The sequence below is a fragment of the Rhodanobacter sp. L36 genome (assembly GCF_009765755.1).
Lineage (GTDB): Bacteria > Pseudomonadota > Gammaproteobacteria > Xanthomonadales > Rhodanobacteraceae > Rhodanobacter.
In genome coordinates this window covers 316,073-431,415 of record NZ_LMUV01000003.1, presented here as the reverse complement: position 1 = coordinate 431,415, position 115,343 = coordinate 316,073, and the positions used below count along the sequence as shown (strand labels likewise).

The 115,343-nt window shown below is 61.9% G+C and carries 98 protein-coding genes, 1 tRNA gene and 1 pseudogene (1 of these 100 cut by a window edge); 44 read left to right on the top strand and 56 right to left on the bottom strand.

All coding sequences use genetic code 11. The annotated features are described in order from the left end of the window. Positions 1 to 78: 78 nt before the first annotated feature. The 4 genes from yajC to GSQ73_RS07035 form a co-directional block, all read right to left on the bottom strand. Positions 79 to 411 carry a preprotein translocase subunit YajC gene (yajC, locus tag GSQ73_RS07050; RefSeq protein ID WP_158882418.1) on the bottom strand — a complete coding sequence of 111 codons (333 nt, stop codon included), beginning with the start codon at positions 409 to 411 and terminating at the stop codon, positions 79 to 81. Positions 412 to 597: 186 nt separating this feature from the next. Beyond that, a complete protein-coding gene (gene tgt / locus GSQ73_RS07045) occupies positions 598 to 1,743 on the bottom strand; it encodes a tRNA guanosine(34) transglycosylase Tgt (RefSeq protein ID WP_158882416.1) in 1,146 nt (381 codons plus the stop codon). Positions 1,744 to 1,902: 159 nt separating this feature from the next. After that, a complete protein-coding gene (locus GSQ73_RS07040; protein ID WP_158882414.1) occupies positions 1,903 to 2,265 on the bottom strand; it encodes a YciI family protein in 363 nt (120 codons plus the stop codon). A gap of 102 nt (positions 2,266 to 2,367) precedes the next feature. Next, positions 2,368 to 3,195: an ATP-binding cassette domain-containing protein gene (locus GSQ73_RS07035; protein WP_158882412.1), complete on the bottom strand. Its 828-nt coding sequence runs from the start codon at positions 3,193 to 3,195 to the stop codon at positions 2,368 to 2,370. A 222-nt stretch (positions 3,196 to 3,417) separates the two neighbouring features. Between GSQ73_RS07035 and GSQ73_RS07030 the strand changes: the two genes are divergently transcribed. Further along, the gene (locus tag GSQ73_RS07030) at positions 3,418 to 4,137 is read left to right on the top strand and encodes a DUF899 family protein (protein ID WP_158882410.1); all 720 of its coding nucleotides are present in this window, start codon (positions 3,418 to 3,420) and stop codon (positions 4,135 to 4,137) included. 46 nt (positions 4,138 to 4,183) lie between these two features. Here the strand turns inward: GSQ73_RS07030 and GSQ73_RS07025 are convergent, their stop codons facing one another. Next, positions 4,184 to 5,407, bottom strand: coding sequence for a LysR family transcriptional regulator (locus tag GSQ73_RS07025; RefSeq protein ID WP_158882408.1), 1,224 nt, complete (start codon positions 5,405 to 5,407; stop codon positions 4,184 to 4,186). 101 nt (positions 5,408 to 5,508) lie between these two features. Between GSQ73_RS07025 and GSQ73_RS07020 the strand changes: the two genes are divergently transcribed. The 6 genes from GSQ73_RS07020 to GSQ73_RS06995 all read left to right on the top strand — a co-directional run bounded on the left by GSQ73_RS07020 (position 5,509) and on the right by GSQ73_RS06995 (position 11,639). Next, positions 5,509 to 6,180 carry a 4-carboxy-4-hydroxy-2-oxoadipate aldolase/oxaloacetate decarboxylase gene (locus GSQ73_RS07020; RefSeq protein ID WP_158882406.1) on the top strand — a complete coding sequence of 224 codons (672 nt, stop codon included), beginning with the start codon at positions 5,509 to 5,511 and terminating at the stop codon, positions 6,178 to 6,180. Between the two features lie 55 nt (positions 6,181 to 6,235). Then, positions 6,236 to 7,093 carry an amidohydrolase family protein gene (locus GSQ73_RS07015; RefSeq protein ID WP_158882404.1) on the top strand — a complete coding sequence of 286 codons (858 nt, stop codon included), beginning with the start codon at positions 6,236 to 6,238 and terminating at the stop codon, positions 7,091 to 7,093. Beyond that, positions 7,090 to 7,989: a hypothetical protein gene (locus GSQ73_RS07010; RefSeq protein ID WP_158882402.1), complete on the top strand. Its 900-nt coding sequence runs from the start codon at positions 7,090 to 7,092 to the stop codon at positions 7,987 to 7,989. The genes GSQ73_RS07015 and GSQ73_RS07010 overlap by 4 nt, the downstream gene beginning before the upstream one ends. Positions 7,990 to 8,065: 76 nt before the next feature. Next, positions 8,066 to 9,373 carry a C4-dicarboxylate transporter DctA gene (dctA, locus tag GSQ73_RS07005; protein WP_158882400.1) on the top strand — a complete coding sequence of 436 codons (1,308 nt, stop codon included), beginning with the start codon at positions 8,066 to 8,068 and terminating at the stop codon, positions 9,371 to 9,373. Positions 9,374 to 9,458: 85 nt separating this feature from the next. Then, the gene (locus tag GSQ73_RS07000) at positions 9,459 to 10,895 is read left to right on the top strand and encodes a carbohydrate porin (protein ID WP_158882398.1); all 1,437 of its coding nucleotides are present in this window, start codon (positions 9,459 to 9,461) and stop codon (positions 10,893 to 10,895) included. Between the two features lie 24 nt (positions 10,896 to 10,919). Then, the gene (locus GSQ73_RS06995; protein ID WP_158882396.1) at positions 10,920 to 11,639 is read left to right on the top strand and encodes a PIG-L deacetylase family protein; all 720 of its coding nucleotides are present in this window, start codon (positions 10,920 to 10,922) and stop codon (positions 11,637 to 11,639) included. A 44-nt stretch (positions 11,640 to 11,683) separates the two neighbouring features. Here the strand turns inward: GSQ73_RS06995 and GSQ73_RS06990 are convergent, their stop codons facing one another. Both GSQ73_RS06990 and GSQ73_RS06985 read right to left on the bottom strand, forming a co-directional pair. Continuing rightward, positions 11,684 to 12,325, bottom strand: a complete 642-nt coding sequence (locus tag GSQ73_RS06990) for a glutathione S-transferase N-terminal domain-containing protein (protein ID WP_158882394.1) — start codon at positions 12,323 to 12,325, stop codon at positions 11,684 to 11,686. A 33-nt stretch (positions 12,326 to 12,358) separates the two neighbouring features. Beyond that, positions 12,359 to 13,495 (bottom strand): NAD(P)/FAD-dependent oxidoreductase, encoded by a 1,137-nt coding sequence (locus tag GSQ73_RS06985; protein WP_158882392.1) that lies wholly within the window; start codon positions 13,493 to 13,495, stop codon positions 12,359 to 12,361. A gap of 235 nt (positions 13,496 to 13,730) precedes the next feature. On the opposite strand from GSQ73_RS06985, the gene GSQ73_RS06980 reads away from it, so the two are divergent. After that, on the top strand, positions 13,731 to 14,507 hold the full coding sequence (locus tag GSQ73_RS06980; RefSeq protein WP_158882390.1) for a hypothetical protein: 777 nt from the start codon (positions 13,731 to 13,733) through the stop codon (positions 14,505 to 14,507). A 34-nt stretch (positions 14,508 to 14,541) separates the two neighbouring features. Here the strand turns inward: GSQ73_RS06980 and GSQ73_RS06975 are convergent, their stop codons facing one another. Then, positions 14,542 to 15,309, bottom strand: coding sequence for a hypothetical protein (locus GSQ73_RS06975; protein WP_158882388.1), 768 nt, complete (start codon positions 15,307 to 15,309; stop codon positions 14,542 to 14,544). A 49-nt stretch (positions 15,310 to 15,358) separates the two neighbouring features. Continuing rightward, positions 15,359 to 15,745 (bottom strand): GtrA family protein, encoded by a 387-nt coding sequence (locus GSQ73_RS06970; RefSeq protein WP_254063311.1) that lies wholly within the window; start codon positions 15,743 to 15,745, stop codon positions 15,359 to 15,361. A 211-nt stretch (positions 15,746 to 15,956) separates the two neighbouring features. On the opposite strand from GSQ73_RS06970, the gene GSQ73_RS06965 reads away from it, so the two are divergent. The 5 genes from GSQ73_RS06965 (at position 15,957) to GSQ73_RS06945 (ending at position 21,208) form a co-directional block, all read left to right on the top strand. Then, positions 15,957 to 16,502, top strand: coding sequence for a peroxiredoxin (locus tag GSQ73_RS06965; protein ID WP_158882386.1), 546 nt, complete (start codon positions 15,957 to 15,959; stop codon positions 16,500 to 16,502). A gap of 120 nt (positions 16,503 to 16,622) precedes the next feature. Further along, a complete protein-coding gene (locus GSQ73_RS06960; RefSeq protein ID WP_158882384.1) occupies positions 16,623 to 17,465 on the top strand; it encodes an MnmC family methyltransferase in 843 nt (280 codons plus the stop codon). A 772-nt stretch (positions 17,466 to 18,237) separates the two neighbouring features. After that, positions 18,238 to 19,065 carry an SAM-dependent methyltransferase gene (locus tag GSQ73_RS06955; protein ID WP_158882507.1) on the top strand — a complete coding sequence of 276 codons (828 nt, stop codon included), beginning with the start codon at positions 18,238 to 18,240 and terminating at the stop codon, positions 19,063 to 19,065. A 65-nt stretch (positions 19,066 to 19,130) separates the two neighbouring features. Next, positions 19,131 to 19,418 carry a hypothetical protein gene (locus tag GSQ73_RS06950; RefSeq protein ID WP_158882382.1) on the top strand — a complete coding sequence of 96 codons (288 nt, stop codon included), beginning with the start codon at positions 19,131 to 19,133 and terminating at the stop codon, positions 19,416 to 19,418. A gap of 35 nt (positions 19,419 to 19,453) precedes the next feature. Next, the gene (locus GSQ73_RS06945; protein ID WP_254063310.1) at positions 19,454 to 21,208 is read left to right on the top strand and encodes a GGDEF domain-containing protein; all 1,755 of its coding nucleotides are present in this window, start codon (positions 19,454 to 19,456) and stop codon (positions 21,206 to 21,208) included. Between the two features lie 26 nt (positions 21,209 to 21,234). Here the strand turns inward: GSQ73_RS06945 and GSQ73_RS06940 are convergent, their stop codons facing one another. The 4 genes from GSQ73_RS06940 to GSQ73_RS06925 form a co-directional block, all read right to left on the bottom strand. Further along, entirely contained in the window at positions 21,235 to 22,392 is a 1,158-nt protein-coding gene (locus tag GSQ73_RS06940; protein ID WP_158882378.1) for a beta-eliminating lyase-related protein, read from the bottom strand. 58 nt (positions 22,393 to 22,450) lie between these two features. Next, entirely contained in the window at positions 22,451 to 25,456 is a 3,006-nt protein-coding gene (locus GSQ73_RS06935; RefSeq protein WP_254063309.1) for a two-component regulator propeller domain-containing protein, read from the bottom strand. 45 nt (positions 25,457 to 25,501) lie between these two features. After that, positions 25,502 to 27,448: a peptidase M61 gene (locus tag GSQ73_RS06930; RefSeq protein WP_158882374.1), complete on the bottom strand. Its 1,947-nt coding sequence runs from the start codon at positions 27,446 to 27,448 to the stop codon at positions 25,502 to 25,504. Between the two features lie 98 nt (positions 27,449 to 27,546). Then, positions 27,547 to 29,346, bottom strand: coding sequence for an amidase (locus tag GSQ73_RS06925; protein WP_158882372.1), 1,800 nt, complete (start codon positions 29,344 to 29,346; stop codon positions 27,547 to 27,549). Positions 29,347 to 29,448: 102 nt separating this feature from the next. Here GSQ73_RS06925 and GSQ73_RS06920 point away from each other — a divergent pair, with 102 nt between their 5' ends. Together GSQ73_RS06920 and GSQ73_RS06915 are read left to right on the top strand one after the other, a co-directional pair. Next, positions 29,449 to 30,024, top strand: a complete 576-nt coding sequence (locus GSQ73_RS06920; RefSeq protein WP_254063308.1) for a DUF2231 domain-containing protein — start codon at positions 29,449 to 29,451, stop codon at positions 30,022 to 30,024. Further along, positions 30,017 to 31,333 (top strand): sorbosone dehydrogenase family protein, encoded by a 1,317-nt coding sequence (locus tag GSQ73_RS06915; protein WP_158882370.1) that lies wholly within the window; start codon positions 30,017 to 30,019, stop codon positions 31,331 to 31,333. Before GSQ73_RS06920 ends, GSQ73_RS06915 begins: the two co-directional genes overlap by 8 nt. Before the next feature lie 54 nt (positions 31,334 to 31,387). Here the strand turns inward: GSQ73_RS06915 and GSQ73_RS06910 are convergent, their stop codons facing one another. Continuing rightward, positions 31,388 to 32,704: a hypothetical protein gene (locus GSQ73_RS06910; RefSeq protein ID WP_158882368.1), complete on the bottom strand. Its 1,317-nt coding sequence runs from the start codon at positions 32,702 to 32,704 to the stop codon at positions 31,388 to 31,390. Between the two features lie 269 nt (positions 32,705 to 32,973). Between GSQ73_RS06910 and GSQ73_RS06905 the strand changes: the two genes are divergently transcribed. The 3 genes from GSQ73_RS06905 (at position 32,974) to GSQ73_RS06895 (ending at position 34,659) form a co-directional block, all read left to right on the top strand. Next, positions 32,974 to 33,651 carry an alpha/beta hydrolase-fold protein gene (locus GSQ73_RS06905; protein ID WP_254063307.1) on the top strand — a complete coding sequence of 226 codons (678 nt, stop codon included), beginning with the start codon at positions 32,974 to 32,976 and terminating at the stop codon, positions 33,649 to 33,651. A 41-nt stretch (positions 33,652 to 33,692) separates the two neighbouring features. Then, complete coding sequence (locus GSQ73_RS06900; protein ID WP_158882364.1) at positions 33,693 to 34,151, top strand: MarR family transcriptional regulator; 459 nt, start codon at positions 33,693 to 33,695, stop codon at positions 34,149 to 34,151. Between the two features lie 82 nt (positions 34,152 to 34,233). Continuing rightward, on the top strand, positions 34,234 to 34,659 hold the full coding sequence (locus tag GSQ73_RS06895; protein ID WP_158882362.1) for an organic hydroperoxide resistance protein: 426 nt from the start codon (positions 34,234 to 34,236) through the stop codon (positions 34,657 to 34,659). A gap of 93 nt (positions 34,660 to 34,752) precedes the next feature. Here GSQ73_RS06895 and GSQ73_RS06890 read toward each other — a convergent pair whose 3' ends face one another. Both GSQ73_RS06890 and GSQ73_RS18110 read right to left on the bottom strand, forming a co-directional pair. Beyond that, the gene (locus GSQ73_RS06890; protein ID WP_158882360.1) at positions 34,753 to 35,235 is read right to left on the bottom strand and encodes a nuclear transport factor 2 family protein; all 483 of its coding nucleotides are present in this window, start codon (positions 35,233 to 35,235) and stop codon (positions 34,753 to 34,755) included. A 38-nt stretch (positions 35,236 to 35,273) separates the two neighbouring features. After that, the gene (locus tag GSQ73_RS18110) at positions 35,274 to 35,402 is read right to left on the bottom strand and encodes a hypothetical protein (RefSeq protein WP_256371887.1); all 129 of its coding nucleotides are present in this window, start codon (positions 35,400 to 35,402) and stop codon (positions 35,274 to 35,276) included. A gap of 65 nt (positions 35,403 to 35,467) precedes the next feature. Here GSQ73_RS18110 and GSQ73_RS06885 point away from each other — a divergent pair, with 65 nt between their 5' ends. Continuing rightward, positions 35,468 to 35,965 carry a hypothetical protein gene (locus GSQ73_RS06885; protein WP_158882358.1) on the top strand — a complete coding sequence of 166 codons (498 nt, stop codon included), beginning with the start codon at positions 35,468 to 35,470 and terminating at the stop codon, positions 35,963 to 35,965. Between the two features lie 54 nt (positions 35,966 to 36,019). Here GSQ73_RS06885 and GSQ73_RS06880 read toward each other — a convergent pair whose 3' ends face one another. Beyond that, complete coding sequence (locus GSQ73_RS06880) at positions 36,020 to 36,550, bottom strand: PepSY domain-containing protein (RefSeq protein ID WP_158882356.1); 531 nt, start codon at positions 36,548 to 36,550, stop codon at positions 36,020 to 36,022. On the opposite strand from GSQ73_RS06880, the gene GSQ73_RS06875 reads away from it, so the two are divergent. Then, a complete protein-coding gene (locus GSQ73_RS06875) occupies positions 36,506 to 37,222 on the top strand; it encodes a hypothetical protein (RefSeq protein ID WP_254063306.1) in 717 nt (238 codons plus the stop codon). The genes GSQ73_RS06880 and GSQ73_RS06875 overlap by 45 nt on opposite strands. Before the next feature lie 123 nt (positions 37,223 to 37,345). Beyond that, entirely contained in the window at positions 37,346 to 39,007 is a 1,662-nt protein-coding gene (locus GSQ73_RS06870; RefSeq protein WP_158882354.1) for a GMC oxidoreductase, read from the top strand. Between the two features lie 12 nt (positions 39,008 to 39,019). Here the strand turns inward: GSQ73_RS06870 and GSQ73_RS06865 are convergent, their stop codons facing one another. Then, entirely contained in the window at positions 39,020 to 41,923 is a 2,904-nt protein-coding gene (locus GSQ73_RS06865) for a diguanylate cyclase (RefSeq protein WP_158882352.1), read from the bottom strand. Positions 41,924 to 42,208: 285 nt separating this feature from the next. Here GSQ73_RS06865 and GSQ73_RS06860 point away from each other — a divergent pair, with 285 nt between their 5' ends. The 5 genes from GSQ73_RS06860 (at position 42,209) to GSQ73_RS06840 (ending at position 50,450) form a co-directional block, all read left to right on the top strand. After that, positions 42,209 to 43,426, top strand: coding sequence for an HD-GYP domain-containing protein (locus tag GSQ73_RS06860; protein WP_158882350.1), 1,218 nt, complete (start codon positions 42,209 to 42,211; stop codon positions 43,424 to 43,426). Between the two features lie 56 nt (positions 43,427 to 43,482). Next, positions 43,483 to 44,730 carry a phosphodiesterase gene (locus GSQ73_RS06855; RefSeq protein ID WP_158882348.1) on the top strand — a complete coding sequence of 416 codons (1,248 nt, stop codon included), beginning with the start codon at positions 43,483 to 43,485 and terminating at the stop codon, positions 44,728 to 44,730. A 40-nt stretch (positions 44,731 to 44,770) separates the two neighbouring features. Continuing rightward, complete coding sequence (locus tag GSQ73_RS06850) at positions 44,771 to 45,532, top strand: ATP-binding cassette domain-containing protein (protein WP_158882346.1); 762 nt, start codon at positions 44,771 to 44,773, stop codon at positions 45,530 to 45,532. Beyond that, positions 45,529 to 47,010: a glycine betaine ABC transporter substrate-binding protein gene (locus tag GSQ73_RS06845; RefSeq protein WP_158882344.1), complete on the top strand. Its 1,482-nt coding sequence runs from the start codon at positions 45,529 to 45,531 to the stop codon at positions 47,008 to 47,010. Before GSQ73_RS06850 ends, GSQ73_RS06845 begins: the two co-directional genes overlap by 4 nt. Positions 47,011 to 47,405: 395 nt before the next feature. Beyond that, positions 47,406 to 50,450: a TonB-dependent receptor gene (locus tag GSQ73_RS06840; RefSeq protein ID WP_158882342.1), complete on the top strand. Its 3,045-nt coding sequence runs from the start codon at positions 47,406 to 47,408 to the stop codon at positions 50,448 to 50,450. A gap of 33 nt (positions 50,451 to 50,483) precedes the next feature. Here GSQ73_RS06840 and GSQ73_RS18105 read toward each other — a convergent pair whose 3' ends face one another. From GSQ73_RS18105 to GSQ73_RS06825, 4 genes are all read right to left on the bottom strand, one after another. After that, entirely contained in the window at positions 50,484 to 50,618 is a 135-nt protein-coding gene (locus tag GSQ73_RS18105; protein WP_256371886.1) for a hypothetical protein, read from the bottom strand. Between the two features lie 196 nt (positions 50,619 to 50,814). Further along, the gene (locus tag GSQ73_RS06835; protein WP_158882340.1) at positions 50,815 to 52,134 is read right to left on the bottom strand and encodes a carbohydrate-binding protein; all 1,320 of its coding nucleotides are present in this window, start codon (positions 52,132 to 52,134) and stop codon (positions 50,815 to 50,817) included. A gap of 431 nt (positions 52,135 to 52,565) precedes the next feature. After that, positions 52,566 to 53,255, bottom strand: coding sequence for a 2'-5' RNA ligase family protein (locus GSQ73_RS06830; protein WP_254063305.1), 690 nt, complete (start codon positions 53,253 to 53,255; stop codon positions 52,566 to 52,568). 254 nt (positions 53,256 to 53,509) lie between these two features. After that, positions 53,510 to 55,093 (bottom strand): inorganic phosphate transporter, encoded by a 1,584-nt coding sequence (locus GSQ73_RS06825; RefSeq protein WP_158882338.1) that lies wholly within the window; start codon positions 55,091 to 55,093, stop codon positions 53,510 to 53,512. A 228-nt stretch (positions 55,094 to 55,321) separates the two neighbouring features. Here GSQ73_RS06825 and GSQ73_RS06820 point away from each other — a divergent pair, with 228 nt between their 5' ends. Together GSQ73_RS06820 and GSQ73_RS06815 are read left to right on the top strand one after the other, a co-directional pair. After that, positions 55,322 to 57,235 (top strand): M61 family peptidase, encoded by a 1,914-nt coding sequence (locus GSQ73_RS06820; RefSeq protein ID WP_343160834.1) that lies wholly within the window; start codon positions 55,322 to 55,324, stop codon positions 57,233 to 57,235. A 97-nt stretch (positions 57,236 to 57,332) separates the two neighbouring features. Next, a complete protein-coding gene (locus GSQ73_RS06815; protein WP_158882336.1) occupies positions 57,333 to 57,878 on the top strand; it encodes a DinB family protein in 546 nt (181 codons plus the stop codon). A 31-nt stretch (positions 57,879 to 57,909) separates the two neighbouring features. Here GSQ73_RS06815 and bglX read toward each other — a convergent pair whose 3' ends face one another. From bglX to GSQ73_RS06800, 3 genes are all read right to left on the bottom strand, one after another. Beyond that, entirely contained in the window at positions 57,910 to 60,327 is a 2,418-nt protein-coding gene (gene bglX, locus GSQ73_RS06810) for a beta-glucosidase BglX (RefSeq protein ID WP_158882334.1), read from the bottom strand. A 229-nt stretch (positions 60,328 to 60,556) separates the two neighbouring features. Further along, on the bottom strand, positions 60,557 to 60,820 hold the full coding sequence (locus GSQ73_RS06805; protein ID WP_158882332.1) for a DksA/TraR family C4-type zinc finger protein: 264 nt from the start codon (positions 60,818 to 60,820) through the stop codon (positions 60,557 to 60,559). Positions 60,821 to 60,911: 91 nt separating this feature from the next. Next, entirely contained in the window at positions 60,912 to 62,204 is a 1,293-nt protein-coding gene (locus tag GSQ73_RS06800) for an MFS transporter (RefSeq protein WP_216844737.1), read from the bottom strand. A 162-nt stretch (positions 62,205 to 62,366) separates the two neighbouring features. Here GSQ73_RS06800 and GSQ73_RS06795 point away from each other — a divergent pair, with 162 nt between their 5' ends. Together GSQ73_RS06795 and GSQ73_RS06790 are read left to right on the top strand one after the other, a co-directional pair. Next, a complete protein-coding gene (locus GSQ73_RS06795) occupies positions 62,367 to 63,026 on the top strand; it encodes a glutathione S-transferase family protein (protein WP_158882330.1) in 660 nt (219 codons plus the stop codon). A 59-nt stretch (positions 63,027 to 63,085) separates the two neighbouring features. After that, a complete protein-coding gene (locus GSQ73_RS06790; protein ID WP_158882328.1) occupies positions 63,086 to 63,469 on the top strand; it encodes a DUF4345 domain-containing protein in 384 nt (127 codons plus the stop codon). Between the two features lie 9 nt (positions 63,470 to 63,478). Here the strand turns inward: GSQ73_RS06790 and msrA are convergent, their stop codons facing one another. After that, on the bottom strand, positions 63,479 to 63,991 hold the full coding sequence (gene msrA, locus GSQ73_RS06785) for a peptide-methionine (S)-S-oxide reductase MsrA (protein ID WP_158882326.1): 513 nt from the start codon (positions 63,989 to 63,991) through the stop codon (positions 63,479 to 63,481). Positions 63,992 to 64,138: 147 nt separating this feature from the next. On the opposite strand from msrA, the gene GSQ73_RS06780 reads away from it, so the two are divergent. After that, a complete protein-coding gene (locus GSQ73_RS06780; RefSeq protein WP_158882324.1) occupies positions 64,139 to 66,520 on the top strand; it encodes a glycoside hydrolase in 2,382 nt (793 codons plus the stop codon). Positions 66,521 to 66,568: 48 nt separating this feature from the next. On the opposite strand, the gene GSQ73_RS06775 is transcribed toward GSQ73_RS06780, so the two are convergent. Further along, positions 66,569 to 67,075, bottom strand: coding sequence for a GNAT family N-acetyltransferase (locus tag GSQ73_RS06775; protein WP_158882322.1), 507 nt, complete (start codon positions 67,073 to 67,075; stop codon positions 66,569 to 66,571). 212 nt (positions 67,076 to 67,287) lie between these two features. On the opposite strand from GSQ73_RS06775, the gene GSQ73_RS06770 reads away from it, so the two are divergent. Then, the gene (locus tag GSQ73_RS06770; RefSeq protein WP_158882320.1) at positions 67,288 to 67,629 is read left to right on the top strand and encodes a hypothetical protein; all 342 of its coding nucleotides are present in this window, start codon (positions 67,288 to 67,290) and stop codon (positions 67,627 to 67,629) included. A gap of 65 nt (positions 67,630 to 67,694) precedes the next feature. Further along, positions 67,695 to 68,228, top strand: coding sequence for a Spy/CpxP family protein refolding chaperone (locus tag GSQ73_RS06765; RefSeq protein WP_158882318.1), 534 nt, complete (start codon positions 67,695 to 67,697; stop codon positions 68,226 to 68,228). Positions 68,229 to 68,311: 83 nt separating this feature from the next. Here GSQ73_RS06765 and GSQ73_RS06760 read toward each other — a convergent pair whose 3' ends face one another. Further along, a complete protein-coding gene (locus GSQ73_RS06760; protein WP_158882316.1) occupies positions 68,312 to 69,133 on the bottom strand; it encodes an alpha/beta hydrolase-fold protein in 822 nt (273 codons plus the stop codon). A 313-nt stretch (positions 69,134 to 69,446) separates the two neighbouring features. Between GSQ73_RS06760 and GSQ73_RS06755 the strand changes: the two genes are divergently transcribed. Then, a complete protein-coding gene (locus tag GSQ73_RS06755; protein WP_158882314.1) occupies positions 69,447 to 70,211 on the top strand; it encodes a DUF4440 domain-containing protein in 765 nt (254 codons plus the stop codon). Between the two features lie 49 nt (positions 70,212 to 70,260). Here GSQ73_RS06755 and GSQ73_RS06750 read toward each other — a convergent pair whose 3' ends face one another. Further along, positions 70,261 to 71,013, bottom strand: coding sequence for a DUF1080 domain-containing protein (locus tag GSQ73_RS06750; protein WP_158882312.1), 753 nt, complete (start codon positions 71,011 to 71,013; stop codon positions 70,261 to 70,263). A gap of 183 nt (positions 71,014 to 71,196) precedes the next feature. On the opposite strand from GSQ73_RS06750, the gene GSQ73_RS06745 reads away from it, so the two are divergent. Next, positions 71,197 to 73,338, top strand: coding sequence for a TonB-dependent receptor (locus GSQ73_RS06745; protein ID WP_158882310.1), 2,142 nt, complete (start codon positions 71,197 to 71,199; stop codon positions 73,336 to 73,338). 30 nt (positions 73,339 to 73,368) lie between these two features. On the opposite strand, the gene GSQ73_RS06740 is transcribed toward GSQ73_RS06745, so the two are convergent. Continuing rightward, positions 73,369 to 73,590 (bottom strand): hypothetical protein, encoded by a 222-nt coding sequence (locus GSQ73_RS06740; RefSeq protein WP_158882308.1) that lies wholly within the window; start codon positions 73,588 to 73,590, stop codon positions 73,369 to 73,371. 155 nt (positions 73,591 to 73,745) lie between these two features. Between GSQ73_RS06740 and GSQ73_RS06735 the strand changes: the two genes are divergently transcribed. Further along, a complete protein-coding gene (locus GSQ73_RS06735; RefSeq protein WP_158882306.1) occupies positions 73,746 to 74,336 on the top strand; it encodes a fasciclin domain-containing protein in 591 nt (196 codons plus the stop codon). 165 nt (positions 74,337 to 74,501) lie between these two features. On the opposite strand, the gene GSQ73_RS06730 is transcribed toward GSQ73_RS06735, so the two are convergent. Beyond that, on the bottom strand, positions 74,502 to 77,309 hold the full coding sequence (locus GSQ73_RS06730) for a TIM-barrel domain-containing protein (protein WP_158882304.1): 2,808 nt from the start codon (positions 77,307 to 77,309) through the stop codon (positions 74,502 to 74,504). Between GSQ73_RS06730 and GSQ73_RS18145 the strand changes: the two are divergent. From GSQ73_RS18145 to GSQ73_RS06720, 3 genes and pseudogenes are all read left to right on the top strand, one after another. Next, positions 77,245 to 78,435, top strand: a pseudogene (locus GSQ73_RS18145) (FUSC family protein); the annotation flags it as partial. The gene GSQ73_RS06730 and the pseudogene GSQ73_RS18145 overlap by 65 nt on opposite strands. Positions 78,436 to 78,969: 534 nt before the next feature. Next, complete coding sequence (locus GSQ73_RS18010; RefSeq protein ID WP_254063317.1) at positions 78,970 to 79,584, top strand: glutathione binding-like protein; 615 nt, start codon at positions 78,970 to 78,972, stop codon at positions 79,582 to 79,584. 120 nt (positions 79,585 to 79,704) lie between these two features. Further along, positions 79,705 to 80,889, top strand: coding sequence for a DUF2252 family protein (locus GSQ73_RS06720; protein WP_158882300.1), 1,185 nt, complete (start codon positions 79,705 to 79,707; stop codon positions 80,887 to 80,889). A gap of 26 nt (positions 80,890 to 80,915) precedes the next feature. On the opposite strand, the gene GSQ73_RS06715 is transcribed toward GSQ73_RS06720, so the two are convergent. The 11 genes from GSQ73_RS06715 to GSQ73_RS06665 all read right to left on the bottom strand — a co-directional run bounded on the left by GSQ73_RS06715 (position 80,916) and on the right by GSQ73_RS06665 (position 95,841). Next, positions 80,916 to 82,622 (bottom strand): alpha-L-fucosidase, encoded by a 1,707-nt coding sequence (locus tag GSQ73_RS06715; RefSeq protein WP_158882298.1) that lies wholly within the window; start codon positions 82,620 to 82,622, stop codon positions 80,916 to 80,918. A 144-nt stretch (positions 82,623 to 82,766) separates the two neighbouring features. After that, positions 82,767 to 83,240 carry a hypothetical protein gene (locus tag GSQ73_RS06710; RefSeq protein WP_158882296.1) on the bottom strand — a complete coding sequence of 158 codons (474 nt, stop codon included), beginning with the start codon at positions 83,238 to 83,240 and terminating at the stop codon, positions 82,767 to 82,769. Between the two features lie 99 nt (positions 83,241 to 83,339). Beyond that, a complete protein-coding gene (locus GSQ73_RS06705) occupies positions 83,340 to 85,382 on the bottom strand; it encodes an alkaline phosphatase family protein (RefSeq protein ID WP_158882294.1) in 2,043 nt (680 codons plus the stop codon). Between the two features lie 207 nt (positions 85,383 to 85,589). Beyond that, the gene (locus GSQ73_RS06700; protein WP_254063304.1) at positions 85,590 to 87,227 is read right to left on the bottom strand and encodes a multicopper oxidase domain-containing protein; all 1,638 of its coding nucleotides are present in this window, start codon (positions 87,225 to 87,227) and stop codon (positions 85,590 to 85,592) included. Positions 87,228 to 87,443: 216 nt separating this feature from the next. Continuing rightward, on the bottom strand, positions 87,444 to 88,469 hold the full coding sequence (queA, locus tag GSQ73_RS06695) for a tRNA preQ1(34) S-adenosylmethionine ribosyltransferase-isomerase QueA (protein ID WP_158882292.1): 1,026 nt from the start codon (positions 88,467 to 88,469) through the stop codon (positions 87,444 to 87,446). Between the two features lie 103 nt (positions 88,470 to 88,572). Then, positions 88,573 to 90,996, bottom strand: coding sequence for a hypothetical protein (locus tag GSQ73_RS06690; protein ID WP_158882290.1), 2,424 nt, complete (start codon positions 90,994 to 90,996; stop codon positions 88,573 to 88,575). Then, positions 90,983 to 92,119 (bottom strand): DUF3142 domain-containing protein, encoded by a 1,137-nt coding sequence (locus GSQ73_RS06685; protein ID WP_158882288.1) that lies wholly within the window; start codon positions 92,117 to 92,119, stop codon positions 90,983 to 90,985. Before GSQ73_RS06685 ends, GSQ73_RS06690 begins: the two co-directional genes overlap by 14 nt. Before the next feature lie 167 nt (positions 92,120 to 92,286). Next, complete coding sequence (locus GSQ73_RS06680; RefSeq protein WP_158882286.1) at positions 92,287 to 92,889, bottom strand: response regulator transcription factor; 603 nt, start codon at positions 92,887 to 92,889, stop codon at positions 92,287 to 92,289. Then, on the bottom strand, positions 92,886 to 94,091 hold the full coding sequence (locus GSQ73_RS06675) for a sensor histidine kinase (protein WP_158882284.1): 1,206 nt from the start codon (positions 94,089 to 94,091) through the stop codon (positions 92,886 to 92,888). Before GSQ73_RS06675 ends, GSQ73_RS06680 begins: the two co-directional genes overlap by 4 nt. A gap of 39 nt (positions 94,092 to 94,130) precedes the next feature. Further along, on the bottom strand, positions 94,131 to 94,910 hold the full coding sequence (locus GSQ73_RS06670; RefSeq protein ID WP_158882282.1) for an ABC transporter permease: 780 nt from the start codon (positions 94,908 to 94,910) through the stop codon (positions 94,131 to 94,133). Position 94,911: 1 nt separating this feature from the next. Continuing rightward, positions 94,912 to 95,841 carry an ABC transporter ATP-binding protein gene (locus tag GSQ73_RS06665; RefSeq protein ID WP_158882280.1) on the bottom strand — a complete coding sequence of 310 codons (930 nt, stop codon included), beginning with the start codon at positions 95,839 to 95,841 and terminating at the stop codon, positions 94,912 to 94,914. Between the two features lie 322 nt (positions 95,842 to 96,163). On the opposite strand from GSQ73_RS06665, the gene GSQ73_RS06660 reads away from it, so the two are divergent. The 3 genes from GSQ73_RS06660 to upp all read left to right on the top strand — a co-directional run bounded on the left by GSQ73_RS06660 (position 96,164) and on the right by upp (position 98,911). Then, a complete protein-coding gene (locus GSQ73_RS06660; RefSeq protein ID WP_158882278.1) occupies positions 96,164 to 97,660 on the top strand; it encodes an aminotransferase class III-fold pyridoxal phosphate-dependent enzyme in 1,497 nt (498 codons plus the stop codon). A 145-nt stretch (positions 97,661 to 97,805) separates the two neighbouring features. After that, the gene (locus GSQ73_RS06655) at positions 97,806 to 98,159 is read left to right on the top strand and encodes a PsiF family protein (protein WP_158882276.1); all 354 of its coding nucleotides are present in this window, start codon (positions 97,806 to 97,808) and stop codon (positions 98,157 to 98,159) included. Between the two features lie 107 nt (positions 98,160 to 98,266). Then, positions 98,267 to 98,911, top strand: a complete 645-nt coding sequence (gene upp / locus GSQ73_RS06650; RefSeq protein ID WP_158882274.1) for a uracil phosphoribosyltransferase — start codon at positions 98,267 to 98,269, stop codon at positions 98,909 to 98,911. On the opposite strand, the gene pip is transcribed toward upp, so the two are convergent. From pip to GSQ73_RS06635, 3 genes are all read right to left on the bottom strand, one after another. Next, a complete protein-coding gene (gene pip, locus GSQ73_RS06645; RefSeq protein WP_158882272.1) occupies positions 98,908 to 99,876 on the bottom strand; it encodes a prolyl aminopeptidase in 969 nt (322 codons plus the stop codon). The two genes, upp and pip, sit on opposite strands and share 4 nt — an antisense overlap. 91 nt (positions 99,877 to 99,967) lie before the next feature. Beyond that, positions 99,968 to 102,265 carry a GH92 family glycosyl hydrolase gene (locus GSQ73_RS06640; protein ID WP_158882270.1) on the bottom strand — a complete coding sequence of 766 codons (2,298 nt, stop codon included), beginning with the start codon at positions 102,263 to 102,265 and terminating at the stop codon, positions 99,968 to 99,970. Positions 102,266 to 102,298: 33 nt separating this feature from the next. Next, entirely contained in the window at positions 102,299 to 103,684 is a 1,386-nt protein-coding gene (locus GSQ73_RS06635; protein WP_158882268.1) for an FAD-binding oxidoreductase, read from the bottom strand. 121 nt (positions 103,685 to 103,805) lie between these two features. Here GSQ73_RS06635 and serA point away from each other — a divergent pair, with 121 nt between their 5' ends. After that, a complete protein-coding gene (gene serA, locus GSQ73_RS06630) occupies positions 103,806 to 105,038 on the top strand; it encodes a phosphoglycerate dehydrogenase (RefSeq protein WP_158882266.1) in 1,233 nt (410 codons plus the stop codon). A gap of 634 nt (positions 105,039 to 105,672) precedes the next feature. On the opposite strand, the gene GSQ73_RS06625 is transcribed toward serA, so the two are convergent. The 9 genes from GSQ73_RS06625 to thrS all read right to left on the bottom strand — a co-directional run bounded on the left by GSQ73_RS06625 (position 105,673) and on the right by thrS (position 113,371). After that, a tRNA-Pro gene (locus GSQ73_RS06625) sits at positions 105,673 to 105,749 on the bottom strand. A gap of 63 nt (positions 105,750 to 105,812) precedes the next feature. After that, positions 105,813 to 106,169, bottom strand: coding sequence for a MerR family transcriptional regulator (locus GSQ73_RS06620; RefSeq protein ID WP_158882264.1), 357 nt, complete (start codon positions 106,167 to 106,169; stop codon positions 105,813 to 105,815). Then, positions 106,150 to 106,449, bottom strand: coding sequence for an integration host factor subunit alpha (gene ihfA / locus GSQ73_RS06615; protein ID WP_007804491.1), 300 nt, complete (start codon positions 106,447 to 106,449; stop codon positions 106,150 to 106,152). Before ihfA ends, GSQ73_RS06620 begins: the two co-directional genes overlap by 20 nt. 1 nt (position 106,450) lies before the next feature. Next, positions 106,451 to 108,871 carry a phenylalanine--tRNA ligase subunit beta gene (gene pheT / locus GSQ73_RS06610; protein WP_158882262.1) on the bottom strand — a complete coding sequence of 807 codons (2,421 nt, stop codon included), beginning with the start codon at positions 108,869 to 108,871 and terminating at the stop codon, positions 106,451 to 106,453. 106 nt (positions 108,872 to 108,977) lie between these two features. Continuing rightward, a complete protein-coding gene (pheS, locus tag GSQ73_RS06605) occupies positions 108,978 to 109,973 on the bottom strand; it encodes a phenylalanine--tRNA ligase subunit alpha (protein WP_158882260.1) in 996 nt (331 codons plus the stop codon). Between the two features lie 124 nt (positions 109,974 to 110,097). Beyond that, positions 110,098 to 110,457, bottom strand: a complete 360-nt coding sequence (rplT, locus tag GSQ73_RS06600; RefSeq protein WP_072757645.1) for a 50S ribosomal protein L20 — start codon at positions 110,455 to 110,457, stop codon at positions 110,098 to 110,100. A 16-nt stretch (positions 110,458 to 110,473) separates the two neighbouring features. Continuing rightward, positions 110,474 to 110,671, bottom strand: coding sequence for a 50S ribosomal protein L35 (gene rpmI, locus GSQ73_RS06595; protein WP_077445148.1), 198 nt, complete (start codon positions 110,669 to 110,671; stop codon positions 110,474 to 110,476). Positions 110,672 to 110,897: 226 nt separating this feature from the next. Beyond that, a complete protein-coding gene (infC, locus tag GSQ73_RS06590) occupies positions 110,898 to 111,440 on the bottom strand; it encodes a translation initiation factor IF-3 (protein WP_158882493.1) in 543 nt (180 codons plus the stop codon). 29 nt (positions 111,441 to 111,469) lie between these two features. Continuing rightward, entirely contained in the window at positions 111,470 to 113,371 is a 1,902-nt protein-coding gene (thrS, locus tag GSQ73_RS06585; RefSeq protein ID WP_158882258.1) for a threonine--tRNA ligase, read from the bottom strand. A 251-nt stretch (positions 113,372 to 113,622) separates the two neighbouring features. On the opposite strand from thrS, the gene GSQ73_RS06580 reads away from it, so the two are divergent. Then, the gene (locus tag GSQ73_RS06580) at positions 113,623 to 114,633 is read left to right on the top strand and encodes an NAD-dependent epimerase (RefSeq protein ID WP_158882256.1); all 1,011 of its coding nucleotides are present in this window, start codon (positions 113,623 to 113,625) and stop codon (positions 114,631 to 114,633) included. 6 nt (positions 114,634 to 114,639) lie between these two features. Here the strand turns inward: GSQ73_RS06580 and GSQ73_RS06575 are convergent, their stop codons facing one another. Beyond that, positions 114,640 to 115,089 carry a CopD family protein gene (locus GSQ73_RS06575; protein WP_158882254.1) on the bottom strand — a complete coding sequence of 150 codons (450 nt, stop codon included), beginning with the start codon at positions 115,087 to 115,089 and terminating at the stop codon, positions 114,640 to 114,642. Positions 115,090 to 115,146: 57 nt separating this feature from the next. Then, positions 115,147 to 115,343 carry the 3' end of a [protein-PII] uridylyltransferase gene (gene glnD / locus GSQ73_RS06570; protein WP_158882252.1) on the bottom strand. The gene runs 2,476 nt beyond the window's last position, so 197 of the gene's 2,673 nt are visible here — the last part of the coding sequence; the start codon falls outside the window, past its right edge; it ends in the stop codon at positions 115,147 to 115,149.

Sequence of the window (115,343 nt, the reverse complement as noted above, 5' to 3'; positions counted from 1 at the left end):
CGACAGCCACAGCGGTAGCGACAATCGAAATGGGTGGTGGGAAGCGGCTGCCAACCGAAGGCTGGCCGCGACCATGCATCAGACTGATTTCAGCGAGCCCTTGGGCAACACCTGCGACACCAGTCCCTTCTGCACTTTCACCATCACGTTGGGTGCGATCTCCACCGTGATGAAGGTTTCGCCGACGTCGTCGACGCGTCCGGCGATGCCGCCGCTGGTGACGATTTCATCACCCTTGGACAGGCCGGCGAGCAGCGCGCGATGTTCTTTCTGACGCTTCATCTGCGGGCGGATCATCATGAAATACATCAGGCCGAACAGCACGACCATCATGATGATCATCTGCATGCCACCGCCGGCAGCACCTTGCGGAGCGGCAGCCTGGGCGATCACCGGGTTGGAAAAAATCATCGTTCTGTCTCGCAAGGTAGGGGCGAACACCGCAAAGCGGCCAAACGCCTGTCAAAGATTCGGGATTATGCCACGCCAGCCGCAGCGCGGCGCCATCGGCGCCCCGAAGCGGCCGGCAGAGCCCTACTGAGGGCGTTCGCACCCCGTTGCAAGGTCCCTTCGGCGTATTCCGGGAGCCCTGCCACTTCAGGAGTTGGCGATGGCCGGTTGTCGCCGGGCATAGAAGTCGGCAGTGAACGCTTCCAGGCTTTGCGCCTCGATCGCGTCGCGCAGTCCCGACATCAGTCGCTGGTAGTAGCGCAGGTTGTGCATCGTCGCCAGCTGGCTGCCGAGGATTTCGTTACAGCGATCGAGATGGCGCAGGTACGCGCGCGAAAACCCGTTCGCGCACGCATGGCAATCGCAATCTTCCTCGATCACCCGCGTATCCAGCGCATATTTCGCATTGCGGATGCGCAATGTTCCTTCGGCGGTGAACAGGAAACCATTGCGTGCGTTGCGCGTCGGCATCACGCAATCGAACATGTCGATACCGCGACGAACCGCTTCGACGATGTCCTCCGGCCGTCCCACGCCCATCAGATAACGCGGCTTGTCCTCGGGCAACAGCGGTACGGTGAAATCGAGCGCGTGATTGCGCTCCGCTTCCGGCTCGCCCACTGCCAACCCGCCGACGGCATATCCGTCGAACCCGATCTTGATCAAACCTTCGGCCGAGCGACGACGCAGGTTTTCGTACACGCTGCCCTGCACGATGCCGAACAGTGCATTCGGCGGTTTTGAAGCCATGCGTTGCAGGTTGTCGAACTCGCGACGCGAGCGCTCGGCCCAGCGCAGCGAAAGTTCCATCGAATCGCTGGCGACTTTCTCCGTCGCCGGATACGGCGTGCACTCATCGAAGATCATCGCGATGTCCGAATCCAGTGTGGTCTGGATCTGCATCGAGACTTCCGGCGACAGGAACACTTTCGAACCATCCACCGGCGACGCAAACGTCACACCCTCCTCGGTGATCTTGCGTTTGTGCGCCAGCGAAAAAACCTGAAAGCCGCCCGAGTCGGTGAGCATCGGTTTGTCCCATCCGATAAACCGATGCAGCCCGCCGAACTTCCCGACGATCTCCAGTCCCGGCCGCAGGAACAGATGGAACGTGTTGCCCAGAATGATTTCCGCGCCTGTCTCGCGCACGTCCCGCGGCGTCATCGCCTTCACCGATCCATATGTCCCCACCGGCATGAACGCCGGCGTCTCCACCGTGCCCCGCGCAAAAGTCAGACGCCCGCGGCGGGCAGCACCATCAGTGGCTTTGAGATCGAAAGTCATGGAAGTCATCGCGCCATTATCGCGTGTTCGCAGACGCGTTGGTTCGCTGACTTGGAAGAAAAGCCTTTGCATGACGGAGGCGAAGCGCACCGGATGGCGGACTTCGCCGCCATGACGAAGGCAATTCCGGCATTCATCTTCCCCATCGCTCGAGGAACCGGAAGGCCTTCAGCAACCGCCCCCGGGATGCCTTTCCATCGGCCTCACCTCACATTCGATATTCCATCCATCCCCATGGACCTCGAGGAAGCGACGCGTGACTTCGATGGCTTCTTTCATGGAAGGCACTTCGATGATCGCGTAGCCACCGATCACTTCCTTGGCTTCGGTGAACGGACCATCGACACGACTGATTTTTCCGTGGGCGAGTTTCACGCGCACACCTTCGGAGGTGGGGCGAAGGCCGGCGGTGTCGATCATGATGCCGGCTTTTGTCATCTCGTCCAGCAGCTTGCCCATGTCGTTCATGAGCCGCTCGTCGGGCCGCTGGGTGCCGTTCTCGTTGATCCTGATCATTGAAAGGAATTGCATGAATCCATCTCCTGATGTGGGTGGGCCGGCGGCGTTCATGACTCCGGCTAACCATGCAACGAACAGGACACGGCGAAATCGACATGCAGGCCGAAAGCCGTTTTATGCCAGCGCTGCCGCGTAGTACGCGCCATGACGCGACACGCGCACCGGCATGCCGAACGCCAGGGACAGCGCGGCATCCGTCAGCGTCACGGCCTTGCTGCCGTGTTCGGAAACGCGGCCATCGCGCAACAGCACGATGCGGTCGATCTCCGGCACGATTTCCTCGACGTGATGGGTAACCAGCACCAGCGTAGTGCCGCCGGTTGCCAAGCTGCGCAGGCTTTCCATGAAGTGCCGGCGGCTGGCCATGTCCAGTCCTGCGCAGGGTTCGTCCAGCAGCAAGGCGCGCGGCCGATGGACCAGCGCGCGCGCAATCAGCACACGACGTGCTTCGCCCGTTGAAAGGCTGGACATCATGCGGCCGGCCAGATGCGTGGCGCCGAGCTGTTGAAGCACGTCCTGGGCACGGTCGCGCATCGAAGCAGTGACCCGATGATGGCGTGCGATGCCGCGTGCGGCGAAGAAGCCCGAGACCACTGCGTCGACCACTTCCACCGGTGTATCGCTGGTGTAATCGTGCTGCACTGCCGGTGAAACGATGCCAAGCAGACTGCGCAGCTCCGATACCGCCCAGCGTTCACGCCCGAAGATGCGCACGGCGCCAGGTGACGCGCCGGATGCCAGCGGATAAAGCTGTCGCGCGATCAGTTTCACCAGTGTCGACTTGCCCGAGCCGTTCGGACCGAGGATAGCGGTGTGCTCACCGGCGGCGATGCGCAAGCTGAACTGGTCGAGCACGAGGCGATCGCCTTGCATCACGCTGGCGCGGTCGATTTCCAGCAAGGCGGCATCGGCTTCTGTATGGACGTCTATATCGATGGTCATCCCCGCACCATGCCCGCAAATGCGACAGGCATCAACCCGGACTGCACATCGGCGAGATGCCGGCCGTCACGCCCGAAGCGATGCATCGTCCGGATGATGTCGATATGGGCCCGCCTTGTTCGTCGTCATCACGGACAACCTGCTCCTGCCGAGCGATGACACCGCCCGCCAGGGCGACATATTTCTTCAAGGTTGCCGATCCCATTCACCAGGAGACTGATCATGCCTGCGACTCTTATTCCCGCTGCCGAACTGGCAAAGCGCAACACGATGGCCTTTCCTAACGAAAGCGCCGAATACCGTGCGGCCCGCCGTGCGCTGCTCGTTGAGGAAATCGAGCTGCGTCGACATATCGAACGCGTCGCCGAGCAACGTCGCGCACTGCCGCCGGGTGGTCAGGTGATTGGCGACTATCGCTTCGAAGGCAAGGATGGCGCAGTGGACTTCACCGGCTTGTTCGGCGACAAGCAGACACTGGTGATCTACAGCTACATGTTCGGACCGCAGCGCGAACGGCCCTGCCCGATGTGCACCTCGTTGCTCGGCGCATGGAATGGTGAAGCCCGCGACGTCGGGCAGCGTGTCGCGTTGGCCGTGGTGGCACGTTCATCGATCGAGCGCCTGCTCGACTTCGCCCGCGAACGCGGCTGGCGTGACCTGCCGCTGTACTCGGACATCAACCAGAACTACAGCCGCGATTATTTCGCCATCGATGAGGACGGTGGCGATGGCGATCAGGCCGCCTTCAACGTGTTCACGCGTCGCGACGGCAGCATCCGTCACTTCTGGAGCGGTGAAATGGGTTTCGAATCCGCCGATCCCGGACAGGACCCACGCGGCGCGCCGGACCTGATGCCGTTGTGGACCATCCTTGATGCGACACCCGAAGGTCGTGGCACCGACTGGTATCCGAAGCTCGACTATCCGAATGCACCGCGATGAACGATCAAGACGAAAGTGGTCGCATCGTACGAGCCAGCCACGCGAATCAGCGGCCGCCCTGATCGCGCTCCTGCGCCAACACGCGCGCAAGACCGACGAAATCCGCCTGCAAAGGCGTGGGTCGCCAGTCGCTGCGTCGGGTCAATGCGATGCGACGGCGCAGCACCTGTCCCGGCGCGCCGATTTCGGCGAGCACGCCGGCGAGCCGCTCGAACAGGAACTGGTCGCGCGACATCAACGTGAGCCAGTCGCCCTTGAGCATGAGGCCGCGCATGATCAGCACCGAGCCGCATTCGATGCGCAGCTTCGGCGGTTCCACGCCGCGGCTGCGAAACATCAGTTCCCAGTTGGCGCGCATGGGCACGCCGTGCGACGGAATGACCCACGGGAAATTCAGCAGGTCCTTGTGCGAAAGTCGCTTCTTTTCGCGCAATGGGTGCGCGGCGCGTCCGACGATCACGGGCTCGTCGTCGAACAAACCTTCCTGCACGACGTCATTCGCGGGCGATGGATCACGCTGCGCGCCGATCAGCAAATCGATATCACCGTGGCGCAGCGTCGACAGCAGTTCGGCATACGGCGCCTCGACCACTTCCACCGATGCGGCTGGATGCATCGCGGTGAAGCGCGTCAGCAACTCCGGCAGGTAGATCGCGCGCGCCATCGGCAATGTGCCGAGAATGATGCGTCCGCCATCGCCCGCGCCAAGGGCGCCGGTTTCGTCCATGCCCGCGCGTAGTTCGGACAACATCAGTCGCGCAAACCGCACGAACCGATTCGCCACGTCGGTAGGACGCACCGCGCGTCCCACACGCACCAGCAACGCCACGCCGAGAAAATCCTGCAGATCGCGCACCGCGCGATGAACGGCCGGTTGCGAAAGGCCCGTTCGTTCGGCCGCCATCGCGTAGCTGCTGGTGCTTTCCACGGCGATCAGCGCACGCAGTTGCGCCATGCTCACGCGCCGCTCGATGTGCGCGACCGGCGCGAGCCGCGCGGATCGCCGCGCAAGACGCACACCTTGCACGAGATATCGCAGCGCGCGCTCGACGCGAATGATCATGATGCGGCCGGCAGCCGTTGGAACCATGCCGTCGGGTTGTCGTTCGAACAGGCGCTCGCCGAGGATGCGCTCTATCTTGGCGACCGCCTGCGCAAGCGCCGGCTGCGACAGGTTCACCTGTTGCGCGGCCGCGCTCATGCTGCCCGCGCGACCGATCACGGTCAGTGCATCGAGGTGCCGGAGATTCAGTGAAAACGGTTCGCTCATGCGCAATCAATAGCCTTTGCTTATGGGTCGATCATAAATCGAAATTGGCAAACCGCCACGCAACAGTCACATTCCGGCGCCATCAACGCAGGGTTTTGCGCATGCATGCAGTCAATACCAAAGTCGAAAGAACACCGATCGCGGTCGTGGATGCACTGGCACGCCTTGGCGTCGCTACCGTGCACGAGGCGCAAGCGCGCCGTGGTCTGCTCGCCAGCCGCTTGCGTCCGATCTATGCCGGCGCGCGCATCGCCGGAACCGCTGTAACGGTTTCGTTGCCACCGGGCGACAACTGGATGCTGCATGTCGCGATCGAACAACTGCGCGAAGGCGACATCCTCGTCGTCACCCCGACCAGTCGTTGCGACGACGGTTATTTCGGCGACCTGCTCGCGACCTCGGCGCAGGCGCACGGCTGTCGCGGTCTGATTATCGATGCTGGCGTGCGCGATGTGCGCGACCTTGCGGCGATGCAGTTTCCGGTGTGGTCCCGAGCGATCAGCGCGCAGGGCACGGTGAAGAAGTCACTGGGCTCGGTGAATTTTCCAGTCACTTGCGCCAATGCACACGTGCACGCTGGCGACGTGATCGTCGCGGACGACGATGGCGTCTGCGTGGTGCGTCGCAAAGATGCCGCCGACGTACTGGAAAAAGCCAAGGCGCGTGAAACACGGGAAGACACGGTGCGCGAACGCCTCGCACGCGGCGAGCTGGGGCTGGACATCTATGACATGCGCGAAGACCTCACGCGCGAAGGATTTCAATACCTCTGACCGACGCAACGCCCGCCATCTTTCTGCGACAGAACCACGGAATACAAAGAGCACGATGAAGATCATCGACACACACAGCCACGTCATCTCGGCCGATACCGCCGCCTACCCCACCGATCCCATCGGCGGGCATCAATCGGAGTGGTCGCGCGACCGGCCAGTGGATGTGACGGGCTTGTTGCGTGCGGCGGATGAAGCAGGCATCGCGAAATCGGTGGTAGTGCAGGCATCGACGGTGTACGGACACGACAACCGCTACGTGGTGGACGCCGTACGTGCGTATCCGGATCGTTTCGTCGGCGTGTATTCCATCGATGCGCTGGCCGCGGATGCCGTGCAGCAGATCGACCGCTGGCAGGCCGCAGGGCTCTCCGGCTTTCGCCTTTTCACCACTGGCAGCACGATGCCCGGTCAATCCGACTGGCTCGGCCACAAGGATTCGTACCCCGCCTGGGCGCATGCCGAAGCGCTCGATATCCCGATCTGCCTGCAGATGACGATGGAAGGTCTGCCCGCACTGCGCTCGCTGCTGGAACGTTTCCCCAAGGTGCGCGTGCTGCTCGATCATTGCGCGCGCCCCGAGCTTGCCGATGGCGCGCCCTACGCGGCAGCGGCCGCATTGTTCGACATGGCCAACTTTCCAGGTGTGCATCTGAAACTCACCAATCGGACGCTTGCCGCTTCCGCCGCCGGTCGTTCGACGCCCGCTGCCTTTCTCGAAAAGATCGTGGACGTTTTCGGCGCGAACCGCATCGCCTGGGGCTCGAATTTCCCGGCGGCGGAAGGTTCGCTGTCGTCGCTGGTCGCTGCTGCGCGCGATGTACTTGCGAGCCTGCGCGACAACGAGCAGGCGATGATCTTCGGCGGCACGGCCGAGCGCATTTATCCCGCGCTATCGACGGCACGCGCATGACCGAAACGACGACTCTGCGCACGGTGCTCGCCACGTCGCCGCTGTCGACGCCGCTGAAAAATGGCCAGCTGGTCAGCCCGCGCGTGACACTCGATTTCGTCGAGGTGTCGCCAGTGCACAAGGCATTCGCGCCGATGGTGCGGCAGCAGGCTTACGATCTTTCCGAGCTGGCCATCGTCACCTGCCTGCAGGCAATCGCATACGCTCGACCCGTGGTGCTTCTGCCCGCCGTGGTCGCGTCACGATTCCAGCGCGGCTGCATCATCGCGTATAGGCCGCGCGGTACGATCGAGCCGAAGGATCTCGTCGGCAAGCGCGTCGGTGTGCGCTCGTACACGCAGACCACCGGCATGTGGGTGCGCGCGCATCTGGTCGAAGACGATGGCCTCGTGACCGAAAGCATTCGGTGGCTCACACACGATCCGGCGCACGTCGAGCAATATCGCGACCCGGCATTTGTCGAACACATGAGCGGCGAGAAAAGCCTGCCGGACATGCTGCGCGATGGCGACATCGACGCGGCGATTCTCGGCAACGACCTGCCCAAGGGCGACGAGTTTGTTCCGGTGATCACCGACGCGGCGGCCAAGGATCGCACGTGGTCGCAGCAGCATGGCTTCATGCCGATCAATCACATGGTGGTTGCAGGCAGCGACATCTGCGCGCGGGATTCCGGCGCGGTGAAAGAGGCGTACCGATTGTTGCGCGAAGCCGACGCCATGACGCCTGCGCCGGCAGAAGGACCGAAGACGACGATGTTCGGATTCGAACGTTTGCGTGCACCGGTCGAGTGGGTGATCGACGCCTGCGTGGAACAAGGTTTGCTGCCGCGCACGCTGAGCCTGGACGAAGTGTTCGGGCCGGCCGAAAAGATTCTTGAAGCACTGCACGATTGAAGCAGGACGCCACGGTGACGATCCGGATCGAAGAAGAATCGTTGCCACAGCCAGACATCTTGAGGAAGCCGCAGTCATGAACCAGTCGATCGCCAGCGACACATCACCGGAGCCGCGACAGCACCGCCCCTTCTATCGGGATCTCACGTTCCAGGTGCTGGCCGGCATGGCGCTCGGCGTGGCCGTCGGTGCGCTCGCACCGAACGTCGGCAAGGCGCTCATGCCGCTGGGCGACATCTTCATCCGGCTGATCCAGATGGTGGTGGGGCTGATCATCTTCTGCACGGTCACGCACGGCATTGCCAGCGTGCGCGATCTGGGCAAGGTCGGGCGCATCGCGATCAAGGCGATGGTGTATTTCGAAATCGTCACGAGCATCGCGCTGGTGATTGGCCTGATCACCATCAACGTGCTCAAGCCCGGCATCGGCATGCATGTCGATCCCGCGAAACTGCATGCGGCGGTGACTTCGGGCAAAGCTGCTGCTGCAGCGCCGGAAGGTGTTGGCGCGTTCCTGGTGAATCTGGTGCCGAAATCGGCGGTGGATGCCTTTGCGCAAGGCGAAATCCTGCAGATTCTGGTGTTCTCGGTGTTGTTCGCCTGCGGGCTGGCATCGCTTGGCGAGAAAGCGCAGCCGGTGCTGCGCGTCGTCGATGCGGTGTCGCAGACGCTGTTCTGGATCATCCGCATGGTGATGAAGATCGCGCCGATCGCCGCGTTCGGATCCATCGCCTTCACCGTCGCGCAGTTCGGCCTCGCGTCACTGATTCCACTGGGCGCATTGATCGGCGAATTCCTGCTGACGTGCGTGTTGTTTTTCGCTCTCGTGCTTGGGCCGATTTCTCTTTATGCCGGCTTCAATCTGCTCAAACTGATGAGCTACATCCGTGAGGAACTCGTGCTGGTGCTTGGCACCAGTTCATCCGAAAGCGTGTTCCCGCAACTCACCGCCAAGCTCACGAAACTCGGCGTCGATCAATCGGTGGTCGGCATGGTGTTGCCCACCGCCTACAGCTTCAACCATGACGGCACCTGCCTTTATTTCGCGGCCGTCGCGGTGTTTCTGGCGCAGGCCACCGGCACGGCACTGGGCTGGGAACAGCAACTGGGTTTGCTGGCGATTCTGCTGCTGACGTCCAAGGGTGGCGCCGGCGTATCGGGTTCAGCGATCGCCGTGCTGACCATGACGCTTGCGGCAACCAAGACCATTCCGGTCGGCAGCATCTATCTGATCCTGGGCATTCATCGAGTGCTGTCGGCGTTTTTCGTGTTCACCAATATCGCTGGAAATTGTGTTGCAACCATCGTGGTCGGCAAGTGGGAGAAAGCTGTCGACCGCGGGCAATTGAAGAGAGAACTCGACGCGGGCTATCAGGCTGCCTGAAGCCGCGCCGCACGGACTGACTTTCCACCACGAATAGCACATACCTCGCGTGGCTTCCGGCCGCGTGACGGGGAGGATCATGCTCATGAATCGCTTCGCCCTCAGTTCCGCCATTCTCGTTGCACTTGCGGCGATCGCCACGACGGCCGTTGCGCAAACTTCTTCTGCGCAGCCGCCCGTTGCCACCAGCACGGATGTCGCGGCCAAGCCCGCAGCTGCCCCATCCGACGATGCCGATGCTTCCAAATCGACGTCCAAAGGTCCGCTTTCGCCGCTGGCGAAAAAGCTGAAATCCGACGGCATCGTTTTTCGCAGCGCGCTCGTCAATCAATACGCGAACAACGTCACCGGCGGCATCCATCAAGGCCATACGAATGTCGGCCAGTTCAATATCGGCGCCGACTTCGACCTCGGCACCATGTGGGGACTCGACGGCGGATCGTTCCACTTCACCGTGTATCGCGACTACGGGCAAAGCCTCAACAAGTACGTCACCGGCACATTTACCAAGCAGCAGTACATCTACAAGAACGAGTTCTACCGCTGGCATCTGGGCCTGTTTGCGTACGAGCAGAAATTGATGGACGACAAACTCGACATCGTCGTCGGTCGCCTTGGCACCACCACGTATTACGGCCACCTGGTCACCAATTGCCAGTTCGAATCGGCCGATACCTGCGGCGAGCCGCGCATTCTGGTTTCGGAAGCAGGCTTCAGTTTGCTGCCGTCGGCGACGTGGGGCATCAACATCAAGGCGCATCCGACCGAGCACACGTATCTGGAAACCGGCGTGTTCGAAGTCAACCCGACCACCTCCGCCAGCAACGGCCTGGACTGGTCGATCGCCAACGCCAACGGCGTCACCGTGCCGCTCGAATGGGCGTGGCAGAAAGCTGATCCGGCCACGTATCGCTATCCGTTCGAACTGAAGGTCGGCGCGTTCCTCAGCACCTCGCCGCTGACCGATCCCTACTTCAATACCGTCGGCCGATCGAAGGCGCTTTACGGCGGCACCGCGCTCACGGTGAACAGCAGCCGCGACGGCGTCTACGTGATGGGCGATCGCGTGATCTATCGCCCGAATGACGACAGCTCGGAAAACCTCAACTGGTTCGGCGGCATGGTCCAGCAGCTGGACGAATCGGAGATCATGCGCCAGCAGATTTACACCGGCTTCGTGTGGACCGGCCTGTTCCCAGCGCGTCCGCACGACACGTTCAATTTTCAGGTATCGGAATTCGAACTGACGCCGCGCGAGCGGGAATTCCTGCGCGACGCACGCATCAAGAAAGGCGGCACCGGCACCAACGCCGCGCATCAGACGGCGTACGAGTTGAGTTATGGCTGGCACGTTTCGCGCGGGTTGGAGCTGATGCCGAGCGTCCAGTACATCGTGCATCCGGACAACTCGAGCATCACCACGACGAAGATTTTCCCGAAGAACATGTTCACGTACGGCGTGAGCCTGCGCATGGATCTGGGCAACATGCTCGGCTTCGAAAAAGGCGCCGCGGGCGATTGATCCCCAACTCAGGAGCAAACAGACATGACGGATAAAACAGCATTGGTGGTCAGCGCGCATTCGGCTGATTTCGTTTGGCGCGCCGGCGGCGCGATTGCGTTGCATGCGTCGATGGGCTGGGCAGTAACGGTGGTTTGCCTCTCCTTCGGTGAACGCGGCGAATCGGCCAAGTTATGGAAACAGGGCGGCATGACGCTCGACAAGGTCAAGACCGAACGACGCAAGGAATCCGAACTCGCCGCGCGGAAACTTGGCGCGACCGACATCCAGTTCTGGGATCTGGGCGACTACCCGATCAAGCTGGACAACGAGTCACTGTTCCGGCTTGCGGATCTGTATCGCGCCATTCGACCGGCATGGGTGATGAGCCATTCGCGCGTCGATCCGTACAACGGCGACCACCCCGCAGTGAGCGCGTTTACGCAGGAGGCGCGCATCGTCGCGCAGGCGCACGGCCACCACCCGGACACGCCGGTGATCGGCGCGCCGCAGGTGTATCTGTTCGAGCCCCACCAACCCGAGCAATGCGGCTGGAAGCCGAACGTGATCCTCAACATCACCGAAGCGTGGGAAGCCAAGCGCGCCGCGATCGAATGCATGCAGGGCCAGGAACATCTGTGGGAGTACTACACCCGGGTGGCGTTGCAGCGTGGCGTGCAAGGGGGACGAAACTCCGGCGTGCCGATGACGTATGGCGAAGCGTACGAGGCGATCTTCCCGTCGGTGGTCGGCGTGCTCGCCTGAGTAGTCGCACGCTCAGCAAGTAGCGGGCGATTCGTATTTGCCCGCTACGTGGCCGGCGTGTCGAACCGGTACGGCGTGGCCTGTGCCGATGCGCGCATGTCGAACTTTCGCGTAAAAGCGTTCAGACGTCCATACGGCTCAAGATTGATCGTCGCGCGAAAGGCCAGATGTTCGACCAGGCAGAACAGTGATGCTTCAAGCACGCTGATATCGTGCGGCGGCAGCGCGGCAATGATCGATGGCGCCCTGTCGTTGAGCCATTCCAGCGCGTTGCGCAAGCTGGTGGCGGCCTTGACGAAGTAGATGCTGCCGGCGGGAAGCCCGGCGATCTGCGTGCCCAGGCCCAGTTGCACCTGTGCCTGCATCGCGTGCCACACGAGCTCCTGCGCGTTGCTCGCGTTCACGTCGCGCATGTTTTCGGGCCACACGATGCACGAAGGTGCCGGCGCCATTTCCGCGAGCTTGCGGCAGATGTTTTCGGCGCCTAGAACGATGCTGTCGCCGAGCTTCAGCACGGGCAGCTTAAGCGCGGGATTGCCCGCATAGTCCGCTCTATTCAGCGATGTCAGATCGAACACCGGCTCGAACGCGCACGCCACGCCGAGCTCCAGCGCGAACACGCGCACCAGTCGGGTGAAGTGCGAACTGCTGCGCCCGACGATGCAGGGAACGATGGCGTCACTCATGCGTTGATCCTTAAGGATGGCGTGCGATCGCGACTACGCGACCGGCGCTTTCAGGTAGGTGGCGACGTTCACTGCGAGCCTGCGCGAATCAAGGTTCGCTTCGAAAAGATGCCCGCGCAAACTGTGCGTATAGCCGATGAAGTACAAGCCGGGGCTGGCCGTGGGTTCACCGGAATGCGTAACGGGCTCGGCATCCGCATCGAGTGCCGTGGTCGGTTCGATCAGCGATGCCAGCCCCGTCGAGAAACCCGTCGCCGCGATGATCGCGTCGAACGATTCCGTCTGCCCGTCCGCAAACACCGCCTGCGTTTCGGTCAACCGTACCAGCGTGGCACGAACTTGCACCCTGCCTTTCTTCAATGCGTCGACGAAGCCGACGTCGATCACCGGCACGCGTCGGCTCGAATACGGCCGCCAGTCCGCTGCAGGAAATCCATGGCGTGTGAGGTCGCCGAACACCAGCCGTGCCGTGAACTTGCCGATGCGATCCGCAATGCGCGGTGGCAACCTGCTCAGCAGCATGCTGGTTCGCTGCACGGGTTGGCCGAACGGATCGCGGGGCACGATCGGTGGCGGCGTGCGCACGCTGATCGCGACGAACGATGCGCCGTTGTCGATCAGATCGGTCGCGATTTCCGCGCCGCTGTTTCCCGCGCCCACCACCAGCACGCGCTTGCCTGCGAAAGGCGACGCGTTGCGATAGTCAACCGAGTGGATGAGCTCGCCGGTGAAATTTTCGAGACCCGGCAAAAACGGCATGCGCGGCACGCCGTATTGACCGACGGCGATGACGACGACCGGCGTTTCCCATTCCGTCGTTGCGCCGGTGATTCGCCAGCGAACCGGGGTGCCTGGCTCCATTCGTATTTTTGTCACTGCGCAATCGGCCACGATGTCGAGCTTGAAGTGACGCGCGTAATCCTGCAGGTAGGCCACGTATTCATCGCGCGCAAGATAACGGCCGCGGCCGCGCGGAATCGGGTAGTGCGCCAGCCCGGAATGCTTGCGCACGGTGTGCAGGTGCAGCCGGTCGTAACGTCGCGCCCAGGTGCCGCCGGGTTGCGAATCCTGTTCCAGCAACACCGCGTCGATGCCCAGCTTCTGCAACGCGCCCGCCGCGGACAGGCCCGCTGCGCCGGCTCCGACGATCACCACATCGGCTTGCGGCATGTGACGTACTCCCGACAAGACAGACTCGCGCGCGATCATGCGCATGCATCGAGACAGACTAGGTCGGAGGTCATACGGGGTCAATGCAACGTGCCTCGACTCTGAGGCAAAGCGCATTCACACGCATGCTCCACGACTCGATCTGGCAGACATTTTCCGGCCATGCCCTTCATGGATTCCCTGCAGGCATCGCGTTCACCTATGATCGCGACATCACGCCAGGGGGAGTGAACCATTGAGCTTCGTGCGAATTGTCGGCGTCATCGGCGCCATTGTTCTGCTTGCCTTCCTGTTTCATCGCAGCCGCGATCCGTTGCGCACGTCGCTGCCATTTGGCTCGGCCGATCTCTCGCTGGTGGCACCGGCGCTGCAACGCCTTGATGCCAGTGACCGCGCGCTCGTCGAAGCCTACGTGAAGCGCAGCAACGGCGATGTGCTGCTGCCGTCGATGGCCGACCCCGAACAGCCGTTCACTGCGCGCACTTTCGGAGAAGCCATCGCGCTGGAAAAGACATGGGATATCACGCGCGATACGCAGACGGCGCTGGCGATGAAAGGCATCGACGCGCTCAACGAGGCCATGGCTCCCTTGCGCGCCGTCGTGCAGGCGGACGTGCAGCACATCGACATGATGTCGCCGCGCCAACTGGCTGGCGCGATCGAACTGACCCGCGACATCAAGTCCGCGCTGCCGGGCAACCAGCCCACGATCTTCGTGGTCACCGTGTCGCTACACAATCTGGGCAGCGAGGCGATCGTCGGCGTTACCGGCGCACTCGAGGCGCGCGATCGCGATGCCACGTTGCCGCTTGATCTGTGCTGGGTCGATATCGGCCCGCAGGATCGCATCGACCCCGCCGGCCGCACGGAAATCCGCTGCGCCGATCCGCATCGCTACGTAAGCGAAGAACAACGCGCATTCATGCACGCGCCGCACGACCGTTACACCGTGGTGTGGAAACCGAAAACAGTGTCGTTCGAGGACGGCACGCGTCTGGCGACCAACTTGTAACTCGATCGACCCGCCGATGGCTCGCGCTGAACTGCTATTTGCCTGCCTGATTTTTAGCCTGTACTTCGTCGATGTATTGCAGTTCGCCCAAAGACTTCGGCTCACCGGGAATTTTCTTCAGGCACGCGTTGTACGCATCGCGCGCCGCCCCGTACTGGTGGAGCTCGACAAGATTGAAGCCCTGTCCGCGCAACGCCTTGCAGGTGAGGTCGGCGACTTCCTCCGCCGGCGCCGTAAGTTGGGCGAATGCCTCGGCCGACTTGAATAAGTCCAATGACGTGTTCCACTGCTTCTTTTGTTCGTAGGCGAAGCCGAGCTCCATGTTGTATTGCGTGTCGTACGGTGCGAGTGCGAGCGCCTTGCGCAGCTCCACGATCGCATCATCGTAGCGGGCCATTTCGTTGTACGCGTAGCCGCGGCCCCAATATGCCATGGCCCACGCCGGGCCGATGGCTTCGGAAGAAACCGGCGGCTTGGCACTGGCGGACATGGCCAGGTAGATGAGCGCGTCCTCCGTGCCACGCGCGCTGTAGATTTTCTTCTTGCTGTTGCCGTATCGGCTTTCGTAACGATGAACCACTTCATCGAACGGGCCGTCGATGGCCGCCTGGATCTGCCCGGCCTGGATCATTTGCAAACCATCGACCACACGTCGGACATCCGCATCGGCGTCGGCGGCGTTCTTGCTGCCTGGTTGAGCGATGACGATGCGAGTTCCCGGCTTTGCTTTTTCTGGCGTCGACGCACAGGCGGCCAGCGCCAGCATCGAAACCCACGCCATTCCTTGCCAAGCTCTTTTCATGTCACCGCTCCCTTGATGAATGTTGTCTCTCGCGGTCGCGAATACGGCGCTATTTGTAGACCCAGAATTTCGATACCAGGAACGAGATCATCGCGAGCCCGATCTCGACCACGGGTTTGATCGCCCACACGGATTGCAACGACACCTGCGCGCGTAAAACCGACATCAGCAAGGTACTGATGATGGTCAGCGGTATCCACATGATGAGAAAGCGCGCGAGCGCCCCTCGATGCAGACGTCGGGGCGCGGGCGAGGAAAACGTGGTGGTGCCGTTGAGCAGAAAGCCGACACAGGCGCCGCTGATCCGGCCGCAGATATTTGCGCCGGCCACCGCCACGCCCAAGGCGGTCAGGCCAACCAGCACGCCAGTGTCGATGGCGACCTGCAGCAGTCCCACGATGCCGAATAGAACGATCTGGCGAACCCACGAACTCACATGGAAATCCTTTCGGTCGGGCTCCGCGGACCGCGACATGCCACGCGGCGACGAGTGTAGCGATCTATGACATCGAGTATCGAATGCTGCACAAACGTCGCCACACGTCGCGACATGGGGTCTTTGGAACATCAAGGCACGATCACGCATCCGCATGCCATCGTATGGCGTATAAATCGTGTACCACATCGTCGTCACAGGAATCCGCCCCATGAACCCGCTCCTCAAGTTCGCTGCACTTACGCTTGTCGGCACGGCTGTCATCGCTTCTCCGGCATTCGGCGCATTGAAGGAAGGCACACATGCGCCTGACTTTTCCGCACCGGCGTACCTCGCCGGCCAGCCTTTCACATTCAAGCTTGCCGACGCTTTGAAGAAGGGTCCGGTGGTCGTCTACTTCTTCCCCGCCGCGCATACCTCGGGCTGCAATATCGAAGCGCATCTGTTTTCCGAAGCCATCGATCAGTTCGAGGCGCAACACGCCACGGTGATCGGCGTCACCGCCGGCAACATCACCGAGCTGGCAGCGTTCTCGAAGGAAACCGAACATTGCGGCGGCAAGTTTCCGGTGGCCGCCGATGATGGTGCGACCATCGCAAAGGAATACGACGCCATGTTGCTGCTGCGGCCAGGCTGGTCGAATCGCACGTCGTACGTGATCGCGCCGTCTGGAACCATCACGCATGTGTATTCGAATCTGAGCCCCAAGAAGCACGTCGAGGAAACACTCGATGCTGTGAGGGCGCTCAATAGATAAAGCAATATCCACACGCATCCGGGCAGCCACGTTGCCCTGATGCATGTCTCCAAGTCTCGTGCGTTACGATGCCGCTCCTCGCGATGGATCGACAGTCGCCGCGATCTCTGGAGATGTTTCGTGTCGCACTACGCCGGCCCCCTGTTCACGCGTGACGTTGCTGAGTCTATGCTCGCCGCACGGGATGGCGGCGCGCGTGAATGGACCGGATCACTCGACCTTGGAATGTCCAGCGATCACGCATGGCTGGACGCCGATGCATGGCACTGGCGCGGCCAGCAGCTTCCCTATCCGTCTGCGTTGAAAGACCGCACGATTTACTACTTCGACGGCGACGATTACGCGCCGGTATCGCGCTTTTCCGGTTCGCTGATCAAGTTGGTGCCAACCGAATGGGGCGCTCCCACGTTCGAGATCGATGGCATCAAGATGCTGCCGACCTCGAAAGAGTCACCGTTCGAAGATGCGCGCCGCAAGGTGGCGCTGATCGAACCGCGCGGCAAGGTGGTGCTGGATACGTGCGGCGGCCTCGGCTATTTCGCCGCCTGTTGTATCGAAGCGGGTGCCGCGTGCATCCACTCATTCGAAAAGAACGCCGACGTGCTGTGGCTGCGAACGCTCAACCCATGGTCGCCCGATCCCGAGGCACCGTCGAACCGCGGCCGCCTGCAACTCGCGCACGCTGATGTATCTCAAGCCGTACTGCAGATCGCCGATGCCTCGGTGGACGCGCTGCTGCACGATCCGCCGCGCTTCGGCATCGCCGGCGAACTCTATTCGCAGGCATTCTACGATCAGCTTGCCCGCGTACTGCGCCGCGGCGGCCGCCTTTTTCATTACACCGGCAGCCCCAACAAACTCACCAGCGGCCGCGACGTGCCGCGCGAGGTCGCCAAGCGCCTGGAGAAAGCCGGCTTCAAGGCGCAACTTGCGCTGGACGGCGTGCTGGCGACGCGGCGCTGATTGCAGCGTGCTGGCAAGAACAAACTTCAACAAGCACGCGAAATTGATTGAATCAAATTCGCTGAATGAAGTCTCTGTCATGCCACAAAAACTTGCGCACATTCCTACGACGTTTTTATTGTGATCCAGAGCAAACTAGCGATAACTCCCGCGCGTAGTCTGCACATTGCACATTGTGTGCACTCAAGGAGAAGAGGATGAACTTCAAACCACTTATCATTGCTTCGGCACTTGTCGTCGGCGGCGCATTCCTGCCTAAGCCGGTGCTTGCTTTACAGCCATGTAGCGCTTGCGAAGCGGAATATCACGCGTGCATTGTCGCGGGCGGCACGCCGAGTGCTTGCGCGTCCAGCTTGCTTGGCTGTCAAGGCTGCCCCCCGTTCACGAGACAAGCAAAAGCACTCGTTCGGGAAAAATCAAAGCCATTGCAAGCTTTGCGAAACAATCCATAGCTGCCTCGCACGGATTTCATGGCGATATGAAAAAGCCTGGCGCCACGCCAGGCTTTTTTAAGGCAACATCACGATTCAACATCACGATTGATGTATGAAAAGCCTTTAACCCATCCCGCGAAGCAGGCTATGCGGCAGATAGGGTGTGCCACCTAGTTGGAAATTGTCTCGTCGCGCTGAGCCATTAAGGCTAGCGGCTTATTCTGCCGAACCGACCAAGTGCGGAATGGCTATTCCGCATCGCCGAAGTGCCCTATCGCGCACGGCATACGTCTTCCCGGTATGCTCCGGCGCGTGTGAAATTGCCCTACTATCACGCGATGCTCACACCCGATTCCTTGCCAACGAACCATGCCCGACGCGGCAGCCTGGCCTGTGTTGGCCTGGGCATGACGCTTGGTTCGCACTTGACGCCACTGGCGCGCAGCCACATAGAGCAGGCAGACGTGGTATTTGCCGGACTTTCCGACAGCATCGTGGAGCTGTGGCTGGGCCGTATGCATACGGATGTGCGCAGCCTTCAGCCCTACTACGCCGAAGGCAAGTCGCGGATGAAGACCTACCGCCAATGGGTCGACCTGATCATGGCCGAGGTTCGCGCCGGCAAGAAAGTTTGCGGGGTTTTCTACGGCCATCCCGGCATCTTCGCCTGGTCGCCGCACAAGGCCATCGAAGTTGCGCGCGCGGAAGGCTTCAAGGCCCACATGGAGCCTGGCATTTCCGCTGAGGATTGCCTCTACGCCGATCTGGGCATCGATCCGGGTCGATTCGGCTGCCAGCATTTCGAAGCAAGCCAACTGCTTTTCTACGAGCGCCGTATCGACCCCACGAGTTATCTGGTGCTGTGGCAGGTGGGTCTGGTGGGCGACTTGTCGCTGGCGCGATTCGAGACCGGCTCTGCGTATCGGCAGGTATTGGTGGACGTGCTGAGCGAGGATTATCCGCTCGACCATGAAGTGATCATCTATCGTGGCGCCACGCTGCCCATCGACCAGCCGCGCATTCGCCACGTCAGGTTGAGCGATTTGCCGAATACACCAATCACCACGGAAGAAACGGTGGTGTTGCCGCCTGCCATGGCGTTGAAACAAAATCTCGCCATTCGTGCAAGGTTGAAAGCGCTCGACGAGGAAACAGCCATGGCTTGACGTACAACGTCGGCCTGGAACACACCTTGGGCACTTGCCCGAGGATCAGGACAACAGGGGGAAACATGTCAGACACCATCGATTTGCTGGAATCCATCGGCCAGAACGCCGCTTTGCGTCACGCAACTCCCGAGGAGCTCGTGGAAGTACTGGTGGATGCGCAGGCATCCGAAGTCTTCAAGGCGGCGGTGGCCACCGGTGAAAGTGCCCTGCTCTTCAAGGAGTTCGGCCACAAGCCGATGCAGCTTCCTCACACGCAAGGACCTGGCCATGAAGAAGAGGAACAGGACGAGGACGATGATGCACCGCGTCCTGTAAACCCCGATCACGATCAACCGCCGCTTCCAGGCTAGGTGACAACGACATGTCGCGCTGGTGGCGCTGCTCTGTGAAGCCATGGTCCGCACTCGCGGCCTTGGCTTTCTGCGCGGTTGTGCAGGCCACGGCGACGAACGCAGCAACCTCCAACGCGAGCGATCTGCTCGACCGAACCGAAAGCCTGCGCACGAAGGACCATCCGCAGTTTGTCCGCATGCTGCAGCAGGTCCATCGCGACGCGATCCACTTGCCCAGCGGACAGCAATGGCAGTTGCGTTATCTCGACGCGTGGGAGACCGCCTTTCAGGGTGATTACGGGAAGGCCGAAGGACAACTTCAAAGTGTGATCGACCATTCGGGCGACCCCACGCTCGTTGCCAAGGCATCCGCCTTGCTGATGAGCGCCAAGGGAATCAACAACCGTTACGAAGAAGCTTTCCAGCTGGCAAATCAGCTGGCAACGAACCTCCCGAAAATACAGGACAAGCTGGCTCGCTTTCTTGTCCTGTACAACCTGTCCCAGTTGCTGGGCTCCGCCGGCCAGAACGACCTGGCGATCCGCTATGCACAGATGATGGAAGACGCGCTTCCACCGGGTGAAACACTGTGCATGCCGTTGACCCAGGAAGTTGCTGCGCTCTACTACAGCAAGCGGCTCACCTCCTCCAGTCCCGAACTGCAGCGAGCCGTCGACAGTTGTCAGAACTCGGGGCAGCCGGTTTATGCCAACTTCGTGTGGCTGATCAGGAGCAGCGTGTATCTGGACGAAGGGCATCCGGACAAGGCGCTGACACTGCTCAACCGCATCGCCCCGAGCATCCGCGACAACGACTACCAGGCGCAGATACTTTCGTGGCAGGCGGCCATGGCGCAGACGTACGCCAAGCTCGGCGACGATGCCAATGCCCGCGCGATGGCTCTCGACGTGGTATCCGCAGGTGGCTCTGGCGACGACAACGAACCATTGCGCAATGCCTATGAAGTGCTTTACCAGGTCGAGAAGAAAGACGGTGATGCAGCTGCAGCACTCGCGTACTACGAACGATATGTTGCCCAGGACAAGGGCTATCTCAATGCCGTCAGCGCCCGCGCGATGGCCTATCAGATGGCGCAGCAGCAAGTCCTGACCAAGAAGCTCGAAACCGAGGCACTCAGCAAGCAGAACAATATCCTTCGCCTGCAGCAGGCGCTGGATAAAAAAGCGGTGGAAGCCAGTCGGCTGTACATCGTCCTGTTGCTGATGGCGATCGCCTCGATCGCGTTCTGGCTGTTTCGGCTCAAGCGTTCACAGCTTCGCTTCAAGCGACTGTCGCGTTGCGACGGCCTGACCGGCATCTACAACCACCAGCACTTCATCAGCGAAGCCGATCGCGTGCTGCGCCTGCTGGAAAAGAAACGCATCCACGCCTGCCTGATCTCGATCGACCTCGATCATTTCAAGGAGGTCAACGACAACCACGGCCATGCCATGGGCGACGCCGTGTTGAAGCGCACGGTTGCGATCTGCCAGCAACAGTTGCGCGCGGCCGATGTGTTTGGCCGTCTGGGTGGTGAAGAGTTCGGCGTGTTGTTGCACGGCTGCTCACGCGATCAGGGCATGGAGATCGCCAATCGCATCCGCGTGGCCATCGAAGCCACGCCGATGATGGAGAACGGCTGCATCGTGTCGATTTCCGCCAGCGTCGGCCTGGCGTCCAGCGACACCTGCGGTCACGGCCTGCAACGCCTGCACATGGAAGCAGACGCTGCGCTCTATCGCGCCAAGCGCGCGGGGCGCAATCGCGTCATCGCCGACATTGAAAAAGACGATCTGGTCGCCGCCTGAATCGGGGCGACAACCCGTGTATCCGACTAGCCGACGAAGGCCTTGAGCAGTTGATCGACTGGCCGGCGCAGAATGCTCTCGTTGGTGAAGAACATCATCTGGCCGTCCTTGATGTGCACGCGGATGTCTGCAGCGGCGAGGCGTTTTTCGAGCCCTGACAGTCGCGCCGGCGCGATCTGCACCATGCAGATATTGCTCGCATCGGGTATGCGTTGCAGCGTGAAGCCGCCCGCAGATTGCAGCCCGGCGAGCAGTTGTTCGCCATGCGCACGCGCCTGGATGAAACGACCTGCAAAACCGGGTAGCGCGTCGAGCGCCGGCAAGGCGGCCTGCCAGCCACGTTTGATGAGGCCGCCAAAAACATGCCGCAATTCGCGTGCCTTCGCGATGGATTGCCTGTCGCCGGCGAGAATGGCGCCGAACGGCGCGCCAAGATATTTGTAGAGCGACACGTACACCGTGTCGAACAAGGCACTGGTGCGTCTCAGGTCGAAGCCCTGCGTGCCGGAAAGCAACAGCGAGCGCGCACCGTCCCAGTGCATGCCGATGCCGTGCTGTTTCGCCAGCACCGAAATGCGTTGCAGCTGGTCGAACGACACGCTGGCGCCATCGTGTCGACGCACCGGGCTTTCGATCGAGATCGCACCGACCTTCAGCGGATAGTGCCCGTGCTCGGCTTCGTCGATCGCCGCTGCAATCTCGTCATGACCCGGCATGACCTTGCCCGCCGCGAGCGGCACAAGGTTGATGCCGCTGAGCAACTGCGTGGTATCGCTTTCGTCCAGGTAAAGATGGCTGTCGTGCTGCACGAGCGCGTGACGGTTCTCGCCGCACAGCAGGCGCACGGCCACGTGGTTGGCCAGCGTACCGGTGGGCATGAACGCAGCGTCGGGTTTGCCAAGCATCACCGCCATGGCTTTTTCGAGAGCATCGACAGCGCCTTCCTCCAGATAGTTGTCGTCCGCCAGCGCATGTGTTTCGACCAGTTGCACGAGTTGTCGCGCCGTTTCAAGTGGTGTCAGTGGCGCACTGTCGCCGACGAGCGCTACCGTTCTTGAGGTTGACGCGATCGCAGGCCTTTTGGCGGCGCCTTGTGCAAACAGTGAAGGCGCGCCCTGCATCAGGCCGATACCGGCGATGGCCGCCGGTGCGGCGGTCAGAAAGCCGCGTCTGCTCAGTGTCATGCCATGTCTCCCGATGATGGTCGTGGTTACACACGGTGTTGCTCAGTCCGAACGATGACTATGCCCATACAAGCCCGCCGACCATGCGATCACGGCCGTCGGCCTTGGCGCGATACAACGCTTCATCCGCGCGATGGAGCAACGCCTCCGGCGATTCCGTGGCGCAGGGAATCACGGCGGCAAGGCCGATGCTGATGGTGACGTGCAGCGCGGTGCTCGACGACCGATGGTCGATCGCGAGTTTGCGCACGGCTTCGAGAATGCGCGTCGCCACGCTGGCGGCCCGGTAGGCGTCGCAATCCGTCAGCAGGATCGCGAACTCCTCGCCGCCATAGCGCGCGGCGAGATCCGCATCCGGATGCAGCGCCTTGGCGAGCGCGCCGGCCACGGCCGTCAGTGCGACGTCGCCAGCGAGATGTCCGTAAGTGTCGTTGTACGCCTTGAACGCATCGACGTCGCACATCAGCACGGCCAGCGGCGTACCGCTCGCCGCATGCGCAAGCAAGGCCTCGCGCAGACGTTGATCGAATGCGCCACGATTCGCAATGCGGGTGAGTCCGTCCAGTGCAGCGATGCGTTTCAACTCCGCGTTTGCGTCGTGCAATGCCTGGGTACGTTGCACGACCTGGCGCGTCAGCTCGCGTTCGCGTTCCTGCAAACGCCACACACGCAGGCGATAAATCGCCGCGAGCAGACCGATGACGATAAGCGCGACCAGCGTGCGCAGCCACCAGGTTTCGTACCAGCTCGGCACAATCGTGAAAGCCATGCGTGCGCCGTCGGTGTTCCACACGCCGTCGTTGTTGGCCGCAATCACCCGGAACACATAATCGCCCGGCGGAAGATTGGTGTAGCTGGCAGTGCGGCTCGCCCCGGCTTCGATCCAGTCACGATCGAAGCCATCGATGCGATATCGGTAGATCACTGCGGCGGGCGCGACGTAGCTCATCGCGGCATAGTGCAGTTCGATGCGTTCCGTGCCGGGGCCGATCCGGCCGATGCGATTCACAGCGACTTCCCTGCCATCCACCAGCACGCGTTCGATGGCCACCGGCGGGGGCATCCGGTTCATGCGCCCGTGTTTCGGATCCACGATGACCACGCCGTCGGCGGTGCCGAACCACATGCGTCCGTCACGCGTGCGCCATGCCGGTGTCTGTGATGCGCCATTGGCCTGCTGCGACAGCATGCCGTCGTTCTTGCCGTACCAGTGCGGCTCCGCCTGCGCCAGCGTGCCGCGATCGAGCGCATCGATATCGCTCCATGCCATTCGCGCAATGCCACGATTCGAACTCACCCAGACATGCGCATCATCGTCATCGAGCATGGCGAATACCGCATCACCATAGAAACCTGCGCGCTTCGTGAAAGCCTGCACCACCTCCTTGCGTATGCGCATGAGCCCGAGGCTGGTGCCGAGCCACAGGTCGCCATTCGCTTCGGGATGAAACGCGAACACGCTCATCCCCGGCATGCCATCGGTGCCGCATTGATCGACCACGCCATCGCGCGCACAACGCAAGCCGCTGCGCTCGCCGATCCACAGTCGACCGTCCGCATCTTCGTACAGTGCGCGCGTGTCGTCGCCGCGCGTGCCGGCAATCACATCGACCTTATCGCCGATGATTTTTGCCACGCCCTGGAGCGTTCCCACCCACATGCCGCCATCGCGACCGGGCGCGAACGCGAACACGATGCTGCCGGGCAAACCGTTGCCGATACCGAAATTGCGCACCGTGCCATCGGGCGCGATGCGGCTGACGCCTTCTGTCGAGCCGATCCACAGATTGCCCGTGGCGTCGGACTGGATCGCACGTATCAGCAGGCTTGGCAGCTTCGCATTGATGGCTTTCGCCGGCACCAGCGTCTGATCTTCGTAACGCGCGAGGCCCGCACCATCGGTGCCGACCCAGAGCGTGCCCGCGCTGTCCTGATACACCGCGCGCACGGCGTTGGAATCCATGGCGCCGGTGACGGTAACCAGTTTGGAATCACTGAAACGATGCACGCCGCTGGAAGTGGTTCCCATCCACAGGTTGCCCTCGCGATCCTCGAACATCGAGCGTACGGTTTCACCCAGCATGCCGCTGAGCGTGTTGTCGCAATCGAAGCGCGCGGCGGTCAATCGGCAGATGCCCTTGCCGAGCGGCGCAAACCAGAGGCCGCCATCGCGATCGCCATAAATCGAATAGATACGCTTGCCGTCGAGCGCCGCCGCACGCGGATCGCGTTCGAAATGACCGTTGCGATAAAACACGGGGCCGGCCTGCGTACCGGCCCACACGGTTCCGTTGTGGGCGATCGCAAGGCTGTAAACCTCGTTCGTCGGCAAGCCGCGCTTTGTGTCGAATGTTTCGACCTGACCGTCGTGCCAGTGCACCACGCCGACGCCATCGGCGGCGATCCACACGCCGCCGGTTGCGTCCGCCACGATCGCACGATAGAAACCGCGCGGCGGAAAACCGCTGACTTCGTCAAGCAGGCGAACCCCGTTCGCACCCATTCGCGCGACGCCTGCATTGGTGGTCAGCCAGATCGCGCCACTGCTGCCACTTTGCACGATGCCGAACACGCTCTTGATGTTCGCGGGCAACGCCACCGGTTCAAGCTCGCGCCCGCGGCTGCGATAAAGACCGCCGTTCAAGGTGCCGATCCACAATGTACCGTCGTGATCGACATACACCACTGTGATCGCCGTACTTTTCAACGCCGGCGCCATGCGCGGATCGATGTCGTCGAACTCCGCGCCGCTGTAGTGGACCAGCCCGCCATACGTCGCCAGCCAGATCGAACCGTCCTTGCGTTGCGCAATGGACAGCACCGTGCCCTGCGGCAACTGGTTCTCGTACCAGACGTGCGTGAGTTGGCCGATCGCCCGATCCGGGTCGAGCGCACGCGCCGGCGCGCCCGCGAGCAAGCCGCAGGCGATCAGCACGAACAAACTCCATCCCCCCACGCGACGACTCATGCGCAATCCAATCGCTCCCATGCGACCCGGCTTCCCCGGCACCTTGCCATTCAGCACGCGCCCGTCAGCCATCGGCCCGAAGGCCGAGGCGCGCACTATCGCATATCGCGATGTGGCCGATGGAGCGCCTTGCCGTTTCAGCTATTTCCGCGCCGCACCCACCTCGCCGAGATAATCCGGCGTGCCTTCCACGCGAACCAGATGCGGGTATTGCAAACCGCCGTGGTAGTCCACCGAAACGGTGCGATAGGTGCCTTGATATTTCAGCAGCAGCCGGATCCCCGATGCGTTGCCCTTGGCCGCGGTGATCGCGCTTTTCAACACGTCTTCCGAATAGTCCTGACCATTCACCGCAACCACCGTGGAGCCGGTGCTGACGCCGGCCTTGAACGCCGCGCCGTTCCAGTTCACATCGTTCACCAGACCGTGGTCCGCCATGGTCAGGCCGATCGACCAGGTGAAGTTGTAGAGATGGCGCGGCGGTTCCGGACGGCTGTTGTACTGCTTTTCGTAATCGCTTTCCTTGTCGGTGTAGACCAGTTTCCAGCCGCTGCCTTCGAGGCCGTCGAGCGGTGGATTGATCGAGCTGACGCGTGCGTGCAGAAAACTCGCCCAGTCATGCGGAGCCACGCCATTCAGTGCGGTTGTCACGTCGTCGAAGGTGTACGTTTTGGTGACATAGCTGCCGTTGTCGACACCGAAGAACGCACGCGCAAAGTCGTCCAGCGACTTGCGATCATGCGTGAGCGCGCGCAGCTTGCTGTCTACCTGCATCCACACCATCTGACCGCCGCTGTAGTAGTCCTCGCTCATCTGCCAGCTGCGATACGGAAGGCTGGAACGACGCGCGGCGGTGGGGTCGTTGGTGGTGTCCTCCAGCGTGCGCCACTGGAAACCCGCGCGATTACGCTGGTAGTTCGCCGCCGTCATGGCGATCGCATCGCGGAACTGCTGCTGCGACCAGAGTCCCGAACGCGCAGTCAGCACATAGCCCCAGTATTGCGTCTGGCCTTCGTAGACCCACAGCAGTGAATCGCCCATCGGCACGTTGAAATTCGGCGTCCACAAATCGGCCGGACGACGGAACTTGCCGTTCCACGAATGCGCGTACTCGTGCGCGAGCAGATCGCGATCGGGCGCGTTCTCGCTCCATGCGGTGAAGTAGTCAGCGCCCAGTCCATCCTCGCTGGATTGGTGGTGCTCGGTGCCGTTGCCGCCCAGTTGGTCGGACAGCGAAAACAGGAAATCATAATGATCGTAATGATGCGAACCGAATACGGTGGTCGCCTGCTTCACCAACGCGCGATGCGCGTTCAACTGTTCCGGCGTCATTTCCAGAAACTTCGGAGCGTCCGCCACGATGTCCATGTGCACCGGCGCACCGCCGGCCGAAGTGAGGTCCACGCGCTTGAAATACTGACCCGCATAGATCGGCGAATCGACAAGATGGTTGAACGTCACCAGCTTGAATGCCGTGGTATCGCCCGACTGCGATGCCGTTTCGAGCGCTGTGCCGAGTTGCCATCCGTGCGCGAGTTTCACACTCGGCGCGAAAGTGATTCCGCGCGAAAAATAGCCCGCCGGATACAGCGACACCTTGCTCCACTCCATGTCCATCATGCGGTCGGTGATTTCAAAGCCGTCGTTGCGTTCGGACAGGTACTGGAAATTGACGTCGATGCTCGATACGCCTTCCGGCACGTCGAGGTGGAATGCGTAGACGTTGTACTTGTCGCGCTTCCACGCCAGCGGTTGCCCGTTGGCACTGAGCCGAAGTCCGGCAAGCATCGCGATCGGACCGGTGGGCGAGTGATCGCCGGGAATCCATTGCGGGTAGAGCAGCGTCAATGCGCCCGCCTTCACCGGAATGCTTTCGTGCACACGGAAAATACCCTGCACCGTGTCGCTGGCATCGACCTGCAGCGCAATCGTGCCGGGATACGCTGTGTCCTGCGGCGGCGGCACCGTGTCCGTTCGCGACTGCGCACTCGCCGCACCCACGGCCAGTGCGATCGAAACCGCAAACGCGAAACGCACATTGCTCGCATGCGTATTGGGGAACGGCTCGGCAAAGCGGAAACGTGACATGCAAAGCTCCTGCAGGAAAGTTCTGGAATGGCGCAACGTAACACCCTGCCCCGATAAAGATCGCAGCATCGACACGGATGGCAGCCCAACGCTGCTCCTCAGAAACCCGGTGGCCGCTCCGCCGCCACGTCCATCTCGCGTTCCAGCGCCAGCGCTGCCCGCGCGATCGTGCCTTCGTCGAATAGACGTCCAATCAGGGTCACGCCGTAGGGCACACGGCGCGGCGGCGAGAATGTGGGCAGCGGATGCTTCGGGTCGGGCGCCCAGTCGCTGCGCGCCTGTGCCACTTCGACGAAACCCGTGCGCAGGGTCAGCGAAGGGTGTCCGGTGTTGTTGCTGATCACCAGCATTTCGTCGCGCAACGATGGCACCAGCAGCAGGTCCACGCTCGACATCACGCGCGCCATTTCGATGGCCACCTTGCGGCGCAAGCGATCGGCCTGCACGAAATCCACCGCCGACAGAAAGCGTGATTCGCGAAAAAGATTTGGCCAGGCATCGGGCGTCTGCACGCCGAGTTCGTCGGCTTTGCCGCTCAGCGTGAGCTCCTCGAACGCCGCAGCCGATTCGGCGAACAGGATCAGGTTGAGCGAGTCGTACGGCCAGTCCGGCAAGCTCACTTCGGTGGGCACCATGCCGAGCTTGCGCAATGCCTGAAGCGATGCGCGATCGACGTCGGTTGCCGGATCCTGCTTCATCCACGCCGGAAAGTAGCCAACCTTGAGACCCTTGACCGACGCATCGGCGTCGTAGTCGAGATGGCTGGGAACGCTCGCCACATCGATGCCATCGGGGCCGCTGATGGCATGCAGCACAAGCATCGTGTCTTCCACCGAACGCGTCATTGCGCCGAGCTTGTCCAGGCTCCAGCACAAGGTCATAGCGCCGGTGCGTGGCACGCGGCCATACGTCGGGCGCAAGCCAGTGACACCGCAACGCATCGACGGACTCACGATGCTGCCGCCGGTTTCGCTGCCGATGGCGAAGCCCACCAACCCCGCGGCCGTCGCCGCGCCGGGGCCCGCGCTGGAACCGGACGCGCCCTCCTGCAACAACCACGGATTCATGGTCTGGCCGCCGAACCAGATGTCGTTGAGCGCAAGCGCGCCCATGCTGAGTTTGGCGATCAGCACGGCGCCCGCATCGTCGAGCCGCTTGACCACGGTGGCATCTGCCGTCGGCACGCGATGACGAAACGGTTCGGCGCCATAGGTCGTTGGAATGCCGGCGGTGTCGAGCAGATCCTTCACGCCGAACGGAATGCCGTGCAGCGGTCCGCGATAATTTCCCGCCGCGATTTCGCGATCGGCCTGCGCAGCTTTCGCGAGCGCCTGCGTTTCCAGCAGCGTGATGATGCAGCGCAGTTTCGGATCGAAACGCTTGATGCGCGCGAGGTAGATCTTTGTCAGCCGCACCGAGCTGAGTTTGCGCGTGCGGACCCAATGCGACAGATGCGATACCGGCGAAAAAGCGATGTCATCGTCCTTCGATGGCAGCGGTCCCGGATCGCGCTGGCTTGGCGCAAAGCGATCGTGCGCCGGGCCCGACGTGCTTTCGGGCAAGGTCGGGTTCCACACGGTCGCAGGCGCGAGCCCATCTTCCAGCGCGACTTTGCGCGGCCCGGTACGCCGTTCGAGCATGCTCGCCATCGACGTGCGCCAGTTGGCCGCGGCCATGGTGCGCTGCGCGGGCGTCAGTGCGATCTGCGCCAGCTTCTCCGCTTCGGCGAACGTCGCGATGGTTACTTCCGGTCCGACCGCGGGCGCGGTGTTGAACGCACCGGGCGTGCCCGGCGGCGGCTTCAGAGGATCGACATCGTCGGCCTTGATGCGGGAAGCCACGGCCAGGCCGAGCAGGCCGAGCGGAGCACGGGCAATAAATTCGCGACGCGTTTTCATGATGTCCCCCTGGTCATATCGCATCTGATCGCAAGCGCCGGCGGACGCGTACAAGTGCGTCCCGCCAGTATCACTTGCACGAACGTTTCACGCGAGTTGCATGTGTGGCGCTTCGTTATTTCCTGCGCCGCGTCCCGACGTGTCGTACACACCCGCGCGACTAGCGTTCGCGCTGAAGCGGACGAACGGAAGGTCCGTGCTTTCCCATTCCTCCTGCCCGAGACCGTTGCCATGAGCTCTCTTGCCGCGCCGCGTCGCTCCTTTTTTGCGAATGCCATCTACGGCCTTCTCAATCCGATCCCGTTCGGCTTCTTCGTCGCCGCGCTGATCTTCGATGTCACTTACGCGCACACCGGCGTGGTGATGTGGGGAAAAAGCGCCTCGTGGCTCATTGTCATCGGATTGCTGTTCGCGATCGTGCCGAGGTTGATCAATCTGGCGCAGGTGTGGATCACATCCAGGCGCTACGCCACGCGCGCGGACCGGTTCGATTTCTGGCTCAACCTGCTGGCCATCATCGCGGCGATCTTCAACGCTTTCGTGCACAGCCGCGATGCCTACGAAATCGTTCCCGCCAATGTCTGGCTGTCGCTGTGCACGGTGCTTCTGCTGTGCGTGAGCTACGTCGTGATGGCCTTGCAACCGCGTTACGCCAAGGGAGATTTCGTCCATGAATAAGCTCATTCGCCATGGCGCACTGGCATTCGCGCTCGCCGGCATCCTGACCGGTTGCAATCAGAAGGCATCGATGAATTCGGCACAACAATCCGGCAGCGATCCAACCCTGCCGCAACCACGGCGCTTCCTGACACCGCCGATGCAGGTACCGGAAAAAGCGAACTGGAAGCCGGGCCAGACGCCGAAGGTCGCCGCGGGTCTGCAGATCGAAAAAATCGCCAGCGGCCTGAAACATCCACGCCAACTTTACGTGCTGCCGAACGACGATATCCTGGTTGTGGAAGCCAACAGCCCCGAGACCGAACCGGTCACCACGCCCAAGCAGCTGATCGCCGGGCTGGTGACGGCGCGCTCCGGCAAGAGTGCCGCCGGCGGCAACCAGATCACCTTGCTGCGCAAGAAAAATGGTGGTGGTGAATGGGAGAAGCATGTCTTCATCCAGAATCTCAATTCTCCATTCGGCGTGCAGTTGATCGGTGACACGCTCTACGTAGCCAACACCGATGGCATCGTGAAATTCCCCTACGTCGCCGGCGAAACGCAGATCAACGCACCCAGTGCGCCGTTCACCGACCTGCCCAGCACCATCAATCACCACTGGACCAAACCGCTGCTGGCGAGTGCGGATGGCAAGAAGCTATACGTCGGCGTCGGCTCCAACAGCAACATCACCGAGAACGGACTGGACGTGGAATACCGCCGCGCCGACGTACTCGAAGTCGACGTCGCCACCGGTGCAAGCCGCATCTACGCCTCGGGCTTGCGCAATCCGACCGGGCTGCAATGGGAACCGAGCACCGGCAAACTCTGGGCCGTCGCCAACGAGCGCGACGAAATCGGCGCCGACCTCGTGCCCGACTATCTGACGTCTGTGCAGGATGGCGCTTTCTATGGCTGGCCCTACAGTTACTACGGTCAGCATGTGGACACGCGCGTGATGCCGCAGCGGCCGGACATGGTGGCCAAGGCGATCAAGCCGGATTACGCCATCGGTTCACACGTGGCGCCGCTCGGACTGCTGATTTCCGCCGACAACGCGCTCCCCGCGCAATATCACACCGGCGCTTTCATCAGCGAGCACGGCAGCTGGAATCGCACACCGCTGAACGGTTATGCCGTCGTGTTCGTCGCCTTCCAGCAAGGCAAACCGGTCGGCATTCCGCAAACAGTCGTCAACGGTTTTTACTCGGATGACGAGAAGCAGTTGTTCGGCGCCCCGGTCGGACTGGTGCTCGACAAGGAGGGCGCGCTGGTCGTCGCGGACGACGTGGGGGACTCGGTGTGGCGAGTGACGGCGAGCGGGCACTGAGCTTCGCTTTTTTTCCGATACCACAGCGTCAGCTCTTCGCTCACCTGACGCGAGTCAATGCCAGAAGGGAATCACATCCTCGCCACCGCCGTCGCTTTCGTCCCTGCGGAATTCACCGATCGGTGCGCGCGTTACGCGCAGTTCGTGGCGACCCGAGGCGAGTGCTCGCACATCGATCATTGCCTGCAATGCCGGCCGCTGGGTGCGTGGATCGCTGGCAACGTCGTAGTGCAGTGCGGCCATTGGAACGCCGTCAAGCGTGACTGGGTGGATGCGCGCCAGGCAATCGAGCGTGGACGCCGTCCGTGCAGCAACCTCTCCCGCAACGACGGCGGCTGGACAAAGTTTCTGGAGCGCCGGCGTGTCTTCGGTGGGCTGAAACGGCACCATCAACTGAAGGTAAGGGCCGGCGACCACCAGACTGGGCACGTAAGGTACGGCCGGATCATGCACGGCGTCGCGCTGATCGTCGTAATGCGCGCCGCGAATGTCGCGCGCACCGTTGACGGCTTTCGGAAAAAGCTGATAGCTGCCTAGCCGCTGCGGCGATTGCAGCGTGTTGAGCTGAAACATCACGGCGGCGGTCAAGCCACCGAAGATCAGAAAAAGAAATAACTGCTGGAAGCGGCTGTTCGCGTGACTCGCGAGTAGTGCCATCACGCCGGACCGCTGTCCGAAGCCGACGCGATCGTAGAAGTTCAGTGTCTTCGCCAGCCAGCGTCGTGGCGCACCATGCTGACTCAGACGCGCGCCATAGAGCCGATCGAAACTTTTGAGCAACACCAATGGCGCAATCACCACCATCATGCAGATGAGGAACAACGGACCGGCCGGGGTATGCCTGCCGCTCAACCAGGTGAACGCCAGCGAGAGAATGAAGCCGCAAACCACCAGCATCGTCAGCATGAGCAGGCTCGCTGCCAGCGCGACGCCCAGTGCAAAAATGATGGTGGCCTGATTGTCGGCACGTTCGATGGACAGCAACGCGTTGCCGTCGCGGTTTTTTTCCATCTCCATCTGTATCGGTCCGACGCGGTGTTTTTCCCAGCGCACGCCCTCGGGATAAACCGAATGCATGCCGACTTTCGCGATCCAGCGCGCGCGCAGCGATAAATGCAGCGCAAACGTAATGGCCAGGATCACCGCCGCACTTTTCAGGTACAGGTAGGTCATCATCAGCATCACCGCCCAATCGGCATTGAAGCGCGGGAACAACGCGAAATATCGATCGTCGAGCCAGCCGGGCAACTGCAGCATGGCAAACACGGCAACGCCGGAGATCAGCAGCTCGACTTCCCACGTAGGCGTGGTGTGCTTGGGCAGCTGATCTGATTCTGCTGCGGGCGGCGTGGTGGGATCGATGGTGGTCATGCCGGCTCGCTCCGATCTGGTGCCGCGATGGTACCGATGTTGCGCTGTGTGCGCTGCCTTGTCGGCCCAATGACACCCAGGCGATGCCCTTGGTCACTTGAGCATGGCTCTTACTCACGCAGGCCATACGCCGGCGTGTGAAGAATGTTTCATGGCCCCAAGGATCAAGCGCAGTGATCACACCTCGTTCCATGTCTCTTCGTTGGTTGCCCGCCTCTTTCCTGATGCTCTCGCTTGTGGCGATTGCTGGTTGCGCAGCACCTGGTGACGTGACCAGGCCGCTGCCGACCGAACTGGTGCGTGCGACCCGGCCCGCACAACGCGTCGTGGTGATGCTTCCCGGTCGCGGCGACGATCTGCACGGATTGCAGAAACAGGGCGTGGCGCAAATCATCCAGCGCGAATGGCCTGACGCCGACGTGATGTTGGTCGGTCTCACGATGCCGTTCTACACAAACGGCGTGGCCACGCGGCGGCTGCACGATGAAGTGCTGCTGCCCTTGAAACGTCATGGCTATCGACAGGTGTGGCTGGCCGGCATCTCGATGGGCGGCATGGGTACGTTGATGTACGACCGCGATTATCCCGGCGAAGCAGACGGCATGCTGCTGCTGTCGCCCTACCTCGGCGAAAGCGACATCCCGAAAGCGGTGCGCAACGCCGGCGGACTTTCCGCATGGAATCCGGGCCCGGCGCAAACGATGGGGCCGGCGACTTACTCACGCGAGCTGTGGCGCTACATGAAGCAGTGGTCGAACCAGCCGGCGCGGACGCGAGGCGTATGGCTCGCTTATGGCGCAAGCGAACGTTTGCGTGCGCCGATCGAGTTGATGAGTCCACAACTACCTGCCGGTCACGTGCGCATGTTGCCCGGCGACCACAACTGGACGTTGTGGAAACCAGCCATGGCCGAGTTGCTGCGCGCTGCGGATCAGCCACAAAAATAAAATCGCTTGCAATCAAATAGCGCGCTATGTAAATTACCGACATGGCTACCGTACGGACATCAACTGCTGACACCGCGCCAAAGCTGGATGCGCAACTGTGTTTCGCGCTCTATGCCGCCGGGCTGGCGATGAACAAGGTGTATCGAAGCAAGCTCAAGCCACTGGGCATCACTTACCCGCAGTATCTGGTGATGATGGTGCTGTGGCAGGACGAGAGCCCGAGCGTGTCTGAGATCGGGGCGCGGCTTTTTCTCGACTCCGCCACGTTGACACCGCTGCTCAAACGGCTGGAAAGCCTGGGCCTGGTCACCCGGTTGCGCTCGCGCGATGACGAACGACATGTGGTGATCGGCCTCACTCCACGCGGCAAGGCCCTCAAGGCCAAGGCTGGCAAGGTGCAGGAATCGGTTTTCTGTGCCACGCAGTGCACGCCAGCCGAGCTGAGGCATTTGAAGAACGAATTGCACAACCTGCGCAGCCGTCTGTCGATCGATAACTGATCCATTTTTTTCAAACAGATACATAGCTTGCTATTCAATAGCCCACTATTAATAACCCAGGCAACCCACCAGAGAAAACATCATGTCCATCGAGAAAGTCCTGTATCGCTCCAAAATTGCATCTACTGGCGGTCGTGACGGCCGCTCGGTTTCTTCCGACAACGTGCTCGACATCAAGCTGAGCACGCCGAAGGAACTCGGTGGCGCCGGCGGCAACGGCACCAACCCGGAGCAGCTGTTTGCCGCGGGCTACTCCGCCTGTTTCCTGGGCGCGATGCAGTATGTCGCCACGCAGGAAAAGCTGAAGCTGCCGGCGGAAACTCAGGTGACCGGACAAGTCGGCATCGGCCAAATTGCCACCGGCTTCGGCATCGAGGTCGAGTTGACTTTTTCGATTCCCGGTATGCTGCGCGCTGACGCCGAGGCGCTGGTGCAGAAAGCACACATCGTGTGTCCCTACTCCAACGCCACTCGCAACAACATCGACGTGAAGCTCACCATCGTCTGAGTTTGACGATTGCATAGGCGCTGACGAAGACGGCGGCCTCAAGGCCGCCGTCTTTTCGAGAATCATCGGCGCACCTTGGACAGCCGCCCGGTATCAGAACTTGTCGAGAGGACTTGATTTGCAGCCTGTCTTCTGCGTGCTGTAACTGATGCCAGCGATGCGCCAGCCGTCTTTCGTGCGCACCAGACTGAAGACGTCGATGCCGCAATGGGTGAGCTTGCCATCGAGGTGAAAATCGTACGGCGCCCAGACCTGCGCGATGTTGTCGCCCACGGTGACCTGTGCATCCCAGATGCGCTCGCGAAACTGTTCCTTGTGTTTCGCCAGTGCGTCGAGGTAGTCCGCGTCATGCTCCATCAGCACGTTGCCATCGGATTTCACCACCACGAACGAAGCGCCGGTGAGAATCAGTTTTCGCGATGCATGGACATCGTGCTTCACCATCGCGTCGAATAGCGCATTGACTGGCGCGAGCACGGCGCGCTGCTCTGCCGTGTATGCGTCCGCGGCGTGCGAATTCGCGCTCAACAGTGCGGCAACGGCAACGGCGCACGAGATTTTCAGCCATCGATCCATGGTTTGTTCCCTTCGTGAATCATGAAAGACGCGACAGCTCAGAGCAGCCCGCAATAGTCGATACCCAACGCATCAGCGATCGACAAACCATAGCCTTCCATGACCCATGTTTCCTGTGCCGAAAGCAGCGGCACGCTTGTCATCGCCGACTTTGACGAGAGGGTCACGTCCTGCTGACGAACACTGCACGACGATATGCGTGACCCATGCAACGCGAGGCGGAGGATCACTCATGAAAACCCGACGCGTATTCAGCACGCCCGATCTCACCACGGCGCGCACTGCCATGAGCGCAGCGAGGAGCGCCGGTATCGCCGACAAGGACATCTCGCTGGTAGCGCGCGATGACATCGAGATTGAGAAAATTCCCGACCATCGATTGACGGACCATCACGATTCGAGCCCCGGCGCGATGCGCGGCGTGGCGTTGGGCGGAGGCAGTGGTTTGCTGCTCGGATTGATCGCCATTGCCGTCCCTCCGCTTGGGCTGACGTTGGCAGGTGCCGCGGCAATGACCGTTGCCGGCGCTGCGGTCGGCGCCTGGACCGGTGCGCTGATCGGGCTGGACGTGCCCGATGCCATCAGTCGCACGTTTCAGGATGAAATTGCCGCCGGCCGTATTCTGCTGGTGCTGGATGGCGAGCAGCCGCAACTGGATGCTGCGCAGGCGGGGGTTGTCGACACGGGAGCGGTGCCACTGCCCTTCAGTACACCGACCGTGATGACATGATCGAAACATGCAGTGACATTGCGGCTCTGCGTAACGTACATGTGATCCATCCGATCAGAAGAACATCAGAAGTAACGGCATGGCGATGCCCGCGACGAACACCGCGCTGAACAGCGCCGGCCTGCGGCTGAATCGCCACGCCATGTAAAGCCCGGTGAGTACGGAAAGCAGCAGGCTCAACGCGATGAACGCGAAGAACAGCTTCATCGGCAGCAGGTTCTTTTTCGGCTTTGCCTGACCGTTATCCGCGGGTCGATCGGAGGCGGGGCTCGCATGTTCCGCCGCAGGCGCATCCACGGTAACCGGCGCCGGCGGCGGTGACGTGCGTGCACCATCCGCGCCTGCGGCGACTCCTTCGGGACGTGGCCGACGCGCCGGCATCACCAGCGTTTGCTTCTTGTGCAACTGCGCCGCACTGGCCAGCCAGGCCGGCGGCTTGTAGTCGCTGCCGCGCGTGGTTTCGTGAAAGCTGAAAGTCTGCAGGCCGCCGGTAATCGCAAAAAAAATCAGCGCGGGTGCGGTGAAGACGCCGAGATAAAGATGGATCGATCGGACGGCTTTGAGGAATCGATGGGAGAGCGCCATGCAAGGTCTTTCGTTGAGGTCGATCATCGGACTTTAACCGTTTCCGTGGAAAACGCCAATGAGAACCAGTCTCATCAAGGCGTTCGGACGTCCAAATCGGAAACGAATTGGCTCTGGATCGCACCCGCCGCGTTGCGCAAGATCGCAGCCGCTTTTTCGCGAACGCTTGACGGAGTCCTGATGCCCTCCATGAATTCTCCCAGCCGTGTGCAACCTTCCGCGATCCTTGGTGCCGGCCTCGTCGTCGGTGTGCTTGATGTCGGCGTCGCCATGGCGATCTACCGCACGCAGCCAATGATCGTGCTGCAGTCGATCGCCAGCGGTGTGCTCGGCAAGGCTGCCTACGGCGGCGGCATGTCGACAGCCTTGCTTGGGTTGCTATTGCAACTGACCATGACAATGATCATCGCGGCAATCTTCGTGCTTGCCGCGCGGCGCTTGCCTGCCCTGCCCCGTCACTGGGTGATGTCCGGCGCTGCGTATGGCGCAGTGTCCTTCGTGGTCATGAACTATGTGGTGGTGCCGCTCTCCGGCGCGGGACATGGATCGATACCGCATTTCGCGGCGCGGTTGCTGATCGAGAATCTGCTTTCGATGATTGTTTTCGGACTGATCAACGCTTGGTTCGCACAGCGTCGCGCCGGCAGAATGCCAAACAGTGCGACTGTGTAATCTGCAGTCACTTTCGGCCTATGCCGGAAAGACTCTTCACGTGGTTTTCCCCCTTCTGAGAGAATCTGCGCGCACCGCAACGGGATGGCGTGCGGTGTGGCAAACAGGAACTCAGGGGGTCACGTGATCATCGACTACCTGGACGGATCGACGCCGTCCAATATCGATACGGATGTCTGCATCATCGGTGCCGGCGCTGCGGGCATCGCTATCGCGCATGCCTTCGTCGGCACCTCCACTCGCATCTGCATCATTGAAAGCGGCGGGCTCGCGGGCGAACGGATCAGCCAAAAACTTCATGAGGGCGAATCCGTCGGTTCGCCCACCTTCGACTCTTACCATTCGCGCATGCGTGCGTTCGGCGGCAGCTGCAATCTCTGGGGCGGCGGCTGTGTACCTTTGAACAAGCACGATCTCGAGCAACGCGACTGGGTGCCGGACAGCGGCTGGCCAATCTCGTATGCAGAATTGGCGCCATGGTACGACCGTGTGCGTGTGTTCTGCCGCATCGATACGCATGACATCGTGGATGGCGCCTTCACCACGGCGCCGTCAGTCGCGCCGCTGCCTTTGGACGATGCCACGCTCAGCAACCAGAGTTTCGTGAGCGCTCCGATCCTCTTCGGCGATGCCTATCGCAATACTTTGGAAAAGGCGTCGAACATCAGCGTGCTGCTGCACGCCAACTTGCTCGAACTGCAGCCACGTGAGGATGGCGCTTCGATCGATCACGCGCGCATCGGTGCACTCGACGGACGCCGCGGCAAAGTGAGCGCGCGGCATTTCGTGCTCGCTTGCGGCGGCATCGAAAATGCGCGCTTGCTGTTGCTGTCCAATTCGGTGGTGCCGCAAGGGCTGGGCAACCAGCACGACCTGGTCGGTCGCTATTTCATGGACCATCCATGCGGCAATCTCGGCAAGCTCTTTACCGATTCGCCTGACATCGTGATCCGTCCGTATGACCAGCATCATGGCGAAGGGCGCGCACCGCTGTATACGAAGATCTGTCTTTCGCCGCAGGTGCAGTACGCGAGACATTTGTTGAACGGTCGCATCCATGCGTTTCCGGTGGAGGCCAGATTGCCGGATGGCATACGCGCGCTGCGCGCCTTGCGCGCGAAACGCCGACAGCCGTTGCAGGATGAGGGCGCGCAATTGTCGGAGCAAATGTGGCAGGCGATGAAGCACGACAAGGCGTCCGACGAACCGGCCGCGACCACGACCGACAGTACGGCGAAACTCATGCTTCGCATCGGCCTCGGCGTCGGTGATATTGCGCATGCCTTCGTTCGCAAACTGCGTGACCGCACCACGGTTGTGAGTGATTACATCGCGCTGACCGGCTATTTCGAACAGGCGCCGAATCCACTCAGCCGCATCACCCTCGGCGACGAGCACGACGCGCTGGGGCAACGCCGCGCGCGCATCGACTGGCAACTCACGCCGATCGACCGCCGCACCTATCGAGAAGCTGCCACGTTGTTTGGCGACGAGCTGGCCCGCTCATGCAATGGCCGCTTCGAACCCGAGTCCTGGTTGCTGGACGACGACGCGCCAGCGAAAGTGCATGGCACCGCGCATCACATGGGCACGACGCGCATGGCAGACGATCCGCGCCATGGCGTGGTGGATCGCCATTGTCGCGTGCATGGCATCGATAATTTGCACGTCGCCGGCAGTTCGGTGTTTCCTACCGGTGGCTGGGCGTTTCCGACGTTGACCATCGTCGCACTGGCACAACGACTCGCCGATACATTGCAAGCCACGACGTCATTGCAACGATGACGTGCTGATGCGTCAGGCTTCCTGACCGGCCACCACGACGCGATCGCGACCGCCCTGCTTGGCCGCGTAGAGGGCTTGATCGGCGCGCAGGATCAGGTCGTGCATGCTGATGGTTTCCGTGCCGATCCATGCAAGCCCCACACTCAGGGTCACGTTGAAATCCGCCTCGCCCCACACGTGCGTGGAGCTGCCGGCTTCCTTGCGCAGGGTTTCCAGTCGTCGCGTGGCGTTCGCCTCGTCGATGTTCTCCATCATCATCAGCAGCTCTTCGCCGCCGTAGCGGCCGAGCATGTCGCTGCTGCGCAGATGCGTCGCCAGCCGCAACGCCACCGTGCGCAGCACTGCGTCGCCGGCCTGATGACCGTAGGTGTCGTTGACGCGCTTGAAGTGATCGAGATCGACCAGTGCCAGTGCGAAACCCTTGCGCCGGTTGTTGGGACTGGCGAGCGCGTACTCGAGCTTTTCCAGGATCGCACGGCGATTGAGTAGGCCAGTGAGTTCGTCGAACGTCGCCTGCACGTAGAGCTCCGCGCGCGCGCCTTCCAGCTCGCTTTTCTCGCGCTGAAGTTCTGCGGTGCGCTGCTGCACGGTGACATCCAGCCGCCGGTTTTGCACCGTCAGCGCGCGCGTGCGCCAGCGCCATGCGAGCGCGAACAGCGCGGCGACAACCACGACCATCGCGAGGATCGACCACCAGCGCCACCACCACGGCGGCAACACGCTGAAATCGAATGTCGCGCCCGGCGAGAACGCGCGCTGGTCGTCGTCGATCGCCTGGATCTCGAAGCGATAATCGCCTGCAGGCAATGCGGCGACGTTCACTTCGTTGGCTGCGGTATCGACCCAACCCGCCTGCGTGCCGGTGAGTCGGTATCGATAATGCGGTGTGCCGCCGGCCGCCGAACCCATGCGCGCGAAGCGGAACCTCAGCGGCGCGACTTGCGTATCCATCGCAACGGTCGTTCCGTTGCGCAACTGCGTATCGCCGTGCGTCACGCCGGTGATCAGTACCGTGTGCTGACGCGGACGGAATACCGATTCGGGATGCAGGATGTGGCTCGCGCCGATCGCCGTGCCGATCCAGATCGAGCCGTCGTTGTCTTCGAAGAAGGCGTTTTCGCCGGTCTCGTCCCACAGCAGTCCGCTGTCCTGCGAAAGATGCACCCAGCGATTTCCGTCATAGACATCCACGCCCGCCCCGCCGCCCACCCACAACCAGCCGCGACGATCGTGACGGATGAAATAGGCGAGTGTGTTGTCGAGCCAGCGATCGGTGATGCGCTGAACGTCGAGCATGTCGCCCTGCACATGTGCGCGAAACAAGCCCGGTTCGTTGGCGCCAAGCCACAAGTCGCCGCTCTTGTCCGTGGCCACCGCGATAAAACCGCCAGGCACTGCCGCGCCATAGGGCCGCAACAACATGCCTTTGCCGTTCGCGTACCTCAGCAAGCCGGCATTGCAGGCAAACCAGAGCGTGCCATCGTTGCCTTCGGCGATATCGGAACAAGGCGACGGCGGCATCTGCTCCTGCGGAAACGTGTGCGCTGGCTCGCCCTCTTGATCGATCGCGTAAACGCCCTGCGTCGTGGCAATCCACAACTTGCCTTGCCGGTCGAAATGGATCGCCTTGATGAACACCGGCAACTTGGCCACCACCGCAATGTCGCCAGTGCGCGGATCGCTGCGCAGGATGCGCCCGTCGTAGTCGCCGATCCATATCGCACCGTCGGCCGCCTTCTGCATGCTCAGGTTCTGCCGCGGCGGCGGCGTAACCGTCGCCGGCCACGGACGCAGGCGCGTTGCGCCCGGATCGAGCAGTTCACCGCCGAGTTCGTTACCGAACCACATGCGGCCCTTGTCGTCGCGCAGCAGCGACCAGCCCGGCACGGTGTCCATGCCCTGGCTACTGCTCCAGCCTTCCATGTCGCCGTAACCATTCCACAGGTAGACGCCGCGGCCATATGTACCCAGCCAAAGGTCGCCGTCGCGATCGAACAGCAACGCGGTGATGCCGACATCGGGCAAACCGTTGCTTGGCTTGAACACTTTCCAGCGCCCGTCGTGCCAGAGCGCAAGGCCGTTGTTGGTGCGCGTGAGGATGCGCCCTTGCGGATCTTCGGCAACACCCATGTCGTCGGTCAGGACGTCCATCTCCGCGCCGGGAATATCGCGGCTCTCGAACAATTTTGCATTGGCCGTGCGTGCGCGAATGAAATGCGTGCCACGCAGCCACAGCGTGCCGGTGCTGTCGAGGTTGAAGCCCGACCACACGTCGCTTGGCACGCCGTCGGCATCGCCCAGCACACGAACGCTTCCGTCGACATTCGCGTCGCAAACGCTGCGCGCGCAACCCAGCCAGACATGTCCGCGGATCGCGCGAATCGCCGTGATGGTGGTGAGTTCGGGATGCGCGAGGGTCGTCGCCTGATCGAACAGTGGCGCGATCTTCCAGTTGTCGCGCGCATCTTTCGACAGCACTTCCACGCGGTTGTTGTGGATCAGCAGAAGCCGTCCATCCTCGAGTGCGGCGATGCGCCGGCCGGCGTCGGTGATGATCGGCCGACCAGCCACGTTGACCGCCTGGAAATGCATGCTGTCGCCCACGCGCAAACCCGATTGCGTGGCAACCCACAGTTGGCCGAGGTGATCTTCGGTGATGGCGTTGACGAATTCGCCGGTGGCAAAACCCTCTTCGCGCTGCATGCGTTCGAACGAGGACCCGTTGAAGCGATACAGGCCCATTTCGGTGCCGGCCCAGACGAAGCCGCGCGTGTCCTGGAACATCACGTTGACAGTCTGGCTTTCCAGGCCCGACTTGCGGCCGTAAGCCTGCATCGAGAATTGCTGCGCATGCGCCACAATCGTGGACAGCATCCACGCGCACAACGACACCGCGATCCAGACCAGCTTCCGCATGCGACCAGCGCCCCCAGTTCCCGCCGGCCTCCCCGGCCGACGTTCGTATTCTGACACCGAACCTGTACGCGTCGATCACGCGTGCGGCGTAGCTCGTTCGATTGCCAAACCCGCTCGTGCTCGCAGTACACCATGCCGCCTGGGACATCGGCACCCTTGGCGCGGCCATCCCCAGTGCTGCTACGCTGCCGCGGGTGCCACGAAGGCCATCGACGTACGCGCGATTTCGCAGTGCGACCACGCAGGATGCTTTGAACATCCCGATCAGCCGAATGGTAGCTATGCGTGGCTTTTGAGCTTGAAGAACGGCGCATCGATACGAGCGAGATACGCGTCGGCATGTTCGTCTGCCGACTCGATCGGCCGTGGGAGGAAACGCCGTTTCCACTGCAGGGCATCGAGCTCGCCAGCGAGGAAGACATCCAGGCCGTTCGTAGTCTGTGTCATTACGTCTACATCGACCTGCGCAGGCAGCTGCCCAACCATGCGCGCCAGACGCTCACGCGAACGAGCCTTTCCGGCTCGCGTTTCAAGGCCGCGATCAAATATGTCGACAAGGTAACGATCGAGCAGGAGGCGTCCCGCGCCAGCGCGGCGATGGACAACGCTTCGCGCATGGTGGATCGCATCTTCGACGACATCGTCAGCGGACGCGAGCTGTCGGTGGAGCATGTCGAGCAAGCCGTGCGACCACTGGTGGAAAGTGTGCTGCGCAGTGCCGATGCGTTTTTTCTCGTCGAAGGCCTGCGACGTCGCGACAATTATTCATACAGCCACGCGGTGAGTTGCAGCGCATTGGCCGCCGCGTTCGGGCGGCATCTCGGCTTCGCCGAAGACACCATTCTCAGCCTTGCCGCCGGCGGCTTGCTGATGGATGTCGGCAAGCTGCGGCTGCCGGAAGCGCTGCTGCAATATCAGGGCTCGCTGTCGCCGGGCGAAGTCGATGTCGTGCGCGCACACGTGCGCGAAGGCATGGAGATTGTTTCGCACTCGGACATCACCGACCAGGACGTGCTGGACATCCTGCGCACGCATCACGAGCGTCACGACGGCACCGGTTATCCCGAAGGACTTGCAGGCACCATGATTCCGATCACCGGGCGCATGCTCGGCATCATCGACAGTTACGACGCGATGGTCAGCCGACGTCCCTATCGTCCGGCGGTGCCGCGCTACCAGGCACTGCGGCAGATTTATGCCGCGCGCGGTACGCTGTTCCAGTCCGAGATGGTCGAGCAGTTCCAGGTTTGCCTCGGCGTCTATCCCACCGGTTCGCTGGTCGAACTGAGCACCGGCGAAGTAGCCGTGGTGATGGCGCAGAACCAGGTGCGCCGACTGCGACCGAAGGTCGTGATACTGACCGCGGCGAACAAGCAGCCAACGCAGGATTTCCGCCAGGTCGACCTGCTGCACCACAACGACGAACGCGCGCCCATCGACATTGTGCGCAGCCTCGCCGCCGGCGATTTCAACATCGATGCGTCCGCGCTCTTCCTGCAGTGACTGCCATCGTCCGATTCAATGCACGCATGCCGATCGCCAGGGAAACGGGCTGAGCCATGCTGAACCGGCCGCAGATATTCAACGCGATTCAGCAACGGCTCGATCATGCCGATGCCAAGGGTGGCCGCCTGGCCGTGATGTTTCTTCGCGTACAGGGGCTGCGCGAAATCAGCCTGCGCTTCGGCTACGAACAAGGCGAACAGGCCGGCGAGAAGGTGCACGAGCTGATCGTGCAATCGCTGCGCCCGGTGGACCAGGTTTTTCGCGCGGGCGACGACAGCTTTGTCATCGTCCTCCCCGGCTTGCTCAACCAGAATCACGTCCTGCTGGCGAGTGCCCGACTCGCGCAGGCATTCGAACAGCCGCTCGATAGCGGCGCCACGCCCTGGCAGATTCGCGCGATCACCGGCGCGGCGATCTATCCCGATCACGGCCTTGGAGCCGACCTGCTGTGCCGACGCGCAAGCATGGCGGTGGACGAAGCGCAGCGGCGTGGCGAGTTGCACGCCATCTACGAACTGCACGACACGCAGGTGGAAATCTTCTACGAAGAATTGCGCGACGCGATCGAGGCGAACCGACTGCAGGTGTTTTTCCAGCCCGTGTGGGATCTTCAGGCCAAGCGCATTTCCGGCATCGAATCGCTGGCACGCTGGACAAGCGCACAGCATGGCGAAGTGTCGCCCGCCAGCTTCGTTCCCTTCTCCGAACAGAGCGACCTCATTTCTGCGCTGACGCGCTGGAGCATCAACGCCACCTTGCGTCAGGCCGCCAACATTCCTGCGCGCGCCGGCCTCAGTTTTGCCATCAACTTTTCGCCGCGCGTCTTCGGTCGCACCGGCACCGCAGAGCAGCTCATTGGCGCGCTGGATATCTGGGGCGTGCCGCCGACCGCGGTCGTGGTGGAGATAACCGAGACAGCGCTGGTCAACGATCTCGAATCGAGCATGCAAGTGCTGCGTCGCCTGCGTGATCTCGGCGTGCGCATCGCCATTGACGACTTCGGCGCGGGCTACGCGTCGATCGCCTACCTGCGACGTTTCCCTGCGACCGAGTTGAAGATCGACCAGTCGCTTGTCGGCGCGATGCGCGAAGACACGCACACCCGCAAACTGGTCAGTGCCATCATCAACATGGCCCATCACATGGACCTGACCACGGTTGCCGAAGGCATCGAGGATCAGGCCACGCAGGATCTGCTCACCGAGATGGGCTGCGATTTCGGCCAGGGCTATCACCTGGGCAGACCGGAACCCGCGACGGATTTCGTCAGCCGATACAACGCTGGCCTGATCGTTCCATGAGACACGTCGTCCTCGACGTCGCATTGCGTGGCGCCAGCCGATGACCGAACCGAAACAGGGAATCGCCTTCAGCCTCGAAGCAGCCAGCAAGCACTACGGTCGCGCGGCCGCGCTTGATCGGGTCAACCTGACATTCGCACCGGGCACGACCACCGCGTTGATCGGCAGCAGTGGTTCGGGCAAGTCCACCGTGCTGCGTTTGCTGCTTGGCCTCGAATGGCCCGACGAAGGTGCGGTGCATGTGGACGGACGTCTACTTCAACGCAGCGATGTGTTGCAGCTTCGGCGACGCGTCGGTTACGTGATCCAGGAAGGTGGACTTTTCCCGCACCTCACGGTGCTGGGCAACCTTGCGTTGCTGCCGCAGCATCTGGGCTGGAAGCCATCACGCATACGCGAGCGCGCAAACGAACTGGCGGCGCTGACGCATCTTCCCGATGGCGCGCTTGGGCGCTATCCGGCCGAACTGTCCGGTGGACAACGGCAGCGTGTCGCCCTGATGCGAGCGCTGATGGCCGAGCCCGACGCGCTGCTGCTGGACGAACCGCTGGGTGCGCTCGATCCGATCGTGCGGCACGAATTGCAGGATGAGCTGAAGCAGATTTTCGGGCAGATCGGCAAGACGGTGATCGTGGTGACGCACGACTTGGCGGAAGCAGCATGGTTTGCCGGGCGGCTGGTTCTGATCGATCGCGGCATCGTGGTGCAGGACGGCGACCTCGACGACTTGCGCGAACGACCGGCGAATGCATTCGTGTCGCGCTTCGTCGACGCACAGCGACGCCTGCCGGTGGCGTCATGATGCGTGGTTTGTTCCTCATCGCGGTCGCGTACATATTTTCGACGCTTGTACAGGCAAGCCCCGTACGCATCGGATCGAAACAGTTCACCGAGTCGGTGATCCTCGGCGAAATCGCCAGCGCGAGCGCGCGACAAGCCGGTGTCGACACGATCCATCAGCGCGAACTTGGCGGCACCACGATTCTCTGGCGCGCATTGCAACAGGGCGACATCGACGCGTATCCGGAATACACCGGCACGCTGACGCAGGAGTTGCTGAAGGAGGTCCCCGTCGATGCGGACATTCCGACCCTGCGCGCGCGGTTGAAACCGCTGGGCATCGGCATCACCGAGTCGCTCGGTTTCAACAACACGTACGCCATCGGCGTGCCAGCGGACAAAGCTGCGCAACTCGGCATCGCGACGATTTCGGATCTGCTGAAACATCCGGATTTGCGGCTGGGTTTTTCCAACGAGTTCATGGATCGCGGCGATGGCTGGCCGGGTTTGCGCACACGGTACGGCTTGCCGCAAACACATGTGAGCGGACTGGATCACACGCTGTCCTACCGCGCAGTCGCATCCGGCGCCGTCGATGCGATCGACCTCTACAGCACCGACGCCGAAATTCCCTATTACCACCTGCGCACATTGACCGATGACCGTCATTATTTCCCGCGCTACGAAGCGGTGTATCTGTACCGGCTTGCGTTGAAACAGAGTTCTCCGGCCTTCATTGCATCGCTCCACCAGCTTGCCGGCCGCATCGACGAAAATGCCATGCGCGCGATGAACGCGAAGGTGAAATTGCAGGGCTTGAAGGAAGACGCAGTGGCCGCGGATTTCCTCGGGCTGCATGTCCATCACTCCGATGACGGCTTGCGCCAACGACTTTTGCAGCGCACGGAAGAACACATAAGGCTGGTGGCGATATCGCTGGGGCTCGCGATTTTGCTGGCGATTCCGCTGGGTATTTTTGCCGCGCGGCTAAAACGTTTCGGTCAGTTGATCATCGGCATGACCGGCATCCTGCAGACGGTGCCGTCGCTGGCGATGTTCGTGTTCATGATCCCCTTGCTCGGCATCGGCACGTGGCCGGCGGTTGCCGCGCTTTTTCTCTACAGCCTCCTGCCGATCGTGCGCAATACGCACGCGGGACTCGTCGGCATTGCGCCGGAACTGCGCGAATCCGCCGCCGCACTCGGGCTCCCGCCGCGCGTACGCCTGCGTCGCATCGAATTGCCGCTGGCGACGCGCTCGATTCTTGCCGGCATCAAGACGGCCGCGGTGATCAACGTCGGCACCGCGGCCCTTGCCGCGCTGATCGGCGCGGGTGGTTACGGTCAGACGATCCTCACCGGCATCCGGCTGGACAGCGTCAGCCTGATCCTCGAAGGCGCGATCCCTGCAGCCGTGCTTGCGCTGCTGGTGCAAGGCCTGTTCGAAGTGATCGAACGCTGGCTGACACCGCGCGGGCTGCGCATTGACGCGCGGCAATAGAAGCGGCGACAGCGTCCGTACTCATCGGCTGCACCACGCACTTCCGTATTTTTCTAACTGAAATCTGATTTGCGTTGCATGAATAACGCGAAGAAAACGTGGATTTTTGCGCACAACACGCTTATTCGCTTCGAGCAATGTCCCGTTTCACGACACAGTCGCAAGTTTTTGCCTTTCGCGCTCGACTCCGGGGAACCTCTGCGGTAACTCTTTATTTGGATCGATACAAAGATCCCGGCAAACACGCCGTTGCGTTACCCACCCCGTTGCTCCAGTCGTCAAATCCGACTTGGTGTGACTCGAATTTGGATCGATGCAAATGAAGGCAATCATCGGTGGCGAGGAACCACCGACCCCTCGCTGAGGTGCCGTAGTTGCTTCGATCAGGGAGCCTCATGAACACCTTGTCCATTTCTCCATTTCGCAGGCGCCCGCTGGTTCGCGCGCTGATGCTGACCACCGGCATCGGCATGGCCGGCGGTGCCTTGGCTCAGTCCACCACCGGCACGCTCGTCGGTCAGGTGGCTGACCGCGCCGGCGACTCGGTGATGATCCAGAGCAGCAACGGCCTCGTTCGTCAGGTGCCGGTGGATGCGCGCGGTCATTACGTGGCGGCGCAGTTGCCGCTGGGCACGTATACCGTGTCGTTGCAGCAGGCCGGCAAAGTTGTCGATACCCGCAACAATGTGGAATTACGCGTCAGCTCCGCGACCAATGTGTCATTTGCTGCGTCGGCGACTTCGGGAGCGCCTGGCGGCGCGAACGTGGCGGCGCTCAGCGCGGTAAACGTGACTGGCAACGCGCTGCCGGCGATCGACGTCACCAGCGTCGACTCGCGCACGGTGATCACCGCCCAGCAACTGGCGAAACTTCCGCTGGGCCGTTCCGCCGAATCGATCGCGCAACTTGCGCCGGGCGTCACGCGCAATACCGCCAACTTCGCTAGTGCAACTGGCCAGCCGTTGGTCACGTTCGGCGGTTCATCTGCCAGCGAGAACGCCTATTACATCAACGGATTCAACACGACCGATCCACTCAATGCCGCTGGCGGGCTCACGCTGCCGTACGGTGCGATCGATCAGCAGGAGGTTTACACCGGCGGCTACAGCGCGCAGTACGGACGATCGGATGGCGGCGTCATCAACCAGGTCGGCAAGCGCGGCAGCAACGACTGGCATTTCGGCGTGCAGGTGCTGTGGCAGCCGAATTTTGCCCGCGCGAAAGAGCGCGACGTGTATTACGCCAATGGCCTTCCCGTCACGCCCGTTGCTGGCGCGCTCTACGATCCGAAGAGCGGCAACGACGCGACCACCACGACCGTCAGCGCTTACGCTGGCGGCCCGCTGATCAAGGACAAGCTGTTCTTTTTCATTGCCGCGGAAGCCGAGCGTGAAACCGGCAACCAGATCAATTCGGTCGAGACCACGTCGGCGCCCAACCAGACTTACCGCTACACCGACCCGCGCTGGTACGCCAAGCTCGACTGGAACATCAACGACAGCAATATCCTCGAACTCACCGGCGCGAGCGACAAGCGCATCGGTTCCGGTTCGGTCTACGACTACGACTACAACGCGCGAACGCGCGGCGATTTCGTCCGCCCGCAAGACGCGACCAAGACCGGCGGCGATCTGTGGGTCGCCAAGTACACCAGCTACATCACCGACAACCTGACCATCAGCGCGATGTACGGTCAGTTGAATACGCGCAACTACGATTTCCCCGGCGTCTACGATCCAAGCCTCACCTACGTCAGTAACACCATCAACGAAAACCCCGCAATCACCGGCGGCGCGCCACGTGGCAATCCGCAAATCTCGTCACTGTCGGATCCGACCCGCAGCAACAAGACCACCAACTTGCGCTTCGACGTCAGCTATCACCTCGGCGACCACACCATCAGCGCGGGTATCGACAACCAGAATGCGAACGCCTACGACCAAGGCACGTTCAACACCGGCCCCGGTTACAGCTGGAGCTACGGCCGCACAGATACGCCGCAAACCCCGATCGTCAGTGGCCTGGGTGTACCCGCGCCGGGAAATTATCCGAACGGTCAGGACGGTTATTACGTCCAGAAGAATGTTGCGATCAGCGTGGTGTCCGTACGTTCCGCGCAACGTGCGCAATACATCGAGGACAAATGGCAGGCCACGGATCGATGGCTGTTTTCGCTGGGCCTGCGCAACGACCAGTTCACCGATTACAACCCGGCTGGCCAAGCCTTCATCAAGCAGACGAAGCCGCAATGGGCGCCGCGACTCGGCTTCAGCTGGGACGTCAACGGCGATGCGAGTTTCAAGGTGTTCGGCAATGCCGGCCGTTATTACCTCGGCCTCCCGCTCAATCCTGCCACCGGCGCGGCGGCCGGATACATCGCGACGCAGCAGTACTACACCTATGGCGGCATCGCACCGGATGGAACACCGACCGGACTAACGCAGATTTCCGAGCCGGTCTCTGCGAACAATTCGTTCGGCCAGCAGCCTGATCCGAATACCGTCACGGCGAAAAACATCGGGGCCGAAAACCAGGATGAGTTCATGCTCGGCTTCACAAAAACGGCCGGCCAGAACTGGATCTACGGCGCCAAGCTGACCCAGCGCATCCTGCGCAACGCGATCGACGATTTCTGCGACATCAACCTGGTGACCGACAAGGCCACCGCCGAAGGCCACACGATCGGCTCCACCAACAGTTGCTATCTGATCAACCCCGGTCGCGCCAACACGTTCACCCTGATCGACAAAGCCGGCAACCCGTTCACCACCACGCTGAGCAACGACGAGATCGGCTTTCCGCATCTCAAGCGCCGCTACTACGCACTGGATACTTTCCTCGAACATCCGTTCGACGGAAAATGGTTTGGACGTCTGGACTACACGTTCTCGCGCAGCTACGGCAACACCGAAGGGCAGCTGCGTTCCGATCTTCTGCAAGGTGGCGCTTCGGCCACGGAGGATTGGGACAACGCGGTCATCATGGAAAACACCAACGGGCCGCAGAACAACGACCATACGCACCAGATCAAGTTGTACGGCTACTACCAGTTCACGCCGGAATGGATGGCGTCGGGCAACATCGACATGCAATCGGGCAACCCGAAAATCTGTCTTGGTTCCTACGGTCCGGATTACAGCGATCCGGTCGGCTACGGAAACGCGTATCACTGGTGCAACGGTTTGCCCTCACCGCCCGGCAGCCACGGCCGTCTCCCATGGACGCACCGTATCGACCTGGGCGTGACCTATCGCCCCGCGTTCGCTGCGCACAAGCTGGCCTTCAACGCGAACGTGTTCAATGTGCTCAACGAGCAGCGTCCGATTTTCCTGCAACCCAATTCCGTATTGACCGGCACCACGCCCAATCCGCAATACGGCACGGCCCTCTATCGTGAAGATCCACGCTACGTGCGATTGAGCGTCAGCTACGACTATTGAGTTTCCCCGCCAGGCATCCGCGTGCCCTCCCCGTTATATCAGCGCGGATGCCTGGTCTTTTTCTTTGGTGACATCGACTGCATCAACACCGCTGCTCGCTGCTGATGCATCAGCTTTGAGCACGGCGAACAATGCTTGCCAGTTGCCGGATGTCGCGTCGACCAGCATGTTTCAGATGCGCCTGCAGTCGCGCGGCCATGTCCTGCAACGTGTTGCCAGCAGAGAGAGACATGTTCAACAGCGTGCAAATCGAAGCATCGGGCTGGATGTTTCTTCGGCTCTCGATCGAACTCCAAAAACGAAAACCCGACGCAAGGCAGATGCCATGCGCCGGGCTGTCGTTACTGCGAAACTGCTTGACTTATCAGTGACCGAGGTCGTTGAGGAATCGGTTGGTGTATTGCAACGCCGTGCTGCCGCTGACCGAGTTGCAGGTGGGCGATGCAAAACCCGTGCTGCCGCCCGGACAAGGCGTGTCGCGATCCAGCGACCAGTAATGCACGCCAGCCAAACCCTGACTCAGCGCATAGCTGGAGATGGTATCGACGTCGGTCAACGTGACCATTTCACTGCTGGCGTCGTTGATGCCGATCATCGGCGTGAGCTCGATCTGGCTGGCCGGGATGCCGTAGGTGTGTTCCAGATTCTGCGCTGCCTGGATCGCCGACTGGCCCATGTTGCATGTGCCACCCGAAACCACGCACACGCCGGCCGTCGCGGACGAGCCATAGTCCATCACCATCAGGTTGATCGTGTAGTTCGGCAGGTTGGCCGCCTTGACTGCACGCACCACCATGTCACCCAGACTGTTGACGCCACCGAAGCTCCCGTCCGATGCCGCCAGCGTGGCTAGCGTGAAGGTGAAACGCAGGTTGGGATACAACGTGTGCGCGTACGCGGCGTTCGAGATCAGGTTGTTGATCACCGTCTGGCTCTGTCCGCCTTCGATGTCGAAATCCACACCGACGAGGTAGGCCGAGTTGTAACGAGCGAGAAACTGCGCCATGCCTGCCGGACTTCCGCAGGTGAAGACACCGGCCTGACCACCGGTGGAAACGACGTAACGCACGCCGGCGTTGGCGAGCGACTGAATGTTCGCCGCTGCGAAACTCGCACCCGGAATGCCACCCCAGCCTTCACTGCCGCATTCGCCCGTTGCGAAGGCCAATGTTATGGCGCCGAGATTCGGTTCGACCGTCGACACCAGGCTGCCACTGCCGACCACCGGAATCGGCGTACCGGTTACCGCCGTGCGCATGGTGTTGGTGTTCCAGTCGAGATTGATGGTGACGTCCTTGTATGGGCTGAACAGAAGGCTGCCCGAAGGTGGCGGCGGCGGCGGAGGTGGCGGGGGTGGAGGCGGCGTTCCACCGCCGCCGGTTCCACCGCACGAGCCTTGCGATGTCCATGGCTGACCGGAGCCGGAAGGACCGCTGTTGCTGGCCGGGTCGTTGCCCTGAGTCCACCAGTTCGCCTTGTAATTGACGCCGTTTTCGCTGGCGGTGTTGCCGCCGTTGTAAACGGTGCCCGCACTCCACGCCGCAACGCAGGCCGGAACGGTTTGCGCCTGTAAGGTGCTTGTGGGCACCACTGCGAGTGTCGTAATGGAAAACGCCGCAGCGACGGCGCTGCCCAGTGCGCTGAAAGCCAGTCGTGACCACACAGCCGATCGTTTCTCAAACATGGAATTTCTCCTGAGGATGACGTTGTTTCGGGTGGGTTCGTCGAGGCGAGCGCTGGTTGTGGTCCTGTCAGCCAGTTGGGGAATGGGACGCCTCACAGCTTCCGTGCCACCGCTTGTTATGTGTGCAACAAACCCGTCTTAGACCCGAATGACAACGTTGTCTATTCTGTCTCGCGCAAACTGTGACCTTTGGCGTGAAGAATGGATGGAGGCCATCGAATCTGCACCGACGCAGGTCGAGGCGGAATCGAGTCGTGGCGCGACATCGCATCCGTGTAAGCGTTTACAGCGTAATTACATGCGATATCGATATCATCGGGACATTTTTCGCAAGGACGATCGCTGGCATCAACGCCGGCGAATCCGGAATGACATCGTTGTCCAATTTCGATACGCGCTGCACGTTGATCGGATGCAACGACTGAACAGACTCAGCGTTGATCGAGCCCGTCGTCGTCGGGTTCGAAATCAACGGGCAGTTCCCAGCTTTCATCGACATCGATTTTGCCGACGGGCATCGATGGCTCAAGCGCCCATTGCCCCACCAGCTCATGTCTGGAGCGACCGAAAAAACTGCGCACCAGCACGAACTCATTGGCCGTCCAGCGAATCGGCGTAATCGACTCCTGGATTGCATCGATCGCATGGCCGTACATCAACGTCACGTGCGGGAGAAAACTGGAAGCACCGCTGACGTGCAGGCCCTCGCGCAATTGCGCCTCCGCGATGGCCTTGCGCAGCACCAGCGCTGACACCGTGCTGGCAGCATCGGCACACAGCACGAAGGGAAACCGGTTGTCCTTGGCGCTGAAACGCATGGCGGAATCCAGCGTCACGTCGAACGCCTTGCCGCGCACTTGTTCTGCCGCTGCGACAAGCGCCCTCTCCAGGGGTTGACGTATGCGTTCCGGTTTTCCCATCGGACTCAGCGTCAGATGGAACCGTTCGGCGCCGACGGCAGTTCCGCTGACCCGATGAGCCTTGCGGAAGCGCTCCTCGACACTCGCGATCTCTGCGCGCGCTTTTTCGTCCGGCAACAAGGCGAAGAAATAGTTGATGCCGTCGGTGAGCGTGCGATGTGGTGCTGACGAAGAAATGACCCGGACTCCCGATGTTGGCACCCAGCGGCGCAATCGGGCGCCATGATGGCATGGGGGTACGTGAACGATCACGCCCACACGACACTTTTAGGACTGCGGTTTTTCGTGAGTCATGAAGCGCACCGTCTTCGCAACCAAGACATCGTCCCGCAGCGTCGCTCAAGCCTGCCGATCAGGGATGGCGATGGTGCCTGAGGCATCGTTTCCTTACTCCTGAACTGGCGACAAAAAAGGGGCCAACGGCCCCTTGTTTGCGTACGCGTCGAGGCGACGATCTAGAACAGATGCCGGAACACGATGAACAGTCCGCCAGCCAGCAGAATCGACGCCGGCAATGTGAGCACCCACGCCATCAGCAAGCTGCGTACCGTGCTCCATTGCAGACCCGAGCCGTTCGCGGCCATGGTGCCAGCGACGCCGGAGGTCAACACATGCGTGGTGCTGACCGGCAGGTGATACATGTCGGCCGCCTGGATCAGCGTCATCGCCACCAGTTCGGCCGACGCGCCTTGCGCATAGGTGAGGTGTTCCTTGCCGATCTTTTCGCCGACCGTCACCACGATGCGTTTCCAACCGACCATGGTGCCAAGGCCCAGCGCCAGCGCGACGGCAACCTTCACCCACGGCGGAATGAACTGCGTGGCCTGCGTGCCGAGGCCGCGCCATGCGGTCAGCGTCCCGCGTTGTGAGTCGCTGAGGCCGGGTTGCTGCAGCACCAGTGGAATCGCCGCGTCGGCGAGGTAGATGTCGTTACGTACGTTGCCCATCTGCTCCTGCGGCACGGCACGCAGCGATGTGCGATCGCCCAGCTGCTTGTCGATCGCCGCCATCAATCCGGCGAGTGCGGGCGCCGTCGTGGGAAGCAGGGTTCTCTGCTGGATCGCCGTGGTCACCAGCGAACGCGGATCGCCGCTCAACGCGACGGTGTCCTTGAACGATCCAAGCAGTTGCTGCGCTTCCGCCGAGACCTGGTGAAAGCTTTTCACCTGGTTGCCGGTCACCGCACCATTCAATGCATACGCGGTCGGCACCGTGCCGATCAAGATCAGCATGATCAGGCCCATGCCTTTCTGGCCGTCGTTCGAGCCATGGCTGAAACTCACGCCGGTGCAGGTCAGCACCAGCAACGCGCGGATCGGCCACGGCGGCGGCTTGTTGCCTTCCGGCGCCTTGTACAGCGCGGGAATCTTGACCACCGCCTTGAGGACCAGCATCAGCAAACCGGCCAGCAGGAAACCGGCAATCGGCGAAAACACCAGGCCCTTGAACACGCCTGATGCGGCCGACCAGTCCACGCCGCTGGTGCCGCTGTGCGCAGACATCAATTGATTGGCCAGGCCCACGCCGATGATCGAGCCGATCAGCGTGTGCGACGAGGAATTCGGCAGCCCGAAGTACCAGGTGCCGAGGTTCCAGAGAATCGCCGCGATCAGCAACGCGAACACCATCGCGAAACCCGCGTGGCTGCCGACCTGAAGGATCAGCTCCACCGGTAGCAGCGCCACCACGGTGAACGCGACGGCGCCGGACGAGGTCAGCACACCGAGGAAATTGAACGCGCCCGACCAGATCACCGCGAGATTGGCCGGCATCGAGTGGGTGTAGATCACCGTGGCGACCGCGTTGGCGGTGTCGTGGAATCCGTTGACGAATTCGAAGCCCAGCGCAATCAACAAGGCCACGCCGAGCAGGATGAAGGGCGCCGACGCGGTGGATTTGACGATCGAGAGATCCTGCATCAGATGCGTGAAGGCATAACCGCCACCCACCAGCAGGATCACCGCGAACACGACGAGGAAAACGCGTCCGGATCCGGCGCTGGGAGCAGGCAGCGCAGCGGCGGCGGTTTCGGTGGACATTGGCATCTCCCTTGGGTCAATCCGTACACGCTAAACACGGCGTGGGACAACTTCGTGACAGTCGTGTGTCGACGTCACATCTCGACCGGCGCACATGGGTGACCTATGGCAGGGGATGGGTCGTGACCTTCGACCTACCATCGGGTTTCCTCAGCATCGCTGCCGCGTCAGGACGGCGGAATCGACACCGATGCTTCTGCCGTCATCCAGCCCGGAGTGCCCTTCAACATGCTCATGCCCCGCTATCGCCTGATCACCCTCGCCGTCGCGACCGCGCTCTCGATGTCCGCCAGCTTCATCGCCTCGGCGGCCGACCTGCCTGCTCCCGTGGATCAGCCCTACGCGGGCACGCTCACCGTCGCGGTCGACCTGACCGATGCGCCGAAGAAAATCTTCCGCGTCAACGAAACGATTCCGGTCACGCCCGGCCCGCTCACGCTGTACTACCCGAAGTGGATTCCCGGCGAGCACGCGCCGTCCGGCCCGATCCAAAACGTGGCCGGCGTGGTGATCAAGGCGAACGGCAAGCAACTCGCCTGGCGACGCGATCTGCGCGAGATGTACGCGTTGAACGTGCAGGTGCCCGATGGCGTGAGCCAGATCGAACTGTCGTTCCAGTTCCTGTCACCGGGCGATGGCGGCGAGTTCGGTGCCAGCGCGTCGTCCACGCCGAATCTGGTGGACATCGAATTCAACCAGACCGCGTTCTACCCGGCCGGTCATTTCACTCGGCAGATCAACATCCAGCCCAGCGTCACGCTGCCGGCGGGATGGAAATTCGGAACAGCGATGGAGATCGCCAGCCAGTCCGGCAATACCACGCAGTTCAAGCCGCTGCACTTCAACAATCTGGTCGATTCACCGCTGATTGCCGGCAAGTATTTCAATCGCGTCGATCTCGACCCGGGCGCGAAGGTGCCAGTGCACCTCAACGTGGTCGGCGACGAGGCCGATGACGTGAAGATCAGCGACAAGCAGCTCGCCGGCCAGCGTGCGGTGGTGCAGCAGACGGCCAGACTCTTCGGCGCTCACCACTACGATCACTACGATTTTCTGCTCACGCTGTCCGATCACACCGGCCACTTCGGCCTGGAGCATCACCAGTCCAGCGACGATCGCCTGCCGGCGAATTTTTTCACCGACGACACCATGCACATGCTCGCGGCGAGCCTGATGCCGCACGAATATGTGCACTCGTGGAATGGCAAGTACCGTCGCCCTGCCGATCTGTGGACGCCGACTTTCATGGAGCCGATGCAGGACGATCTGCTGTGGGTCTACGAAGGCCTCACCGATTACTGGTGCGGCGTACTGACCGCGCGTTCGGGCCTGTGGACGCCGGCGCAATATCGCGACTCGATGGCATCGATCGCCGCGCAGATGTCCTATCGCACCGGTCGCTCATGGCGATCGCTGCAGGACACCGCCGACGCCGCGCCGCTGACCTACTTCGGTGGCGGCGGTTGGGGCAACTGGCGACGCGGCACCGATTTCTATCCGGAAGGCCAGTTGCTGTGGCTGGACGTGGATACGCAGATTCGCGAACTCAGCGGCGGCAAGCGTTCGCTCGATGATTTCGCACGCGCGTTCTACGGCATCGAGAACGGCAGCTACGTCACCAAGACCTATACGTTCGATGACATCGTCGGCACGCTGAATCAGGTGCAGAAGTACGACTGGGCGAAATTCCTGCGCGACCGTCTCGACTACACCGGCGACACCCTGCCCGAACACGGCATCGAAAATGGCGGCTGGCAGCTGGTCTACACCGACAAGCCGAACGACACCGACAAGGCCGCCGACAAGATTCGTCACGGCGCCAACCTCGCCTATTCGCTGGGCATGTCGGTATCCGCCAAGGGCGAAGTCCGCGACGTGCAGTGGGGCGGCCCCGCGTTCAACGCCGGGCTCGTGCCCGACCTCACCATCGTCGCCGTCAACGGCAAGGATTTTTCGCCGGACGGATTGAAGGACGCGGTCACCGCCGCGAAGACCGGTAATGCATCGATCGAATTGCTGGTAAAGAATGTGGACGTCTACAGCACCGTCAAACTCGACTACCACGGCGGTCTGAAATACCCGCATCTGGTGCGCGCCAAAGGCAAGGACGTCATCGGCGAGATCACCACGGCGCGCAAGTAGGTTCCATGAACGCCGCTCGCGTTGCCGTGATGGCAACGTCGCTTCCACCGACGAAAGCCTGCCACCCGGCAGGCTTTCGTTTGAAACCGGAATCAAGATGTCGCTCAAACATTCATTCGAACTGCTGGCTGCGTACACCCGCTGGATGAACGTGAAGGTCTACGATGCGTCGGCGTCGTTGGGAGAGGCGATGTTACATGCGGATCAAGGGGCATTCTTCGGCTCGATCTTCCGCACGCTCGATCACCTGATCACCGCAGACACCATCTGGCTGAAGCGCTTCGCCGAGCATCCGTCGAACTACCGATCGCTCGATCCTGTTCGCCTCATGGCGCATCCGTATTCACTGACCGAATCACCGCGCGCAACCTTTGGCGACCTGTGTGAAACAAGGCAGCGCATGGACGAGGTCATCATCGAATTCGTCGGAGAAATCGCGGAGAAGGATCTGGATCAGACGCTGACCTACACGAACCGCTCGAACAAAAGCTTCGCCTATCCGTTCGATTCACTGCTGCTGCATTTCTTCAATCACCAGACACACCATCGCGGACAGGTCACGACCCTGCTCAGTCAGAACGGGATCGATGTCGGCATCACGGACCTGGCCGGTTTGCTTGCGGAATATTCACGCCCCGCTTGAACGCGAAACGTGAAGTCGCAGTAGTCGAATTTCAGGGTGTCACTTCGAACTCGGCGTGATCGGTCGCCTGCGAACTGCCGCCAACCCACACCGTGTAATGCGTGGCTTCGATCACCGGCTGGCTGTCGTTGTTGTAGAACGACAGTTCCGGAAATCCGAGCTCGAACGTCAGTTGTCTCGACTCGCCCGGCTTGAGCGTCACGCGCTGAAAACCCTGCAGGCTGCGCACCGGTTGTTCGACGCTGGTGCCGAGGTTGCGCACATAGAGCTGCGCGACTTCGGTGCCTTCGCGCGAGCCGGTGTTCTTCACTGTCGCCGTGACGCTGATCAGCTTTTTCGCACTGCTGCGATTCGCCTCGGCAAGCGGCAAAGACGAACGCGACACGCGTACGCCGGAGTAGCCGAACGTGGTGTAGCTCAGGCCATAGCCGAACGGAAACAACGCATCGTTCGGCACGTCGATGTAACGCGACACGAAGCGCGTCGCACCCAGCGGTGGCTGGCTCAGATCGGCATCGCCTGCGGGGCGGCCGGTGGGAAACTGGTTGTAGTAAAGCGGCTCCTGGCCGACCACGCGCGGGAAGCTCATGGTCAGCTTGCCGCTGGGAACCGTATCGCCGAACAGGACATTGGAGACCGCCGAGCCGGCTTCGGTACCGGGAAACCACACCGCCATGATCGCGGGCACATGCTGCGCGGCCCAGTCGAGCACCAGCGGACGACCGGAGAAAACCAGCAGAACCACCGGCTTGCCGGTCGCGGTGATTTCCTGCAGCAGTTTTTGCTGGTTGCCTGGCAAGTCCAGCTTCGCGCGCGAGCCGGCCTCGCCACTCATCGCGCTGGATTCACCCACCGCCATCACCACCACGTCAGCCTGCTTCGCCACGCTCTGCGCTTCGGCGAAACCCGCTTCGGAATCGCCATCGGTGTCGGTGCCGCGTGCATACAGCAGCGTGCCGCCATTTTTCTTCATGCGCGCGGTGAGCCCATCGCGCAAGGTGACCACGTCCGCCTGATGTTGCGCACCGCCCCAGGCGCCCTGCATTTCAGCGGCATCGTCGGCGAGCGGACCGATCAACGCGACGGTTTTCAGCTGCGGCGACAACGGCAGGACGGGCGCATTCGATCCACCGTTCTTCAGCAGCACGAATGACTCTTCTGCGGCGCGACGTGCAAGCGGACGATGCGCATCGACGGCCTGCGTCACTTCGGTGCCTTGCGCATACGGACGCTCGAACAAACCGAGCGCGAACTTCACCCGCAGAACGCGACGCACCGCTTCGTCGACCACGCTCATCGACAGCTTGTGGCTGGCCAGCAACTTCGGAATCTGCGTGTCGTAGTAGTGGGACATCATGTCCACCTCCACACCGGCTTCCAGCGCTTTTTTCGTGGCGATGGCCGCATCGAGTGCGATGCCATGATGAGTCAGTTCCATGATCGCGGTGTAGTCGCTGACCACGAAACCGTTGAAGCCCCATTCCTTGCGCAGGATCTCGTCCATCAGGTACGGGTTGGCCGTGGCCGGCACGCCGTTGAGCGCGTTGAACGAACTCATCATGGTGGCCGTGCCCGCCTCCACCGCGGCCTTGTACGGCGGCAGATAGTCCTGGCGCAGGCGGATGTCCGACATGTCGGTGGTGTTGTATTCGCGCCCGGCTTCGGCCGCGCCGTAAGCGGCGTAATGCTTGACCGACGCGGCGACGCTGTCGGGCTTCGACAGATCATCGCCTTGGTAGCCGCGGATGTACGCGCGCGCCATCGCCGAGCCGAGGTACGCATCCTCACCCGCGCCTTCAGTCGATCGACCCCAGCGCGCATCACGCGAGATGTCGACCATCGGCGAATAGAACCATTTCACGCCGGCCGTAGTGGCTTCCACCGCGGCCATGTGCGACACGTCGGATACCAGCGCCGGATCCCACGATGCCGACAAGCCCAGCGGCACCGGGTAGATCGTGCGGTAGCCATGGATCACGTCGGCGCCGAACAGGATCGGAATATGCAGCCGGCTTTTTTCGACGGCCGCCTGCTGGAACGCGTGCGTTTTCTCTGCGCCGACCACGTTGAGCATCGAGCCGAGCTCGCCCTTGTTGGCAAGCGCCATCGCGTCCACGTGATCTTTTGTCTCGGGGTTGGCGGCCATCGCCGCGGCGGAATCGGCATCCGTCGCGGTCGGCGCGCTGGAGCCCTGGTCGTTGTACTGCATCAGCTGGCCAATCTTATCCGCCAGCGTCATTTTCTTCAGGAGTGCATCGACCTTGCGCCCGATATCCGACGAAGCGATCTGTGCATTCGACGGTTTGACGGCCAGCGCATGCCGCTCGCGAACCGGCGCCATACCGTCCGCCGCGGAAACCGCCATCGAGGCTGCAGCGGCAACGCCAGTCAGCGCGATCGAAAAAAAGAGCGCGGCAGGACGCACGCCAGACACGTTGGAACGCTTCATCGTTTCTCCCTGGGAGCAAGCCATGCGGTACACGCCACATCCGAACGGAACTGCGCAAATGTAAACGTTTACATCGACAGATAGAACCCCTTCACCTGCCGAACTGTGAAGGATCGGACACAACCGCGCATGGCTCCGTTAATCCAGGCGCACGCGACCTGCCCTATTGCAGATGCAGGCACGTCGCCAAGCGTTGCGCGGCTGATGCGCTATCGGAGGATGGTGCACTCTACCGAAGCTGACTGTCCTTGCTGCCGCGACGGTTGTAGAGACCGGCACTGGCCTCCTCGTCGTGCGTTTCCTGGCAGGTCACGCACAGGCGCACACCCGGCACGGCCTTGCGCCGCGCCTCGGGAATCTTTGCATCGCACTCTTCACATCGAAGCAGGCCCGGGCCGTTTTTCAGCTGCCTGCGCGCCCGCGACACCGCGTCGTTGACGGTGGCGTCGATCTGATCCTGCACTGCGCCGTCGCCGGCCCAACCCGTTGCCATGGCTGCCTCCGCGATGGAGTTCGGTGAAAAAGGAAATTAACCGCATGTGGATGAACTCCACGTCCAGAGATGGGGTTTTTCGCCCGCGGCATCAAGCCATCGTGCTGTTTCCATCACCCTGTCGCGGCGTGGCAAACAGGGCGAGCAAAGTCAGCACGCCCGCCGCCGCCAGGTAATACCCGACATAAGCCAAGCCGTAGTCCCGCGCCAGCCAGGTCGCAATACTCGGCGCCAGCGATGCGCCAAGGATTCCCGCCAGGTTGAATGCCAGCGACGCACCGGTATATCGCACCGCGGTGGGAAACATCTGCGCCAGGATCGTGCCCAGCGGACCGTAGGTCAGGCCCATCGCAGCCAGTCCGATCGCCAGGAAAAGCAGCACGCTGCCGCTGCTTCCCGCTGCGAACAGCGGCGCGAAGCCGATGCCGAACGAGATGATCAGCACGGTCGAAAGAATCATCGCGAGCCGTCCGCCGCGTCGATCCGCAAACCACGCCGACAGCGGAATCGTCGCGGCGAAAAACAGCACGCCGACCATCTGCAACATCAGGAATTGCTCGCGCGAATAACCGAGCTTGCTGGTCGCCCAACTCAGCGCGAATACCGTCATCAGATAGAAAAGCACGAACGTCGCGAGTGCCGCGAAGGTTCCGGCAATCAACGCACGCGGATGCTGCATGATCACCGTCAGCATCGGCAGGCGAACGCGTTCGTGATGCGCCATCGCGCGCGCAAATGCGGGCGTCTCGTGCAGCTTCAGGCGCATCCACAAGCCGATCAGCACCAGCACCGCGCTGGACAGAAACGGCACGCGCCAGCCCCACGCAAAAAACGCGGCATCGCCGATGCCGCGCGTCAGCCACAGGAACAGTCCCGTGGAAATGAAGAAGCCGATCGGCGCGCCGAGCTGCGGAAACATGCCGTACCACGCGCGCTTGCCCGGCGGTGCGTTCTCGATCGCCAACAGCACCGCGCCGCCCCATTCGCCGCCAAGCCCGAGGCCCTGCCCGAAACGACACAGTGCAAGCAGCAGGGGCGCGAACACCCCAATGCTGGCGTAGGTCGGCAGCACGCCGATGGTCACCGTCGAAACGCCCATCGTCAGCAGCGCCGCCACCAGTGTGGCTTTGCGTCCCACGCGATCGCCGAAGTGGCCAAACACCGCCGAGCCGATCGGCCGCGCAAAAAACGCCAGCGCGAATGTCGCCAAGGATTGAAGCGTGGCCGATGCGGGATCGGCCGAAGGAAAAAACAGTTTCGGAAAAACCAGCACCGCCGCCGTGGCGTAGATGTAGAAATCGAAGAATTCGATGGTGGTGCCGATCAGGCTGGCGAAGAGAACGCGACGCGGCGAATTGACCGGCATGGTGTGGGCGACAGGCATCGGTGTTCCCGTATGGCAGATGCAGCGATTCTGCCAGAGCCGGGCGAAGGGGTCGCCCCGACATCCTGTGCGATGACGTCGGACGACTCTGCAAACATGTCGATTCCACCGGTGCTCGTTCGTCATGAGGATGCAAATGCGCAAACCAGAGGAATCCGCACGATGGCCATCCAGTTTTATGGGCACCCTTTCTCGTCATACACACAGAAGGCGCTCATCGCGCTCTACGAAAACGACACGCCGTTCAAGTGGCGCATGCTCACGCACGACGATCCGGCCACGGGTGAGGAGTTCGCACAACGCTGGCCGCTGAAGCGTTTTCCGATCATCGTCGATGGCGACCGCACGGTGATGGAGGCGAGCATCGTCATCGAATATCTCGGCGCGCATCATCCCGCGCCGGTGCGATTGATCCCCGCCGATGCCGACGCGGCGATCGAGGTGCGCATGCTGGATCGCTTCTTCGACAACTACATTTCCGGCTCGTTGCAGAAAATCGTCCTCGACAGCCTGCGGCCTGAAACCGATCGCGACGGTGCCGGTGTTCGCGATGCGCGCGCCATGCTGGACATCGCCTATATCTGGCTGGACGCCGCCATGGCCGGGCGCACATGGGCGTCGGGCGATGACTTCACGCTGGCCGATTGCTCCGCAGCGCCATCGCTTTTCTACGCCGACTGGACGCATCCGATTCCCGACGCGCTCGTCCATCTCAAATCCTATCGTCAACGCCTGCTGGCGCGGCCGTCGTTCGCGCGCGCCGTGGATGAGGCGCGTCCGTATCGTTCGTACTTTCCGCTCGGTGCGCCCGATCGCGACTGAAGCTCACGGCTCTTCCACGCCGCGCGGCCTAGCTTCGGGTGATCTCAGCGGAGTTCGCCATGGTCGCGTGGTATCTGTGGATCAACGCCCTGCTTTACGTCGTCTTCGCGGCGTTGTGCAGCCTGCGGCCCGAAGTCACGTCCGGCTCGATCGGATTTCTTTCGCTCAATCGCGGCGGCCAGTCGGAATTCCTGGCCGTGTACGGTGGGCTCGAACTCGGACTGGCGCTGGTGTTCGCGTGGATGGCCTGGCGGCCCGAACTGCAACGCACGGGACTGGCGATCGCGCTGTTGATCTACGCGCCGACGGTGTTGTTTCGCTGCGTCGGCGTCATGCGCCTGTGGCCGGTGCCGCGCATGACGCTGGCGACCGGCGCGCTGGAAATGGCGCTGCTGCTGATCGGTCTCGCGCTCTGGTTCGCCACGAAACCGACCGCTCATTGAGGCGGTAAATCAACCGACCTTGCGGTGCGGAAGTTTCCAGCCCGGCCGAATGAAATGGCAGGTGTAACCGGTCGGATAATGCTGGAGATAATCCTGATGCTCCGGTTCGGCCTCCCAGAAATCCCCGGCCGGCGATACTTCGGTCACCACCTTGCCCGGCCACAAACCTGAGGCATCGACATCGGCAATGGTGTCTTCGACGACTTTTTCCTGCTCGTCCGACGTGTAGAAAATGGCCGAGCGATACGATTTGCCAAGGTCGTTGCCCTGACGATCCCGCGTCGATGGATCGTGGATCTGGAAAAAGAATTCGAGCAGCATGCGATAGCTGATGACCGATGGATCGAACGTGATTTCGATCCCTTCTGCATGACTGCCATGGTGACGATACGTTGCATTCGGCACGTCGCCGCCGGTGTATCCAACGCGAGTGGAGATCACTCCGGGCTGTCGACGGATCAGATCCTGCACGCCCCAGAAACAGCCCCCGGCCAGTACGGCGCGTTCAGTAGTGGCAGTCATTCGATTTCTCCTGATGGGTTCATCGCGATGGTCTCGCGGCATGTGTTGGCAGCGCGTCGATGAATGTTAGATGCGGCGCCCCTGCCCCGGCTTCAAGCTTTGGCGCAGAATCACAGGCTTCAGGGGGATGTGCAGGTAATGACGAGCATGTGGAAAAAAGCAGCGTTGCTGGGCGCGATGGCATTCCTTTCGCCGATGGCCGCACTTGCGGCAACCGATACCGCCGATATCGTCGCCCGGTCGGACATCGCACTCGGCCAGCCGAACGTGCTGCCGATCCAGGCGGTCGGCCTGGGCAACGGCCGGCTGGGTGCGGCGTTCTGGGCCGCCGACGGGCTGACGTTGCAACTCAATCGCTCGGACACGCTGCCTTACCGACGCTCGCCGGGACAGGTGAGCTTTCCCGACTTGCAACCGCTGATCGCGGATCGCGGTTTCAACGGTCGCGTGAATCTGCACGACGGCGTGCTGGAAGAACACGGCGGCGGCATCACGTTGAAGGCCTGGATCGATCACGCAAGCGATCGTGTCGTGATCGATCTCTCCGGACTGGCGCCGGATTCCACGCAACACATTCGTCTTCACCTGTGGGAGCCGCGCACGCCGGTCGCATCGACGCATGCGGATGTCGCCCTGCTTGCGCAAAGCTGGCTCGATGACAGCCTGCCCGGCGCTTCGGGCCAGCGTTTCGGTTCACTCGCTGCGATAAAGGCGATCGGCCGCGATGCGAAATCGCGCGTCATCGATGCGCGTTCCGTGGAGGTCGCCGTGCGTCCCACGGCCGATGGCCATCTTCGCGTGCTGATCGCCGCGCCTGCATTCAACGGTGATCGACCCGCGGCGGATGTTGCGAATGCAACGCTTGCCACACCCGTCGATCCCGCCGCAGGCGCTTCTTGGTGGCACGCGTTCTGGTCGCGTGCATTGCCGATTCGCGCCGAGTCGAGCGATGGCGTTGCGCGCTACGCCGAAACCCTGCGCACCCTTTTCCTGTTCGCGTCGGCTGCGCACGAAAGCGGCTCCATTCCAGGTTCACAGGGCGGTATGGCCGATCTTTTCTCATCCTCGGGCGACGATCACTTCTGGGATCCGGCGGCGTTCTGGTTCTGGAATCTGCGCATGCAAGTGGGCGCGCATCTCGCGGCCGGCGTGCCGGAACTCAACGCGCCGGTGTTCGCGCTGTATCGCGATCATCTTGATGAGATCCGCCGCTGGACGCAAAAGCATATGGACGGCCATACCGGCATCTGCGTGCCGGAAACCATGCGCTTCAACGGCAATGGCGTGGAATACGAAAGTGACCGCTTTCGTCCGTTCGCCATCGTCACGCACAGTTGCGATCTGGGCTGGTCGGCCAGTTCCAACGCGCGCACCCTGAGCTCGGGCGCCGAAATCGGGTTGTGGGTGTGGCGCACGTATCTGCAAACACGCGATCCGCATTTTCTGCAGGCGAACTATGCGTTGATTGCCGACGCTGCGCGTTTTCTGCTCGACTATCAGAAGCCCGACACGGATGGTCTGCTGCATACCTCGCCTTCGAACGCGCATGAAACGCAGATGGACGTGACTGATCCGACCACCGATCTGGCAGCCATCCATGCGCTCTATCCGGTAGCCATCGCCGCTGCGAACACGCTGCAACGCGACGCGCCGCTTGTCTCGCAACTCGAAGCGGCGTTGCGAAAGACGCCGCCGCTGCCCGTGGTTGCCGCCAGCGCGGTGGCCTCGCCTTCGACCGCGGCCAAGTCCGGAGACACGGTGATCGCATCGAGTTACGTGCCGGCTTCGCCTTATCGCAACGGAGAAAATATCGGGCTGGAAGCCGTATGGCCGTATGAGCTGATCGGCATCGACGATCCGCTGTTCGCCGTCGCCAGACGCACATATGCGTTGCGTCCTTTCGTCTATCAGGCAACGTGGAGTTACGACCCGGTGCAGGCAGCGCAACTCGGGCTTGGCGATGAAGTCGCCAATGCGCTGTTCCAGATCGTGCAGCTTTACCAGGTGTATCCCAACGGCATGTCCGCACTGATCGAAGGGCCGCCGCACGAGTTCTACATCGAACAGGCGGGCATCACCGCGCTCACGCTGTCACAGGTGCTGGCGATAGAAAATGACGACGGATTGATCCGCATCGGCCCGGCGATACCGGCAGGCTGGACCATGGATGGCGCGGTGGCCTTGCGCGACGGCGCATCCGTCGAGGTGCAGGCCGTGGATGGGCGAGTGACTTCGTTCGTGCTGCACGATCCGTCGGGTTCGCCGGTGCGAATCGCGATGCCGTGGGAGGGACGCAAGGTACGCGTGCTGCACCAGGGTCAGCCACCGGAGATCATCGATGGCGGACGCTACGCGTTTCATCCAGCGCCGGGCGATTATCGCTTCGAACCTGTTGGCGAAAGTGCCTCGCCACACTTCGCCAGCGAACCATCGCCGACGATCAAGAGCCTGGGTCGCGCATCGATCGGGCTGGGTTCGCCATGCTGCGCGCCGCCGCCGGGTTACGACATCCTCAAAGACAAACCGTGACCCGCATAGCCTCCTGTTCCCCGTTCCCGCTCTCCACATCGACTCCACTCAAAGCCTCAGCATGTAGAACGCTTCGTCATGGAAACTTCCACCGACGAACAAGGCATCCGGCTCGACGCCGAAACACACGAAGCCCCGCGACTGGTAAAGCGTGCGCGCGGCCACATTGCTTGCAGTGACGCTCAACTTCATCTGTCGCACGCCATCCATCGCGCGCGCATGCACGATCACTGCATCGAGCAGCGCGCCGCCCACACCGTGGCGTCGCAACTCCGATGCCACGACCATGCCGGCAAGGTCGACGCAGTGCATGCGCTTCACGCGCATGGGACGAATGAGTGTGAGCAAACCGACGAGTTGCGAATCGATGAAGGCGCCGAAGTTGCACTTCGATCCATCGGCCAGCGGCGTGATGCGCTCGGCGACGTCTTCCATCGACCGGCTCGATTCATCGGCGGGACTCGAACTGAACGCGGTGGGATTCTCTTCCAGCGCACGCAGACGCAGCTGTTGATACGCAACGGCATCGGTGGGACCGAGCGGTCTGATGATCATGAAGCGGCGTTCTCCGGTCATGGGTTGTCGCAGGCACAGACCGCCACAACCCGCTCACATACTTTGGCATACACTCGGCCGTCGGCGATCGCGATGACATGCCAGATCGTTTGGTCATCGCTGCACATCGCCGCGTCGATTCATTTTTTCGCAGGCTTTCGAAACTGGCGCGAAACCTGCGACAACCGTGACACCAGTGAGGAGGACACTCCATGACTCACGCTTCCCGCACACCGCTTTCCCGCCAGGTCGCTGCCGTGTTTCTGGCCGTGGTGATGGCGGCATCCGCGTTGCCCGCCCATGCGCAGCGTTATAGGCATGGCGGCTATCACCGCCCGCCTCCGCCGCGTTATCACGATCGAAATCGTGGCCACGGCAATGGTCACGGCAACCTCATTGCCGGCGCTTTGCTCGGCGTGATCGCCGGTGCCGCAATCTCCAACGCGTCGCAGCGCCCGCCACCGGACGTGGTCTATTCGAACGCACCGCCACCGCCTCCACCGGGCGTGGTGTATTACGACGACAACAATCCGCCGCCTGACGACGGCTATTGATAGTCACGCCGCGACGCGCCCGTAGCGGCCGTCGTGATCCGGACCACGACATCAGGAGATCCACGATGAAGAACATGCTTCGCAGTGTCATCGCACCCACCGCTCTCGCGCTCGCCATCCTTTCCGGCTCTGCCTTGGCGCAAACCACGGCACCGGCTTCAGCCTCGTCCAGCAGCAGCACCGGCATGAGTCGCCATGCGCAGAAACGCGCCGATGTGGTGGAACAACGCATCGCCGACCTGCATTCCCAGCTGATGATCACCGACCAGCAGTCAAAGCAGTGGGATGCTTTCGCGCAGACCATGCGTGACAACGCCAAAAAAACCGGCCACTCCTTCCACGACCGTTCGCAGAAGCTCGCAACGATGAATGCCGACGAGGCGATGAAATCGTATGCCGCACTCGCGCAGCAGCATGCGGAAAACATGCAGAAGCTTTCGTCCGCGATGAGCGATCTGTACGCGGTGCTTTCGCCAGAGCAGAAAGAAACGGCGGACACGCTGTATCGCAACCAGACGCCGAAGCATCACCACGGCCAGCACGGACATGGCAAATCCGGTGCGCCGGCCAGTGCTTCGTCCAGTGCCACGTCTGGCTGATCGTAGCGAAAGCAGCAAAGTCATCGAAGGGGACGGCATGCCGTCCCCTCTTTTTTTTTCTCATTCAGAATGACGGGCTGCTGCTACGGCGTGGCGAAGCTCGACTGCGCCGGAAACAGCTTGCGGAAAATCTCCGGAGATGCACGCACATAAATGTTGCTGTGTTGCAGATCGGGCCTGGGCACGTAAAACCAGCGCACTTGATGCGGCTCATGGGCGCTCAATGCCGTTGCGAGCGCCTCGCCGGCGTTCGCGATGTCGTCATCGCCGGACGTCGCGAAGTACAACGTCTTCCTGTGCGATGCAGGCCACGCCTTGAGCCTAGCCGGAGTGCTCTTAAGCAGTGACTGGTCGTTCCACCACAGGCTGGGACTCAACGCGACATACGTATCGAACAGGTCAGGCTGCAGCAGGAAGGTCTCGACGACAAACAGGCCCGCCAGTGATTCACCAACGATCGCCGTATGACCGTTGGTGCGATAGCGACGACGCACCTCGGGCATGAGCTCGCTCGCGATAAACGCGCGGAACGCTGCCGAACCACCCACATGCGGCGCGATCTTGCGATCGCTGGCCACGTCGGTCGGACCCGTCATGTCGCGACGCCGCTCGGTGTTCTCGATGCCGATCACGATCATCGGCCGCACCTGGCCGGCGCGGATCGCGGTGTCGAGATCGGTGGCGACATGCGGAAAATCCTCCTGCATGCCGCCATCGGGCATGTACAGCACGGGAAAACGCATCGTCTTCGTCGTGTCGTAGACCGGCGGAACGTAGACATTGATGTGACGTGTTTCGTGGAGCATCGCCGAGGCCATATCGAACGACTGATGCGCTGGCATCGTGGTACCCGCAACCGCGCCGGCACACGCAAAGCCGAATACCTTGGCAACAAGCATCCGCATGCCAACGCTTGTCCTGTATCGAGATATCACATCGTTCTCCCGCGTTTGCGTTCGCGAAACTATTCATTGCCTGGCGCAACTTGTAAACGAATCGCTCCGTATGATCTTTCCAATCGCGACGCGCCCGACCGATCAAGGCAGATTTCCAGCGAAACAGCACGATTCCCATCCTGGCGGTACGCATGGCTTATGCAAAACAAGCATGCATCCATGCTCGTCGGAAGGACCGCTTGAAGGTGCTGGCGGTGACTTTCGATACGGGACGCAACCCTGCGCGGATGGTTCAATGCCTGCAACCTCGAGGGGACAGACCATGATCATTCGACGAACTGTGCTTGTCGCGTTGTGCCTGGCTGGCGTCGGAAGCATCCAGCCCCTGAATGCCGCACCATCCGCGACCGAAGAAGTCGAGGTGCGTGCTGCCGACGCAGCCTACTGGCGCACCTACAACGCGTGTGATCTCAAGGCCATGGCGCCACTGTTGACCGAAGACGCCGAGTTCTATCACGACAAAACCGGTCTCACCGCGACGCGGCGCGGCATAGTCGATTCGATCAAGCGCGGCATCTGCAGCGACCCGAACATGCGGCTGCGTCGCGAGGAAGTTTCCGGCAGCGTGCAGTTCCACGCGATGGCCGGCGGCTACGCATTGGAAACCGGCGTGCATCGTTTTTACGTCAGGCAGAAAGGCAAGAATGAGTATCTCGATGGCCAGGCCAACTTCACCGTGGTGTGGAAACACGTCAGCGAGCAATGGCAGATGCATCGCATCCTGAGCTACGACCACGGCCCTGCGCCGTACCAGCCGCCGCATCCCGCACTGACATTGTCCGCCGCACAGCTCGCCACGTTCACCGGCCGCTACACCACACCCAAGGATGGCGACATCGTAGTCACAGTGGAAGGCGATCATCTGCGCCTGAAAGCCAGTCACGTCAGCGTGTCGCTCTATCCGAGCGCAGCCACGACATTCTTTGCCTTGGAACGCGATCTGCAATTCGACTTCACCGACCGGAATCGCGTACTTACCGTGATCGAGAAAGGCGGGCCAGTGGCGGTGGCGAAACGGGTTCCATAGAAGGCCGGATCCAACGACGTTTTTTCTAACATCGAAACGTGAGTCCTCCTTACAGCGTCTTGATCCTGATATTCCGGAACCACAACCGGATCGGCGCTTCACCCTTGTCCTCGTTGCCTTGCAGTGAGATGTGACCCTTGCCGTAGGCGGCGAAGCCCGGCCATTGCTTGAACTTGGTATGGGAGACGAGTTTTTTCCAGGCGTCGTCGCCGATCTGCGTCTCCACGACTTTGTGCCCGTTCTGGAAGAACTGCAGATGACCTCTCTTTGAAATGATTTCGAACTGGTTCCACTGGCCGGCTTCGTTCACCCACTCGACGTCGGACGAGATCAGGTCAAACAGGTCGCCGGATCGCTCGTAGAGCACGCGGCTGTCAGGCTTGGTGCAAGCCAGGTCGGCGATCTGCATTTCCGCGCCGGTCTCGTAGGTTTCGTGGTACTTCGGCGATTCGTGCACGTGAAACATCACGCCGCTGTCCGCACACGGACTCATTTTCCAGTCGAGCTTCAAGTCGAAATCGGCGTACTCGCCGTCGGTGACCAGATCCTCGAAATCCTTTTCGTCGCCACCGCGATTTTTTTCCATCAGGATCGCGCCGTCCTGCACTTTCCAGTCCTTCGCCGGCGCGCTCTGCAGGTATGAATGCCAGCCGCGCAGGCTGCTGCCATCGAACAGAAGTTTCCAGCCGTCGGCGCGCTCGCTGGCGCTCAACGTGTTGGGCTGCTGCGTGGGTTCGTCGGCGGCAAACGTGCCGGTCGCGATCATCAAAGTCGCCAGTGTGGAAAACCAGATCGAACGCATGTCTGTCGCTCCTCGCTTGTTGCCGTCATGGAAGGAAGGCCGACCAGTGCAACGCTGGCCGGCATCACCGAACAGTACACGTGACACGGCGCTTGAATCCATTTGCACCGCCGGCTCGTACATGGTGTAACCCCGACGCCGCCGGAACATGCGTGCGAAACTGCGCAACACCAGAGACTTCGCATGAACGTGCGCCACCGCCACCCCTCGCGCACGCCCATGTTCCCGCGAGCACTCGCGTGCGCGGCGTTGTTCATCGCCGCTCATGCACATGCTTCGACGAATGACATAGCCTCGACCGACGCGCCAGCCAGCGCTGCATCCGCCAGCACGCTTGCCGCGGTGCAGGTCGACGGCCACTACAACAACGGCGTGGGAACGTCGAACGCCGCATCGCAAGGCGTGATCATGGGCACGCTGCTGCAGGACATCCCGATCCTGCGACCGGGAGAAGTACTTGAAGCGATCCCGGGGCTGGTGGTCACCCAGCACTCCGGCGAAGGCAAGGCGAACCAGTATTTTTTGCGCGGCTACAACCTCGATCACGGCACCGACTTCACCAGCAGTGTCGATGGCGTGCAGGTCAACATGCCGACCAACGGCCACGGTCAGGGCTATAGCGACATCAATTTCCTGATTCCCGAACTGGTCGACCACATCGACTATCGCAAGGGTCCGTACTTCGCACAGACCGGCGACTTCTCTTCGGCTGGCTCTGCCGACGTGCAATATCGCGACGCTTTTTCCGCGCCCTTGCTCAACCTCACGATCGGTTCGGATGGCTACAAGCGCGGGCTGTTTGCCGGCTCGTTGCCGTTATCCCACGCCGAAAAAGGCCCGGTACTTCTCATGGCGTTTGAAGCGATGAAGGAAGACGGACCGTGGCAACATCCCGACGACATGCACAAGCTCAACGGCTTGTTGCGCCTGAGCGGCGGCGATGCACAACGTGGCTGGTCGGTCGATGCGCTCGCTTACGCCGCACACTGGAATTCCACCGACCAGGTGCCGCTGTCGCTGATCCAGTCCGGCGCGTTGTGTCGTTTCTGCGCGCTGGATCCCACTGATGGCGGGCGTACCGCACGCGAAATACTTTCCGGCGAATTCCACCACAGCGACGACTCGGGTTATCTGCGCGCCTCCGCATTCGCCGAACATTATCGACTGCAGCTGTGGTCCGACTTCACTTACTTCGAAGACGATCCCGTGCACGGCGACCAGTTCAACCAGCGCGATGCGCGCAACATCTTTGGCAGCAAGGTCGCCAAGGGCTGGACGCATACGTTGTTCGGCAAGGACTCGGTCACCGAAGTCGGCGCGCAGATACGTCACGACCAGATACACGTCTCATTGCTCGACTCGCAGGCGCGCGTGGCCTTCCATACCGTAAGCAGCGACTTGGTGAGCGAAACCGAAGCTGGCGTCTACATTGAAAACACCACGATCTGGTCGAGCTGGTTCCGCAGTCTGGTTGGCGTGCGCGGCGATGCGATCGATCTGGGTCTGCGCTCCAATGTCTATGCGCCGAACAACGGCAGCGTGTCGGATAACCGCGTCTCGCCCAAGCTGTCGATGATCTTCGGCCCATGGGACAGCACCGAATTCTTTTTCAATATCGGCAACGGCTTCCACAGCAACGATGCGCGCGGTGTGGTGAATCAGTTCGATGCCGTCACCGGCCAGCCGATAACGCGCGCTCCCGCGCTGGTCGGCAGCTTCGGCAAAGAGATCGGCGTGCGCACGGAAATCGTGCCCGGCCTGCAGAGTTCGCTCGCGCTGTGGCGCCTCGATAGTTCATCCGAACTTGTCTACGGCGCGGATGCCGGCGGCACCGAGATCAATGGCGCCAGCAAGCGTTACGGCGTCGAGTGGAACAACCACATGATCATCAACGAGTGGCTGCTGTTCGACGCGGACCTCGCCTGGACTCACGCACGCTATGCGCATGAAAACGAAAACGACGCCATCGGCGATCGGATTCCGAATGCAGTGGGCAAGGTCGCCTCCGTCGGATTGACGGCGCACCACATGGGCCCATGGTCGGCTGACGTGAAGATGCTCTACATCGGCGGCTATCCGCTGTCGCAGGATGGAAACCTGCGCGCGCCCTCGTCGATTGTCACCAACCTGCGCGTACAGCGCGAGATCAATCCTCATCTGTCCCTATCGCTCGATGTTCTCAATGCATTCGACCGCAAGTACTTCGACATCGCCTACGAACAGGATTACCAGGTGTCGCCGACCAGCCCGCTCGTCCCCGATGGCATCACCGTGCATCCCGGTGAGCCGCGCGAAGTACGCCTCACGGTCAGCTTGAAAATGTAGCCGTTCCGTACAGGCGTGAACGGCAGCGAATCACAGCTCGAAGTTTTTCAACCCGTGGCGCGCAAGCATTTCCTCAAGCTGGCCTCTGATCCATTCGTGGTCTGACTCGCTCGCTTCCAGCATGAGCAGTCGCACGGAAGCGCGCAGCGTCGTACGAAAATCGGCTTCGTCCGGGTGGTACTTCGCCGCGCTGGCGATAGCCGTATCGAGGCTTGCCAGCATGCGCTTCAGATTGTCGCGGTCGGGAATCATGTTCGATATCAGCGAGGTCATCCGCGCGAAATGTTCGCGGGCACCGTCACAGGTTAGGCTTGGCCGACGAATCGAGCAATGCGTCCGGTGTCGCAATGGCTACGTATCTCCACACGCTTCCAATCCGCGGAGCGGAAATTTCCGGAGAAACATTCATGAAAATCAACCTGCGTACTCTTGCAGTCGCCGTTTCATTCGCGATGGCGACCGTCGCTGTCGTGCCGATGGCGATGGCGTCGCCAGGCGATTCGATGGGCATGATGCACAAGGATCCGATGGTCGGCGGCGCCACGATGTATGCCTCCAAGAACATCGTGCAAAACGCTTCCCAATCGAAGGATCACACCACGCTGGTCGCTGCGGTAAAAGCTGCAGGCCTGGTTGAGACGCTCTCGGGCCCCGGCCCCTTCACTGTTTTTGCGCCGACCAATGAAGCCTTTGCTGCGCTCCCCGCGGGCACCGTCGATAATCTGATCAAGCCGGAGAACAAGGCCACCCTCACGAAAATCCTCACGTATCACGTGGTGGCCGGCAAGATGACGTCGCACGATCTTGAAAAGGCTGCGATGGCCGGTGGCGGAAAGGCCGTGTTGAAGACGGTTGAAGGTGACTCGATCACCGTCGCCAAAACCGGTGGCGCGTGGACCGTGACAGACGACAAGGGCCATGTCGCCAACATCACGATTGCCGACGTCCATCAGTCGAACGGCGTGATCTTCGTGATCGACAAAGTGCTGATGCCGTAACCCTCATCACCTTTGAGGATTAGAGAACGCCTGGCTACGCCTGGCGTTTTTTTTGCCACCGGAATCACTCGGTCCGTGACAGGATTCGTGATGGCTCCGCCGCACGCCGACACCACGACTGCCACCCGTTATCACAATGAGCAGTGCCTGCGTGACCGTCGCCATCTACGGTGACACCGCATCGGACGTCCAATCCACCGTCGTCGCCACGCGCACCGTGCGCTGGGGAATCTCCAACGTGGCGATGGACTGCGTTGCGTCCCAGGACCAGTGATCGAAAACCCGGCCATCGAGCTCCACCGCACGCGGTTTGCTCGACGAGTGGATGCGCAATGCATACGCACGCTGCTGCACCTGCCCATCGAACGTGCCTTTGGCTGCGCCGATGATCAGGCGATGCGAACCATCAGGCTGCGGGCCGACATCCATCGGCGTCAACGTATAGGCATTGTTTGCATAGGCCAGCGAGACGCCATCGTCCTCGTAGAGATCGAAGTGGCCCTTGCCGTTGCCGTAAACGTCGAGGATCAAGCGGTCCAGCGGCTTCGCGTCGGAGTACGCGCTTGGCGGTTGCTCCGGCACGATGGCGCCATCGCGCGCGAATACCGGCGTCTCGTCCACTGCGTAGTGCGCGTTGAACGTGCTGCCGCCGTCATATGCCTTGCCGGTGAAGAAATCGAACCACTTGCCGGGCGGCAGATAAATCGTGACGTTGCCGCCTGGATCGAGTACCGGCGCGACGAGCATCTGATCACCATAGAAGTATTCGTGTGGGTGTTCGTACGCTTCATCGTTTTTCGGATCGATCAGGTACAGCGGCCGCATGATCGGCATCGACGCCGCATGCGCCTGCCAACTGGCGCTGTAGAGATACGGAATCAATTGCGTGCGCAAGGTGAAATATTTCTTCATCAGCGCGATGCCCGGTTTGCCGTAAAGCCACGGCATGCGCGTGTTGCCTTCGCGCGGGTTGGCGTGCGCGCTGTGCATGCGCAGGATCGGGCTGAAAGTGCCGAACTCGATCCAGCGCGCGTACAGATCGAAGTCGATCTTCGCGCCGTGGAAACCGCCGATGTCGTGGCTCACGTACGGCACCAGCACGTTGCCGGCGCGCGTGGTGTACGCCACTTCGTAAGCGAGCACCGGCCACTCCGAATAGGTGTCGCCGGTGAAATATGCCGGGTAGCGTTCGCTGCCCCAGTCGCCGTAGCGGCTGAGGATGAAACCGCGCTTGCCGGTGGCCTGTTCGGTGGCGTCGTAGAACACCTTGTTGGTCCACAACTGCTTGTTGAGTCCGGGCATGTCCACCGCACCGCTGCCGCCATCGACCCACCAGAACGCCATGCCCTGGTCGAGCAGTGGCTTGTGCAATGCCTGCATGGAAATGTCGGCCTGGCGCTTGTCCGACAGGTCGAAATAAATGCGCGGCGGCGGCTTCACGTCACGCAACGCGACGGTGGTGCCGAGCAAGCCGCTTCCCCACTTGCTGCCCACCACGCGCAGCACGATGGTGTTGTCGCGCCCGGCCTGCACATGCGGCGCGACATCCGCATAGGTCACGCGTTGCGGCCATTGCACTTCGCTGTGCGGAATTTCGCGACCGTTGACGTACAGCCGATACGACGACGCCACTTCGCCGAACACCAGATAGAGGGCATCAGGAAGCTGCGCCGGCAATCGAACCGACGTGCGATACCACGCGATGCCGAGATGCTTGCCGCGGCCTTGCGCTTCCCATGATTCGCCGGCCTTGATTGTCGTCCAGTGCGCGTGGCTGTCCTTGGCAAACCATTCGTGCGTCACGCCCTGATCTTTCGGGTCCGACGCAAATTGCCAGCGGTTCGGAATATTTTTCTCGAACGACGGTGCGCGCGGCAGCGGCTGACCCAGCGCTTCGAGCGCCGCAGGTGCGTGGCTGTCCTGATAGGCGACGATGCTCTCTTCGGTATTGGCGTAACCGGGGTGATCGTTGAGGCTGAGCTTGATGCCCTGCCCGTGCAGCCAGTCGATCAACTCTTTCGGATGCGGCACCAGCGGACTCCAGTCGAAGCCGCCGTCCCAACCGTAGTTGTGCCACGCGAAATCCAGCACGAGCCCGTCGAACGGAATGTCCTCGCTGCGCAGCCGCGATATCTCTTCCTTCAAGTGCTGCGTGTTGTAACGCTGGAACACAGGTTCGCGTGCTTCGGCCGAATCGGGGAAATATTCGAAATTGAAATCGGTGATCCACGCGCCCAACGTGTAGCGCGGGATCATCGGCACCGGACCGCACAATGCCGCGTATGTTTTCAACACGTTCTGGTAATCGTCGCCGTAGGTGAACAGGTACCAGTCCTGACCGCCCTTCTGCTGGCGCGGTTCGATCCATGCTTTGTGCGCGTTCCACAACGGCGTCGTGCTGTCGTCGATCAGCGCGTAGCCGTTGCGACTCAGCAGCCCGGGCTTGGCCGGCGGCAGCAATACCTCGATACCGGGAATCATGTCGTTGACCGGGCTCTGCAGATCCTTGCCGTCTTTCGGCAGGTTCGGCGCGCTGATGTTGTCCAGCGAATAGGTGAGCCCACCAAGATTGCGCGCATCGACATCGCCCGGGTGCCAATCGTGCACGGCGCCGCCGGCCGGGCCGTTCCAGCTGACGATGAGGTTGCTGGCGCTGAACGGACCGGAGTGAAGTTTGTAGCGAAGCGTCATTGCGCCGGTCTTCGCCACCATCCAGCCGTCCGACTGCGTCGATTGCACGTTCACCGCCGGCCAGTTTCGTTTCTGCACCACTGCGGTGGGCGCGTCGACGAACTTGCCGCCCAACGAATATTCCATGCGCACCAGCGACGGCGTGAGAAATTCGAAGCGCGCTTCACCAGCCACCACGGTGGGTCGCGTTTGCGTACTCACACACGATGCGAGCAGCATGAAAAACCCGATCGTCGACAGCCGGAACAACCACGGTAAAAACCTGCGAACGGGACGTGTCATGCGGCGTGTTCCTGTGACGAGACGAGCGATGGACGCGGGAGCGCTTTCTCGCCTCCACTTTGGGAGAATAGACCGGTTCTCTCCTTCAACCGACTTGCACGATCCATCGGGGATGCTTGCCATTTCTTCCGCCATCCATGCTCGCCATTCCATCATGCCCGCCGTGACGCGCTCGTTGCGCGAAGCGGTGGTGACGATGCTCGCCGTGCTGGCGACGCTGGCGTGCGCGATGGCCATCGATCCGGAACCGGGCCCGGCGGTGCTGTCGGTGGTGCTGTGCCTTTCCTTCTCGCGCAGCCATCTGGATCGCGACCTTCGCGGACGGCTGGAAGCCGCGGTAGCCCTGCCTGTCGTAGGTCTGGTGGCTGCGGGCGTCGGCATGCTGCTGCATCGCGCGCCGTGGGTCGGCGCACTGGTATTCGTCGCCGGCATGTTCGTGTCGATATGGCTGCGCCGTTTCGGTCCGATGGCGCGACGCGCGGGTTCGCTGATCGCGTTGCCGTTCGTCGTGATCCTCACCACCCCCTACATTCCGTCACGTCACGCTGGCCACTGGCTGGCGCTCGTGCTGCCGATCATCGTGTCGCTGCTGGCGCTGGTTTGGGTCATGGCATTCCAGACGTTGGCGCGAAGCGTGCACTGGTTGCCACCGCGGGTGGCGCACATGCCACAGGCGCGGGCTGCATTGCCTGCGGCCGGTTCGATGCGGCCCGTACCGAGCACGCGTATGGCCGTCCAGATGGCTGTCGCGCTTGGCGTGGCTTTTGTGGTCGGTTACGTGTTTTTCGCGGAACGCTGGGCCTGGATCGTGCTCACCGCGTTCATCGTCAACAGCGGCAACCGCGGTCGCCTCGATGTCGCCTACAAGAGCGTGCTGCGCGTACTGGGCGCGGCGGCCGGCACGATCATGGCGCTGCTGTTTACCTTGCATCTGGGCGGACACGACACCGGCACCGTGGCGCTGATTCTTGCCGCGGTATTCATGGGCCTGTGGCTGCGCCCGCTCGGTTATGCGTGGTGGGCGTTGTTCGTCACGCTGGCGCTTGCGTTGCTGCAGGGTTTCGAAGGTTCATCCGCACAACACATTCTGTGGCCGCGGCTGGAGGAGATCGTGATCGGCGCGATCATTGGCGTCGCCTCCGCGTGGTTCGTATTGCCGGTTCGGTCCACCGCGATGTTGCGGCGACGCATTGCCGATACGTTGGCGATACTCGCCGACGCGCTCGATCCGTCCACGCCCGCGCGTGCATCGCACGATTACATGGCAGCCATCGATCATGTGCAGCAGGTGGCACCTGCGTTCCGCGCAAGCCGATGGGCGACACGGTATTTTCGCGAGCTACAACCTGCCGATTGGGTGGACACGCTCGCCGTTTGTCGCGATCCCGGCGTCGCGCTGATGGAACGCGGCGAAGCGCCCGGACCCGTGCGCCGGGCCGTGGGTGCCGCACGCAAGGCGACGCGCGAACCGGTCGAACTGCTTGTGGCGTTGCAGGAGTTGCACCGTTCGCTGATGCTTCATGCGAGTTCGGACGGGGACGGCACAACCCGGATGTTTTCCGCCGACATCGCAACGCATTCGCGCACTGCTAACGACGACGTCGCCATCATCGAACAGCTTTCATCCGATCTCACCAACCACAAGGACACCGTGATGACCATGAAACTCTATTTCTCTCCGGGCGCGTGCTCGATGTCCGATCACATCGTGCTGGCATGGATCGGCCAGCCATACACGACGCAGAAGATGACCAAGGAGACGTTGAAGTCGCCGGAGTATCTCAAGCTCAATCCGGCAGGCGCGGTGCCGGTGCTGGAAATCGACGGCTGGCCGCTGACGCAGAACGTGGCGATCCTCAATTATCTTGCCGACAGTTTTCCGGACGCGAAGCTCGGCGGTGACGGCACGCCGAAGGGTCGTGCCGAGGTAAATCGCTGGCTGTCGTTCCTTAACTCCGATGTGCATCCGGCGTTTCATCCGCTGTTCGGCAGCACCGGCTTCCTTGACGAGGCCGCCGCACAACTGACGCGCGACAAGGCGCTGACGCAGCTGCACGAATTGTTTGGCCGCGCGGACAAGCAACTGGAAGGCCGCGATTGGCTCGCCGGCATGCGCTCGATCGCCGACCCGTATCTGTTCGTCGTATGGCGCTGGGCGAAAGCGACGAAGGTCGATCTTTCCGGCTTCGCCAACCTCGCGGCGTTCGCCGAACGCATGCTGGCCGACAGCGCCGTGCAGAAAGTGCTGGCCGACGAAGGGCTCGGCAAACACTGAGTCAGGTCTGTCACTGGCAAGATCAGAGGCCGCGCATGTCGCGGCCTCACTGATCGCGCAACGATGCACCATGTTCACGGCGACTCCGCTGCAATGACTGTCAACGCATCGAGATCCAGCATGACAAAGAAATCCCCGGGCCCGGCGCAGCGCGCCACGCTGCTGACCGAGCTTCGCGAACAGAAAATGGCCCGTTCGGCGCACGCCTATGTGCGGGGCAGCACGGTGCGTTTCTACGAATGGCTGGACGCCGCGGACCGACGCCTGCCGCAAGGCCCGCATGTGTGGATCTGCGGCGATTGCCACGTCAGCAACATGGGCCCGGTGGCGGATGCCGAAGGTCGGGTCGATGTGCAGATCCGCGACTTCGACCAGACCGTGATCGGCAATCCGGCGCACGACATGATCCGCCTCGGCCTGTCATTGGCGATGGCCGCGCGCGGCTCCGATCTGCCCGGCGTGATCACCGCCAAGATGATGGAGCAGCTGATTCTCGGGTACGAGCAGGCCCTGAGTGCAAAGCCCGGCAAATTACCGGTCGCACGCGCGCGGCCCGAGTCGATCCAGCTGGTGATGAAGCGTGCGTTGCGACGCAAATGGAAACACCTGGCCGCCGAGCGCCTCGAAGGCACGAAGAATTTCTGGTCGATCTCCGGCGCCGAACGCAAGGCACTTGAGGCCTTGATGTCGAGCGAAGAAGTGCACGCGCTGGTGACCTCGCTGAGTCATCGCAACGACACCGACGATGTGCAGATGCTCGGTGCGGCGTACTGGGTGAAAGGTTGCAGCTCGCTGGGGCTTTTGCGATACGCGGTGATGCTGCGCGTGGGCGAATCGAAAGACCCGAACAACAGCCTGTGCCTGATCGACATCAAGGAAGCCGCGAAGGCCGCCGCGCCACGTGCAGCCAACGTCAACATGCCGCGCGGCAACGCGCAACGCATCGTGCAGGGCGCCACTGCGCTGTCGCCACATCTGGGCGAACGCATGCGCTGCAGCACGTTCATGGGCAAGGCCGTTTTTCTGCGCGAGCTGCTGCCGCAGGATCTGAAGCTCAACATCAAGCGGCTGAGTCAGTCCGAAGCGATGGACGTTGCCGGTTATCTCGGCAACGTGGTCGGCTGCGCCCATGCGCGCCAGATGGACGACGATGCACGCGCACGCTGGCTGAGCGAACTCAAGCGCAACCGATCGAAATCGCTCGACGCACCGTCGTGGCTATGGCGCAGCGTGGTCGAGCTGGTGCGCGAACACGAAGGCGGCTACCTCGAACACTGCCGACGGTTCGCGCACGTCGAGGCATAGAGCCCGCGCCTCGTCATCCGATTTCGTCAACGGGTCTCCACGCTTTCCACCGCCACCGGCAAACGGTCGCCCTTGTGGAAAGGTTCGACTGGCGTCAGCTCGATCTGCATCGCGTACGGTTGCACGTGGCGGTTGCGCTGAATGTCCGTCTCGTACACGAGATGCTGGCCTTTGCCGGCTTCCAGCAGCAACGTTTGTCGCTGACCGTCCACGACGAGGTCGAGGCGCGCAGGCTTTTCGGCACCGATGTAATGCACGGTGAGCTTGTAGTGATCTCCGCGTAATCCCGCAAACCAGCGCAACTTGTAGAGCGTGGATGGATCTTCGTAGCCGTAACCGTTGTAGTTGAGGAAATGTTCGGCGTGCTGCGCTTCGAGTTGCACGCGCCCATCCGATGACGGATTCACTGCGACAGGGCGCACGTGCAGATCACCCGTGAACGGCACCGCGATCACCGGCATGAAGCGGTCGGCGCGTGGGGTCAGGTTCAACGAGTGGACATCCACGCTCGCACCGGATGCATCGACATGAACCGCAGCAGTTCGCTGCGATGAATCACCCAGCAAGTGACCGGCATCAAAGCGTGAATCCACCACGCCCGGAAGATGCAACCATCCATCGGCTGGAAGCCTGTCGACGAACAGGTACAACGTATGTCTGCCCACCGTGGCGTAACCGAAATCGAGCGCGCCAAACGGTTGCGCGCTCGTGCCGTAGATCGCAGCGCCATTGACGAGCAGCCATTGTCCCACGCCGCGCAACACATCGGCTTCATAGGGCACGACCGAACCGTCGCCGCGCGGCCCGATGTTGAGGATGTAGTTGCCACCGGCACTCACCACACGCACGAGTCGCGCGATGTTTTCGCGGATTTTTCCGGGCAGGTCGTCGCGATGTTCCCACGAGCGATAGCCCCAGGTTTTCGGAAAGATCGATGCGGGCGATTGCCATGGTTCTTCGACCGCGACATCGGGCTCGGCGTTGTCGCCCATCACGGTGAAATCGCCCTGGTAGTTCCACACCCTGCCCGACACCATCGCCTGCGGTTGCAGCGCGTGCACGGTGTCGGCGAAACGCGCACTTTGCGCCGGCGTGGGCTTGCCCATGTCGAACCAGATTTCCGCGATCGGCCCGTAGCGGCTCATCAGCTCGCGGATCTGCGCCACGTTGAAATCGGCCTGCGCCGGCGTGATCGGGTTGCTGTTGCCTTCGATGTACGTGTTGCCGCCGGGATGATGCCAGTCGATGGTGGAGTAGTACACGCCGAACGGCATGCCGGCGCGCGCGCAGGCGTCCGCCAGCAGCTTCACCACGTCGCGCTTGTATGGCGTGGCATCGACGATGTTGTACGGCGTCTGCGCGGTGCGAAACATGTTGAAGCCGTCGTGGTGCTTGGCGGTGAGCACGATGAATTTCATGCCGGCCTCCTTCGCCAGCGCGACGATGGCATCAGGGTCGAACTTTTCCGGATCGAACGTGTTCGCCAACGCTGCGTACTCGGCCATGGGCATGTTGCCGTTGGCGGCGATCTGCTCGCTGTAGCCATTGTCCACGCGCCGGCTTTTCCACATGCCGCCGGGCACCGAGAACAATCCGAAGTGGATGAACATGCCGAACTTGCGATCCTTCCACGCCTGCACGGTGGCGGCGCTTGGTCGTGCATGGCCGAGCGGCAGCGGCTGGTCGCTTGAGGTTGCCGCGCGCGCTTGCGTGGCTACGATCGAAACGAGCATCAGCCATGCAGCGACAGAGCGCAGGATGTTTCTGGAGTATGGGCGCACGCGTTGGCCTCGCGGATGGACGGCATGCGCGGCAACGGATCACCGCGAACGATCATGCGAGGACAACCGATTCGCTGGCGCGAGTCAACCTTTTGATCAATCGCTGGGACTCGTGCACGCGGCCATGCGCTGGCCTTCCACGCTCACGACGTCACCGCGATCCGGCAACGAAACGCTGGCGGTGTAGTGCTCGGCGGAATCGAAATCCACGCGGCCGCGACCGGCGGCATTCGCGTTGCCGCAATGTGCTGTCCATGCGAGCGACGTGCTGCCGCGATGCTGGTCTTCACGCTGGCAAGGCGGCATGTCCGGCACCACGATGACGGCGAACGTGGCCCACGGATCGGCGCCTTCATCCACGCAATGCCAGTCGATCGTCGACTTGCCGCGATGGCCGTGATCGATCCGCGTGGTGACGATTTTCCAGAGCCCGGGCATCGCCGCGAAGTCGCCCGGGTCCGCCTGGATCGACGGGCTGGCGATGGCAATGACAACGATCATTGTGACTGCGAGCACGCGGCTGCCGATGACGAAACCGGCGCGTTGCGCGAAAGGGGTAAAGGTGTTCATGGCTGCATGCTCCCGTGGTGGAGTCGCGCGCGCGGAACCGACGGCGCCGCGCACGCAAACGCTCACCCGCACATGCGGGTGAGCGTGACGTCGCTTGGGTCAGTCGGCCGTGGCAGTGGCCGACGTCGCATCCGACCAGCCATACGGGCCGAAGTCGAACATGTCCATCAGGTTGCCGATGGCCGGTGCGTTGACCGGCACATAGGGGTTCTTCGGCAAGGCGATGGGGTTCGGCAGGTTGTCGCGGCTGCGTGCCGAGATGGTGGCGCCCAGACCCCAGTTGGCTTCGACGAATTTGTCGAACGACACGTGGTCGTAGTACGTGTGCACCACGCGCCCGCCCTGCGAGTACTTGGAAATCACCAGCAGCGGAATGCGCGTGCCGTCGCCGAAGAAATCGATCGGCTGCACGTATCCCGAGTCGTAGTAACCGCCGCCTTCGTCGAACGTCACCATGATCACCGTGTCGTTCCACACCTTCGGATTGGCTTTCGCCATGTTGACGATCTTCTTGACATAGCCCTCGAACAGCTCGAGTTTCGACGAGGCTGGATGGCCGTCCAGAATGCCATCCGGTTTGGCGATGGACACCGCCGGCAGCGTGCCGTTCTGGATATCGTTGTACAGGTCGTTGATGTCCTGGTTGTTGGCGCGCAGGGTCGGGTTGGTCATGACTTGGGTGGAGTACAGGAACGGATTGCAGATGTTGCAGTACGTGCCGGCCTCACCGTTTTCCTTGCCGCCACCCCAGCCTTCGCCGTAGTACTTCCAGCTCACTTTCTTCTTGCTCAGCAGCAGCGCGAGGTTGTCCTGCGTGGTCGGTGGAATGGTGAACTGCGTGGTGCCCAGCGGCGCGGGCGTGCCATCGCCGAGGTAGCCCGGGTTGTAGTTGTTGACGAGGTAGTACGCGTTCGGCTTGCAGTCCGTGCCCTTGAACGTGCGATACGGCAAGGTCTTCAGATAACCCTTGACCGAAGCAACGCCCGGCTGCTTGTCGTCCGCGCAGTTGACGTACGAACCACCGCCGTATCCATCCTGCACCCACCAGTTGTTGGTGCCCTTCTGCGAATCCGGGTTCTCGATCTGGTTGGTCGGCGGCACGATGGGGTTGCCCTGTGCATCCGCGTACCAGATCAGATTGCCGTAACCGAGCATGATGTGATTCGCGCCGGTGCCGCCCATCACGGACTGATGGAAGTTGTCGCTGAGCGTGTACGTTTCGGCCAGTGTCTTGAAGTACGGCGCGTCACCCTTGGCGATGTTGAGGAACTGCATCGCGGTCGAGCCTTCGGCCGTGGTCTGGTCGGTAAAACCGGCTGGCTGCGTCACACCGTTGTTGCCGGCACCCATCGTGGTTTCCACCCACGGGAAGAGATCCGCGCGACAACCGCTCGGGTTGCCGGTGGTCGCCGCGTTCACGCTGCAATCCAGCTGCTGCCACATCTGGAAGAAGCGATGCACCGGGCTGTTCGCGTAGTCGTTGCGGCTGATCGATGCATGCATGTCCACCGGCGCGTTCGCCAGCGTCGATGGAAAACGCGTATCGACCACACCGTTCGGCAGCCCCGTGCCGCCTTCGGCCAGTTCGTCGTATGCATCCTGCGGTAGCGCCGGCTCGATCGACTGCGCCTGTGCCGCCGAGGCGAACGGCGCCTGCGTCGGTGCGCCGCCGGTGTTCATCGCCGGCAGGTTGTTGTAGAGGCCGGTGCGTGTCGGCGCGACATTGAACTTGCCGGTTTGCGTGGCCTGGGATTGCCGCGCCAGCGACGCGTGCGCGCCCGGCGTGCCGTCGGCCTTGACGATGCCCTCGGACAACAGGTTGTTGATGGTCTGCCCTTGCGGCGGTTTGTAGGTCGCATAGACGTGATCGAACGTGCGGTTCTCGCCGATCAGCAAGATCACGTGCTTGATCGGTGTAAGCGTGATGCCGCTGCGGTCATTGGCCTGAGCCGGCTGATGCAGCGTGATGATTCCCCCGGGAAGGCCTGGCTGGTGCTGGCTGCTTGCAGCCGGCAGATGGGAACGGAACGCCGCATCCTTGTCCGGCGGAGTGGTTTGTGCACTGACGACGCCGGCAATGGCCGTTGTCAATACACCGATGAGTAAAGGCCTCAAGCGCTTGCGGCCAAACATGTTTCGCATGATCTGGATCTCCTGCAGACAACCGGTGACGGTGTCTTTGGGTCATCCCCCTGATTGACCCATGTGCGCAACGCACCGCATGGGCTCCACGCAGTCTGTCCTTCGCAGATGACGTTTCGTTGGCATCACGGCGACAACGACGACCGCGAAGATGACCGTTCCACTACCGCGCTCGAAGCCGTGCGCTGCGTCACACGGACGCGTGATTCACGCAGGCAGCAGTTGATACGGACGCATCATTTCGTTGTCCTCGTGCTCGAGGTAATGGCAATGCCATACATAGCGTCCCGGCTCGCCATCGAAGTGCATCGCGATGCGCGTCACCATGCCGGGATCGGCGCGCACGGTGTCCTTCCATCCCATCTCGTGTGGCTCGGGCAATTGCGCCGGGCCGGTATATCGCACGACCCGTTTCGCGTTCCACGCGAACAGATCGAACGGGCGTCGGTCGACCACCTGGAAGCGCACGAGATGAAGATGGATCGGATGCGCATCGCCGGTGACGTTGACGAAACTCCAGCTCTCCGTGGTGCCCTGCACGGGTTTCTCGCTGATCGGGTCGGACCACATCCTGCCGTCGAGCATCATCATCATCGGATTGCCACTCGCATCGTCCTGTTCGCCGATAGTGAGCTGGCGATCACGCACGGCACTGGCAACGTCGATGCGCGGCACGCGACGCAAGGCGGCCGGCAATTGCGACGTGTCCTTGTGGCCGCGATCGCGCACACGGAATTCAAGGATCGCCTCGGTGCCTGCATGCAGCTGCAAGGTCTTGCCCGCCATGCCGGAAAAATCCACCACCACATCGGCGCGCTCGGCGGGATACAACGCCACGCGGTCGCGCTGCAGTGGCGCTTCAAGCAAACCCTGATCGCTGCCGACCTGCGTGAACGCATGGCCGGGCGACAACGACAGATCGAAGAAGCTTGTATTGGCGGCGTTGATCAGACGCAGGCGATAACGCCGCGGCTCCACGTCGAAATACGGGTACAGCTTGCCGTTGCACAGCACGGCATTGCCGCGGCATTCCGAAACCCATGGCGCCGATGGATCGTCGGACACCGGGTAATACAACTTGCCGTCTTTCGCGATCAGGCGATCGCAAAGCATCAACGGCAGATCGTGTTCGCCCGATGGCAAATCCAACGCCGACTCTTCCGCATCACGCACGTTGAATGCGCCATATAGGCCGGCATAGATGTTGAGGCGCGTGATCCCCATCGCATGATCGTGATACCAGAGGCTCGCCGCTTCCTGTGCGCCGGGATAATGAAACGATGCCGAACGGCCCGGCTCGTACCAGTCTTCCGGCCAGCCATCGCTGCCAGCAGGAACACGAGCGCCATGCACATGCGTCACCGCGCGCACCTCCGGCCTGGACCGTTCGGCGCCGTGGATGTTGTGATCGATCGGCAGGAAATGTTTCGTCGGTAATGCATTCACCCATTCGATCAACAGCGGCTCGCCGTGACGAGTCTCGAACGTCGGCCCCGGCGAACGCCCGTCATAACCCCACAGCGGCGTCGGTGGCAGGTCACGATGCAGTCGCGCATGAAACGCACGCATCTCCATCCGGTAATACGGCAGCGTGCGACCGGGATACGACGGATGCGCGCGATGACCCGCAGGCCGCGCCAGCGGCGGCACCGGCAGCGCGTCGACGAATCGCGCCAGGGTCGTCGGATTCAGCAGCGAAACATTTGGCGCAGCGAGCGTCGGCATCGTCATGCGCGCCGGCATCTTCATCGTTTGCGCCGATGCGAGCTGCAGCGCATCTGCCAGCGCGATGCCGCCGATGACGCTGCCCGCACCGCGCAGGAATTGACGGCGCGAAACCGTCACTGCGAGCGCGCCTTCGAGGGATGGTTTCTGTTGCTGCCGAAACGCGCTGTGCGGTGTCCACAGGAAGCTGATAAATGTGTCATCCGGGCAACCCTAGGCAGGTTGGATGACAGATGTGTTTCAGTTTGTCGTCGCGATCCGATTTTTGAAGCAGGGCTTTCCTAATGTCCGATCGATGCGGAAGGCTGCCCGTGATAGGCATTCAGCGAACGAACCCTAACCCGGCCAGATCAGCATCGCGTCGCCATAGGAGAAAAACCGATACCGCTGTTCCACGGCATGCTGGTAGGCATCGAGAATCTCTTCGCGGCCCGCGAGCGCCGACACCAGCATCAGCAACGTCGATTGCGGCAGGTGGAAGTTGGTGATGAGCGCGTCGATGCTGCTGAAGCGGTAGCCGGGAAAGATGAAGATCTGCGTTTCACCCGCGAACGGACGCAGCACGCCTTCGCAGGTCGCGCTTTCGAGCGCGCGAACGACGGTGGTGCCGACGGCGACCACGCGGCCACCCGCAGCGCGCGTGCGCTGTATTTTTTCGACCAGCTCGGCGCCGACGTTGAGCCATTCGCGATGCATCACGTGATCGCTCACCTGCTCCGCACGCATCGGCTGGAACGTGCCCGCGCCGACATGCAGCGTCACGTAGCCGAAATCGACGTCCATCGCGCGTAGCCGGTCAAGCATGGGCTGGTCGAAATGCAGCCCTGCCGTGGGCGCGGCGACGGCGCCGGGCTCGCGCGCGAACACGGTCTGGTAACGCTCCATGTCGCTGGCGTCGGCGTGCCGATCGATGTACGGCGGCAACGGCATCTCGCCGAGTCTCGACAGCAGTTTTTCCAGCGGCTCGGGCGACTCGAAACGCAGCCGGAAAAATTCGTCGTCGCGACCGAGCACCACCGCATGCGTGCCGTCGGCAAGTTCGATGCGAGCACCGGGCTTCGGTTTCTTGCTGACGCCAAGCTGCACCATCGCCTCATGTGGACCGGTGACGCGCTCGATCAGTATCTCCACCGCGCCGCCGGTGTCCTTGCGCCCATAGAGGCGCGCCGGCAGCACACGCGTGTCGTTGAACACCAGCAGATCACCCGCGCGCAGAAACTGCGGCAGTTCGGCGAACAGGCGATCCTCGCGCTTGTGCGCTGGCATATCGAGCAGCAGCAGACGGCTGGCCGAACGCTCGGCGAGCGGCGTCTGCGCGATCAGCTCAGGCGGCAAGGTGAAATCGAAATCGGTTTTCTTCAAGGCTGGAAACTTCCGGGCGATGCTCCGTCGCGAAACATCGCCTCCACGATAAACGGATGCGGACGAACCCGCATTATCGCCCAGCCGCTTTCCATCGGCAGCCTCAGGCTACCCTGCGGCGACGCCTGCGCAGTACCAACGCCACCAGCACACCGACAACCAGCACCAACCCGCCGATTTCCAGCGACAGATAACGCCTCACCAGATGCCGCGCCTTGAGCACGCGCTGATGGCGAAGCAACGCACGTGCGCGATCGAAGTCCGGCGCTTCGCACTGGCTGCCGAAATTGTCCGCCCAGGCGACATGCGCGCCCTGCGTCACGTAGCGCTGGTAATACGCGGTGATGCGACGCTCGCGTTCGGATGGCGCCGTGGATGCCGCCTCGCCGTAACCCTGATAGTGGTCGTTGTAATCGGGCGGACCTTCGAGCATCCAGCCGGTGGCTTTGCACATCACCGCGGCAAACGCCTGCGAACGTGGCGGCAGAAGATCGGCCGCCGCCGTCGCGTCATCCGCGGCGAGGTAGCGATAGTGAAAACGATAATCGGGCTTGGCGACGGTGTCGGCGTAGCGTTTGCGCTCACCATCGGTGACGAAGGTCTGCGACATGCTTTTCGCATCCTGGCCGACGCCGCCGTCGAGGCTGCCACCGAGTGCGTTGTAGTCAGGCGCCTGTTCGAAACCGAACAATTCCATGCCGTTTTCGCGTGCGATCACTGCCGCCGAATACCGCGCCTGCGCCTTGCCGATGTCGGTCCACGCGCTGCTAGCGTCATGCATGGCCTTGGCGTACTCGCGTGCCTTGGCACGCAGGTCGACTTGACCGAAACGCAGATCGCCACTGACCGGAAGATATTCCTGCGCTTCGTCGTAGCGACCGTCGCGCATGAGGCGTCGCGCCAGCAGCCAGCGCAGGTTGTTCGCCAGCGGCGGACTGCCGTAGGCGTGATCCTTGTCGGTGCTTTTTGCCGGCGCGGGCGAGGCGGGAACGTGCGCGTCGATGAATGCTTTGAGCTCGTCGATGGTCAGCACGCGCTCGGCGATATACGAAACGTCGCCGCTGTAGCCGTAGGTGCCGCCGTTCTCGTCGTACACATCGCCGACGCCGCCCACTCGGTTCGCCGCGTCGTAGAGATGACCCAGTGCATCGACGTACTCGCCGCGTCCGATCGCGAGAACGCCCTGCTCGCCGAGGATCAGTTCCGCGTTGAGCGGCTCGATGGAAGGCTTGGGATCGTTCGCTTGCGGGAAAGCTTTTGCCGCATCTGCATACGCAGCGGCGGCAGCGACGAGATCACCTTTCTGCAACGCCAGTTTCGCCTTGACCCAACTGGAAAGCGGGCCCGGCGCCTTGGCTGCCAGCGTGGTTGCGAGATCGTAGCGACCGACGCTGTACGCAAGCGCGGCAAGGCGATCGGCACCGGCCACGCGATCGAGTCCCTGCTTTTCGATTGCTGCCACCAGCACCGTGAGCACGGGCGGCGGCGCGACCGGCTTGTTTGTGTCGTCGCCCGCTTCCACACCAGTATTGCCGTCACCCCCCATGCGCGCCAGCGCGTATGACACCAGCAACCGTTGCGATACCGGGCCGTCGATCAACGCGGTGGCGCGATCTTCATCGCGCAACACATTGGCCGCGAGCGTGGACAGCGAATTCACCGCACTGTCCGAACCATGTCCGGCCTGCGCCGCGTAGAGCGCGATGGCGTGTTTCAGGTCGGCCGGCGAGATGCCTTTTCCGCATGGATCGCTGTCGACATACAGCTTCTTCCAGTCGCACGCTTGCTGATCGTTGTAGAGATACAGCCGCGCTTCTTCACCGAAACTCGCGACTGCCAAACCTTGCGTATCCGATGCGCCAGCGATGGCGCGTGCGCGCGCAAGCTGAAACATCCTGGCGGACGCATCGCGCTCGCTCTTGAACGCCGCATCATCAGTCACCGATGTCGCAGCACGTTCGGCGTGGATGCGGCCCAGCATGTACGCCGCCCACGTCGAACGGAGCTTCGCCTGATCGGGCGGCAACGCCAGCAGTGCTTCGAAACGCGCACGCGCACGATCGAGTTTGCTCGCATCCGGCGCCGCGCATGGCGCGGCAGAAGCAGCGCTCGGATCACTTGCCGGGCAAGCGGGATTCGCGGCACTGAAATCCATCGCACCGGCAACGTAGAGACGCAAATCCTCGGGCAAGTCCTTGCCTTCGTCGTAGGCCTTGTCGCCGTCGTCGAGCTTGCGCAACGCATCCACACGCTGTTCTTGCTGCAACGTCAGGCCTTGCGCTTTGGCAATATCTTCCGGCTTGGCGTCGCCCGAATTCGCGTCACCTGTTTCGTGCGCCTGCAAGGTGTCGGTCGCGACCAGCAAGTGCTTCGCCTCGAACGCAAAGCTGTTCTGCGGCGTGGCCTTCAGCGTTGCGGCGCGATGGTCGAGCAACTGGTTCGGAAAGTCCGGACCGCACGCCCACACCACACCGGCAACCGCCAGCGATGCCCCCAACGCGATCACGACATGCTTACGGTTCGACATGCAGCTCCACTCCCTGGGCGGCACAGCGTGCCCATCCGATAATCCGTTGATGATGTGCCTGCAGCAACCCCGGCTGCAGGCGTTTGATAGACAGTGTGCCGCGGTTCGATCCATCGCGCACGGTTTGACGCGCATAGCCCTGGATGCCGTCGGCCAGCGTGCAATCCGGCGGAAGAAAAACGCGCGTCGGCAATGGCGCATCGAGCTCGCCCGGATTGCGCAGCAGCAGATCGAGCATGCCCGGCGTGGTGCTCGGCTGCGCGACAGCCAGCACATCGTTCTTTAACGGTTGCTGCCGGATCACCGCTAGCCAAGTGGCAAGACTCCACGCGCGATCGTCCCGCGCGGTCGGCAGGCGAAACCACGCAATGCCCATCAGATGCGCGGGTGGATCGCGCTGTAGTTGCGCGATGAAACCCGCGATCTGCTGCGGCATTGCCAGCAACTCGCGGCTGTCGTCGCCACTGTCGAGCACAGGCGATTCACTCTGCACGCTGGCGATGCGGCCGTTCGCATCCCAGCTCACGCGCGAGCCGTAAGTCGGCAGCGCGATGCGGAACGGCTTGTCGCTGCGTTGCGCATACGCATTCGCCCAGTGCAACGCGAGCGTGTCATCGAACATGCCCGCGCGCGGATCGCGTACCGCATGCACCTGCAACACCGATTCGTCGACCTGCGCGAGCAGCGCATCCAGTGCGGATGAATCCAGCCATGCGGGCAACGCGGTGATCGACAACGTTGCGCCACGCATCAAAGGCCGTAGCGCCGAGAGAAAGTGCGTATAGGCAGGCAGTCGCGCGGTGCCGCAATCGTGATCGATCTCCAGCCCGGCGACGCGCACGCCACTCGATTGCCAGTCATGCCAAAGTGCCTGCGTGTCGGCCAGCAGCTTCGTCTCATCCCACTGCGTCAGTTGTCCGTCGATGCGCACGACCAGCAACACCGGCTTGTTGCTCATCCGCAATGCGGCGCGATCGGGATGGAAAACCTGCAGGCGTCCATCGGCATCCGTCTGCGCCGCGAGGACATGCCATGCTCTGATCGCCGCGCCGCTGTCGCGCATTGCATCGATCACCGCCGGCGTCCACTCGCGCTGCCAGATATACGCATCGTGCGTCAGCACGACGGAATCACGGCCGCACGACGCCGTCATGCAAAAAAGCACGACGCCCACAAGGCGGATGACAAACCAGCGCATCGGCAAACCGCATCCATCCCCAGAAAGACATCCGCGCATTCTAGCTTGCAGCCAGCGATTTCCTTTCGACGTTCAGGCGCACACGACGCGCGCTACAGCCAGCCTTTTTGTCGGGCCAGCCGATACGCTTCAATGCGATTGGTGACGCCGAGTTTGCCGATGGCTTCGGAAAGGTAATTGCGCACGGTGCCGTGCGAGAGGCTCAGTTGCGTGGCAATGTCGCCGGCGGACTGACCTTCGCCGGCGAGACGCAGCACCTGGCGTTCGCGATCGTTGAGCGGGTCGGCTTCTGACCACGCTTCCAGCGCGAGCTGCGGATCGATCGCGCGGCCGCCGCGGTGCACGGTGCGCATCGCCTCGGCGAGGTTTTCCGCGGGCGCGTCCTTGAGCAGGTAACCGGACACGCCGGCATCGAGCGCGCGGCGAAGAAACCCCGGGCGCGCGAATGTGGTAACGATGACGACCTTGATCGGCAGCTCCTGACGCTGGATGCGCTGCGCCAGTTCCAACCCGGTCAACCCCGGCATCTCGATGTCGGTGACCAGCAGGTCAGGTTTCAATCGTTGCAGTTCGCGCCATGCGGCTTCGCCATCCGCCGCCGAACCGAGCACTTCGATATCCGATTCCATGTTCAGCAATGCGGAAAGTGCACCGCGCACCATCGCCTGATCCTCGGCCAGAAGCACGCGGATCATGCGGCCGGACCCGAAACAGTCGCCAGCGATGCTTTCGCGGAAAGGTCGTTCGGCGATCGCGATGTTTCGACGAGACGCAGCAGTGGCACCGGCGCGGAAATCTTCAGCAGAGATCCTCGGCCCTTCGGCGATTCGATGGTCAGCGTGCCGTTCACTGCGCGCACGCGTTCACGCATGCCGGCCAGCCCGTTGCCATCGTGATCGATACCGCCGCGGCCGTTGTCGCTGATCAGCATGCGCACCACGGCAGGCTCTCGAATGATCTCAATCTTTGCCGAACTCGCTTCGGCGTGTCGCGCGATATTGGTGGCGGCCTCGCGCAGGATCAGCGACAAACCGCGCTCGATATCCGGCGGCAGATCGACCGGCGGGCGCTCGTAATGAAACTGTACGCGCGACGATTCAAGAAGCAGGCGCGCGGATGCCAATTCAGCCGCAAGGTCGGTGGCACGGATGCCGGTCACCGCGCTGCGTACTTCCGCCAGCGCGTGACGCGCCACTTTTTCCGCTTCGGTGATCTCGCGCCTCGCTGCATCGACATCGCGATCGATCAGCTTGCGCGAGAGCTCCAGCTTCAGCGTGATCAGCGACAGCGTGTGACCGAGCAAGTCGTGCAGGTCGCGGCCGATGCGCTCGCGCTCGGCAGTGGCGGCAAGCCGGCGTACCTCGTCGTGCGACAGCGCAAGCTCGGCTTCCTTCTGGTCACTGATGCGTTCGGCATTGACGATCAAGCCGATGATGAAAGTGGTCAGCGGGATCGAGAACACGGCTTGCCACGGATAGTGCAGCAGCCACGCTTCGCTCAGGCAGGCCATATTGAGTGCGGCCAGTAACAGCATGTTCTGCTTCAGGCTGCGGCGGCAGCTCACGAGCATCACGCAGCTGTAGACGAAGTACGTCAGGCCGCTGGGATACCACGGCATCAACAACATGCTGAAAGCCGCCAGCCCCAGCGCGTAGCGCGCCACCGTGCGCCGGGATGCCACGCAGCATTTTGCGTAGAGGACCAGAAACACCGGATAGCTGGCAAGGGTGAAAACGACCCAGTGCCAGCTCATGTGATCGAAGATCGGCGTGGCGAAAATCCAGAACGACCACAGCAGGTGCACCGCGTCAGTCCATGGCGACTTGCCCTTGCGCATGCTGCCGGCCACCAGCGAATCGCCTGCCGGGCGAAACCATTCGCGAATCGACTCGTACATGCTGCGCACTCCTGCTGACGTCATCGTCGACATGCTACTTCAACCGTATCGACGCAAGCGGCGCGTGGCCAGGAAGAGAAAGACCACGGTGAAGCCGGCCAGTACCAGCACGTGCCCGATGATCGGTTCGTGGTTCAAGCCCACCGCCGCAAGAGTGAGCTGGTTGAGGTGATAGCTCGGCCAGATCTTCGCGGTGTTCTGCAGCACCGGCGGCAATATCGACAGCGGCAGCCACAGCCCGGAAAGAAACGCCATCGGCAGGTAGATCAGGTTGAGCAGGCCGGGCGCGCCCTGCCCCTTGACCAGCGTGCCGACCAGCATGCCCAGCGCGCAGAACGGCAACACGCCGAGGGCGCCCGTCACGATCAACGCCAGCATCTGTGTGGCGGTCAAGCTCACGTGGGCGAGAAAGATGCCGATCAGGATAAGCAACATGATCACGATCGTGGCGGCGATCATCGCCATCGACATCTTGCCCAGCAGGTAGGCGCCCGGAGGCATCGGCAACGCGCGCTTGAGCGTCAGCAATCCGCCATCGCGTTCGCTCGCCAGCGACACGCCGAAGCCGAACAATCCCGGCCCGATGATGCCGAACGCACCGTAGCTGGCGAGCAGGTAACGCGACGCGTCACCGTGATTCAGCAGCACGCCGAACATCACGTAGAACACGGTGGAGAACAGCAGCATCGGCAGGATGAAGGACGGCGCGCGCATGTAACGGATGCACTCGCTGCGCGCTTCGGCTACGTACGCGCCGAACACGCGACCGGGCGGCATCGCAACCGGCTGCGCGGGAACAAGGGAGATCACGGTTTCCATATCAGGCAGCCTCGCGCTGGTCGGCGGTGGGAGTTTGTTCGGCATCGCGGGTAAGTTCGGTGAACGCTTCGGCGAGGCCGGCGCGCTGCACTTCGAGTTCGCGCAGTTGCGTGTCGGCATCGAGCAACTGGCGCACCACGATTTCGGCTTCGGCGGTGGTGATGTGCATACGCTCGCCTTCCAGCCGCGCTTCGACGACGTCCGGCCACGCGCTTACTTTTTCGATGGACGTGATGGTGATGCAGCGAATGCGTTTCAGCGAAACGCGTGCGCGCAATTCGTCGACGGTGCCTTCGTGGATCACGCGGCCATGCGCCATCACGCAGACACGGTCGGCCAGCGCTTCGGCTTCTTCGAGGTAATGCGTGGTGAGCACGACCGCGCAACCTTCGGCGATCAATCGGCGAATAGCCGTCCAAAGTTTTTGCCGCGCTTCGATGTCCATGCCGACGGTCGGCTCGTCAAGAAACAGCAACTCCGGCCGGCCGCACAAGGCCAGCGCGAATTGCACGCGACGCTGCTGGCCGCCGGACAACTTGCCGTACGGACGCTTGAGCAGATCGGCGACGCCAGCGAGTTCGGCGGCTTCCTGCACCGGGCGCGGCACCGGGTAATAGCTGGCGGTCAACCGCAGCAGTTCGCCCACGCGCAGGGTCGGCGGCAGCAAGGCACTTTGCAGCATCACGCCGATGCGCCGACGCGCTTCGATCTTCTGCGGGTCCTGGCCGAACAGCTCGACGCTGCCGGCGTCGGGGCGGATCAGCCCGAGCATCAGGCTGATGGCGGTGCTCTTGCCGGCGCCATTGGGGCCAAGCAAGGCGAGCAATTCGCCCGGCTTCACGACCAGCTCGGCGCCATCCAGCGCGGTAATGGCGCCATAACGCTTGACGGCGCTGGCGAGACGGGCAACGGGAACGTTGGTATTCGGCATGTGGTTTCCTCCAGTGCTGCTCATGCTGACGGCCGGCCGCGATGTGAGGCAGTCGCCGGCGTCAGTCATCGCGGGTGACAGGCGTCACTCGCATGCTTGCCAGGCCCTTTGCACGCCGCATTGCCGCCCAAATCACCGCTGGTCAGGGGGTTACGGCCGAATCCGCCGCAAGGTATCCTGTGAGCGATAAGGCCACGCCGCATGCCCGCAGCGAGCCATGCATCCAACTGAAAGCACTGAGGAATCGCCGGGTTGCCCGCGCGCTTTCCGCCCGCTTTCACACCACGCCGGCGAGGTCGCCGCGGCTTCAAGGAGAACCACCATGGGCGTCATCAATCAGCTGCGCGAATTGCGCGAGTTCGGCGGCAAGCCGCGCACGACCGGTCTGGACGATGCCGGCATCGAACGCATGGCGTCGATCGATCCGCTGCTGGTGCAGGCGATCGGCGAAGCGGTGACGCGCCATCGTGAATTGCGCGCGGACATGGCCGACTTCCTGAAGCTTGACGAAGCCGACCAGCTGACCCAGGCGCAGGCGGGCTTTGTGAATTTCTACCCCGACGACGCGATCAACCCGTATCTGCCCGCCTCGGCGCGCGGACCGTGGGTCGTCACACTGAAAGGCCGCGTGGTGCACGACAACGGCGGCTACGGCATGCTCGGTTTCGGCCACAACGACCAGCCCATCCTGGATGCGCTGGCGCGTCCGCAGGTGATGGCCAACGTGATGTCACCGAGCGTGGCGCAGTTGCAGTTCACCACCGCGTTGAACCGCGAGCTCGGCCACACCCGCGGCGGCAGCCCGTACCACCACTACATGTGCCTGAACTCGGGCTCCGAGTCGGTGACGCTGGCCGCGCGCATCGCCGACGTCAACGCCAAGACGATGACCGATGCCGGCGGCCGTTTTGCCGAACGCACGATCAAGCGGCTGGTGGTCAAGGGCGCGTTCCACGGCCGCACCGACAAGCCCGCGCTTTATTCGGATTCCTCGCGCAAGGCATACCAGCAACACCTGGCCAGCTATCGCCACGAAAACAGCGTGATCACCGTGACGCCGTACGACGTCGCGCAGCTGGAAGCGGTGTTCGCCGATGCCGACAAGCACGGATGGTTCATCGAGGCGATGTTCCTCGAGCCGGTGATGGGCGAAGGCGACCCGGGTCGCGCGGTGACGCCGGAGTTCTACAGGGCCGCGCGCTCGCTTACCGAAGCGCATGGCACGCTGCTGATGGTCGATTCGATCCAGGCCGGCCTGCGCGCACACGGCGTGCTGTCGATCACCGATTACCCCGGCTTCGAGAACCTGCCCGCGCCGGATATGGAAACCTTCTCCAAGGCGCTCAACGCCGGGCAGTATCCGTTGTCCGTGCTGGCCGTTACCGACCGCACCGCGCAGCTCTATCGCAAGGGCATCTACGGCAACACCATGACCGCGAATCCGCGTGCGCTGGACGTGGCGCTGGCCACGCTCAATGAACTGACCGACGACGTGCGCAGCAACATCCGCGAGCGCGGCAAGGAGTTCGTCGACAAGCTCAACGCGCTGAAGAATGAGCTGGGCGGGTTGATCACCAAGGTGCAAGGCACCGGCCTGCTGTTTTCCTGCGAGCTCGCGCCGGAATACAAATGCTACGGCGCTGGCTCGACCGAGGAATACATGCGCGAGCGCGGCATCGGCGTGATCCACGGCGGCACCAACTCGCTGCGCTTCACGCCGCACTTCCGCGTGACCAGCGCCGAGGTCGATCTGGTCGTGGCGCACCTGCGCAAGGCGTTGCTGGAAGGCCCGCGCAAGGCGAGCGCCGAAGCTGCCTGAGTCTCTCTCAAGTTATGCGGCGCAGACTGCGCCGCATAACTGAATCGTGCGTGCACATCGGATGTCGCCCACTCGCCGGAAGCAGCCCGGCGAGCATAGACTTGCGCGGCCGGCATCTGCCGGTCATCCAAGGGAGGACTTACCGATGTCGATGTCTCTACGTGTGCTTGCCATCAGCGCCGCATTCGCCGTTGCCGGCACCGCTTTCGCCGCCGCGCCGCAGGCTGGCACCGCTGCTCCCGCCAAGGCGCGCACTGCCCAGCAACAGCGCATGGTCGACTGCAACAAGCAGGCAACCGGCAAGAAAGGCGATGACCGCAAGACCTTCATGAGCGGCTGCCTGAAGGGCGAAAGCGCCGCCGCCGCGGCACCGGTCAAGCAGACCCAGCAGGAAAAGATGAAGAGCTGCAACGCCGACGCCAAGACCAAGGCGCTCAAGGGCGCCGATCGCAAGACGTACATGAGCGGCTGCCTGAAAGGTGCCGCCGCCACGCCGTAATCGCACCAACGCAGCCCTGCGCACGCACGGTTCCGTGCATGCGCAGGGCCGCTTCGCTAAGCTTCGGGACGATCGCGACGCTCATGTCGCTCACGAAAACAGTCCCCATGAAAGTCGTCGAAGTTCGCCATCCGCTGATCCGCCACAAGCTTGGCCTGATGCGCCGCGCAGGCATCAGCACCAAGGAATTCCGCGAGCTCGCCTCCGAAGTCGCCGCGCTTCTCACTTATGAAGCCACCAAGGATCTGGAAACCGTCGAGGAGCAGATCGACGGCTGGGCCGGCCCGCTGCAAGTGCATCGCATCAAGGGGAAGAAGATCACCATCGTGCCGATCCTGCGCGCGGGCCTCGGCATGCTGCCCGGCGTGCTCGACATGATTCCGTCGGCCAAGGTCAGCGTGGTCGGCGTGCAGCGCGACGAACACACGCTGCAACCGGTCGCCTATTACGAAAAACTCAGCGGCCGCATGGACGAGCGCATCGCGCTGATCGTCGACCCGATGCTGGCCACCGCCGGCACACTGATCGCCGCGGTCGACATGCTGAAAGCCGCCGGCTGCAAACGCATCAAGGGATTGTTTCTGGTCGCCGCGCCCGAAGGGTTGGCACGCATCGAAGCGGCGCATCCGGACATCGAGATCTACACCGCCACCATCGACGATCGCCTCAACGAGCACGGCTACATCCTGCCCGGCCTCGGCGATGCCGGCGACAAGATCTTCGGCACCAAGCAGCTGCCTGCGACCGACTAACGCGCGCGCTGGCCGAAGCGATCGGTCGCCTTGATGAGTTGATCGAGGATGCCCGGCTCGAAGCCGGAATGGCCCGCGTCCTGGACGATTTTCAGCTCGGCCTCGGGCCATGCGCGGTGCAGATCCCACGCGCTGCGCATCGGGCACACCACGTCGTAACGACCCTGCACGATCACCGTCGGAATGTTGCGGATTCGCTCGACGTTGCGCAGCAACTGGTCGTCGTGTTCGAAGAAGCCGCCGTTGACGAAGTAGTGGCATTCGATGCGCGCGAACGCCAGCGCGAATTCGTCCTCACCGCTGGACGCGATGTGCGCGGTGTCCTGCCACAGGAAACTGGTCGCGCCTTCCCACACCGACCATGCGCGCGCGGCGTCGATGCGCGTCTTGTGGTCGGTGCTGGTCAGGCGACGGTGATAGGCGCTCATCAAGTCGCCGCGCTCCACTTCGGGAATCGCGTTGAGATAGGTTTCCCACGCGTCGGGATACAGCGCGTCGCAGCCTTTCTGGTAGAACCATTCCAGCTCGGAACGACGCAGCATGAAGATGCCGCGCAACACCAGTTCGCTGACCTTGTCCGGATGCGTCTGCGCATAGGCGAGCGCCAACGTGGAACCCCACGAACCGCCGAACACCTGCCAGCGATCGATCGCCAGATGCTCGCGCAGGCGTTCGATATCCGCGACCAAATCCCAAGTGGTGTTGTCGGTCAGTTCGGCGTGCGGCGTGGAGCGACCACATCCGCGCTGGTCGAACAGCACGATGCGATAGATCGCCGGATCGAAGAACTGCCGGCAACGCGCGTTGCTGCCGCCGCCCGGACCGCCGTGCAGGAACACCACCGGCTTGCCCTGCGGGTTTCCGCATTCCTCGAAATACAGCTGATGCAGCGGCGAAACCTGCAGACGGCCGGTCGCGTACGGTTCGATTTCCGGATACAGCTTGCGACGTTCGGTGACTTGCATGAATGCTCCTCGTTGCTGCGCGCGACGACCCGCGCCAAAGCGGCCGAGGATAGCAAACCCGCGCGCGCAACCCGTGAGTCGCGCGCGTTTGTCAGTGTTGCGTCGGCATTTCGTCGAGCGGTAGCGGGTGCCAGTTCGCGCCCCAGCGCGAAGGCTTCGGCCCCATCACGAAATCGAGTTGGCCGCCGGCCTCGATTTGCGCGTAGCTGACGACAGGAACGTCCAGCGGCTTGCCGTTCAATCGCGCCGACTGGATGTAGATGTTGGTTGCCGAATTTCCGGGCGAAGAGACCACGAAGGTCTTGCCGTTCGGCAGGTTCAACGTGACGCGCGCGAAGAGCGGACTGCCGATCAGGTAATCGCCAGACGCCGGATTGACCGGATAGAAACCCATCGCGGTAAACAGATACCAGGCTGACATCTGGCCGCAATCCTCGTTGCCGAGCACGCCGTTGGGCGTGTTCGAATAAGCGTCGTGCGCGATCATGCGGACGCGCGCCTGGGTTTTCCACGGCTCGCCGGTGTAGTCGTAGAGATAGGCGTAGTGATGACTCGGTTCATTGTCGTGGCGGTTGTGGCCACCATCGAAATGCGCGTCGAGTTTCGCGGAGGCCGGCGCGCGTCCACCAAGCAATTTCACGACGCCGGGAATGTCGTGCAACGCGGCGAACAGATAAACCCATTGGTCGCCTTCGGTCCAGCCTTCGTCCGGCGATGCCCAATGACCATCGGCGTTTTTCGCCTGCATGAAACCGCGTGCCGGATTGAAAAGATTCCGGTAGGACAGCGAGCGCTTCAGGAAAAACGCGTGGTCTTCGGATTTGCCCACGGCCTTCGCTACCTGCGCGACGGCGAAGTCGTCGTACGACTCTTCCTGCGTGCTCGATGCCGATTCGGAGACTTTGTCCGCCGGGATATAGCCGAGATTTTTCATGTACGTCAGGCCCGCGCGCGCTTCGTACGGCGTGTACGGTTCGCGATCGAACCAGCGGCGCGTGGTGTCGCCATCCGGCGGCGTCATTGCGTCCTTGTAAACCGCCTTGTACGCGAGCGCGAGATCGAAACCTCTGAAGCCCTTGTCGATGGCCTCAGCCACCAGCGAATCGGCGTGCGTGCCGATCATGATGTTGGTGTACGAAGGGTCAGGCCACTTCGGCATCCAGCCACCTTCGACGTAATCCTGTAGCAAGGCCTGCACCATGCCGTCGATGCGTTCCGGCGCGAACAGCGTGAGCAGGCTGTTCTCCGCGCGAAAAGTGTCCCAGATCGAATACGCGGTGTACGACGTGCCGTTGTGCACCTTGTCGTCGAACGCGCTGTAGTAGCGGCCGTGTTCGGAGAAAAGTTTCGGATAGAGCAGCGCGTGGTAAAGGCCGGTGTAGAACATGCGGCGCTGGTCGTCGCTGGCGCCCTGCAGCGAAGCGATGCCGAGCTTCGCATTCCACGTCGCTTTCAGTGCGTCACGCGTGGCATCGAAGTTCCAGTTCGGCATTTCCGCATCGAGATTCGCGCGCGCCTGCTCGATGCTGATGAACGACGTGCCGACTTGTGCCTCCACGGTGGTGGCTCTCGATGTGTCGAACGACACGAATGCGCCGACGTTGATGCCGTCAACCTCGTTCTTGCCAGGCCATTGCAGCACGCCTTCGTACACTGTCTTCGCCGAGAAGGACTGCTTGAAGCGCACGACGAAGTAACCCTTGAAATTCGGCAACTTCAACGGACCGAGATTGGCGTCCATGCGATCGGGGTTGTAGCCGCTGACTTCGTGCCTGGCGCTGTCGATGCTGACGAAACCCTTGATGCCCGGACGCGTCGCTTCGATCAGTACGCCCGCCTTCGCATTTTTCGGATACGTGAAGCGCAGGTAGCCCGCATGATCCGTCGCCGTCATGTCCGCGACGATGCGGTGCGCGGACCCGGCGCCCATCGTCACCGCGTAGTAGTAGGGCGTGCTGGTTTCATTGTTGTGGGTGAATGCGAGCCGGCGTGCCTCGGGCGCGTAGTTGAGCGAACCGATCTCCGGCATCAGCGTGACGTAGCCGTAATCGCCCATCCAGATCGCCGGCTGATGCGTGCCGATGAATCCCTGGATATAGGTGTCCTCGTACGCGTACGAACTGACACTGATGCGATTCTGCCGCGTCTGCGCGGTCCAGTTGGTCATGCCGAACGGCGTAGTGACCAATGGCATGGTGCCGCCGTATTCGACGCCACCACCGCCGGTGCCGATGAACGTGTTGACCCAGTCCACCGGCGTGGTCGGCGTGGCTACGTCTGAACGGGCCTGGACATTCGCGCATGCCAATGCCCCGATGATCGCCAGCGCGGCGATGTTGCGCCACTGACAGAACAGGAATTTCCGCAAGCGTGTGTGAGTCGTTTCCATCGCGATTCGCCGTTCCTGATCAAGGTATTCGTTCTATTGGAACAGCTTTCCGGGATTCATCAGACCGAGCGGATCGAAGACCTGTCGCACGCCTCGCATCAAGGCGATTTCCGCCGCGCCGCGTGTACTTTCGAGATATGCCCGCTTGACCAGACCGATACCGTGCTCAGCCGAGATGCTGCCGCCGTGATTCTTCAGCGTGGCAGCGAGAAGTTTGGTTACGTGTTCGCACTGTGCAATGAAACTTGCTTCATCAAGATCATCCGGTCGCAGCACGTTGATGTGCAGATTACCGTCGCCGATGTGGCCGAACCAGATCACTTCGATGCGCGGATACTCGTGCGTCAGCAGCGCCTGCATCTCGTGCAGGAAGGCGGGCACCGCGCTGATGCGCACCGACACGTCGTTCTTGTACGGCTGGCGTGGCGCGAGGCTTTCGGTGATGCCTTCGCGCAAGCGCCACAACGCTGCGGCCTGTGCTTCACTCTGCGCGATCACGCCGTCAGTGACCCAGCCTTGCTCCAGCGCCTGTTCGAATGCGGCAAGCGCGGCATCTTGGGCCGACCCGTCCGGCGCATCGAATTCCGTCACCACGTAGTAAGGATGATCGCCGTCCAGCGCACGCTGCGCACCATGTAAGAGCACGTGCTTCAAGGCCAAGTCGGTGAAGAACTCGAAGGCCTGCAACGATAGCCGCGCGCGAAACAGGCCAAACACTTTCATCAATGCGTCCATGTCCGGCAATGCGAGCAACATCACCTGCGAAGGTGGCGGCGGATCGGTGAGTCGCAATGTCGCTTCCACCACGATGCCCAGTGTGCCTTCCGAGCCAATCATCAACTGACGGAAATCGTAGCCGCTGGAATTCTTGATCAGGCCGCGATTGAGTTCGAGCAATTCACCGTTGCCGGCAACCACTTTCAGACCGGCGATCCATTCGCGCGTATTGCCGTAACGGATCACGCGAATGCCGCCGGCGTTGGTGGCGATGTTGCCGCCGATCGAGCATGAGCCGCGCGCAGCGAAGTCGAGCGGATAAATCAACCCATGCGACTTGGCCGCATCGTGCACGTGCTGCAGCACGATGCCCGGCTGCACGACCAGCGTGCGATCGATCGGGTTGAAATCGAGCACGCGATTCATGCGTTCAAGGCTCAACACGAGCTCGCCATCGGCAGCCACCGCGCCACCAGACAAACCGGTGCGCCCACCGGACGGCACGATCGCGACGCGGTGTTTATTGGCCCAGCGCACGATCGCCTGCACTTCATCAATGCTCGAAGGCAACGCGATCGCCAGCGGCGCCGGCGTCCAGCGGCGCGTCCAGTCGCGGCCGTAATGCTCCCTATCCGCGGCATCGGTGAGAAGCCGCAGATCGGGCAAACGTTGGGCGAGATCGGCGAGTCGCGCGTCGGACATGCTTGGGCTCCTGGAATCTTTACAGCCTGCCAGCCGCACCGGATCGCGTCCAGTGTTGCGTCGCGGCAAATCGCTGCCCGGCTCTGGCATAGTAAGAACCTTCTTTCGTCCGGGTCGCCGCATGCAAACGTCATTTCCCCGTCAAGACATCAAGGTGCTGCTGCTGGAAGGTGTCAGCGCGAGCGCGGTCGAAAGCTTGCGCCGTGCAGGCTACAGCCATGTCGAACTGCATGCGAAGTCGCTGCCGGAAGCGGAGCTCAAGCAGCGCATCGCCGATGCGCACATCGTCGGCATCCGTTCGCGCACGCAACTTAGCGACGATGTATTGGCACAAGCCAAGCGGCTGATCGCGATCGGCTGCTTCTGCATCGGCACCAATCAGGTCGATCTGAGCGCAGCGCGAAAGATGGGCGTGCCGGTGTTCAACGCGCCCTACTCCAACACGCGCAGTGTTGCGGAACTGGTGATCGCCGAAGCGATCATGTTGCTGCGTGGCATCCCGCAGAAAAACGCCTTGTGCCATCGCGGCGGCTGGACCAAATCCGCCGAGGGCAGTTACGAGACACGCGACAAGGTGCTAGGCATCGTCGGCTACGGCCACATCGGCACGCAGGTTGGCGTGCTGGCGGAAAGCCTCGGCATGCGGGTGATTTTCCACGACATCGAAACCAAGCTGTCGCTCGGCAACGCGCGTGCCGTCTCCGGCCTGGACGAGCTGCTCGAGCGTGCGGACGTGGTGACGTTGCACGTACCGGAAACGCCCGCCACGCAGATGATGATCCGCGCAGAGCAGCTTGCGAAGATGCGCAGCGGCGCGATGTTGATCAATGCCTCGCGCGGCACCGTCGTGGATATCGACGCGCTCGCCGACGCGTTGAAGAAAGGCCATATCGCGGGCGCCGCCGTCGACGTGTTCCCGGTCGAACCCAAGGGCAACGACGACGCGTTCATCTCGCCGTTGCTCGGCATGGACAACGTGATCCTGACGCCACACATTGGCGGCAGCACGCTGGAAGCGCAGGACAACATCGGCATCGAAGTCGCCAGCAAGCTGATTCGCTACAGCGACAACGGTTCCACCTTGTCGGCGGTCAACTTTCCAGAAGTCACGCTGCCGGAACATCCGAACAGTCGCCGCCTGTTGCACATCCATCGCAACATGCCGGGCATCCTCGCGCGCATCAACGATTTGTTCTCCGCCGGCAACATCAACATCGACGCGCAGTTCCTGCAGACCGACAGCGAAGTCGGATATGTCGTGATCGATGTGTCGACGAACGAACTTCAGGCCGCAGCATTGAAGGACGCACTGGCGTCAATTCCCGGCACGCTTCGCACTCGCGTGCTGTATTGAGCACGTGGTAGCTGCTGGTGTGTTTCTGCGGCGGAGTTCCCTACTGACGCCTTCGCTCGCGCGGAAGTAGTCGGTGCGTGTGCACTTGAGCAAATCGAATACGAACTGGCCAGTGCGTGGTGGTATGTCGTTTCGCATCATCGCCTCGCTGGCACGGGACTTGGATGAACGCGCTCAACTTCCAGTCGTGACATTCATTGAAGCCACGATGCTGCCTTGGAAATCCATTCACGAATACCGATTAATACATTGAAATATGTTTATTGATATCGAAGCCACAAGACTTGCAGGGCGGCGCTTTATCGGGATGGCGATACAAGCTCGATATCGAATGGTAGCGGCCTTTGCATTTGGGGCATAACGACCGCAAAAATGGCAACGCCAACAATATGAATATGACGAGAGCAACCGCATACATACCAACACGCACAGCGTATGGAAAATCCGTGTAGTGATCCGTCAGCGAAGCCAAACCCAATCCAGCCGCGAATCCTGTAACGGCAGTCTGCTGTTTTCGCTGCATGCTTCCCGCTGACGCTCGCAAACGTCGACGTTCTCGAGCGGGGTCCACAGTCGTATTTGTGTCGTCCATAGCATCCCCCTTCGCATACCGCCTTCTGCTATCGAGCCGAATTGGTCGGGGCGGCGGGATTCGAACCCACGACCCTCTGCCCCCCAGGCAGATGCGCTACCAGGCTGCGCTACGCCCCGACGATCGGCAAGACGAGAAGTCTAACAGCTACGGCACTCTTGCCGGAAGCTGTCGACGCAACTTCAGCGGCGCAACAGGCCGAGAACTTCTTCCAGTTCCATCCGCACCTGACGCACGATCTGGTGCGAGATGCTCGCTTCCATCCGGGCCTGCGGACCTTCGAGACGCGCGCGCGCGCCGGTGATGGTGAAACCTTCGTCGTAGAGCAGCGAACGAATCTGGCGAATCATCAGCACATCGTGGCGCTGGTAATAACGACGGTTGCCGCGACGCTTGACCGGATTGAGAGCGGGAAATTCCTGCTCCCAGTACCGCAACACGTGGGGCTTCACACCGCACAGCTCGCCCACTTCACCGATGGTGAAGTAGCGCTTGGCCGGGATCGCCGGCAGTTCGGTGTTATTCCCTTGATCCAGCATATCCCTCGACTCTTACCTTGAGTTTTTGTCCTGGTCGGAACGTCACCACGCGCCGTGCGGAGATCGGAATCTCCTCACCGGTTTTCGGGTTACGCCCCGGTCGCTGATTCTTCAGGCGAAGATCGAAATTGCCGAAGCCCGAAAGCTTCACCTGCTCCCCGTTTTCCAGCGCTCCGCGAACCACCTCGAAGTAGGCGTCCACGAATTCCTTCGCCTCACGCTTGTTGAGCCCTACGTCGAGGAAAAGCCGCTCGGCCATTTCCGCCTTGGTCAGCGCCATCTCAGCCTCGCAACTTTGCCTTGCATGTTTGCTCCAACGCAGCGATCGCTTCGCGTACGCAGCGATCCGCGTCGTCGTCTGTAAGCGTGCGTGAAGCGTCCTGCAAAATCAAGCCCATAGCGAGGCTTTTTCGGCCTAGTTCGACCCCTCTCCCGCTATAGCGATCGAACAGTCTCAGCGCACTCAGGCGCTCGCCAAGCGTTTCACGAATCGTCTGTTCGATCCGTGACCAGCTCACGTCTTCGGGTAGATCCACGGCGATGTCGCGACGCACGGCAGGGAATCGCGGAACCGTCTGCGCCTGCGGCAGGCGACGCGCCAGCAAGGGTTCGAGCGCGAGTTCGAGAACATGGACGTCTGTGCCCAAGTCCAACACCTTTGCCAGTTGCGGATGCAGCGCACCGAGATACCCCACGGTCTTGCCGTCACGCGCAACACGTGCCGCGCGACCGGGATGAAGCCAGTCAGGCAAGTCGTTGTCGTGGACGGACCAGCGCTGCGGTTCGCCACCCCAAGCGATTAGCGCATCAAGGTCGCCCTTGACATCGTGAAAGTCCAGCGGACGCGATGCTTCGCCCCACTGTTCGGCGCGAGCACTGCCGCAGGCGACGATGGCGAGGCTGGGTGTTTCCACCGGCGGATCGCCCGCTTGTTGAGAAGTCCCCGGGTCTTTGCGCTGCGAGGCGCACTGTTGGAACACGCGTGCCACCTCGAAAAGCCTCACGCGATCCTGCTGGCGTGCACGGTTATGACGCAGGGCCTCGATCAAACCCGGAAGCAACGACGGGCGCATGACTGCAAGATCCGCCGACAGCGGATTCGCCAACGGCACCAGGTTTTCATTGAAATGCCAGCGCGTCAGCAACTCGGCCGAAACGAAAGACAGGTTGACCGCCTCGTAGTAACCGCGCGCCGCCAGCTGCTCGCGCAAGGCCAGTTCACCGATGCGCGCTTCGGGCTCGACGGCCAGCGTCAGCGCGCCGGCCGGCGTATGCGTGGGAATGTTGTCGTAGCCGAAGATGCGCGCCACTTCCTCGATCAGATCCTCTTCGCGCTCGATATCGAAGCGACTGCTCGGCGCAGTGACTTCCCATCCACCATCGGCTGGCGTGATGTGCATGCCAAGCGCGGTGAAAATACGAACGACCTCGGTATCCGCGACGCCGACGCCGAGCACGCGGCGCAGACGGTCGCGACGAAGCATGACCGCGCTGGGTATCGGGAGATCGGCGAGATTCTCCGCGACAAGTACGTGCCCGGCACTGCCGCCCGCGATGGACAGCAGCAATTCGGTGGCGCGCTCCAGCGCACGCAGCGGGAGTTCGGGATCAACGCCACGCTCGAAACGATGCGAAGCATCGGTATGCATGCCCAACTTGCGCGCGCGGCCCATGATCGCGGCCGGCGCGAAGTGTGCGGACTCCAGGAAAATATTTCGCGTGGCATCGGTGACGCGCGAATCGAAACCGCCCATCACGCCTGCGACGGCCAACGCCTTGTGCTCGTCGGCAATCAGCACGAAGGAACTATCGAGCTTCGCCTCGCTGCCGTCGAGAAGCTTCAGCGCTTCGCCAGCGGTCGCATGACGCACGACCACGTCGCCCTGCAACACGTCGTTGTCAAACGCATGCATCGGTTGGCCGAGTTCCAGCATGACGTAACTGGTGACGTCTACCACTGCGCTGATCGAGCGCAGACCGGCGCGGCGCAGGCGTTCAGCCATCCAAAGCGGTGCGCGCGCGCCCGGATCGATACCTTCGATGACGCGACCGAGATAACGCGGCGCATCCTTGCCTGCTTCCAGTCGGATGCCGCGACGCGCATCGCTGGTCACCGAAGCGGTGTTTTGCGCGGGCACTTTAACTGCGCTGCCGAACAGCGCTGCGACATCGTGCGCGAGGCCGACGAGGCCGAGACAATCCGGGCGATTCGGCGTGAGCTTCAGTTCGAAACTTGCATCCGGCAAATGGAGGTATTCGGCCAGCGACTGACCGACTGTGGCTTCGGATGGAAGCTCCAGCAAACCCGACGCATCGGCATCGAGACCCAGCTCCTTCGCCGAACAAAGCATGCCGAACGATTCCACGCCACGCAGCTTCGCCGCCTTGATCGCCACGCCACCTGGAAGATTCGCCCCGACTTTCGCCAGCGGCACCTTGATCCCCACGCGCGCATTCGGCGCACCGCAGACGATCTGCAATATCTCGCCGTTGCCCGCATCCACCTTGCACACTTGCAGACGATCGGCCTCGGGATGTTTTTCGGCAGCGACGATCTGCGCGACCACCACGCCATCAAGGCCTTCACCCAGAGGGGTAAGTTCTTCCACTTCCAGGCCAGCCATGGTCAACGCATGGGCCAATGCCGCGCGGTCGGCGTTGACCTCGACCAGTTCGCGCAGCCAGTTCTCGGAGAATTTCATGATGGGAGTCCGTGAATGGGGAAACGGAAACGAAGAATGAGAAAAGCAAAAAGCGCGATGCTGTTACCGCGTTTTCGACTTTCGATTCCCGGTTTCCAGATCCCGTTCAAGCGAATTGCTTCAGGAAGCGCAGATCGTTCTCGAAGAACGCACGCAGATCGGAAACGCCATAGCGCAGCATGGCGAAACGTTCCACCCCGAGGCCGAAGGCGAAGCCGGTATAGCGTTCCGGATCGATGCCGCAATTGCGAAGCACCTGCGGATGCACCATGCCGCAACCGAGTACCTCGAGCCAGCGAGTCGAGCCGTCTTCGGCATCCCAACGGATGTCCACTTCGGCAGACGGCTCGGTGAAGGGGAAATAGCTGGGGCGGAAACGCATTTCGAAATCGCGCTCGAAGAACGTGCGAATGAGTTCCGCCAGCGTACCCTTCAAATCCGCGAAGCTGGACGTTTCATCGACCAGCAGGCCTTCGATCTGGTGGAACATCGGCGAGTGCGTCTGGTCCGAATCGCTGCGGTAAACCTTGCCCGGCGCGATGATGCGGATTGGCGGCTGGCGCCCTTTCATCTCGCGGATCTGAACCGGCGAGGTATGTGTGCGAAGCAGGCGACCATCGCCGAAGTAGAACGTGTCATGCATCGCGCGCGCGGGATGATGCGGCGGGAAATTCAGCGCCTCGAAATTGTGCCAATCGTCCTCGATCTCCGGGCCGTCGGCACGCTGGTAACCAAGCCGCGCAAAGATCGAAGCGATGCGTTCCAGCGCGCGCGTGATCGGATGAATTCCGCCGCGTTCGCCGTCGCGACCCGGCAAACTGATGTCGAGTTTTTCGGAAGCCAGCCGACGATCGAGCTCCGCCTGTTCCAGCGACTGCTTGCGTGCGGCGAGTGCGTCGGCGAGACGATCCTTGACCCGGTTGACCTCGGCGCCGCGTGTCTTGCGCTCGTCAGGCGCGAGCGCGCCCAGAGACTTCAGCTCCGCAGTTACGATGCCGCTCTTGCCGAGCAAGCCGACGCGCAAGGCATCGAGTGTCTCGAGTGTGTCCGCCTTGTCGATATCGGCCAGTGCCTGCGTGGCGCGGCTGTCCAGGTCGTCCATTGATGCGACTCCGGTGTTGCAGATGAATGGGTTTGATTCCCCGGAAACGAAAACGGGGAGAAGGCTATGGCCTTCTCCCCGCTTGCTTTACATCATATCGCGCTGGTGCCGAGGCACCCGACGATCAAGCGGCCAGACTGGCCTTCGCTTTTTCGGCGATCACTTCAAACGCCTTGATGTCGTGCACGGCGATGTCGGCCAGCACCTTGCGGTCCACCGTGATACCGGCCTTGCTCAGGCCATTGATCAGGCGGCTGTATGACAAACCGAACATGCGTGCCGCTGCGTTGATGCGGACGATCCACAACGCGCGGAACTGACGCTTGCGCTGCTTGCGACCGATATACGCATATTGACCGGCCTTGATGACGGCCTGGTTGGCAACGCGGAAGACTTTGCGTCGGGCGTTGTAATAACCCTTTGCGCGGCCGATAACTTTCTTGTGACGACGACGGGCGGTAACGCCACGCTTTACACGAGCCATGGTTTATCTCCTCGTCTTACAAGTACGGCAACATGCGCGCTACACCTTTGGTGTCGCACGCTTTCAGATGATTCGGAGCACGCAGACCACGCTTACGCTTGGTCGACTTCTTGGTCAGGATGTGTGACTTGAAGGCGTGGCCGCACTTGATTTTGCCCGACGCGGTCTTGCGAAAACGCTTCGCCGCCGCCCGGTTGGTCTTGATCTTGGGCATTGTGATGATCCCTGCATGGGGCTTGAGCCCCGTTTCTGACTGATCTGGCGGTGGTTTCATCCCGAAGGAATCGCTCCACACTTTCCGTCCTGCCATGACCGGTTCACGACCCTTCCTGCGGGTCGAACCGGAGATTATACGGACTAATACGGAGCGGCGCCAGATGGGCGCGAGCTGATCCGATGCTGAAATGAAAACGGCGACCCGCAAGGTCGCCGTCATTCGCTTACTGTTTTTTCTTCGGGCCGATCATCATGACCATCTGTCGGCCTTCCAGCCTCGGGAAGGATTCGATCTGGCCATTCTCGCCGACGTCTTCCTGGATCTTCTTGGCCAGGTTCTGGCCGAGGTCCTGATGGGACATCTCGCGACCGCGGAAGCGAATAGTGACCTTGACTTTGTCGCCCTCTTCCAGAAACCGAAGCATGTTGCGCAGCTTGATCTGGTAGTCGCCCACGTCAGTGACGGGGCGGAACTTCACTTCCTTGATCTCGACCTGCTTCTGCTTTTTCTTGGCCGCCTGGGCCTTCTTCTGTGCTTCAAACTTGAACTTGCCGTAATCCATGATGCGGCACACCGGCGGATCGCCGTTGGGCTGGATCTCGACCAGATCCATGCCGGCTTCCTGCGCCAGCGCCAGTGCCTCGTCACGGGTCATGACACCGAGCTGCTCTGCTTCGGCACCGATCACACGCACCCGCGGCACACGGATTTCCAGGTTACGACGATTGCCCTTGTTGTCGGTGGTAGCGATACCACGATCCTCCAGAAGATTGAATAAGTCAGACCGGTCGGCGCTCAGCGCCGGGTGTCGGTCTCCAGTCGTTCGACGAAATCGGTCAGCGACATGCTGCCCAGATCTTCGCCGGAACGGGTACGCACGGAAACAGTGCCGGTCTCTTTTTCGCGGTCGCCGACCACCAGAAGATACGGCACTTTCTGCATCGTATGTTCGCGGATTTTATAGCCGACCTTCTCGTTGCGCAAATCGGACTGTACCCGGAAACCTTTATCGACAAGGGTTTGCGTCACTTCACGGACGTAGTCGGCTTGCGCATCGGTGATATTGAAGGCCACTGCCTGTACCGGGGCGAGCCATGTCGGCAGCAGCCCGGCGTGGTGCTCGATCAGGATGCCGATGAAGCGCTCCATGGAGCCCACGATCGCCCGATGCAGCATCACAGGATGCTTTTTCTGCGAGTGTTCGTCGACATATTCGGCGTCGAGCCGCTCGGGCATCATGAAGTCGACCTGCATGGTACCGACTTGCCAGGCGCGGCCGATCGAGTCCTTGAGGTGGTATTCGATCTTGGGTGCGTAGAACGCACCCTCGCCCGGCAACTCTTCCCATTCCACGCCGGCGGCACGCAGCGCCCTACGCAGCATTTCCTCGGTACGATCCCAGAATTCATCGGAGCCGATGCGCTTGTCCGGCCGCAAGGCCAGCTTGATCGCCAGGTCCGTAAAGCCGAAGTCCGAATAGACCTTCATCGCCTGCAGATGGAAGGCCGTGACCTCGGCCTCGACCTGATCGGGCGTGCAGAAGATGTGGCCGTCGTCCTGGGTGAATGCACGCACGCGCATGATGCCGTGCAGCGCGCCGGATGGTTCATTGCGATGACAGCCGCCGAACTCGCCGTAGCGAATCGGCAGCTCGCGGTAGCTGTGCAGGCCCGTGTTGAAAACCTGCACATGACCCGGGCAGTTCATCGGCTTCAGCGCGTAGGTGTGCTTCTCCGATTCGGTGAAGAACATGTTCTCGGCGTAGTTGTCCCAGTGTCCGGATTTTTTCCACAGCGACACGTCCAACACCATCGGGCAACGCACTTCCTGATAGCCGCTCCGCTTGTAGACGCCGCGCATGTACTGCTCGACTGCCTGCCAGATCGCCCAGCCGTTCGGATGCCAGAACACCATGCCCGGGCTTTCTTCCTGCTGATGGAACAGGTCAAGCTGCTTGCCGATCTTGCGGTGGTCGCGTTTCTCCGCTTCCTCCAGCTGATGCAGGTGAGCCTTCAGATCCTTGTCGCTCAACCACGCCGTGCCGTAAATGCGCGTCAGCATCGCGTTATTGGAATCGCCGCGCCAATACGCGCCGGCCACTTTCATCAACTTGAACGCGCGCAGCTTGCCCGTATCGGGCACATGCGGACCGCGGCACAGGTCCGTGAACTCGCCTTGCGAATAAAGCGACAGCGGCTCATCGGAGGGAATCGATTCGATGATCTCGGCCTTGTAGTTCTCGCCAAGCCCGCGGAAAAACGCCACCGCTTCATCGCGTGATTTCACGCTGCGCGTTACCGGCAATTGCTCGGCGGCGATCTTCTGCATTTCCGCTTCGATCTTCGGAAGATCGTCCGGCGTGAACGGTCGTTCGTAAGCGAAGTCGTAGAAGAAACCGTTGTCGATCACCGGTCCGATCGTGACCTGCGCACCCGGGTACAGGCGTTGCACGGCCTGCCCCATCAGATGCGCGGTGGAGTGGCGCAGAATCTCCAGCGCTTCCGGACTCTTGTCGGTGACGATCTGCAGGCTTGCGTCGTGATCGATGGAAAATCTGGCATCAACCAACTTGCCGTCGACCTTTCCGGCCAAGGTCGCCTTGGCCAGGCCGGCGCCAATCGAGGCAGCCACATCCTGCACGGTGACGGGATGATCGAACGGACGCTTGCTGCCGTCGGGTAGCGTGATCTGAATCATGAAATCCAATCTCTGGAAAGCAAAAAAGGGCGCAACGCCCTTTTCCTGGAAACGAGGCGTGGTGGGTAATCAGCGTTGGAAGCGGGTAGTTGCCATGTCGCACGCTCGGCCGGCGCAAGCGCGGGCCACCTTCGTCGATGTCAGTGAAGTCGAAACGCTAGTTTAGCGCAAATCCGCTGTCAATCCTCCCGCACGGCGCCTTGCGGCTCACGCTGAACGCTAGAATGAGCGCGATATTCCGAGGACATTCCATGCGCATTCTGGTCACCGGCACGGCCGGCTTCATCGGCGCCGCACTCGCGCAGCGCCTGCTTGCGCGCGGCGACGAAGTCTTCGGTATCGATAATCACAACAGTTATTACGATCCGGCGCTAAAGGAAGCGCGGCTCGCGTTGTTTGCAGATCATCCGGCTTATACGCACAGACGTGCGGACCTCGCCGACGCGGACGCCATCGATCGCTCGTTTGCGGAATTTCGGCCGCAGCGCGTGGTGAATCTTGCCGCGCAGGCTGGCGTGCGTTATTCGCAGCAGAATCCGCGCGCCTATGTGCAGAGCAACCTGGTCGGTTTCGTCAACATCCTTGAAGCATGTCGGCACGGCGGTGTCGAACATCTGGTCTACGCATCGTCGAGTTCCGTCTACGGCGCCAATCGCAAGCTGCCGTTTGCGGTCGAAGACGCGGTGGATCATCCGGTCAGCTTGTACGCCGCCAGCAAGAAAGCGAACGAATTGATGGCGCATACGTATAGCCATCTATACGGCCTTCCGACGACAGGTCTGCGCTTCTTCACCGTGTATGGTCCGTGGGGTCGTCCGGACATGTCGCCGATGCTGTTCGCCGAGCGCATCAGTCGCGGCGAACCGATCGACGTGTTCAATCACGGCAACCACAGCCGTGATTTCACCTACATCGACGACATCGTGGAAGGCGTGATCCGCGCACTCGATCATCCCGCGCAACCTGATCCTGTTTACGACGCGGAACGGCCAGATGCCGGCACATCGAACGCGCCGTATCGCGTCTACAACATCGGCAATGATCAGCCGGTGCAGCTCTTGCGATTCATCGAATTGATGGAACAGAACCTTGGTCGCACGGTCGAGAAACGCCTGTTGCCGATGCAACCCGGCGACGTTCCCGATACATGGGCCGATGTATCAGCGCTGCGCCGCGACGTGGGCTACGCGCCCAACACGCCGATCGAACAAGGTGTGGAAAAATTCGTGGCCTGGTATCGCGAATATCAGGCGAAGCGCTGAGTTTTTTCAGAACGGCTTGGCGATCACCAGATACAGGATCACGACCAACAGCAACACGGGTAACTCGTTGAGCCATCGCAACGCGCGCGATGACGGCAACGCCATACCTGCGGCGGCGCGCTTGAGCATGCGGCCGCACACGATGTAGTACGCCAGCAACACGATCACCAGCGTGAGTTTGGCGTCGATCCAGTGCATGCCACCCACCATGTTGGGCATCCTCGACGGAAACACGCGCCAGCCCTGCCAAAGCATCACGCCGAACAGCAACGCCATGCCGAACATCGCGTGGCCGAACTTGTACAAGCGCCGGCCCATCAGCTGCAGGCGCGCCTGCACTACCGGCTCATTCGCGGTCTCGGCCATGTTCACCAGGATGCGCGGGAGGTAAAACACCGCGGCCATCCAGGCGATGACGAACAACAGGTGCAGGGTCTTGATCAGCAGGTAAGCCATGGCCGTCTCGCGAACACTGCCCGATGCAGCGCGGCGATGATAACGCGGTCTCGCCGGTCAGTCGCCCGAACCCATCCGTTCCAGCAAAGCCTGAAGCAAGTGCTCTTTCTGCGCGTCGTCGAGCGCGTGATCGTTGCGATCGGTCAGCTGAAAGAAATCCTCGACGCGTTCTCCGAATGTCGCGATGCGCGCGTCGTGCACGCGCACGCCCTTATCGAGCATGACCTGCGCTACCGCTGCCAGCAGACCGGGCC

Excerpts from the sequence above, each read along its gene's own strand:
- yajC (WP_158882418.1), bottom strand. The coding sequence starts at position 411 with ATGATTTTTTCCAACCCGGTGATCGCCCAGGCTGCCGCTCCGCAAGGT.
- tgt (WP_158882416.1), bottom strand. The coding sequence starts at position 1,743 with ATGACTTCCATGACTTTCGATCTCAAAGCCACTGATGGTGCTGCCCGC.
- GSQ73_RS07040 (WP_158882414.1), bottom strand. The coding sequence starts at position 2,265 with ATGCAATTCCTTTCAATGATCAGGATCAACGAGAACGGCACCCAGCGG.
- GSQ73_RS07035 (WP_158882412.1), bottom strand. The coding sequence starts at position 3,195 with ATGACCATCGATATAGACGTCCATACAGAAGCCGATGCCGCCTTGCTG.
- GSQ73_RS07030 (WP_158882410.1), top strand. The coding sequence starts at position 3,418 with ATGCCTGCGACTCTTATTCCCGCTGCCGAACTGGCAAAGCGCAACACG.
- GSQ73_RS07025 (WP_158882408.1), bottom strand. The coding sequence starts at position 5,407 with ATGAGCGAACCGTTTTCACTGAATCTCCGGCACCTCGATGCACTGACC.
- GSQ73_RS07020 (WP_158882406.1), top strand. The coding sequence starts at position 5,509 with ATGCATGCAGTCAATACCAAAGTCGAAAGAACACCGATCGCGGTCGTG.
- GSQ73_RS07015 (WP_158882404.1), top strand. The coding sequence starts at position 6,236 with ATGAAGATCATCGACACACACAGCCACGTCATCTCGGCCGATACCGCC.
- GSQ73_RS07010 (WP_158882402.1), top strand. The coding sequence starts at position 7,090 with ATGACCGAAACGACGACTCTGCGCACGGTGCTCGCCACGTCGCCGCTG.
- dctA (WP_158882400.1), top strand. The coding sequence starts at position 8,066 with ATGAACCAGTCGATCGCCAGCGACACATCACCGGAGCCGCGACAGCAC.
- GSQ73_RS07000 (WP_158882398.1), top strand. The coding sequence starts at position 9,459 with ATGAATCGCTTCGCCCTCAGTTCCGCCATTCTCGTTGCACTTGCGGCG.
- GSQ73_RS06995 (WP_158882396.1), top strand. The coding sequence starts at position 10,920 with ATGACGGATAAAACAGCATTGGTGGTCAGCGCGCATTCGGCTGATTTC.
- GSQ73_RS06990 (WP_158882394.1), bottom strand. The coding sequence starts at position 12,325 with ATGAGTGACGCCATCGTTCCCTGCATCGTCGGGCGCAGCAGTTCGCAC.
- GSQ73_RS06985 (WP_158882392.1), bottom strand. The coding sequence starts at position 13,495 with ATGCCGCAAGCCGATGTGGTGATCGTCGGAGCCGGCGCAGCGGGCCTG.
- GSQ73_RS06975 (WP_158882388.1), bottom strand. The coding sequence starts at position 15,309 with ATGAAAAGAGCTTGGCAAGGAATGGCGTGGGTTTCGATGCTGGCGCTG.
- GSQ73_RS06965 (WP_158882386.1), top strand. The coding sequence starts at position 15,957 with ATGAACCCGCTCCTCAAGTTCGCTGCACTTACGCTTGTCGGCACGGCT.
- GSQ73_RS06955 (WP_158882507.1), top strand. The coding sequence starts at position 18,238 with ATGCTCACACCCGATTCCTTGCCAACGAACCATGCCCGACGCGGCAGC.
- GSQ73_RS06950 (WP_158882382.1), top strand. The coding sequence starts at position 19,131 with ATGTCAGACACCATCGATTTGCTGGAATCCATCGGCCAGAACGCCGCT.
- GSQ73_RS06940 (WP_158882378.1), bottom strand. The coding sequence starts at position 22,392 with ATGACACTGAGCAGACGCGGCTTTCTGACCGCCGCACCGGCGGCCATC.
- GSQ73_RS06930 (WP_158882374.1), bottom strand. The coding sequence starts at position 27,448 with ATGTCACGTTTCCGCTTTGCCGAGCCGTTCCCCAATACGCATGCGAGC.
- GSQ73_RS06925 (WP_158882372.1), bottom strand. The coding sequence starts at position 29,346 with ATGAAAACGCGTCGCGAATTTATTGCCCGTGCTCCGCTCGGCCTGCTC.
- GSQ73_RS06915 (WP_158882370.1), top strand. The coding sequence starts at position 30,017 with ATGAATAAGCTCATTCGCCATGGCGCACTGGCATTCGCGCTCGCCGGC.
- GSQ73_RS06910 (WP_158882368.1), bottom strand. The coding sequence starts at position 32,704 with ATGACCACCATCGATCCCACCACGCCGCCCGCAGCAGAATCAGATCAG.
- GSQ73_RS06900 (WP_158882364.1), top strand. The coding sequence starts at position 33,693 with ATGGCTACCGTACGGACATCAACTGCTGACACCGCGCCAAAGCTGGAT.
- GSQ73_RS06895 (WP_158882362.1), top strand. The coding sequence starts at position 34,234 with ATGTCCATCGAGAAAGTCCTGTATCGCTCCAAAATTGCATCTACTGGC.
- GSQ73_RS06890 (WP_158882360.1), bottom strand. The coding sequence starts at position 35,235 with ATGGATCGATGGCTGAAAATCTCGTGCGCCGTTGCCGTTGCCGCACTG.
- GSQ73_RS06885 (WP_158882358.1), top strand. The coding sequence starts at position 35,468 with ATGAAAACCCGACGCGTATTCAGCACGCCCGATCTCACCACGGCGCGC.
- GSQ73_RS06875 (WP_254063306.1), top strand. The coding sequence starts at position 36,506 with ATGGATCGATCGGACGGCTTTGAGGAATCGATGGGAGAGCGCCATGCA.
- GSQ73_RS06880 (WP_158882356.1), bottom strand. The coding sequence starts at position 36,550 with ATGGCGCTCTCCCATCGATTCCTCAAAGCCGTCCGATCGATCCATCTT.
- GSQ73_RS06865 (WP_158882352.1), bottom strand. The coding sequence starts at position 41,923 with ATGCGGAAGCTGGTCTGGATCGCGGTGTCGTTGTGCGCGTGGATGCTG.
- GSQ73_RS06855 (WP_158882348.1), top strand. The coding sequence starts at position 43,483 with ATGCTGAACCGGCCGCAGATATTCAACGCGATTCAGCAACGGCTCGAT.
- GSQ73_RS06850 (WP_158882346.1), top strand. The coding sequence starts at position 44,771 with ATGACCGAACCGAAACAGGGAATCGCCTTCAGCCTCGAAGCAGCCAGC.
- GSQ73_RS06845 (WP_158882344.1), top strand. The coding sequence starts at position 45,529 with ATGATGCGTGGTTTGTTCCTCATCGCGGTCGCGTACATATTTTCGACG.
- GSQ73_RS06840 (WP_158882342.1), top strand. The coding sequence starts at position 47,406 with ATGAACACCTTGTCCATTTCTCCATTTCGCAGGCGCCCGCTGGTTCGC.
- GSQ73_RS18105 (WP_256371886.1), bottom strand. The coding sequence starts at position 50,618 with ATGCTGGTCGACGCGACATCCGGCAACTGGCAAGCATTGTTCGCCGTG.
- GSQ73_RS06835 (WP_158882340.1), bottom strand. The coding sequence starts at position 52,134 with ATGTTTGAGAAACGATCGGCTGTGTGGTCACGACTGGCTTTCAGCGCA.
- GSQ73_RS06825 (WP_158882338.1), bottom strand. The coding sequence starts at position 55,093 with ATGTCCACCGAAACCGCCGCCGCTGCGCTGCCTGCTCCCAGCGCCGGA.
- GSQ73_RS06820 (WP_343160834.1), top strand. The coding sequence starts at position 55,322 with ATGCTCATGCCCCGCTATCGCCTGATCACCCTCGCCGTCGCGACCGCG.
- GSQ73_RS06815 (WP_158882336.1), top strand. The coding sequence starts at position 57,333 with ATGTCGCTCAAACATTCATTCGAACTGCTGGCTGCGTACACCCGCTGG.
- bglX (WP_158882334.1), bottom strand. The coding sequence starts at position 60,327 with ATGAAGCGTTCCAACGTGTCTGGCGTGCGTCCTGCCGCGCTCTTTTTT.
- GSQ73_RS06805 (WP_158882332.1), bottom strand. The coding sequence starts at position 60,820 with ATGGCAACGGGTTGGGCCGGCGACGGCGCAGTGCAGGATCAGATCGAC.
- GSQ73_RS06800 (WP_216844737.1), bottom strand. The coding sequence starts at position 62,204 with ATGCCTGTCGCCCACACCATGCCGGTCAATTCGCCGCGTCGCGTTCTC.
- GSQ73_RS06795 (WP_158882330.1), top strand. The coding sequence starts at position 62,367 with ATGGCCATCCAGTTTTATGGGCACCCTTTCTCGTCATACACACAGAAG.
- GSQ73_RS06790 (WP_158882328.1), top strand. The coding sequence starts at position 63,086 with ATGGTCGCGTGGTATCTGTGGATCAACGCCCTGCTTTACGTCGTCTTC.
- msrA (WP_158882326.1), bottom strand. The coding sequence starts at position 63,991 with ATGACTGCCACTACTGAACGCGCCGTACTGGCCGGGGGCTGTTTCTGG.
- GSQ73_RS06780 (WP_158882324.1), top strand. The coding sequence starts at position 64,139 with ATGTGGAAAAAAGCAGCGTTGCTGGGCGCGATGGCATTCCTTTCGCCG.
- GSQ73_RS06775 (WP_158882322.1), bottom strand. The coding sequence starts at position 67,075 with ATGATCATCAGACCGCTCGGTCCCACCGATGCCGTTGCGTATCAACAG.
- GSQ73_RS06770 (WP_158882320.1), top strand. The coding sequence starts at position 67,288 with ATGACTCACGCTTCCCGCACACCGCTTTCCCGCCAGGTCGCTGCCGTG.
- GSQ73_RS06765 (WP_158882318.1), top strand. The coding sequence starts at position 67,695 with ATGAAGAACATGCTTCGCAGTGTCATCGCACCCACCGCTCTCGCGCTC.
- GSQ73_RS06760 (WP_158882316.1), bottom strand. The coding sequence starts at position 69,133 with ATGCGGATGCTTGTTGCCAAGGTATTCGGCTTTGCGTGTGCCGGCGCG.
- GSQ73_RS06755 (WP_158882314.1), top strand. The coding sequence starts at position 69,447 with ATGATCATTCGACGAACTGTGCTTGTCGCGTTGTGCCTGGCTGGCGTC.
- GSQ73_RS06750 (WP_158882312.1), bottom strand. The coding sequence starts at position 71,013 with ATGCGTTCGATCTGGTTTTCCACACTGGCGACTTTGATGATCGCGACC.
- GSQ73_RS06745 (WP_158882310.1), top strand. The coding sequence starts at position 71,197 with ATGAACGTGCGCCACCGCCACCCCTCGCGCACGCCCATGTTCCCGCGA.
- GSQ73_RS06740 (WP_158882308.1), bottom strand. The coding sequence starts at position 73,590 with ATGATTCCCGACCGCGACAATCTGAAGCGCATGCTGGCAAGCCTCGAT.
- GSQ73_RS06735 (WP_158882306.1), top strand. The coding sequence starts at position 73,746 with ATGAAAATCAACCTGCGTACTCTTGCAGTCGCCGTTTCATTCGCGATG.
- GSQ73_RS06730 (WP_158882304.1), bottom strand. The coding sequence starts at position 77,309 with ATGACACGTCCCGTTCGCAGGTTTTTACCGTGGTTGTTCCGGCTGTCG.
- GSQ73_RS18010 (WP_254063317.1), top strand. The coding sequence starts at position 78,970 with ATGAAACTCTATTTCTCTCCGGGCGCGTGCTCGATGTCCGATCACATC.
- GSQ73_RS06720 (WP_158882300.1), top strand. The coding sequence starts at position 79,705 with ATGACAAAGAAATCCCCGGGCCCGGCGCAGCGCGCCACGCTGCTGACC.
- GSQ73_RS06715 (WP_158882298.1), bottom strand. The coding sequence starts at position 82,622 with ATGCTCGTTTCGATCGTAGCCACGCAAGCGCGCGCGGCAACCTCAAGC.
- GSQ73_RS06710 (WP_158882296.1), bottom strand. The coding sequence starts at position 83,240 with ATGAACACCTTTACCCCTTTCGCGCAACGCGCCGGTTTCGTCATCGGC.
- GSQ73_RS06705 (WP_158882294.1), bottom strand. The coding sequence starts at position 85,382 with ATGCGAAACATGTTTGGCCGCAAGCGCTTGAGGCCTTTACTCATCGGT.
- GSQ73_RS06690 (WP_158882290.1), bottom strand. The coding sequence starts at position 90,996 with ATGTCGAACCGTAAGCATGTCGTGATCGCGTTGGGGGCATCGCTGGCG.
- GSQ73_RS06680 (WP_158882286.1), bottom strand. The coding sequence starts at position 92,889 with ATGATCCGCGTGCTTCTGGCCGAGGATCAGGCGATGGTGCGCGGTGCA.
- GSQ73_RS06675 (WP_158882284.1), bottom strand. The coding sequence starts at position 94,091 with ATGTACGAGTCGATTCGCGAATGGTTTCGCCCGGCAGGCGATTCGCTG.
- GSQ73_RS06670 (WP_158882282.1), bottom strand. The coding sequence starts at position 94,910 with ATGGAAACCGTGATCTCCCTTGTTCCCGCGCAGCCGGTTGCGATGCCG.
- GSQ73_RS06665 (WP_158882280.1), bottom strand. The coding sequence starts at position 95,841 with ATGCCGAATACCAACGTTCCCGTTGCCCGTCTCGCCAGCGCCGTCAAG.
- GSQ73_RS06660 (WP_158882278.1), top strand. The coding sequence starts at position 96,164 with ATGGGCGTCATCAATCAGCTGCGCGAATTGCGCGAGTTCGGCGGCAAG.
- GSQ73_RS06655 (WP_158882276.1), top strand. The coding sequence starts at position 97,806 with ATGTCGATGTCTCTACGTGTGCTTGCCATCAGCGCCGCATTCGCCGTT.
- upp (WP_158882274.1), top strand. The coding sequence starts at position 98,267 with ATGAAAGTCGTCGAAGTTCGCCATCCGCTGATCCGCCACAAGCTTGGC.
- pip (WP_158882272.1), bottom strand. The coding sequence starts at position 99,876 with ATGCAAGTCACCGAACGTCGCAAGCTGTATCCGGAAATCGAACCGTAC.
- GSQ73_RS06640 (WP_158882270.1), bottom strand. The coding sequence starts at position 102,265 with ATGGAAACGACTCACACACGCTTGCGGAAATTCCTGTTCTGTCAGTGG.
- GSQ73_RS06635 (WP_158882268.1), bottom strand. The coding sequence starts at position 103,684 with ATGTCCGACGCGCGACTCGCCGATCTCGCCCAACGTTTGCCCGATCTG.
- serA (WP_158882266.1), top strand. The coding sequence starts at position 103,806 with ATGCAAACGTCATTTCCCCGTCAAGACATCAAGGTGCTGCTGCTGGAA.
- GSQ73_RS06620 (WP_158882264.1), bottom strand. The coding sequence starts at position 106,169 with ATGCTGGATCAAGGGAATAACACCGAACTGCCGGCGATCCCGGCCAAG.
- ihfA (WP_007804491.1), bottom strand. The coding sequence starts at position 106,449 with ATGGCGCTGACCAAGGCGGAAATGGCCGAGCGGCTTTTCCTCGACGTA.
- pheT (WP_158882262.1), bottom strand. The coding sequence starts at position 108,871 with ATGAAATTCTCCGAGAACTGGCTGCGCGAACTGGTCGAGGTCAACGCC.
- pheS (WP_158882260.1), bottom strand. The coding sequence starts at position 109,973 with ATGGACGACCTGGACAGCCGCGCCACGCAGGCACTGGCCGATATCGAC.
- rplT (WP_072757645.1), bottom strand. The coding sequence starts at position 110,457 with ATGGCTCGTGTAAAGCGTGGCGTTACCGCCCGTCGTCGTCACAAGAAA.
- rpmI (WP_077445148.1), bottom strand. The coding sequence starts at position 110,671 with ATGCCCAAGATCAAGACCAACCGGGCGGCGGCGAAGCGTTTTCGCAAG.
- thrS (WP_158882258.1), bottom strand. The coding sequence starts at position 113,371 with ATGATTCAGATCACGCTACCCGACGGCAGCAAGCGTCCGTTCGATCAT.
- GSQ73_RS06580 (WP_158882256.1), top strand. The coding sequence starts at position 113,623 with ATGCGCATTCTGGTCACCGGCACGGCCGGCTTCATCGGCGCCGCACTC.
- GSQ73_RS06575 (WP_158882254.1), bottom strand. The coding sequence starts at position 115,089 with ATGGCTTACCTGCTGATCAAGACCCTGCACCTGTTGTTCGTCATCGCC.